Raw genomic sequence first — 114035 nt, forward strand, 5'->3', positions numbered from 1 at the left:
GTGAACGACCCGAAGGTGGCCGACGGGGACGTGCGGGGTCTGACCTTCGTGGGTTTCCTGGCCCTCGCGGACGGGGTGCGGGAGAGCGCCGCGCCCGCGGTACGGCGGATCCGCCGGGCCGGCGTGCACACCATCATGATCACGGGGGACCATCCGGCGACGGCCGAGGCGATCGCGGCCACCATCAGCGAACACGACGAGCAGCGGGTGGTGACCGCCGGCGAGTTGGACCAACTGGACGACGAGACGCTCGCCGAGCGGCTGGCGGACACCGACGTGGTGGCCCGCTGCACACCTGCCCACAAGGTACGGATCATCCAGGCGTTGCAGAAGTGCGGGCGGACCGTGGCGATGACGGGTGACGGCGCCAACGACGCCCCGGCGATCCGGCTGGCCGACGTCGGCATCGCCCTCGGTCAACGGGGCACCCCGGCGGCGCGCGCCGCCGCCGACCTGGTGGTCACCGACGACAGGTTGGAGACCATCATCGCCACGCTCGTCGAGGGCCGGGCGATGTGGTCGTCGGTGCGGCACGCGCTCAGCATCCTGGTCGGCGGCAACCTCGGCGAGATCGCGTTCAGTGTGCTCACCGCGGCGGCGACCGGCCGTTCCGCGCTCACCGGACGGCAACTCCTGCTGGTGAACCTGCTCACCGACCTGGCACCGGCGCTGGCCATCGCCGTCCGGCCACCGGCGTCGGACCGCACCGATCGCCTGCTGCTGGAGGGCCCGGACGTGTCCCTGGGCGAAACCCTCACCCGGGAGATCAGCCTGCGGGCGGCAGCGACCACACTGGGGGCGACCACGGGCTGGACGCTGGCCCGCTACACCGGCCGGCGGCGGCGGGCCGGCACCGTCGCGCTGGTCTCCCTGGTCGGCACCCAGCTCGGCCAGACCATCCTGGCCGGCGGTACCAGCCCGGCGGTACTGGCATCCACTGCCGCGTCACTCGGCGTGCTCGTCGTCGTGGTGCAGACCCCCGGGGTCAGCCAGTTCTTCGGCTGCACCCCGCTCGGGCCGGTCGGCTGGACCATCGGGGCGGGATCGGCGCTCGGCGCCACCTTCGCCAACGGCGCGCTCACCAGGCTGGTGGAGCACCTGCCGCAGGCGCGGCCCGCCACCGGGCGGTCCGGGGACTGACATCCGTTGCTCCGCTTGACTGGCGGCAGCCGGGGTACCGCTGCCAGAGGAGGTGGCCACGATGGTCGAGCAACCACAGGTGACGTTCATCGGCACCGCGACGACAGTGCTGCGGATCGGCGGCTTCACCCTGCTGACCGACCCGAACTTCCTGCACCGGGGCCAGCGGGCGTACCTGGGCAAGGGTCTGTGGTCGCGCCGGCGCACGGACCCGGCGCTACGGATCGCCCAACTTCCCGAGCTGGACGCGGTGGTCCTCTCCCACCTGCACGGCGACCACTTCGACCGGGTCGCCCGCCGGGAACTGGACCGCGAGCTACCCATCGTCACCACGCCCGCCGCGGAACGCAAGCTGCGCCGCTGGGGCTTCCAGGCCGCGCAGGGCCTGCCGACCTGGTCGTCCCGGGAGCTGCACCGCGACGGTACGACGGTGCGGCTGACCTCGATGCCGGGCAGACACGGCCCGGGCGCCGTGGACCGGCTGCTGCCCGACGTGATGGGCACGATGATCGACGTGGAACGCGCAGGCCAGCGCGAGTTCCGGCTCTACGTCACAGGTGACACGCTGAACCGGCCCCTGCTCACCGCCATCCCCGAGCGGTACCCGGACATCGACGCGATGCTGATCCACCTCGGCGGCACGAAGGTCGCCGGGATCCTGCTCACCATGGACGCCCAGCAGGGCGCCGACCTGGTGGAGCTGGTTCGACCGAAGCTGACCGTGCCGATCCACTACGACGACTACGGGGTGTTCCGCTCACCGCTTGCCCACTTCGTCGAGGAGGCCCGCCGGCGCGGCTGGGTGAAGCAGGTACGCACCATCGCTCGCGGTGAGACCCTGCCTCTCACCCCGCCTGACTGACCACGGGACGTGCCGCGAGAACGCGGTCGCCGCCGACCTGCGGACCGGCGGCGGCGATCAGGGACAGGTACGACAGTCAGCCACGCTCGGAGATGGCCTCGATGAGGTCGCCGACCGGGCGCTCCGGCAGGGAACGGGCCACGTCGGCCACCGCGACGTGACCATGCGGACCACCCGCCGGCGGGCGCCAGGGCTCAGAAATGGTCACGCGGTGGGCCGGACTCCGCCCAGCAGCGACCGCTGCGGAACTCCACACCAGGCACGCCGTCGGCCACCCGGCTGATGTCCAGCACGCTCGCCAACGACCCGACCAGGTCACTCCGCAACTCCGCAGTCGCCGTGTCGAGGTCGTCCTCCTCGCTGGACCAGTCGATGTCCGCCGACCTCAGCCCCGCGACGGCGTGCGCGGTGACGGCCCCCGGATCGGTGACCACCAGGTCGACCCGGCAGTAGACGTGCAGCGTGACCGGTGCTCGATTCTCATCCACCGGATGAGCATGACGAACCGCCACGGGCGGCGGTCGAGGGGCGACCGCAGCGGTGGGCGGGCCATTTGATCTCGGCATCTAGCCTTGCGGCATGTCGCCCCGATCGGCCGGCGCAGCCCGTCCGAAGACCTGGCCGGCCCTTCCACTGTCGTTGCTGCTGCCGTGCGCCCTGATGGTGCTGGCGGGGGCAACCGACGACCGCGAGCCACCCCCGCCGGCCGGTCTGCTGATCCCGGCGACGGTGATCGCCGCGGAACCGGCCCACGGCGCCCAGGACGCCTACGTACTGGTACGCGTCGACACCGCCGACGGCCCGACCATCTGCGCGATCGGCTCACGCTCGTTCCCCGACCGACGACTGCCGCCGCTGAACCACGAGCTGACCATCGACTACGCCCCGGCCAGGTGCGCGCCAGCACCTGTCAACGGCGAGATGCCCAGGTGGGCGATCATCGCGATGGGCGCTGGAGGGTTCGTCATGTCGATCATCTGGCTCTGGGCCGGTCCACGCCTCGGACGGCTGGACCGCTGGCGACGCCGCCGCCGCCGCCGCTGAGAGCTGTTACCGGCGAACAACCTCCTGCTCCAGTACGCCCAGGTAACCGTGCGCGGCGATTCGCTTCGCCCGGTCGGTGTAGAAGTCCGGGTCCTCCGGCAGCGCCGTGGCCAACCCGTCGACATACCTGTTGAACATGCAGAACGCGGCCGCGATCAGCACCGTGTCGTGGATCTCGACATCGGTGGCGCCCTCGGCCCGGGCGGAGGCCACCAGGTCCTCGGTGACCTCCTTGCCACCGCGTTGGACCGCGCCGGCGACGTCCAGCAGCGCACGCATCTTCGCCGACACGGGCGCGCCGTCGACATCGTCGTGCACCTGCTCGACCAGGGCCATGCCCTCGGGAAGCTGCGCTGCCGCGTACGCCGCGTGGGCGGAGTAGCAGTACCGGCATTCGTTGAGGCCCGACACATAGGCGGCGATGAGTTCGCGCTCACCCCGGGTCAACGTACCCGAGCCACAGAGAAGGGCCTCGACCAGCCCGTTGAGCGGCAACGCCGTCTCCGGCCGGAACCGGAACAGACCGCGAATCCCGGGTTCGTTGGTGTTCAGAGCGATGTGTGGCATACGCACTCCTTCGTCGACCCGTCGACAAATCGGGCCTCGTGAGATGGGCTGGCGTTCACCCTGAGCCACGTCCGTCGATCTCGTCAACACTCCGGATTGCCCCCACACCGCTGACCTGCACGTCCTTTCGTGTCCACTCACGACCGACGCGGCCCGCCATGGACCAGTTGGTCAGCGTCCGAAGATCCGGCGATGCCCTTCTCGGCTGGTCACCTTGAGCGTGGCAGGCGGCACGACCGGGGACGGCCAGATCTGCAGCAGGTACTCGTCAACGACCTCGTGATGATCCCGACCGGTTCCGGCTTCGTCCATACCGCGGCAGTGGTAGCGCATCCGGTATGAGCCGGGCCCGGCCGAAAGCCGCGGCAGGGCGTGGGTCTTCTCTCCGGCCCATTGAATGAGCTTCAGCTCCGGCCGGGACGCCTCGAACGGCACCTCCACCACGTCGTCAAACCCCTCAAGGTCAGGCCCTTGGTCGCACTCGTTGACCCGGACCGTGAATCCAACGGTGCCGGTATGGCGACCCGTGACGAGGAAAACCTCACCGGGGGAGGTGGCGATCAGGCCGGTCGGGCGCCGGCCGAAGAAGACGTTTGCCCAGTCGGTCCGCCCCCAGGACTGATCGTCGGCGACCTCAAGGAAGCCGTAGTGCACCCCGATGTGCGCTCGAAACTCGGCCACGCCGCGACGGTAATGCATGCGCCCCTCAACGCGCTGGCGCGAGCTCTGCCATGACAAGCGGATCTTTGAGGAGGCTCGGGGTCGGGGCGGGGCCCACGGTCTTCGGTCTCGTTGCCCGTCGGGCACCTCAGCCATTTATCGATTTGCTTGGCGAGGAGGGGACGGCGTAACCGCTTGGCTGTACGGATGGCTGTACTCGCCACCGGTATCAACCAAGGGAAGTGCTGGTGGAGCCCAGGGGACTCGAACCCCTAACCCCTGCCTTGCAAAGGCAGTGCTCTGCCAGTTGAGCTAGGGCCCCGTGGGGCGGCTGCGCGGCGCCGCCAACCGGTCGCGCTGAACCTCAGCGCAGGTCGGGCGCGGTGGTCGCCTCGTGCCACAGGGCGCGCTCGTCGTTCGAGGCCTTGACCTTGTTGTAGACGACGGCGGCCACGCCGACGACGCCGGCCAGAATCAGCAGCTTCTTGAACATGGGGCGACCCCTCGCGCTCGACTACCGTCGGACGACATGCGGTGGGGCTAGATGGAATCGAACCATCGACCTCAGAGTTATCAGCTCTGCGCTCTAACCGACTGAGCTATAGCCCCGCGTTGCGACGAGCAAGATTAACCCATCCGCTCGGCTGGCCCCAAATCGGGGTCCAGGCCTGCGAGCCGGGCTCGTCGCCGCCTGCAAAACCTACCCGAGTACGGGACGCCGGAGCGACCGCTTTCCGCGGTGCCCCGGCGTCCCGGTCACTCAGTCCCGCTCGGCGAGGGTCAGCTCGATCCCGCCGACCAGGTCGGCGCAGACGTTGTAGACGAACGCTCCCAGCGTGGCCAGAGCGGTGAACAGCACCACGTTGACCAGGCCGATGAGGGCCGAGCTGAGGATGACGCCCTTGGCGGTGATCTGGAAGCCACTGGTGCTCTGCCCACCGCCGGCGTTGACCAGGTCGCTCAGGCTGTCGTTGACGCTCTGGAACACGCCCATCGCGTCAAGCGCCAGATAGAGCACCGACGTGGCGACCACCACGACGATGAACAGGACCACCGATACGGCGAACGCGAACTTCATCACGGACCAGGGGTCGATCCGCTTGAGGTTCAGCCGGGCCCGGCGCGGTCCACGGGACGCGGCGGAGCTGACCGAGGTACGCGCGGCGCGTACCGCGTCGCCGACCCTTGCCGCCCCGACGGCCGACGGGTTACCGATGCCCGGAGGCAGCCCACCGCCGCTGGCCGGCCGGCCGGCGGCGCCTGCACGACCCGAGTCGGGCTGGGTCATGCCGGGCATGATCCGCGGCTGCGTGCCTGTGGTCCCTGCGGATGTCGCCTGGCCCGGCCGGGTGGTGATCGGCTGTGTCGTTGTCGGTCGGGCCGGCGGCGCAGCCGCTGCCGGGGGCGCGGAGGCGGACGTCGGGGCCTCGGCATCGGCCGTCTCACCCTTGTCGCCCGACCCGCCGTCCTCGCCGGGCTCCGGCGGAGGTGTCATGCCGGGAGCCCGGGTGAATTTCGGGGCAGGCGCGTCGGCGGGGACCGTTGCCCGGCCCACGGCCGCGCGGCCGGTCGCTGGTGTGCCGCCCTTGGCGGCCTCCTCGTCGACCGGGTTGGCCGAGGTCCCCGTGTTCCCCGACTTCGCCTGTGTCTCCGTCATTCAACTAGTCCTGTTCGTCAGGCTCGTCGGCATTGCGAGCAATCGCCACGATAGTCACGCCGTCCGGGAGGTCCATCAGCTTGACCCCCATTGTGTTCCGGTCACGCGTACGGCGTACAGGCTTCACCGGAGTCCGGATGACACCACCGTTGCTGGTGATCGCGAACAGCTCGTCGTCCGGGTCGATCACCACCGCGCCGACCAGACCACCGCGCCGTTCGGTGATCTTCGCAGTCAACACGCCCTTACCTCCCCGGCCCTGCACCGGGTATTCCTCGATCGGGGTACGTTTCGCGTATCCCCCGTTCGTCGCCACCAGAACGTCCAGGCCCTCCCGGACGACCTCCATGGCGAGCAGGACGTCGTCGTCCGTGAACCGCATACCGATCACACCCGAGGTGGCCCGACCCATCGGCCGCAACGCCTCGTCGGAGGCGTTGAACCGGATCGCCTGCGCCTTCTTGGAGACCAGCAACAGGTCGTTCTCCGGTGCCACCAGCGCAGCACCGACCAGCTCGTCCTCATCGCGCAGGTTGATCGCGATGATGCCGCCGGAACGGTTGGAGTCGAACTCCTCGAGCCGCGTCTTCTTCACCAGGCCGTTCTTCGTGGCCAGTACCAGATAGGGGGCTACCTGGTAGTTCGGGATTTCGATGATCTGCGCGATCTGCTCGTCGGGTAGGAAGGCGAGCAGATTGGCCACGTGTTGGCCCTTGGCTACCCTACTGGCCTCCGGCAGCTCGTACGCCTTGGCCCGGTACACACGACCCTTGTTCGTGAAGAACAGGATCCAGTCGTGGGTCGAGCACACGAAGAAGTGGCTCACGATGTCGTCCTGCCGCAGCGTGGCGCCACTGACGCCCTTGCCGCCGCGCCGCTGCGACCGGTACAGATCGACCTTGGTCCGCTTGGCGTACCCGGTCCGGGTGATCGTGACGACCACGTCCTCGCGGGCGATGAGGTCCTCCATCGAGACCTCGCCGTCGAACGGGATGATCTGCGTACGCCGCTCGTCGCCCCACTTGGCGACGATCTCGCCCAGCTCCTCGGAGACGATCCGGCGCTGCCGCTCCGGCTTGGCGAGGATGTCCTTGAGGTCGGCGATCTCGATTTCCAGCTTGGCCAGGTCGTCGACGATCCGCTGCCGCTCCAGGGCGGCCAGGCGGCGCAGCTGCATGTCCAGGATCGCGGTCGCCTGGATCTCGTCGATCTCCAGCAGCCGGATCAGGCCCTGCCGGGCGTCGTCCACTGTCGGCGACCGCCGGATCAGGGCAATCACCTCGTCCAGCGCGTCCAGCGCCTTGGCGAGACCGCGCAGGATGTGCGCCCGCTCCTCGGCCTTGCGCAGCCGGAACGCCGTCCGCCGGCGGATCACGTCGATCTGGTGCTCGACGTAGTAGCGGATGAACTGGGCCAGGTTGAGGGTGCGCGGCACACCGTCGACCAGCGCCAGCATGTTGGCGCCGAAGGTCTCCTGGAGCTGCGTGTGCTTGTAGAGGTTGTTCAGCACCACCTTGGCGACCGCGTCGCGCTTGAGCACAAGCACGATCCGCATGCCGGTCCGCCCGGAGGACTCGTCGCGGATGTCGGCGATCCCGGCGAGCTTGCCCTCCTTGATCAGCTCGGCGATCCGCTCGGCGAGGTTGTCCGGGTTGACCTGGTAGGGCAGCTCGCTGACGACCAGGCAGGGCCGGCCCCGCTTGTCCTCCTCGACCTCCACCACCGCGCGCATCCGGATCGAGCCGCGACCCGTGCGGTACGCGTCCTGGATCGCGGTCGTGCCGACGATCAGGCCGTGGGTCGGGAAGTCCGGGCCCTTGACGATGCCGAGCAGGGCTTCGAGGGTGGTTGCCTCGTCCTCCTCCGGGTGCTCCAGGCACCACTGCACGGCCGCGCCGATCTCCCGCAGGTTGTGCGGCGGGATCTTGGTGGCCATGCCGACCGCGATGCCCTCGGAGCCGTTGACCAGCAGGTTGGGAATCCGCGACGGCAGGATCGTGGGCTCCTTGGCCCGGCCGTCGTAGTTGTCCTGCATATCGACGGTGTCCTCGTCGATATCCCGCATCATCTCCATGGCCAGCGGGTCGAGCTTGCACTCGGTGTAGCGCATGGCGGCGGCCGGGTCGTTACCCGGCGAGCCGAAGTTGCCGTTGCCGTCGACCAGCGGGTAGCGCAGCGACCAGGGCTGCGCCATCCGGACCAGCGCGTCGTAGATCGGCGAGTCGCCGTGCGGGTGGAACTGACCCATCACGTCGCCGACGACCCGCGAGCACTTCACGTAGCCGCGGTCCGGCCGGTAGCCGGAGTCGAACATGGCGTAGAGGATCTTGCGGTGGACCGGCTTGAGCCCGTCCCGGACGTCCGGCAGCGCGCGACCGACGATGACGCTCATCGCGTAGTCGAGGTAGGAGCGCTGCATCTCCACCTCGAGCCCGACCGGTTCGATCCGGTCGTGCGCGACCACCGCGGCGATGGCCTCGGCGGGTACCTCGGGCTCGTTCGGTGTGGACTCGGGGGAATCGGTCACTGTATACCCTTATCAGACTCAGAGTCGTTTTCGTGCTGTGGATAACGGCTGTGGATAGCCGTCAAGCTGTGGATAACTCTGTGGACCGGCGGGCCAGCCGGGCGAACCCGGGCTGACCCGCTGACGTCCGTCAGATGTCCAGGAACCGCACGTCCTTGGCGTTGCGCTGGATGAACGACCGGCGGGCTTCGACGTCCTCACCCATCAGGACGCTGAACAACTCGTCTGCGGTTGCAGCGTCGTCGAGCGTGACCTGACGCAGGGTACGGGTGGCCGGGTTCATCGTGGTTTCCCACAGCTCGGGATAGTTCATCTCCCCGAGACCCTTGAACCGCTGGATGTCGTCCGGCTTGGCGTTCGGCTTCTTCTGCTGGCGCAGCGCCACCAGCCCGTCGCGTTCCCGGTCCGAGTACGCGTACTGGGCGTCATCGCCCTTCTTGTTCCACTTGATCTTGTAGAGCGGCGGGGCGGCCAGGTAGACGTGCCCCAGCTCGACCAGCGGACGCATGAAGCGGAACAGCAGGGTGAGCAGCAGCGTCTGGATGTGCTGGCCGTCGACGTCGGCGTCGGCCATCAACACGATCTTGTGGTAGCGCAGCTTCTCGATGTCGAAGTCGTCGTGGATGCCGGTGCCGAGCGCGGTGATCAGCGCCTGCACCTCGTTGTTCTTGAGAACCCGGTCGATCCGGGCCTTCTCCACGTTGAGGATCTTGCCGCGGATGGGCAGGATCGCCTGGACGCGCGGGTCGCGACCCTGCTTCGCCGAGCCGCCGGCCGAGTCACCCTCGACGATGAAGACCTCGGACTCGCGCGGGTCGGTCGACTGGCAGTCGGCCAGCTTGCCGGGCATCGAGCCGGACTCCAGCAGCGACTTGCGCCGGGCCAGCTTGCGCGCCTGCTGTGCGGCGATCCGGGCACGGGCCGCCTGGGACGCCTTCGTGATGATCATCTTGGCTTCGGCCGGGTTGCGGTCGAACCAGTCGACCAACCATTCGTTGCAGACCCGCTGCACGAAGCTCTTCACCGGGGTGTTGCCGAGCTTGGTCTTGGTCTGGCCCTCGAACTGCGGGTTGGCCAGCTTGACCGAGATGATCGCCGCGAGCCCTTCCCGGATGTCCTCGCCGGAGAGCTTCTCGTCGCCCTTGAGCAGCTTCTTGTCGGTGCCGTACCGGTTGACCACGCTTGTCAGCGCGGACCGGAAGCCCTCCTCGTGCGTGCCGCCCTCGTGGGTGTTGATCGTGTTGGCGAAGGTGTAGACCGACTCGCCGTACGACTCGTTCCACTGCATGGCGATCTCGACCGACATGCCCTCCTCCTCGGCCCCGAACTCGACCACCGTCTTGTGGATCGGGTTCTTCGAGGCGTTGAGGTGTCGGACGAAGTCGGCGATGCCACCCTCGTAGTAGAAGGTGACCTCGCGCTGCCGGCCGTCCTCCTCCTCGGCCACTCGCTCGTCGAGCAGGTGGATGCGCAGCGCGCGGTTGAGGAAGGCCATCTCCTGGAGACGGCGGTAGATGGTCTGGAAGTCGAAGTCGACGGTCTCGAAGACGTCGGGGTCGGGCCAGAAGGACACCGCCGAGCCGCTGCGGTCGGTGGTCTCACCCTTCTCCAGCGGGCTGGGCTTGGAGTTGGCGTACTGCTGCCGCCACACGAAGCCCGACTTGTGGATCTCCACGGCCATCCGGGTGGAGAGCGCGTTGACGACGGAGACGCCGACACCGTGCAGACCGCCGGAGACCGCGTACGCCTTGCCGTCGAACTTGCCGCCCGCGTGCAGCACCGTCAACGCGACCTCGACACCCGGCTTCTTGAGCTTCGGGTGCAGGTCGACGGGGAAACCACGGCCGTTGTCGGTGACCCGGACGCCGCCGTCGGCGAGCAGCACCACGTCGATGGTGTCGCAGTACCCGGCCAGCGCCTCGTCCACCGCGTTGTCGACGACCTCCCAGACGAGGTGGTGCAGACCACGCTCGCCGGTGGACCCGATGTACATACCGGGCCGCTTGCGGACCGCCTCCAGCCCTTCCAGAACGGTGATCGACTCTGCGCCGTACTCCTGCTTGTCCTGCGCTGCCACCCTCGGCCACTTTCTCGCGTCGTCCGCGCCGGATAGGGCGCGTCGGGCGCGGGTTCGGCGGACAGGACGCGACGTCGGCGCGCGGACCGGTGCCGGAGACCTCCGGACAGCGGGTCGAACGCGCCGGTCGCCGCGGTTGCCCGCGGATCGCGATCGGCTCGACCCGACGTGGAGAATTGATCCTGGGGCCACCGGCCCCGTCGCACGCTCCGCACCGGGTCTTCGTCTCACCGTCAATCCTACTGTGCGCGAAGGACAGAACCACCACTCGGCACCCTCAAAGAGGCGGCTGAGATGTCCATAGCCGGCAGAACCCCGCTGCCCACGACTCCCCCCACACGCCACGCTCCGATCGCACGCGCCGCCCCCGGACGGGATGACCCGCGCCCGGGCGGGTCGGGGGTCGCGGCCGACCCGCCCGTGCCGTACGTTTGCGGCGCCCCGGAACCGCCCTTGATCTTTACCGGCCGGAACCGGGACGATCGACCCGATCGACCCGACACGTGCTCTCTAAGAGGTGACAGATGGGGCTGGACAACGTCGCGGTGCACTGGCCGCGGACCGGCCGCTTCTACGATCCGGTCGCGCCGGCCGAGTTCGTCGACTTCGGCGAGATCGTCGACGTACCCCGAATCTCCGCGCCGACGGCGGCGCTGGCCGAGCTGATCGCGAAGACCGGCACCGTCCGGGCGACCGCCTACACCGAGCTGGTTGATCTCCTACTCGGTCTCGAAGGTGTGTTGTACGCCACAGACGCCGCCGCCGAGGACGAGGACCCGGTCATCGACCCGGACGGCTGCGCCTGGATCGCCGGCGGGATCGAGCGTTTCGTGGCCAGCCACCGCGAGTACGGCGACGCCGTCACCTTCGAGTCGGTGAGCGTCGTGCTGCGGGCGTTGCTCGGTGACGGCCGGTTGGCCGAACAGCAGTTGCGGTGGCTGGAGAGCCGACTGGGCGCCCTGCGCGACGAGAGCGGCGATCCGCCGCAGTGGAACTTCACCTGTGCCGAGTTGGGCGTTCTGGCCGCCTTCTACCGGCGCTGCGCCGAGCGTGGCTTCGCGGTCTACGCGGACGCCTGACCGGCCCGCGGGGTGGGGTGGTCGTCGCCGGGGCGGTTGGCCGCGGCGATCACCTGGGTGAGAACGGCGTGCAGCTGTTGCAGGTCGCCGATCGGCAGCCCGAGCCGTTGGACGATCGCGGCCGGGATGCGTTCCGCCTGGGCACGGAGTGCCGCCCCGCTGGGGGTGAGGGTGACCGCGAGGCTGCGTTCGTCCGCGGCGTCGCGCTCACGCCGCAGGTAGCCGGCCGCTTCGAGGCGCTTGAGCAGCGGTGACAGGGTGCCCGGGTCGAGTTGCAGGAGGCGGCTGAGGTCGCGGCCGGACAGCGGCGCGTGCTGCCACAGCGCCAACATGACCAGGTACTGCGGATGGGTCAGCCCCATCGGCTCCAACAGCGGCCGGTAGACGGCCACGACGCTGCGCGCGGCCACCGACAGGGCGAAGCAGACCTGCTGTTCCAGTGCCAGCGGGTCGGCGCCGACCGGTGGTTCGCTCATCTGTTGCCCTCCTGAAGCACTATGACTATCGTACCGATCATTGGTACACCAACTGTTGGTGTACCAATCGAGCGGCGGCAAGGGTGGAGGCCCAGATGAGCGAGGACGGCGCGGCCAAGAGTTCCCCGGGCGAGGGCGGCCGGTTCCTGCGGTGGGCGTACCGGTACCTCGCCGGGCCTGCCGAGGGCGTGCAGGGCGCGATCCAGGGCGGCTCGGCCGAGGCCCGCGAGGCCTGGAAACGCGACCTGGCCGAGCGCAAGCGCTACACCAGGGAACAGCGCGAACGCCGGCGCGCCGCCCGGCAGAACTGACCCGCCCGCTCAGCCGTAGGTGTCGCGCGGCCCACGGCCCCGCACCCGCCGCGGCCCCTTCTGCCACGACGGCGCGGCCGGGCCGTGGATGTGCAGCTTGCGCACCACGTTGTGCCCGACCTCGCTGGCGATCTGCTTGAGCAGCGAACCGGCCAGCAGCCGCAGCTGCGTCGCCCAGGCGGTCGAGCGGGCCTCCACGGTCAGCTCGCCGTTCTCCAGCTTCACCGGCCGGCTGTGCTGGGCAACCTCCGCGCCCACCACCCGCTCCCACGCCCCGAACACCGTGGCCTCGGCCGCGGGCTGCTGCCAGCCGCGCGCCTTCACCAGCCGGTTCAGCACCGCGCCGAGCGGCTGCGGGTCGCGCGGGTCGGGGCCCGGGCCGGAATAGCCGCGCAGCCGCCGTCCCGAGCCGCCGGCGCCGTCGCCACCGGAGCCACCGCCTGGGGTACGCCGTGCGCGGGCCGCCGCCTGCCGGCGGGACAACGCCGCGTCGAGCACCGCCCTGGCCAGCTCCGGACCGGCCACGGCATCCGGCTGCGCACCGCCGTCGGCACCCGCCGCTCCTGGCGTACCCGCCCCGGTGTCGCCGGGCCGCCCGGCGTCGCCCCGGTTGGCGCGTGGTTCACTCGACACGGCGGACCGTCCCCTCGCCGACCTGGTAGCGGGTGCCGCGCAGGGCCGCCGGCACGTCGTCGTCAACCGCACACGTCACAAGCAGTTGACTCGCCCCGCCGACCAGCTCCGCCAGCCGCCCCCGACGGCCGGTGTCCAGTTCGGCGAAGACGTCGTCGAGCACCAGCACCGGCTCGATCCCGTCGGCGCGCAGCAGGTCGTAACCGGCCAGCCGCAGCGCGAGCGCGAACGACCAGGACTCGCCGTGGCTGGCGTACCCCTTGGCGGGCAGCGGACCGAGGGTAAGCGCCAACTCGTCGCGGTGCGGACCGACCAGGGTGGTGCCCCGCTCGATCTCCGCCGAACGGGACGCGGCCAGGGCCGCCGTCAGCGCCTCGGCCAACGCGGCCCGGTCGGTGGTCGGCTCGGCCAGCTCGATCGAGGGACGGTAGGCGATGCTCGCCGCGCCCCGCCCGGCGGCCACCGCGTCGTACGCCTTGGCGACGTGCGGGGTGAGCGCGGCGACCAGCTCCAACCGGCCGGCGAGCAGCTCCGCGCCGTGCTGGGCCAGGTGGGTGTCCCAGACGGCGAGGGTGCCGAGGTCACCGCCGCGCGACCCGCCCGTCTTGCGGGCCAGGTACGCGGTGCGCAGCAGGGCGTTGCGCTGCTTGACCACCCGCTCGTAGTCGGCCCGCACGCCCGCGTACCGGGGCTGGCGGTTGACCAGCAGGTCGTCGAGGTAGCGGCGACGCTCGGCCGGGTCTCCCCGGACCAGCTCCAGGTCCTCCGGGGCGAAGAGCACCAGCCGCAGCGCGCCGAGCACGTCCCTGGCGCGTCGCGCCGGGGAACGGCCCAGCCGGGCGCGGTTGGCCCGGCCCGGCACGATCTCCAGCTCGACCAGCAGCTCCCGGCCGTCGTGTACCACCGCGCAACGGATCACCGCCGAGGCGGCGCCCATCCGGACCAGTGGCGCGTCCGTGGCGACCCGGTGCGAGTCCAGGGTCGCCACGTAACCAAGCGCCTCGACGAGGTTCGTCTTGCCGACGCCGTTGGCGCCGATCAGGACGTTCGCCCCCGGCTGGAGGTCGACGGCGACCCGCTCGTACGAGCGGAAGTCGACAAGTTCCAGCCGGTGGACGTACACAGGGTGTGGATACCGCTCAGCGCTTGTGGACGGCGTGGCCACCGAACTGCTGACGCAGCGCGGCGACGGCCTTCATGGCGGGTGAGTCGTCCTGCCGGGAGGCGAACCGGGCGAACAGCGAGGCGGTGATGACGTTCAGCGGTACGGCCAACCGGACCGCCTCGTCGACCGTCCACCGGCCCTCGCCGGTGTCCTCGGTGTAGCCGCTCAGCTCGGCCAGCTCCGGGTCCTCGTCGAGAGCCCGGTCCAGCAGGTCGAGCAGCCAGGAACGCACGACCGTGCCCTCGCGCCAGGACTTGAAGACGCCCGGCACGTTCGTCACCAGCTCGGAGGCGGTGAGCAGCTCGTAGCCCTCGGCGTAGGCGTGCATCAGGCCGTACTCGATGCCGTTGTGCACCATCTTCGAGTAGTGCCCGGCACCGACCGGCCCGGCGTGCACGAAACCGAACTCGCCCTCCGGCTTGAGCGCGTCGAAGATCGGCATGAGCCTCTTGACGTGCTCCTGGGCGCCGCCGACCATCAGCCCGTAGCCGTTCTGCCGGCCCCAGACACCACCGGAGACGCCCACGTCGAGGTAGCCGATGCCGCGCTCGTTGAGCCGCTCGGCGCGGGGTGCGTCGTCGCTGAACCGCGAGTTGCCGCCGTCGATGATGATGTCGCCCTCGCCGAGCACCGCGGCGAGTTCGTCGATGGTGGCGTCGGTGACGCCGGCCGGCACCATGACCCACACGGCGCGCGGGGACTCGAGCTTGTCAGCCAGTTCCGCGAGGCTCGCCGCATCGCTCAGCTGCGCGTTGTGGTCGAAGCCGACCACCTCGTGACCGGCCGCCCGCAACCGCTCGCGCATGTTGCCGCCCATCCGGCCGAGTCCTACCAGGCCGAGCTGCATGTGTTTCTACCTCCGTGGATCTGGGTGTTGCTGGGCGCGATCAGCGGGACACGCGGATCGGCATGATGAGGTACCGGTACCCCGGAATGACCTCGCCATCCTCGCCGGCGGGTGAGATCACCGCGGGCTTGAAAGCGTCGACGAACGAGAGCATGGCGGTCTGCGAGCCGAGGTTGGCCAGGCCGTCGATGAGGTACTGCGGGTTGAAGCCGATGGTCAGCGGATCCCCGGTGAAGGTCGCCTCCATCGCCTCGCTGGCCCGCGCCTCCTCGGAGCCACCTGCCTCCACGACCAGACCGTCGGCGCTGAAGCTCAGCAGCACCGGGGTGGCCCGCTCGGCGACGAGCGCCACCCGCTTGACCACCTCGATGAGGGTGCTGACCGGCACCCGGGCCTCGGCGTTGTGGGTGGCCGGGAAGAGTGAGCGCACCGGCGGGTAGTTGGCGCCGTCCAGCAGCCGGCTGGTGGTACGCCGGGTGCCGCCGGCCAGGCCGACCATGCCCTCGCCCGCGGCGCCCTGAGCGAGCGCGAGGGTGACCTCGCCGCCCAGCGGGCCGAGCGCCTTGGCGGTGTCGTTCAGGGTGCGGGCCGGCACCAGGGCGTTGATGCTCACCTCGGGGTCGTCCGGCCGCCACTGGATCTCGCGCAGCGCCAGCCGGTAGCGGTCGGTCGCGAGCATCGACAGCGTGTCGCCGGACAGCTCGACGCGGACGCCGGTCATCATCGGCAGCGTCTCGTCGCGACCGGCGGCGACGGCCACCTGGGCCACGGCCGTGGCGAACGCGGCGGCGTCGACAGTGCCGGCGCTCTGCGGCATCTCGGGCAGTGCCGGGTAGTCCTCCACAGGCATGGTGGGCAGGGTGAACCGGGCGCTGCCGCAGACCAGCTCCAGGTGCGCGCCGACCGCGGCGATGTCCACCGGCTTGGCGGGCAGCGCCTTGGTGATCTCGGCGAGCAGGCGACCGGAGACCAGCGCGGCGCCGTCGGCGTCACCCTGCACCTCGACGGTGACCTGGCTGGAGACCTCGTAGTCGAACCCGGAAACCCGCAGGTTGCCATCGGTGACGCGCAGCATCACCCCGGCGAGCACCGGTACGGATGGCCGGTTCGGCAGGCTCTTCGCGGTCCACGCCACGGCCTCGGCGAGCGCGTCTCGCTCCACTCGGAACTTCATCAATGCCTCCGCGTCGACGTCAGCGACAACTCTCTCATGCCGACCGCTGCCTACCGTCCCGCCCGACCGTGCGGGTACCCATCGCACCTTAGGGCGCGGGGGCATCGGCTGTGCGCCCGACCCCGTGGATCGTGTCGATGCTGACGTCTGCTTCCAGCAGCGTTCGGCACGATCCACAGAAAGCCCAACGGTGATGATTGGTTTTTGTTCTCTTAGAAGAGATAACCCATCGTCTTCATCGCACCTGTGCAAACTGTGGAGAACCCGCGTTCGCGCAGCTCAGACAGGTTATCTACAGGTGATTTAGCTGTGGAGAACCGGGGGTACAACCGGCTTGTGTGTCCACAGCCCGGGGTGGACGGCCGGTTGTCCACCGTTGTCCACCGGTTGTCCACCGGTAATCCACCGACTTTCTCCCCAAGCCTGTGGATCGCCGAGAAGATCACCATGACCGTCATCCCCAGAACCTTCAACAGCTCGTACACAGGGCCATGATCATCGGTGGACAACGCGACGGTTGTCCCCAGACGTCCACAGCGTCGTGCACAGGGTTTCTCCACAGCCTGTGGGTAACCGGCCACGAGCGGACCGTAGTTATCCACCGACGGTGGACAACGAGCTGTGGACAACGAGTGGCAATCGAAGCGGACACGGCCACGATGCTGTGGTCTGCACCATGTCGAGGGTCAAGCGGACGACCACCGGAACGGCGAAAAAGAACGCCCGGCCGGAGATCCGGCCGGGCGTGTCCCGGGACGATGGCGCCGCAGTCGCGGCGGGCGTACCCCTCAGGTGTTCTGTTTGATCCGGTTGGTCAGCTCGGCGATCTGGTTGTACAGCGAGCGCCGTTCCGCCATCTGCTGCCGGATCTTGCGGTCCGCGTGCATGACAGTGGTGTGGTCCCGGCCGCCGAACGCCTGCCCGATCCGCGGCAGGGACAGCTCGGTCAGCTCCCGACACAGATACATGGCCACCTGGCGGGCGTTGACAAGCACCCGGGAACGGGACTGGCCCCGCAGGTCCTCCAGGCTCACCCCGAAGTAGTCAGCCGTGGAGACCATGATCTGGTCCGCCGTGATCTCCGGGCCGGCGCCGTCCGGGATGAAGTCCCGCAGGACCTCCTCGGCCAGCGACAGCTCGACAGTCGACCGGGTCAGACTGGCGAACGCGGTCACCCGGATCAGCGCGCCCTCCAGCTCCCGGATCGAGTTCGACACCCGGGACGCGATGAACTCCAGCACGTCCGGCGGGGCGTAGAGCCGCTCCTGCGCCGCCTTCTTCTGCAGGATCGCGATCCGCGTCTCCAGGTCCGGCGGCTGGATGTCGGCGAGCAGACCCCACTCGAAGCGGGTCCGCAGCCGGTCCTCCAGCGTCGCCAGCTGCTTCGGCGACCGGTCGGAGGTGATCACGATCTGCTTGTTGGCGTTGTGCAGCGTGTTGAAGGTGTGGAAGAACTCCTCCTGGGTGCGCTCGCGGTTCTCCAGGAACTGGATGTCGTCGATCAGGAGGATGTCGACGTCCCGGTAGCGCCGCTGGAACGCGCTGGTCTTGTCGTCCCGGAGCGAGTTGATGAAGTCGTTGGTGAACTCCTCGGTCGAGACGTACCGCACCGACCGGGCGTTGCCGAGCGTCGTGGCGTAGTGCCCGATCGCGTGCAGCAGATGCGTCTTGCCCAGCCCCGAGCTGCCGTAGATGAACAGCGGGTTGTACGCCTTCGCCGGCGACTCGGCCACCGCCACGCTCGCCGCGTGCGCGAACCGGTTGGACGAGCCGATGACGAACGTCTCGAACATGTACTTCGGGTTGAGGCGGTTGCCGCCGGTGTCGGCCCCCGGCAGCCGGCGGTCGTCCCGCCCACCCGCCCGATGGTCGACGCCGCTGCGCCCCGGGCCGCTGTCCGTACCGCTGTCCCGGGGCAGCGCGCGGATCACGTGCTGATCCCGTGGCGATGCCGCCTCCTCGCGGTAGCGGGGCTCGTACGGCCGGGTGTCCGGGCCGGGCGGGTCCAGTCGGGCGGCCTGCTCGTCATAGCCGCGCCGCTCCGGCCCGGCCCGTGGCGACCGCATCGGCTCCACGAACGACGCGCTGAACAGCGCCTCCTGACCGTCCCGGCTGGCCGGGATCAGCCCCGACCGGTGTCCCTCGGTCGTCGGCGCGGGAGGCGGACCGGCGGGCGCCGGCGGCGGGCCCGAGTCCGGGGCGTACGCGGCGCGCTGCTGGTCGGGGATTACCGCGTCCGCCGGTCGACCCGAATGCTCGTCGAGCGGGCCGGCGGGCGGGCCGTCGACGTCACCCGGCTCGGGGGTGCTGCGGTAGACGGTGCCGGCCGGCCGGCCGGAGGCGTCCTCGGCCACCCGCACGGTGACCGCCACCTGGATCGGTCGGCCGAGCCGCCGGGTGAGCGCCTCGGTGATGGCCGGACGCAGTCTCGACTCGATCACGTCCCGCGTGAACGCGTCCGGAACGGAGAGCAGCGCGGTGTCCTCGACGATCGCCCGTAGCCGGGTCAGCCGGAGGTACGCACGCTGCTGGGCTGAGATGATCTCGTCGGCGAGCTCGTCGGTCGCCGCCAACCACACCGCGGCAAGGTCGGTCGTACCGGCCACCGTCGTGCCACCCCCTCGCCTCTGCTCCCGGCCGCCGCTGTCTGCAGCCGGCCATCCCGGGCCCGCCGCGTTCGCGGGTGGAACATCACCCACCCGGACGGTCGACCGGTGGTCGTCCACAGGTTATCCACAACCTGTGCGCAGACCGATGGCGGCCGTCCGTCGGACGCCTGTGGGACCTGCCCCCTGCCTGAACGGGCGCTGAAGCGGGTTCACCGTGCCGAACGATTCACTACCTTGTCCGGTCTTGCCTGCGACCGAAGCTTGAAGACGCTCACCGCAATCGGGCACGGTAACAGCGTTGTCCCTGCGCCATCAACCGGCGGCGCGGAGGCGGCCTTGTCGGCATCAGCGAAAACCGCCCCTTCGGCCCGGGCGAGTTCCCGTCGTCCCGCCCGCGCTGAGGTGTTTGACGGTCATTGCCGCCCTGCGTAGGCTGGAGCGGCTGCTCTCTCGCCCTCTGCTAGGGTGATGGGTGCTTGCTGTCCGCGGTCGCATCCCCGCATCGCCGAGGTCCCGCTCCGCCGGGCAGCACCGATCGGTGGCCACCGTCGAGGTGGCCTGGACCACCCCACGACCCCGGCGATCCCGTCGCGCGGGGCGCGTACGAAAACGGAGAGCCTGACGTGAGCAAGCGCACCTACCAGCCGAACAACCGCCGGCGCGCGAAGACCCACGGCTTCCGGCTGCGCATGCGCACCCGTGCCGGCCGTGCCATCCTCTCGAGCCGCCGCGCCAAGGGTCGCACCACCCTGTCGGCCTGAGCCGACCGGGCCGGTCCGGGAAACGTGGGCAGTCGTGCTGGCCGCCGCACAGCGACTGCGGCGCAGCACTGACTTCGCCGCAGCGGTTCGCGGTGGCCGACGCGCCGGACGAGGTGCCGTCGTGGTCCACCTGACCGTGCCGGCTACCACCGACCCCAGTGCAGTGACCTCGCCGGAGCCGGCGCGGGACGCCGGCGCGGAGCAGCCCTCCGCGTCGACCCGCGCCGGCTTCGTCGTGTCCAAGGCCGTCGGCAACGCGGTGGTCCGCAACCGGGTGCGACGCCGGCTACGGGCGTTGACCCGGGAGCGACTGGCCGCACTTCCGGCCGGCAGCACCCTCGTCGTTCGGGCCCTTCCCGCGGCGGCCGAGGCGTCGTACCCCCGGCTCGCCGCCGACCTGGACGCCGCCCTCGCGGTCGCGCGGTCGCCCCGAGAGCGACGGTCCCGATGAGCGGCGATCCGGGCGCGGCGCCAACCGGTGCGGCCAGGGTGCTGATCGCGCCCATCATCGCGTACCGTCGGTGGATAAGTCCGGCACTGCCGGCCCGCTGTCGGTTCTACCCGTCGTGCAGTGCGTACGCGCAGGAGGCCGTCGCCCGCCACGGCGCGCTCCGGGGAGCCGCTCTGGCGGTCCGGCGACTGCTGCGCTGCCACCCCTTTCACCCTGGCGGACATGACCCGGTGCCGGAGCCGGGCGGCCGTCGTCGTGCTGATGTGACTGGAGCCCCGAATTGAGTCTGAGTCTCGACTGGATCTACTACGCGATTTCGTGGATCCTGCTGACCTGGCACTCGGCGTGGGACGCCATCGGGGTGCCCGTCGGGGCGGTGATCGGCACCAACTTCGCCTGGATCCTGTCCATCGTGTTCCTGGTGGTCACCGTCCGGGTGATCCTGTTCCCCGTCTTCGTCAAGCAGATCAAGTCGCAGCGGGCGATGCAGGCGCTCCAGCCCAAGGTCAAGGAGCTCCAGGAGAAGCACAAGGGTGACCGGGAGACGCTCCAGAAGGAGATGATGGAGCTCTATCGGAAGGAAAAGGCCAACCCGTTGATGGGCTGCCTTCCGATGTTCCTCCAGATCCCGGTCTTCCTCGGTCTCTTCCACGTGCTGCGCCGGCTCGACCCGGACAAGCAGAACAAGACCCTGTACGGCTGGACTGTCGACCAGTTCCAGAGCGCCTCGCAGGCGAAGCTCTTCACCGCCCCGATCGCCGGCAAGTTCGGCTCCACGGCCGACGAGCTGGCCAGCCTCGGCGCCAACGGCACCACTGTCAAGATCATTGCTGGTGTCCTGGTCCTCATCATGATCGGCACCACCTACCTGACCAGCCGTCAGATGATCCTCAAGACCGGCTGGGCTGAGGACCCGCAGCAGCGGATGATCCAGCGACTGATGCTCTACGGCATCCCCGCGTCGCTGCTGATCTCCGGCGCGATCTTCCCGATCGGTGTGATCATCTACTGGGTCACGAACAACCTCTTCACCCTCGGCCAGCAGCAGTGGGTGCTGCGGAAGTTCCCGCCTCCGGTGACCGCCAAGAAGGCCGCCGCCCCGGCCTCCAGCCGCAACCCGGTGCAGCCCGCCAAGTCCGCCGGTCTGTTCGGTCGCGGCAAGGCCGCCCCGCCGGCTCCGGTCAAGGCGACCGCGCCCAAGGTGGCAGGCCCGAAGCCGGGTGCCAAGCCCACCAACCCGAAGAAGAGCCGCCCCGCCAAGCGGCAGGGCTGACTCGTCCGGGCCGTCGTCGGGCAACCGGCGGCGGCCCGTTCCGCACCGCGCAGCCGCCGTACGGCCGGCGCCGGACGGAACTGACCGCGCACCGCGCGGCCACGGGCGACACTGCCCGTACAGACGTGCCCGTGGGCACCGGCGACCTCCAGCCGGCCCCGGGAAACCAGTCGGACCCGACGGTCCGGCCGAACGAGTACGGAGATGAGACCGTGACCGAGACCAGCATCCCCCGCGCCGAGCAGTCCCTGGACGAGGAGGAGACCGCACCGCTCGCGGTGGACGACGACACGGACGTCGAGTCCGACGACGACACCGAGTCGGACGACACCGGTGCCAGTGCCGGCGGCCGGGCGAAGAAGGCCACCGGCGAGGGCGACCTGTTCCGGCAGAGCGAGATCGCGGCCGACTATGTCGAAGGGCTTCTCGACATCCTCGACTACGACGGCGACATCGACGAGTTGGTGGCCGGCGGTCGCCCGGTGGTCGAGGTCGTCGGCGCGCGCCTGCAGAACCTGGTGGGCCAGCGCGGCGCCACCCTGGAGGCGCTCCAGGAGTTGACCCGGCTCGCCGTCTTCCGACAGACCGGCACCCCGAGCCGCCTGCTGCTCGACGTCGGCGGCTACCGGGCGAACCGTCGCAAGGAACTCGCCGCGGTCGCCAAGAACGCCGTCGAGAAGGTCAAGGAGTACGGCGAGGCGGTGCGGCTGGAGCCGATGTCCGCGTTCGAGCGCAAGTGCGTGCACGACGTTGTCAACGCCATGTCCGGCGTGGAGAGCGAGTCCGAGGGTGTCGAGCCGAACCGGCGCATCGTCGTACGGCCGGCGGACTGACCGCGTTGACACACGACGACGCCACGGCCGACGCCGTGACCGGCCCGGGCGGCACGCCGCCCGGGCCGTCCGCTGTCCGGCCCGACACGACCGACACCGCTCCCTCGCCTGCCGACGCCGCACTGCCGACCGCACTCGCCCCCGCGGCGCTGACCCTCTTCGGTGATCGGCTCGACCTGGCCGCCGCGTACGCCGAACTGCTGGCCACCGACGGCGTGGTACGCGGTCTGATCGGCCCCCGCGAGGCGCCCCGGATCTGGGACCGGCACCTGCTCAACTGCGCGGCGGTCGCCGAGCGGATTCCGACCGCCGCGACCGTGCTCGACGTCGGCTCGGGCGCCGGCCTGCCGGGCCTGGCCCTCGCCATCGCGCGTCCCGACCTGACTGTCACCCTCATCGAGCCGCTCGCCCGGCGGACGTCGTTCCTCATCGAGGTCGTCGAGCGGCTGGGACTGGCCAGATCGGTACGGGTCTTCCGTGGCCGCGCCGACGAGGCGGCGAGCGGTTCCAGCGGGCGGGAGCCGATCAGCGGGGACGTGGTGACCTCCCGCGCGGTCGCACCCCTGGACCGCCTGGCGACCTGGAGCCTGCCGCTGACGGTCCGTGGCGGCCGCCTCCTGGCCCTCAAGGGGTCATCGGCTGCCGCGGAGATAGAGGGGCACGCCGACGTGGTCGCACGAGTCGGCGGCGGGGAGCCCACCGTTCACCTTTGCGGTGTCGGGGTCATCGACCCGCCCACCACCGTCGTGGAGATCGTGCGCGAGCGGATGGTCGGCCCGGCCCGCCCGGCGGCCAGCAAGCGGTCCCGGGCCGGTCGCGCCCGCCGTCGCTGACGCTTCGCGCCATCGGGCGTCCGGCCGGTCGGTTGCCTCGTTGTACCGGTACGGATGGAACGAGGGTATGAGAACCCGACGTGGACCGGCCACGCCCGTCCGCCGTAGGCTGACCGCGCGTCGATAGTGTGGAGCGGGCGGCGGACGTCGCGGGTCTCCCGACCGCTCCCGAGGAGCCGTACGCTCCGGGGTGCGGGCGTGGGTGCGGCCAAGTTGACCGGGGCGCGGACCGACCATCCGAAGCGGGCAGGGATGACAGGTGCATGACGACGGCAGGTACGACGATCCACGCGTGACCGGGTCAACCAACGACCCTGTTTCACGTGAAACCGACTACCAGGGCTGGACGCCCGGCGATTCTGGACCGTCGCCCCGACCAGCGGACAATGATCCGCTGGCGCCACGCGACGATTCACCGAGGCCGGTCCGTCCGGACGCCCCGGAACCGACGACCGCGCGGAGGCCCTCGGAGGGGCTCAGCCGGCCAGCCAACACCGTCGAGGTGCGACAGACGGTCGGTCGGCGGAACACCGCCGCAGCCGTCCGCTTCGAGCAGGTGGTGCCACACCAGCCCACTGCGGCGGGCGCTCAGGACGCCGCACCGGTGACCCCCGACATACCTGTGGCATCGGCCGAGTCGCTGGCGGCAGTGGCGGCAGATCCCACGTACGTTTCACGTGAAACCCCGACGCGCGAAGAGGATGACCCACCGTTGGCTATGGAGGCGATGCGCGCCGTGCAGATCCTGAATCCCAGTGGCGAGGTGACCATGCCTCGACCGGACCGGACCCGGGTCATGTGCGTCGCCAACCAGAAGGGCGGCGTGGGCAAGACCACGACCACCGTCAACCTTGCGGTGGCGCTCGCCCTGCACGGCAACCGGGTGCTCGTGGTCGACCTCGATCCTCAGGGCAACGCCTCCACCGGGCTCAACGTGCCGCACCACACCGGTATCCCGGACGTCTACGACTGCCTGATCAACAGCGTCCCGCTGTCCGAGGTCGCGCAGGCGGTCGAGGGCATCCCCAACCTCTGGTGCGTACCGGCGACCATCGACCTCGCCGGCGCGGAGATCGAGCTGGTGTCGGTGGTGGCACGGGAGTCCCGTCTCGACCGGGCCATCGCCGCCTACCCGGGCCAGTTCGACTACGTCTTCATCGACTGCCCGCCCTCGCTCGGTCTGCTGACCGTCAACGCCCTGGTCGCCGCCCAGGAGGTACTGATCCCCATCCAGTGCGAGTACTACGCCCTGGAGGGACTCAACCAGCTGATCAACAACATCAACCTGGTACGGCAGCACCTCAACCCGAAGCTCGACGTCTCCACGATCCTGCTGACCATGTACGACCGCCGTACCCGGCTGGCCGACGCGGTCGAGCAGGACGTCCGGAACCACTTCGGCGACAAGGTCCTCCAGGCGGTCATCCCCCGCAACGTGCGGGTCTCCGAGGCACCCAGCTACGGCCAGTCGGTGATGACCTACGATCCCGGTTCGCGGGGAGCCACGAGTTACTTCGAGGCCGCCCAGGAGATCGCCGAGCGGGGCGTCAAGGAGCCGGTGGGCCGGAATGCGTAGTGCGGAAGAGACGCTGGGAGGCGTGGCATGAAGAACCGTCCTCGGGGCGGTCTGGGTCGGGGCCTGGGGGCGCTCATCCCGACCGGGCCGGTCAACGGTGTGGGCACCGCGACGGCCGAGCCGGAGAACGAGTCTGTCGACGACGAGGGGACCCCGGCGTCAACGCCTGCGACGGTCTTGGCACCTGCACGGCCGGAGCCGGAGGTGGCGCTCAGTCCGGTGCCCGGTGCCCGGTTCGCCGAGATCCCGGTCGACGCGATCGTGCCGAACCCCAAGCAGCCCCGCCAGGTCTTCGACGAGGATGCGCTGGAGGAGCTGAAGATCTCGATCCAGGAGGTCGGCTTCCTCCAGCCGATCGTCGTCCGGCAGCTCGACGACGAGAAGTACGAACTCGTCATGGGCGAGCGCCGCTGGCGGGCCGCCCAGGCGGTGGGGCGGGAGAACATCCCCGCGATCGTCCGGGACACCCGTGACGACGCCATGCTCCGCGACGCGCTGTTGGAGAACATCCACCGGGCCAACCTGAACCCGTTGGAAGAGGCAGCCGCCTACCAGCAACTGCTGGAGGAGTTCGGCGCCACCCACGAGGAACTCGCCCGCCGGATCGGGCGGAGCCGCCCGCAGATCTCCAACACCATTCGACTGCTCAACCTGCCGGCGCAGGTGCAGCGCCGGGTCGCCGCCGGGGTCCTCTCGGCTGGGCACGCCCGGGCCCTGCTGAGCCTCGACGAGTCCGCCGCCCAGGAACACCTGGCGATGCGGATCGTGGCCGAGGGCCTCTCGGTCCGTGCGACCGAGGAGATCGTGGCCCTCACTCTCAACGACGGTCCGGCGAAGGGGGCCGCGAAGCGCCGGCCCAAGCCCCACGCGCCAGCCCTCTCCGACCTCGCAGACCGGCTGTCCGACCGGTTCGACACCCGGGTGAAGGTCGACATCGGACGGAGCAAAGGCAAGATCACGATTGAGTTCGCCACGGTCGACGACCTGGAGCGGATCGTCGGCATCATCGGAGTTCAACAGCAGGAGGAGAGCGAGGACTGACCCACCTCGCCAGCCGCGGCCGCGCTCCCCCCGGGGGGCGCGGCCGCTCTGTCTCTGACTCTCGGGGTTCCCGTTTCACGTGAAACGGCGAGGCCGGTCAGGCTCCCTGGTTCGTTCGTCCGCTCGTTTGTTCGCTCCGGCTGTGGATGCCGATGGAGCGGGGCGCGTTTTCCGCCGGTGCCCGTTTCACGTGAAACGGAGACTCGACGGAGAGGTTGACCTTCCAGCGACACCGGAGAAGGGCCGCGCGCCCGCTGAGCGGTCTCCTCTGGGACTGTCGGCGGCCGGAGAAGACAGCACCAGGGTGAGTCGAGTCGCGGTCTCTCGTCGCATCGTGGCCCCATGCGGGTGATCCGGCTAGGGCGGCCCGCCCTCACCGGCGCATCCTGCAGCTTCAGCCGCATCTGGCAAAGCCTGCGCTCGCCCGCGCGCGAGGCACCGCACAGCCGGACCACACGCCGCTTCCCGAGCACCGGGCTGGAGCCGTCGGCTGGGATCGCCCGGGCCGGGTACGCCGAGGCGCGAGCGCCGGGTCGGGACCGGGTCGCGAGCCCCGCACCCGGACCGACGGGCGGATCGTTGAGGTCGCGAGCCCCTGCGCCGGGACCGGGCACGCCGGATCGCGAACGCTGGATCGGGACCGCCGGGCCGCAAAGCTACGAACGCTGGAGCGGGACCGGCGGGCGGGCACTGGCGGGCGGGGACTGCCGGGCGGCGACTGCCGGGCCGGGACTGCCGGGCCGGGATTGCCGGGCGGGGACTGCCGGGCCGGGATTGCCGGGCGGGGACTGCCGGGCCGGGACCATCGCGCAGAGAACCGTCGCGCTGACGGTAGGGCCGCGAGCGCCGAGTGCGGGAGCGCCAGACTGACTGCAAGGGCTCTGCCGGACTCAGAACTCCCCCGCTCAGCGGATTCACCGATCGGGCGAGGCGTTCTGGAGTGAGACGGCCCGCGTTCGCTCCGGGACATCCCCGTACTGCTCGTGTGGACGGGAAGGAGACCACGCCCCGGCTGGCCCGGCCCCTGGGCTTGTGGCTGCCGGGGGCCCGGCAGCGGTACCGACAGATCACGCCAGAGCGGGTCGGTGGGCTGGCGAGCGCACGGCACGAGTTGCGCCGCGCGGCGCGACCCGCGTTGGGGAGGGCCCCGCGAGAAGCCTGTCCCGGGGAGGCCCGTCGGCTGGCTGTCAGGCACCGGGAGGCAGTTCTGGCGACCCGAGCGGTGCAGGGGCCGGAGCCCCAGCCGACACGGTCGGCTGCGGACTCTTCAGCCCCGGTTTCACCCACGACGCAGGGGGTCGAAGATCTCACTCCGACGACCGGCGCACAACGAACGAGGGCTCGAAAAGTTATCCACACCGGTTGTCCACAGGTACCCCCCGTTTCACGTGAAACCCCGCGTGAAAGCGGGTGCCAGCCTGTGGATGACGGCCCGTGTCTGGGGTCTTGGCAGCCTGTGGACATCACTGGACCGATCGACGACGAACGCTGATCTGACGGGTCGTCACCTGCCGATCGGGTAGGGACAGCCGCGCCGGACTCCGTTAGGGTCAGCGTCGTGCACGACACCCCTCCCTCAGTCCCGGACTTCACCCAGTGGCCCTCGTTTCCCTTCGAGGGTGACCTGCGCGTGAAGCAGCTCGACGACCCGGTCCCGGTCGAACCGCCACGCAAGGGCGAGGGCCTCCGGGAATGCACCGCCTGCAACGCTCCGGACGACGCCTACATCTGGGTGGGCGAGCGGTGGCGGGTCCGTGCCATGGACCGGCCCACGGGCCTGCCCATGGTGCTCATCCTCGAATCGCGGACTCATCTCGACCTGGGCGACCTGCCGAACCTGCTCGCCGCCGAGTTGGGTGTGATGACCGTACGTCTGGAACGGGCCATCCGGTCGCTGGACGGCGTCGCCCGGGTGCACGTCAACCGATGGGGTGACGGCTCGGCGCACCTGCACATGTGGTTCCTGGCTCGACCGTACGGCCGGCTTCAACTGCGGGGCACGTTCCTGTCTCTGTGGGACTCGATCCTGCCGCCGATCTCCGAAGCGCAGTGGCGGGAAAATCTGGCGCTCGTCGCCGCGTGGCTGGCGGAGTTCGGCGGCCGTCCGCTGGCCGAGCCTCCCCGCATCCAGTGGCAGGCGCCGTCCAGCCTGCTGGCCCAGTCCGCCGCCGCGCACGCCGCGGCGGAGGCGGAGGCTGTCTCGGTGATAGAGGCGGCGGAGGAGATCCCGGAGCCGGAGTCGGACCCGACGAGCGGCGCCGACGGCGACGGCGGCAGCAACGACGACGGTCAGGGCGGAACGCCCACCGAGCCCTCAACGGCGGACGCCATCGTCCCGCCCTCCAACAAAGTCCCGCCCACCGACAAGGATGCGCTCCGCTCGCCCACCGACGGAGACGCCGCCGGTTCACCTGTCGACGAAGACACCCCCGGCAGCGCGGCGCAGGCCGGCGTCGGCGAACAGAACACGGGCCGGAACGGGAACGCCGAGGGCGTCGGCGGCGGGCACGACAGCGCCGCACCGGGGGACGAGGGCACCACCCCGGCGGCCCCTACGGCGACGCCGGTATGACGGCGATCGCGGCCAGGCGGTCCGGTCGAGGCGTACCTCAGGACTGTCGCTGACGAACGAGGTTGGCGGTGGCACCTGACGGGCTGCCGCCAACCTCGACGCGCGGCGGGATGGTCAGGAAGCTGTGACGCGGGCGGCGGCGCGGGTGACCAGCGAGCCGATGAGCCGCCCGAAGTCCAGACCGGCTGCCTGCACGGCGAGGGGCAGCAGCGACGTCTCCGTCATACCTGGTGAAACGTTGACCTCCAGGACGTGCGGCTGGCCCGCGGCGTCCACGATCACGTCGACGCGGGACAGGTCGCGCAGGCCGAGCGCGGTGTGCGCGGCTAGCGCCACGTCCGCCACCGTGGCGGCGACCTCCGGGTCCAGTCGGGCCGGCGCGTGCCAGGTGGTCCGCCCGGCGGTGTAGCGGGCCGCGTAGTCGTACACGCCGTTGCGGGGCACGATCTCCACCGGCGGCAGTGCCTGCGGGCCGTCGCCGAGATCGACCACGGAGACCGCCACGTCCATCCCCTGCACGTACCGCTCGACCAGGGCTGTGGAGTCGTACGCGAAGCAGCCCACCATCGCGGCGGGCAGCGCTGCGGCGTCCCGGACCACCGCGCCACCCAGCCCCGAGCCGCCCTGCGCCGGCTTGACCATCAGGGGCAGGCCGAGGCGGTCGGCGATCCGGTCCAGGACGGCGACCGCGCCGAGCTCGGAGAACCGGTCGTGCGGCAGGGCCACCCAGTCGGGGGTGGGGATGCCTGCCTCGCGGAGCACCGCCTTGGCTGACGGCTTGTCCCAGGCGAGCCGCGAGGCGCGGGCGTCACAGCCCACGTACGGGATGTCGCACAGGTCCAGCACCCCGCGCAGCGAGCCGTCCTCGCCGGTCGCGCCGTGCAGGGCGATCACCACGGCGTCCGGCGGGTCGGCCGCGAGTGCCGGTAGCAACGCCACGTCGGCGTCGCGCAGTTCCGCCTCGACGCCTACGGCACGCAGCGCGTCGAGGACCCGCCGGCCGGAGCGCAGCGACACATCCCGCTCGTAGGAGAGCCCGCCGGCGAGCACAAGCACCCGCAGGTCGGCCGAGACGGCAGGATCGGTCACGAGGAGGCGCTCGGCTGTCGTACCCATGCCGGCATCATGCCAAGTCAGGACCTGGCACGTCGGAGCCGGCCTGCCCGCGCCGACCCGCGGCGCCGCCGCCGACGGCACCGAAGACCCGGCGCATCGCGATCTCCTGCTCCATCACGCCGGCCAGCCGGCGGACGCCCTCGCGGATCCGCTCCGGCGGCGGGAAGCTGAAGTTCAACCGCATGGTGCCGGTGCCGGTGCCGTCGGCGTAGAAGCCGGTGCCGGGCACGTACGCGACCCGGGCGGCGACCGCGCGCGGCATCATCGCCTTCGAGTCCAGCCCTTCGGGCAGGGTGGCCCAGACGAACAGGCCGCCGGCCGGCGTGGTCCAGCTGGTGCCCTCGGGCATGAGGTCGGCCATCGCGTCGAGCAGGGCGTCGCGTCGTTCCCGGTAGACCTCGCGGTAGACCTTGAGCTGCTGCCGCCACGGCATCGTGCCGAGGTAGGTGGCCACCGCCGCCTGGGCGTAGCCGCTGGGGCAGAGGATCTGCGCCTCGCTGGCGATGACCAGCTTGTCGCGGACCGCGTGCGGCGCCAGGATCCAGCCGACCCGCAGACCCGGCGCGAAGGTCTTGGAGAAGGTGCTGAGGTAGAACACCCCGTCTCGGCGGCGGGCCCGCAGCGGCGCCGGCGCGTCACCCTCGAACCCCAACTGGCCGTACGGGTCGTCCTCGACGACGAGCAGGCCGGCGCGCTCGCAGATGTCGAGCACCCGTTCCCGGCGCTCCTCGCTGAGCGTCACGCCCGTCGGGTTCTGGTAGGTGGGGATCGTGTAGAGGAACTTCACCCGCCGCCCCGCGCGGGCCAGGTCGGCGATGGCCGCCTCCAGTGCCTCCGGGATCAGCCCGTCGGCGTCCATGGGTACGTGTGCGACCTGAGCCTGGGCAGCCTGGAAAACCCCGAGCGCGCCGACGTAGGTCGGCCCCTCGGCGAGCACCACGTCGCCCGGGTCGAGGAAGAGTCGGGCCACCAGGTCCAGAGCCTGCTGCCCACCGACGGTGACGACCACGTCCTCGGGGGAGGCGCCGCACCCGGCGTCGATTCCGGAGAGCGCCATCACCTCGCAGATCCGCTCGCGCAGCTCCAGGGTGCCCTGGCCGATGCCGTACTGGAGGGTGGTGACGCCGTGCTCGGAGCCGAGCCGGCCGAGCATCTCTCCGACCGCGTCGAGCGGCAGGGCGGCGATGTACGGTGCTCCACCGGCGAGCGAGACGACCTCCGGCCTGCTGGCCACGGCGAAGAGTGCTCGGATCTCGGAGGCGGTCATCCCTCGTACCCGCCGGGCGTACCGGTCGGTGTAGTCGTCGAGTGTCGTGCCGGTCATGACCTCACCTCGATCGCTGCTCGGGTGGCTCCCGCCCCGGGTACCCCGCACGCACGTGACCATGGCGGTCGGGACACCGATTGTCGATCCTAGCCGCCTTTGGCCAGCGTGCCGGCCTGCCGAGACGGATCGTCCACATCCCGGACCCGTCCCCCGGTGCGGTGACGATCTGCGCGTCCCCTCCCGTACCGCCGATCGGCGGCGTACGATCGCTCGTCGGGGACAGGAAGGCGGCGCTGTCGTTGCGTGCCGGTCTCACCGCCGAGCCTATTGTGGGGATGCGCCATATGTCGCGACGTCTGGTCAGCCTGACCCTCGACACGCTGGAGGATCTTCCTCGCCCCTGCCGGCAGTGCGTCTACTGGGAGCTGGATCCGGTGTCCGCCGACCGGGCGTGCGCCGCCGGCGACCCGGGCCTGGAGAAGGAGGCGTGGGTCTCCCAGACCCTGCTGGAATGGGGTTCGTGCGGCAAGCTCGCGTACGTCGACGGCATGCCGGCCGGCTTCGTGATGTACGCCCCGCCGGCCTACGTTCCCCGCTCGATGGCCTTCCCGACGTCGCCGGTCTCCGCCGACGCGGCGCTGTTGATGACCGCGAACGTGGTGGCCGCGTTCGCCGGTGGCGGGCTGGGTCGGATGCTTGTGCAGGGCGTCGCCCGGGACCTGACCAAGCGGGGGATCAAGGCGATCGAGGCGTTCGGCGACGCGAAGTTCGGGGACGCCGACGACCCGGCGGGCGGGTGCGTCGCGCCTGCCGACTTCTTCCTCTCCGTCGGCTTCAAGACCGTCCGGCCGCATCCCCGGTTCCCCCGACTGCGCCTTGAGCTGCGGACCGCCCTGAGCTGGAAGTCCGACGTCGAGTACGCGCTGGAGAAGCTCCTCGGCTCGATGAGCCCGGAGACCCTGCTCCGCCCGGTGCGGCCCGCCCCGGCGACCCGCTCCACCGGCGGCTGAGCATCCGCCGCAGCACCGCCGCTCAGCTGACCACCGTGGCGGCGTGCACCACCGCCCGCAGTTCGCTGACGTCGAGCGAGCCGGTCGGGACGTCCCGCTCGATCGGGTAGTACATGCGCTGCACCGCTGCCACGATCGCCTCCACCACCCGGTCGCGGAACCGGGGGTCGACCAGCCGGGCGCGGTCCGTCGGCGAGGTGAGGTAGCCGACCTCGACCCGGACGGCAGGCATCCGCGTCAACCGCAGCAGGTCCCAGGCCTTGGCATGGGTACGGCAGTCCCGTAGCCCGGTCCGCGCGACGATCTCCCGCTGGACCAACCCGGCCAGCCGTTCGCCGGTCGCCGAGGTCACGCCGTTGTCGGTGCCGTAGTGGTAGGTCGCCACGCCTTCGGCGTCCGGGTTGGCGTGCCCGTCGAGGTGCAGCGAGATGAACACGTCGGCGCCGAGCGAGTTGGCCAGCAGCGCCCGATCGGTGTCCGGCAGGCAGCTGTCGGGCGCCGGACCCCTGGTCAGCTGCACCCGTACTCCGGACGCGGCGAGCCGCCCCTCCAGCCGGCTCGCAAGGTCGTGCACCAGGTCCGCCTCCGTCCAGCGCAGCGGCCCGTCGGGCACCACCATGCCCGGGTCGGTGCCGCCGTGCCCGGGGTCGATGACGACCGTCTTGCCGACCAGCGCCGGCCCGGACTGCCGGATGGCGTCGGACTCGCGCAGCCACTGGGGACGGCCACCGACGACCTTGCGGCCGATCCGGCGCAGCGCGTTCATGGTGTGCGGGCCGCAGGAGCCGTCGGGGGTGAGCCCGACCTCGCGCTGGAACTGGGCAACCGCGCGGGAGGTGCGGATGCCGTAGATGGCGTCCGCGCGACCCACGTCGTACCCCATCTCCAGCAGCCGCTCCTGGAGCGACCGGACGTCCTCGCCGGTGAGCGGGTCGGGGACCGCGTGGTAGAGGGTGCGGGCGCCGAGCCTCCAGCGTGCGGCGTCCAGCGCCCCCCAGGTCTCCGACCCGACCCGACCGTCGACGCTGAGCCCCCGGGACTGCTGGAACGCGCGGACCGCCCGTTCGGTGTCGAGGTCGAACTCGTCGGCGTTCGCGCCGGCAGTGGACGCGAGCAGGTCGAGGCCGGTGAGGATGGTTCGGATCTCCGTGACCGCTGGCCCCCGGTCACCGGGTCGGATCGGACGCACGCTCGACCCCCTCTGCACAACGCTGGCTGGCCGGGCGCGGCCTCGGCTTGAGGCTATGCGTTCCGGGGCGGTGTGGGGGCTCGGGCCGAGAAAAACGGCCCCGGAAACAGCGAACCCCGCACCCCCCTTGAGGGGTACGGGGTTCGGTGATGTTTCTGCTGGTCAGAGAGCCGATTCGATGAGCCGGACCAGCTCGCCCTTCGGCTTGGCACCCGCGATCGACTGCACCGGCTGGCCGTTCTTGAACACGGTGAGCGTCGGTACGGACATCACCCGGTAGGCGCGGGCGGTCTCCGGGTTCTCGTCGATGTTGAGCTTGACGATGCTGACCCGGTCGCCCATCTCGCCGGCGATCTCCTCGAGCAGCGGCGACACCTTGCGGCAGGGGCCGCACCACTCGGCCCAGAAGTCCACCAGAACCGGCTTGTCCGCCTGCAGCACGTCAGCGACGAAGCTCTTGTCCGTGACCGCCTTGGTATTTCCCACTGTGCCCCTCCTCCGGGATCTGTTCTTGTTTCAGCTGAGCGTCGCGATAAACCGCTCGGCGTCGAGCGCGGCGGCACAGCCGGTGCCGGCCGCGGTGATCGCCTGACGGTAGGTGTGGTCGACCACGTCGCCGGCGGCGAACACACCTGGCACGTTGGTGCGGGTGCTCGGGGCCTGAACCTTCACGTAGCCCTCGTCGTCCAGCTCGACCTGGCCCTGGAACAGCTCACTGCGCGGGTCGTGACCGATGGCCACGAAGACACCAGTCACGTCCATCACCTTGGTCTCGCCGCTGTGCACGTTGCGGACCCGTACGCCGGTGACCTTGCCGTCGTCGCCCAGGATCTCCTCGACGGTGCTGTTCCACTCGACCTTGATCTTCTCGTTGCTCAGCGCCCGGTCAGCCATGATCTTGCTGGCCCGGAACGAGTCGCGCCTGTGGATGATGGTGACCGTGTCGGCGAAACGGGTGAGGAAGGTGGCCTCCTCCATCGCCGAGTCACCGCCGCCGACGACCACGATGTGCTGGTTGCGGAAGAAGAAGCCGTCACAGGTGGCACACGCGGACACACCGTGGCCCAGGTACTCCTGCTCGCCGGGCACGCCCAGCGGACGCCAGGCCGACCCGGTGGAGAGGATGATCGAGCGGGCCCGGTACGCGGTCTCGCCGACCCAGACGGTGCTCAGCGCGCCCGAACCGGCGTCGCCGGTGTCCACCAGCTCGACCCGGGTCACGTCGTCGGTGAGGAACTCGGCGCCGAACCGCTCGGCCTGCTTGCGCATGTTGTCCATCAGCTCGGGGCCGAGGATGCCGTCGGCGAAGCCGGGGAAGTTTTCCACCTCGGTGGTGGTCATCAGCGCGCCACCGGACTGGACGCCCTCGATGATCAGCGGCTTCAGGTTGGCGCGTGCGGCGTAGACCGCCGCCGTGTAACCGGCCGGCCCGGAGCCGATGATGATCAGGTTGCGGACCTCGTCCACTGCCGTCTCCCGCGTTGTGTGTGTTCGGCGTCGGTGCGCACCGACGCCGATCCGAGTGCCGACGCCTGGGGGGTGCCGGCAGCTGACTTCCAGAACGTCATCGTACGAACCGGGGATTCCCGAGCCGGGCATCCGGTGGGTCAGGTCACGTAGAAGGTCATCGCACCGGTGACCGCTGATTCACCCTACCCGCGTCGAATACCGCGTGTCCGAGCCGGACCCTGGGACACCGCACTCCGGACCGCTCACCCAGGCCCAGCGGGCCCCGGTGGAGTCGGTGAACCTGATGACCAACGCCTGCTCACCCTGGAACTCGGCGAAGTCGATCACCTCGACCACCAGCGGGGCGGAACCGTGCTCCGTCGCCACGTCGGCCAGGCAGGCGGTCAGCGCCCTCTGGTCGGTGAGGCGCGCCAGCTGGTCCAGACCGTCCGGCGCGGGCCGTCGGCCTCCCTCGGCGTCCACCCCGGGCTGGTTGGCGGGGGCGTCGCCGGGAGCGCCGGACGGGGTGCGGGTGGGGATGTCGGTGGCCTGGTAGGGCGCCGGCCGCTCCGCGTCCCCGAGGGTCTGCGGGTCGTAGTCCGTACCGCTGCGCAGTGCCGGCCCGGTGGTGCGGACCGCTCCGGCCGTCGCGGCGCCCTCGGGCGCGCTGGCCGGCCGGTCCAGGGCGCTGGTGCCGGCGATGTCGGAGGCGTCCATCGACAGATGGTTGAGGCCCAACGCGACCCCGACGACGGCGACCGCCGCGACGGCCACCGGTGCCCCACGCCGCACCCAGCGGCGCCGACGGCGGCCAGGGCCGGTGGCGGCCGTGCGATCGGGTTCGGCGGGCCGCCGACCCGCTCCACCCTGGGCCGGTACGACACCCGGGGCGGCGGTGGTGTCGTCAGCGGCGGCCAGCGCCGCGAGGAGCCGGTCGGCGACCGCCGGCGGCATCTCCGGAGACGGGCCGGCCCACTCGGCCAGGTCGGCCTGCACCTGCGTCAGCGCGGAGTCCAGCCGGGCGTGCGCCTCGGCCCACGCCGGGTCCGAATCCACCAGACGGGCGACCTCCGCCTGCTGCGGCGTGCCGTCCAGCGCCCCGCCGAGGTAGTCAGCAAGCAGGTCGTCGTCGACCTCCCTGAACCCCTCGGTCGTCACGTGTCCTCCTGATTGGCGTCCCGCCGGTAACGGCCCGGCCCCGATCCGACGCCCTCCACCGGCCGTGGGTTCCCCGGGGTGACGCCCGGCACGTCCGCGACCTGGTCCGACGGCTGCGGACGGGCCGGACGGAGGTGCCCGAGCGTCACCGCGAGCCGGGCTCTGCCCCGTGCGCAGCGGCTCTTCACCGTTCCCTCGGCGACACCGAGGATGCGAGCCACCTCGGCGACGGGGTAGCCCTGCACGTCCACCAGCACCAGGGCGGCGCGCTGTTCGACGGGCAGGGTGGCGAGTGCCTGGCGGACCACGAGCGCGGTGTCGTGGTCCTGTATCGGCGCGGCCGGCTCCACACCCCGGTTGCCGGAGCCGTCCCCGGCCGGGTCGCCGTCGGGCAGCGGCACCGTGGGATGCGCCTGGCGGCGTCGGATCCGGTCCAGGCAGGCGTTGACCACGATCCGGTGCAGCCAGGTGGTGACCGCGGAGTCACCGCGGAAACGGCCGGCCGCCCGGTGCGCGGACAGCAGCGCGTCCTGGAGGGCGTCCGCCGCCTCCTCGCGGTCGCCGAGCGTCCGCAGGGCCACCGCCCACAACCGGTCCCGGTGTCTGCGGAACAACTCGGCGAACGCGTCCCGATCGCCGGCGACGTGGGCGCGCAGCAGCTCCAGGTCCGTCGCCGCGTCGCGCCCGTCCATCACCGCGTCCAGCGGATGCGGTGCCCGGACCGTGGTGCCCGGCTCACGACCCCTGGACCGTGATCTCCTGCACCCCCAGCTTGAACCCGCCCTCGGACGGCGGCAGCTGGGTGATCCAGAACAGCAGGTACCGGTATTTCGTGTCGGCGTCGAAGCCGTTGAACGTCATGGTCGTGCCGTCGTGGTCCTCGAACGGCTGGCCGATCGGCGTCTTGTAGCTCGCGACCAACTGCTTGTCACCGCTGGAGTCGGACGGCGGGTTGGTCGTACCGGCGAGGAGCTGGGCGGACGCCCCGGTGGCCGACAGCACCGCCTGGACCGACTTGACTGTGTGCGGCTCGCCGAGGTCGATCCAGACGCCCATGCCCTTCTTCAGGTTGCCGAAGTTGGGCCGGTCGCGGTACGTCTCGGTCTCCCAGCCCTTGTCCTCGTCACCGTCGATGACCTTGTCGGCGCCGTCGACCTCGCTGCGGTCCTTGCTCTCCGGGTCGATGATCCGGACGTTCTTCACGGTCAGCTTGCGGGCCGTGGCGGCGGCCGGGGTGGCATCGCCGGCCGGGGCGCTGGAGGTGGGTGGGGCGACCGGGTTGGCCTGCTGGTCCTTGTCGCCGTCGCCACCGAGCGCGCTGATCCCGATCAGCAGACCGACCAGGGCGACCGCCAACAGACCGGCGATGCCGATCGCGACCTTGCGGCCACCGGCAGCCGCCAGCGGGGACGGCTCCTCCTCGGTGTCGGCCGCGAACCGCAGCGGGCCACTGTTGTCGAGGTAGTGCTCATCCTCGGCCGGCACGTCCAGTCGCGCCAACTCGGCGGCGAGCACGTCCGACGAGGGCGGGGCGATCTCGGCGTCGAGCAGGTCCATCGTCAGGTCGTCCAGGTACGCGGGCACACCGGCCCGGACCTGCCGGGGTGCCGCGATGGCGCCTGTGGCGTCCCGGACACCGTCCGGAATGGCCGCCCGTCCATGGCCGGCGGTGGCGCCGTGCAGTGGCGCCTCGGCGTGCGGCCAGTGGCCGGTCAGGGCGAAGTAGAGGATGCCGCCGACAGCCCGGATGTCGTTCTCCTGGCTGTCGGCGCCGTCGGTGCGCGCGTCGGCCAGCACCACGCGGCCCTCGTCGCTGATCATGACGGTGCCGGGGTGGACGTTTCCGTGCACCATGCCTGTGGCGTGCACCGCGGCGAGCGCACTCGCGACGGCGTTGCCGATCGCGGTGGCCCGGGCCGGGTCCAGCGGGCCCTCGGTCGCCAGGTCGCGCAGGGACTGCCCGTCGACCCACTCACGGACCACGTACGCCCGCTCGGCCTCGTCGATCGCGTCGTAGACGCCGACCAGGTTGGGGTGGATGACCCGGCTGGCCGCGACAGCGGCCTGGAGCATCTCGGTGGCGGAGTCGCCACCCGGATAGCGCAGCACCACCGCGACGGGACGGCGCAGGATGACGTCGACTCCGCGCCAGACCAGCCGACCCGCGCTGTCGTTGTTGATGTGCTCGACCAGCTCGTAACGCTCGGCGAGGATTTCACCGGCCGTGGGAGCACCGAAGGTCATGACCGGCGGAGCGCTCTCGTCCGCCTCCTGACCCTCGCCGACCTGGGTCACCCGTCCTCCCTCGGTGATCGTGTCGATCGATGGACCCGAACTGCTGGGCATGTGGCTTCCCGCTCTGCCGTCGAAGGAACCGGCCGACCGGTGTCGACGCCCAGCGTCGGCGCCTGCCGTACCCGTCGAGAAGGACCTTACCCGGGTTGCCCGTCTCCCCGACATGTCATCTTCCCGCCGTACCCGGCGGGGTGCCGGGAGTCAGGGCAGTCGTCCGGTTACGACCGTTCTCAGCCACGTTGCTGGCACATGTACTAGCCAATCTACGGCTTCACCGCAAGTGACCGACGTTGGGGCTGACCCTGTCGTGGCACCCTCGCCAACCGGCATGTTCCCACCGATCGGGCGGTCACGCTCATCCGTACGGTTGGTTATCCACAGGCCGATCCGGTGGCTGACCGGCGAATCGCGCAGTTATCCACAGGTGCATCCCCAGCCTGGTGATCCGCGGTCACGTTCCGTACGGCCACAACATTCTGTGCCCGGAACCCTGCGGTCAGCGACCGAGTCGGCGGCGGACCATGCCGACCACCTCGGTGATCTCCCCGATCCGCAGCACAGTGGCCAGCCCGAGGTAGGTCCCGCCGATCACCGCCCCGCCGATCACGAGCTGGACGACCGCCTGCATCCAACTCGGCGTGTCGCCGCCGGGCAGCAGGCTCACCACGAGCAGGCCGACCAGCGCCGAACCCAACGCGGCGACCGCCACCCGGCCGAGGGTGCGCAGGATGGCGCCCATCCCGATCCGGCCGACCCGGGGTCGCAGCAGCCAGGCGGAGGCGAACGCCGCGGCCAGGTAGGACACGGCGTTGCCGATCATCATCCCGGCCGCCGCGAAGTGCGCGGCGAAGGCGACGTAGAGGACCACCTGGACGCCGATCCGCAGCGCCACCACCGGAATGTTGATCAGCGCCGGGGTGCGTGTGTCCGGCAGAGCGTAGAAGGCGAAGGTGAAGAGCTGGCTGATGGCGAACGGCACAAGCGCCAGCGCCGCCAGCAGCAGCACCAGTGACGTGTCGGCGGCGTTCTCGTCGGTGAACGCGCCGTAGCGGAACAGCGTCACCGCCAGCGGGGTCGCCAGCACCGCGTAGCAGACCGCGATCGGGGCGAGCACCGCCGAGACCGTCCGGGTGCCCCGGGACAGGTCGGCCGCGACATCGGCGTACCGCCCGTCGGCCGCCGCGGCGCTCATCCGGGGCATCAGCGCCGTAATGATCGAGACGGCGATGATGCCGTGCGCCATCATGAGCAGCAGGAACACGTTGTTGTAGATCAGTGGACCGGCGGCGTTCTCCTTACCGGCCCTGTTCAGCAGGTTGAACAGCACGATCAGCCCGACCTGGCTCACCGCGACGTAGCAGAACATCCAGCCGCCCAGGCGGCCCAGCTCGCGCAGACCCAGCGTGCGGAAGTCGAACCGCAGCTTCCAGCGGAAGCCGACCTTGCGCAGCGCCGGCAGCAGTCCGGCGGCCTGGATGGCGACGCCGAGCAGCGTGCCGCCACCGATCAGCAGGATCCGGCCGGTGGTCATGTCCTCCGGCTTGACGATCTTCGCGCCGAAGATGGCGATGTACAGACCCGCGGTCGCGATCACCACGATGTTGTTGAGGATTGGCGCCCACATCGGGGCGGCGAAGTGCCCCCGCGTGTTGAGCACGGCGCTGATCAGCGCGCTGAGGCCGGTGAAGAAGATCATCGGCAGCATCAGGTAGGACAGTGCCTTGACCAGGCTCCGGAAGTCGTCCCCGGTGTTGTCGCCGGCGTAGAGCTGGGTCAGCAGGCCCGCCGACAGGACGGCGAGCAGGGCCGCCCCCGCCAGCGTGAGCACCGCGAGGGTCAGGAGCCGCTGGGCGTACGCCTGACCGCCGTCGGAGTCGACCTTGCGGCGGCGTACCAGCACCGGGATCAGGACGCTGGTCAGGATGCCGCCGAGCAGGAACTCGTACACCATCCCCGGCAGGATCTGCGCGGTCGTGTACGCGTCACCGACGAGCGCGCCACCGAGCGCGGCGGTCAACGCCAACGTACGCAGGAAGCCAGTACCCCGGCTCACCAGGCTGCCGATGGCCATCACCGCGCTGTTCGTCGCCGCGCTCGCCTCACCGATCTGCTCCTGCGGCGGCGCGGTCGACTCCATGGCCGGCTGGTTCAGCGGCTCGGCGGAGATGAACGTTGCGCCGTCCCCGGGTCGCACGCCGGCTCCCGCACCGCCGTCCTGCGCGGCGTTCGCGCTGCGGTAGAGCCCGCCGCTCATCTCCAGCCTCCCAGGGGTACGTCGAGCCGGGCACCGACCCGCACGTCACAGACCATAGTCAACCCGTACCCGTTACCCGCGCCCGGCGGATCCGATCACACCCCGGCCCGATAGGCTGGCGATCCCATGTCCGAAGTCTCCGCTCCCCACGCCGCCGACCGCCGCGAACTCACCGCCGCGCAGCGCAACGCCGTCGCCGAACTGCTCCGGGTCTCCCCGGTCGCCGACGAGTTGGGCCGCCGGTTCGTGCGCGCCGGTCACGAGTTGCACCTGGTGGGTGGTTCGGTACGGGACGCCCTGCTCGGCCGGCTCGGCGACGACCTGGACTTCTGCACCGACGCGCACCCCGACGAGACGCTGCGGATCCTCAAGGGCTGGGCCGAGTCGATCTGGGAGACCGGCCGGGAGTTCGGCACCATCGGGGCTCAGCGCGCCGGCCTCCGGCTGGAGATCACCACCTTTCGCGCCGAGTCGTACGACCAGGTCAGCCGCAACCCGGTGGTCGTGTACGGCACCAGCCTCGACGAGGACCTGAAGCGGCGCGACTTCACGATCAACGCGATGGCGGTAAGCCTGCCGGAGCATCGGTTCACCGATCCGCACGGCGGGTTGGACGACCTCTCGGCAAAGGTGATCCGTACCCCCAGCACCCCCCGCGAGTCGTTCGGCGACGACCCGCTGCGGATGCTGCGGGCGGCCCGGTTCGCCGCCCAGCTGGGCTTCACCGTCCATCCCGACGCGCACCGGGCGATGAGCGACATGTCGGCGGACCTGGACCGGATCACCGCCGAACGGATCCGCGACGAGTTCACCAAGCTGCTCTGCGGCGCGGACCCGATCACCGGGCTGCGGCTGCTCGTCGACACGGGGCTGGCCGAGCGGTTCCTGCCCGAGCTGACCGGTCTGAAGCTGGAGATCGACGAGCACGCCCAGCACAAGGACGTCTACGAGCACACCCTGACGGTCGTCGAGAACGCGGTCTCCTTCGAGGAGGAGGGCTGCGACTTCATCCTGCGGATGGCCGCCCTCATGCACGACGTGGGCAAGCCGGCGACGAAGGCGGTCGGGTCCGACGGCCGGGTCAGCTTCCACCACCACGAGGTGGTGGGCGCCAGGCTGACCAAGGCCCGGATGAAGGCGATGCGCTACCCCAAGGAGATCACCGCGAAGGTGACCGCGCTCGTCGCGCTGCACCTTCGCTTCTACGGGTACGGGCGAGGCGAGTGGACCGACTCGGCGGTGCGCCGCTACGTCGCCGACGCCGGTGACCTGCTGCCCCGGCTGCACAAGCTGACCCGCTCGGACTGCACGACCCGCAACCGTCGCAAGGCGGCCCAGCTCGCCGCCGACTACGACGCGTTGGAGGACCGGATCGCCCGGATCGCGGCCGAGGAGGACCTGGCACGGGTCCGCCCCGACCTCGACGGCAACGCGATCATGGAGCTGCTCGGCGTACCGCCGGGGCCTGTCGTCGGGCGGGCCTGGAAGCACCTCAAGGAGCAGCGCCTGGAGCACGGGCCGCTGGACCGCGACGCCGCCGAGGCGGAACTGCTGCGCTGGGCCCGCGCCGAGGGCCTGATCACCTGAGCCCGAGCATGTCCAGAACGGACTCTGTCGGGACGGCTGGCCCTCCGCCGAGCCGGCATTTCGCGCCCGATGCGGCGCCCTGTCGGGCCGTGAACAGGGCACGCCTGCCATTCACGGGCACGAATCGTTCGCTTGCCGGCCGAAAAGATGAGGCGCGTCCATCGATCTCTCGCCGATGATGTCGGGGCATCCTGTCGGCTCTCGGTCAGTCACCGATCGTCGATGCCGGCATTCACCTGTCCGGCGTCCGTAAAGGATGCTGGACGACCACACGGGGAGATCTATCTGTGAGACGTCGTGGCGTGATCCGCCGCTCGGCGGTAGCGGGCCTGATGCTCGCCTCCGCAACAGTCATCGTCAACATAGGAACCGGTGGAGCCGCAATGGCTGAACCGGCTGCTCCGTTGGTGCCGAAGCCGGCAAGCAAGCTGACCGGCGGCAAGCCCAACCACAAGTCGCCCGCCACCAACTCCACCGAGGTGGTACCGGACCGGTACATCGTGGTCCTCAAGGGCAACAAGGCCACCCCCACCAAGCTCAAGGCCACCGCCGCAGCTCTGGCCAAGGAGAACGGCGGCACCGTCCGGCGGGTCTATGGCACCGCAGTCAACGGCTACTCCGCCGCCATGTCCGCCAAGCAGGCGGCCAGGCTGGCCGCCGATCCGGACGTCGCATCCGTGGAGCCGGTGGTCCGCTTCGAGAAGAGTGGTACGCAGAGCCCGACGCCGTCCTGGGGTCTGGACCGGATCGACCAGGTCTCACCCCGACCGGACAACTCCTACACCTACCCCGAGTCGGGTTCCGGAGTGACGGCGTACATCATCGACAGCGGAATCGACATCGACCACCAGGACTTCGGTGGTCGCGCCTCGTACGGCTACGACGCGGTCGACCAGGACAACGTGGCGCAGGACTGCTACGGCCACGGCACGCATGTCGCGGGCACCGTCGGCGGTACGAAGTACGGTGTCGCCAAGGGCGTGAACCTGGTCGCGGTCCGGGTCCTCGACTGCGACGGTTCCGGCAGCACCGAGCAGGTCCTTGCCGGGATCGACTGGGTGACTGCCAACGCGCACAAGCCCGCCGTGGTCAACATGAGCCTCGGTGGTGTGTACAACCCGGCCTACCCGGCCATCCCCGACGCGGTTCGCAACTCCATCGCCACCGGCCTGACCTACGCGGTGGCCGCCGGCAACGACGGGGACAACGCCTGCTCGTACTCCCCTGCCCAGGTACCGACGGCGATCACCGTCGGAGCCACCGACAGGATCGACAGGCGGGCCTCGACCGAATACTTCGACTCGAACTTCGGTCCGTGCATCGACGTCTACGCCCCCGGTGTGGACATCGTCTCGGCGGCGAGCGGCACCGGTGACGGTTCGGTGGCGTTCAGCGGCACCTCGATGGCCACACCGCACGTGGCCGGGGCGGCCGCACTGCTGCTCGAAGCGAATCCGATGTGGTCCCCGGCGCAGGTGCGCAACGCGATCGTCACCAAGGCCGTCGCTGGCGCGGTGCTGAACCCACAGGGCGGGACGGATCGTCTGCTGAACGTCGCCGCGGCCCTCACCTCGACACGTACGTCGCACGGCCTGTGGGCCTACTCCAACGGCTACTTCGTCTCGGCTGACGGAGCAGGCAGCAAGCCGCTGGTCTCGGTGGGTCCTCTGCTGAGCGGCTGGGAGAAGTTCGACATCATCGACCTCGGCAACGGCCTGGTCGCGCTGCGGGCGAACGTCAACGGCAAATACGTGAGCGCCACCGGGGCCGGCTCCAAGCCGCTGGTGGCCTCTGCCACAGCGGTCAGCACCTGGGAGAAGTTCCAGTTGATCGACAACGTCGACGGGTCGGTGAGCCTGAAGGCCGTGGTCAACAACAAGTACGTCAGTGCACCGAACAACGGAGGTCCGCTCGTCGCGAGTGCGACGACCGCCAGTCTCTGGGAGAAGTTCGGCGTCGATACGAACCTGATCGTCAGCCTCCAGTCAGCGGCCAGCGGCAAGTACGTCTCCGCTGACGGCGCCGGGAGCAAGCCTCTGATCCCGCTGGCCACGACGGTCGACAAGTGGGAGATGTTCGAGCTGGTCGATCTGGACTACTACGGCTACTTCGGGCTGCGTTCGCTGGCCAACGGCAAGTACGTCTCGGCGACGGACGCGGGCAGGCAGCCGTTGCTCGCCTCGGCACCCACGATCGATGCGTGGGAGGCCTTCACCTTCTGGCACCGCGGTGTCGGTGCCACGGACGGCACCGGCTTCATCTACGCGAATGTCGACGGGCAGGCAGTCAGTGCCGGCAGTGCCGGTACCAGCCAGCTGATCCCGAACAAGGACTTCGACTTCGCAGCTGAGGACTTCGGTCTCTCGGCGGGCGAGCGTTACGTCCTCAACGCCGCCTGATTCAGGTAACGGCACCATCCGGCGCCCGCCGGCACCACTTCCTCAGGAGGCGGTGCCGGCGGGCGCCGGCGGTTTCGCATCATCCGGGCCAGGCACGTCGGCCTCAGCGGGCCACGCTGTTGCCCTCCACGCTGCCGTTTGCCGGCACGCCGACGTCGGTCCGACCGGTGCCGAGCCGCGCCAGCAGGCCGGGCAGGTCGATCCCGGTCAGGTCGCTGCCGAGTTGGAGGCCCTGGGCCACGTTGCCGGCCACCGACTTCGTCAGCGACGAGGCGCCGTCGGTGGAGATGACAGTCATCTTGTCGATCGCGCCGATCGGGGCGCTTGCCGCCTCGACGACCTGCGGCAGCACCTTGACCAGCAGGTCGAGGACGGCTGCCTCCCCGTACGCGGCGAACGCCTCGGCCTTGCGCGCCATTGCGTCCGCCTCGGCCTCACCCTTGGCCAGGATGGCCGCCGCCTCGGCCTGACCTTCGCGCTCCACGGCCTCGGCGATGGCGGAGCGCCGCCGCTGCTCGGCCTCGCCCTCCTTGGCGCCCTCGATGGCGTTCGCCTCCGCGAGCGCGGCCCGTCGGGCGCGCTCACCCTCACCGGTGAGGCGGGCCTGCTCGGCGGAGGCCTGCGCGGCGGCGATGACCGACTGTCGCTGCGCGTCGGCGTGCAGCACCGCCGCGTTGCGGGACGCCTCGGCCTCCTGCTCCACCTTGTACCGGGCCGCGTCGGCCGGCTTGCGGACCTCGGTGTCGAGCTGGCGCTGCTTGAGTTCGGCGTTGCGCTCGGCGACCTTCTGCTGCTCGGAGAGGATCGCCTGGTCCCGTTCGGCCTGGGCGAGCGGTCCGGCCGCGGCGGACTTGGCCTTCGCCGCGTCGATCTCGGCCTGGATGCCGGCCTGCTTGAGGGCCAGGTTGCGGTTCGCCTCGGCGATGGCCTCCTCGGCGAGCAGCCGCTCCTGCTCGGCCTGCTGCCGGGCCCGCGCCTCGGCGATCGCCGCGTCCTTGAGCACCCGGGCGGCCTCGGGCCGGCCCAGGTCCTGCAGGTACGAGCCCTCGGCGAGGATGTCCTGGAGTTGGAACGTATCCAGCACCAGGCCCTGGTTGGTCATCGAGTGCTCGGCCTCCTCGGCGACCGCGCTGGCGAATGCGGCCCGGTCCCGGATGACCTCCTCGACGGTGAGCCGGCCGACGATCGACCGCAGCGCACCGGCCAGCACCTCCCGGGTGAAGTTGTCGATCTCGTCCTGCTGGTGCAGGAACCGCTGGGCGGCGGCCCGGATCGCGTCCTCGGTGCCGCCTACCTTGACGATCGCCACGCCGTGCAGGTCGGCGCGGATGCCCTGCTTGCTCACCGCTCCCCGGATGCCGACGTCGATCCGGCGGCTGGACAGGTCGAGCGACTGGAGCTTCTGCACCACCGGCAGGACGAACACCGAGGCGCCCAGCACGACCTTCTGCCCGGAGTTGTCGGTCGAGCGGGCACCGTCGGCGGTCTGGGTGGTGCGGCCCTTGCGGCCGGTGACGATGAACGCCTCGTTCGGCCCGGCCACCTTGATCCGGGAGAGCACGAACAACACCAGGATGAGTACGAGGAGGACTGCGCCGCCGATGGCGATCAGCAGGGCCATGGATGACGTCCCGTCTGTAGAGGAGGAGTTCAGTAGGTCTCGACGTGCACGCTTGTCTCGCTGAGCGCCTGCACGACGAAGACCTGGGCGCCGATCGGGATCGGCTGGTCCGCGCGGGCGTTGAGCTTGACCGGCTGGCCGGCCACGCGTACCCGGACCTCGCCGTACCCGTTGACCGGCACCGGCGTGACGACCAGGCCGAGCGCCCCCACCAGGCCGTCGCGGGTGGGCGTGGGGTCGGTGCGCATGTTCCGGGCCGCCCGGCCGAACCGTGAGGCAAGCCAGCCGGTGGGCACGGCCGCGAGCAGGCCGCCGGCCACCGCGCCCGCGATCATCGCTGGTGTACGCGCGCCGAGCAGTTCGTTGACGATGGCGCCGCCGAACCCGAACGCCCCGGCGAAGCCGGCGACCGTCTCGAGCGAGGTCGGTCCGTCCACCTCGACGTGTCCGAGGTGGAGCAGCTCGGTGCCGAGCAACGCGAGCGCCAGCACAACGACGCCCGCACCGCCGATGATCAGAAAGATGAGCGTCCCCGTGGCCACGACCTGCAAGGTATCGACACTCCGCAAGGTTCCGGGCCGGCCGTCGGGATGACAGAAGCACGACGACACGGGTGCGTATCGACCGAAAAGCCGAGGCGCTGGCGGACGATGATCGTCCATCCTGACGGGAGGCCCGGCGGCTGTCGCGCACATCGGCGTCCCGCCGTGAGCGACCGGAGCGGCTGGCCGTCCGCAGGGGACGATCAGCAGAGACACGGGAGACTTGTCTGTGAAACACCGTGGCGGCATTCGCCGCTCGGCGGTGGCGGGAATCGCCATCGCCTCCGCAACTCTCATCGTCAGCGCCGGCACCGGTGGCGTCGCGCTGGGGAAGCCCTCCGCTCCGTCATCGGGGGAGCCTTCGCCCAGGATCATGAGTTCGCATTCCAAGGCCCCCACGGCGAAGCCCAGTACCGTGGTGCCGGACAGCTACATCGTCGTCCTGAAGGACAAGAAGGCCACTCCAGGCCAGCGCAAGGCTGCCGCCTCGGCCTTGGCCAAGGACAACGGCGGCACGGTCCGCCGGGTCTTCGAGAAAGCGCTCAACGGCTACTCGGCCACCATGACCCGCCAGCAGGCGGACCGGCTGGCCGCCAACTCGGACGTCGCCTACGTCGAGCCGGTACGGACGATGTCGAAAAGCGGAACGCAGGCCTCGCCCCCCTCGTGGGGGCTTGACCGGGTCGACCAGGTCTCGCCGAAGCTGGACGGCTCGTACTCCTACCCGAACACCGGCGCCGGCGTCACCGCGTTCGTGATCGACACCGGCATCGACGTGGCCCACGAGGACTTCGGCGGCCGGGCCGTCTCCGGGTACGACTTCGTCGACCAGGACGACGTCGCCGAGGACTGCGACGGGCACGGCACCCACGTCGCGGGCACCATCGGCGGCACCAGGTTCGGCGTCGCCAAGGACGTCAAGCTCGTCGCCCTCCGGGTCTTCCCCTGCGTGGGCGAGGCCCGCACCGACCACGTCATCGCCGCGATCGACTGGGCGACCACGCACAAGACCGGGCCCTCCGTGGTCAACATGAGCCTCGGAGAACCCGACGAAGGCAACTCCCAGGCCACGACCAACGCGATCAACAACTCGATCGCCAACGGTCTGACCTACGCCGTCGCCGCCGGCAACAAGTATGACGACGCCTGCTACTACTCGCCGGCGAACGTGTCGGCTGCGATCACCGTGGGCGCGACCGACATGGTCGACTACCGCGCCTGGTGGACCAACTACGGCAGCTGCATCGACATCTACGCGCCGGGCATGAGCATCGTCTCCGCCGCGGCCGGCACCGGCAACGGCTCGGTGTCCTTCAACGGCACGTCGATGGCCAGCCCGCACGTCGCGGGTGCCGCCGCGCTGCTGCTCGAGGCAAACCCGACCTGGACCCCGGCGCAGGTCCGGGACACGATCGTCAGCAGGGGCATCGCCGGCGCCGTGCACAATCCGTGGGGCGGCATGGACCGGCTGCTGAACGTGGCGGCCGCGGTGTCTCCGGCACGCGACGCGCACGCGTTGCGGGCTCGCTCCAACGGCAAGTTCGTCTCGGCCGACGGGGCCGGCAGCAAGCCGCTCGTCAACAACGGCCCGGCCTTCGGCGGCTGGGAGAGGTTCGACATCGTCGACGCCGGCACCGGTCTTGTCGCGTTGCGGGCGAAGGTCAACGGGAAGTTCGTCTCGGCCGACGGGGCGGGCAGCAAGCCGTTGATCGCCAACGGGCCGGCGATCAGCACCTGGGAGAAGTTCCAGCTGATCAACAACCCGGACGGAACGGTGAGCCTCAAGGCGCTCGTCAACAACAAGTTCGTGAGCGCGCCGAACACCGGTGGCACGCTGATCGCCAACGCGCCCACCGCGAGCACCTGGGAGAAGTTCTTCGTCGAGGCACCGAACCCGATCGTCAGCATCAGGTCGGCCGCCAGCGGCATGTACGTCTCCGCCGACGGTGCGGGTTCGAAGCCGCTGATCCCGGTGGCCTCCACGGTCAGTACGTGGGAGAAGTTCGAGATGGTCGACATCGGCTACGGCTTCTTCGCGCTCCGTTCGCTGGCCAACGGGAAGTACGTCAGCGCCGAGGGTGCGGGCAGCAAGCCGCTGGTCGCCTCGGGCCCGACCGTGAGCGACTGGGAGTTGTTCGACCTGCCCTGGTACCGGGGCGACGGATCGACCTGGTTGCGGGCGGACATCGACCAGCAGGCCGTCAGCGCGGGCAGCGCCGGCACCAGCCAGCTCATCCCGAACAAGAACATCGACGGCGACCTTGACGACCTCGGTCTCTCGGCCGGCGAGCGGTACTTCATCAACCCGGTCTGACCGGGTCTCCGCACGACCAGTTCATCCATCGGTGCCCGTCGGCGTCGCCCCTCAACGGGCGGCTTCGGCGGGCACCGCCCGTGTGGGCGGCACATCGAGGGTGCCGAGCGGATCTGCCGGGCGACGGGCCGGCCGGTCCACCGACCGTGTCGGGGACAATGGGCCGATGCGCTGGACTGTGCTCGACTCGCCGATCGGTGAGTTCTCCGTGGCCAGCGACGGCGAGACCGTCTGCGGCGCGCACTTCGGTCGGGTGGAGTCGGCCGCCGACGATCCCGCCGACACGGTGTCCCGGCAGGCCGTCGACGAGCTGCGGGCGTACTTCGCCGGCGAGCTGACGGCGTTCACGGTTCCGGTGTCGGTTCCGCGCGGCTCGGATTTCGAGCGGGCCGTCTGGCGGGAGATGACTCTCATTCCGTACGGCGAGACGTTGACCTACGGCGAGGTCGCGCGGCGCGTCGGTGATTCCGGGGCGGCGCGGGCGGTGGGTGTGGCCTGCAACCGCAACCCGGTCCCGGTGATCGTCCCGTGCCACCGGATCGTCGGTGCGGGAGGCAAGCTGATCGGGTTCGGCGGCGGGTTGCCCCGCAAGGTGCACCTGCTGGAGCTGGAAGCACGGGTGGCCCTGCGGGACGCCTGGTACGGAGCCTGACACGGCGAGGGCCGGGTCCCAACGGACCCGACCCTCGACGGTGTTCGCGTGTTCAGCGGGTCAGCGCTCGACCTCACCGGCGATGAACTCCTCCACGGCCTGGTGGGCGTCGTGGTCGGCGTACTGCACCGGCGGGGACTTCATGAAGTACGACGAGGCCGACAGGATCGGGCCGCCGATCTTCCGGTCCAGCGCGATCTTCGCGGCCCGGACCGCGTCGATGATGACGCCTGCCGAGTTCGGCGAGTCCCACACCTCGAGCTTGAGCTCGGCGTTGAGCGGGGTGTCACCGAACGAGCGACCCTCCAGGCGGATGTACGCCCACTTGCGGTCGTCCAGCCACGGCACGTGGTCGGACGGGCCGATGTGAACGTCGCTCTTGCTCATCTCGTGCGGGATCTGCGAGGTGACCGACTGGGTCTTCGAGATCTTCTTCGAGACGAGCCGCTTGCGCTCGAGCATGTTCATGAAGTCCATGTTGCCGCCGAAGTTGAGCTGGTACGTGCGCAGCAGCTCGACGCCGCGGTCCTCGAAGAGCTTCGCGAGGGCGCGGTGCACGATGGTGGCGCCGACCTGGCTCTTGATGTCGTCACCGACGATCGGCAGGCCAGCGTCGGTGAACTTCTGGGCCCACTCCGGGTCGGAGGCGATGAAGACCGGCAGGGCGTTGACGAACGCGCAGCCGGCGTCGATAGCGGCCTGAGCGTAGAACTTGGCGGCCTGCTCGGAGCCGACCGGGAGGTAGCAGACGACGACGTCGACCTGCGCGTCGCGCAGCGCCTGCGCCACGTCGACGGGGGTGGCGTCGGACTCCTCGACGATCTCGCGGTAGTACTGGCCCAGACCGTCGAAGGTCGGACCGCGCTGCACGGACACGCCGGTCGGCGGCACGTCGCAGAGCTTGATGGTGTTGTTCTCGCTGGCGACGATCGCCTCCGCGAGGTCCATGCCCACCTTCTTGGCGTCCACGTCGAACGCCGCGACGAACTCCACGGCGGAGACGTGGTAGTCGCCGAAGGCGACGTGCATGAGACCCGGGACGCGGTCGTTCGGGTCGGCATTCCGGTAGTACTCGACGCCCTGAACCAGGGACGAGGCGCAGTTACCCACACCGACGATGGCGACGCGGACGGAGCCCATAGCGTCTGCCTCCTTCTTTTCTGTCACGGCCGCTCTTTCCTGGTCTCTCCAGGCGGAGGCGGGCTGTTGTCTTCTCGTCGGCCACCGGCCGTCCCCACCTGGGGGACCGTCGGGGCTCGGCCGGAGCGCTCGTTGGCGATGAGCTCCTCCAGCCAGCGGACCTCACGCTCACAGGCGTCAAGGCCGTGGCGCTGCAGTTCCAAGGTGTAAGCGTCGAGGCGCTCGGCTGCCCGGCCCAGCACGTCGCGAAGTCCTTCGCGACGCTCCTCGATCTTGCGGCGGCGACCCTCCAGGATGCGCAGGCGGGTCGCCTGGTCGGTCCGGGCGAAGAACGCGAAGTGCACCCCGAAGCCCGTGTCGTCGTACGTCTCGGGCCCCGCCTGTGCGATCAGTTGGGCGAAGCGTTCCTTGCCTTCCGCGGTGATTTTGTAGACCACCCGACCTCGTCGGCTGGTCAGCGCGGGAACCTCCTCGGCGGTGGCGGGCGTCTCGGCAGCTTCGGTGATCCATCCCGCCGCCTGCAACCTGCGTAGCGTCGGGTAGAGCGAGCCGTAGCTGATCGCCGCCCGGATCGCGCCGAGTTTGGCGGTCAGCTCCTTGCGCAGCTCGTAGCCGTGCATCGGAGACTCCTGAAGGAGGCCGAGGATGGCGAATTCGAGCACTGGCCACCCTCTCTTGTACCCTCCGGCGGGAGCGGTAACCGCCGCGATGTATCGGACCGATACATCGCACGTTAGCGGGTCGCGGGTGCCAGGGCAAACCCCCGTTCCGAGATGTTCCCGTCACGGATCGTGACCGTGGTCGCCTGCTCGGGCCGGACCGCGTACCCTTCTCCGCATGCGTACGCAGCGCCAGGTCGTCGACTACTCGCTTCAGAAGCGAGCAGTGCTGCGTGAGCTCCTGGCCGGCCGGGTCGGCACGTACGACGTGTGCGACGCGTCCCCGTACCTGAAGAACGCGGCTCGGTTCCACGGCGAGCCGACGGACCGGCGCTGCCCCATCTGTCGCAGCGAGAATCTGACGCTCGTCCACTACATTTACGGTGACGAACTCAAGCAGTCCGCCGGCCAGGCCCGGACACTTGCCGAGCTGCCCGTGCTGGCGATGACGCTGCGTGAGTTTCAGGTCTTCGTGGTGGAGGTGTGCCTCGGCTGTGACTGGAACCATCTCGTCGAGCAGTACCTGCTCGGCCGTGATGGTCTCACCGGCGACGGCGACGGTGTCGCCGAGCAGGACATGGCGGGCGCCGAGGGCACGGGTCGGCGGAGGCGAGAGGCTCAACGGTGATCACAGCTGGTTCGACCGGCCCCGGGGCCGCAGACATGACCCGGGACGGCCGACCGCTCGTTGGTCTGAATAGCCCGATTGATACAGCAATGACCCTGGTACGCCGGCACCCCCGTGCCGGCGTTCCGGGTGAAGCAACTCACGGCAACCCGGTGGCGGCGCAGTCGCGCCCCACCGCGACCGGCAGGGTGTGAGGAATGAACTCGTACGGCGATCCCAGTTCTGCGCGCGGACGGGCCCAGTATTCGGGCCCCGACGGTGACTCCGGGCCGGGCGCGAACGACGCGTACCGCCGACCGGGCGGTGACTCCGGCGGAGGTGGCTGGTCGGCTCCGGAGGGCGCGGCACCTCCGGGCCGTGCCTCGGTGACACCGCGGGCCGCTGGCGGCCGGGCGTCGGTCGGTGGCTCCGCCTCGGTGCCCCCGCGCGGCGGTGCGGCCGGGTCGGCCTCGGTGGGGTCGGCGTCCGTGGGGTCGGCCACGCCGGGCCGCGGCGGCCGTGCCTCGGTGCCGGTGTCGCCGGCACCGGGTGTGGCTGCCGGTCGTGCCGGAGCGGGTCGTGCCTCTGTCCCGGTGTCGCCGGCACCCGGCGCGCCTGCGGGTCGGGCCACGGTCGGCACCGCCGCCGTCGGCGCCGCGTCGGCCGGTCGGGCCAGTGTAGGCTCCGCGTCGGTGGGCGGGCGTGCCGCGGTCGCCAGGGCGAGTGTCTCCCCGGTCTCCGGCGGCGGCCCGGGTGGCCCCGGCGGCCCCAACGGTCCGGGGCGTGGCGGTCGTGGTGGTCGCGGCGCCGGTGACCCGGCCGGGGCGGCACGGGCCAAGAAGCGCAAACGGATGAACCTGCTGATCGCCGGTTTCGCCGTCTTCATCATGCTCGCCGGCATCGGCGTGGTCGGGTTCACCTACTACTCGACGAACGTCGTCATGCCCAACGAGATGCCGCTGCCGCTGTCCACAACCGTGTACGCCAAGGACGGCAAGACTCCTCTGGCGCGGCTGGGCAGCGAGAACCGCACCTTCGTCACCATCAACCAGATCCCGCAGCATGTGCAGGACGCCGTCGCGGCGGCCGAGGACCGGAACTTCTACCGGCACTCGGGCGTCGACTACAAGGGCATCGTCCGCGCCGCGTGGAACAACGTCTCCAACGGTGACAAGCAGGGCGCCTCCACGATCACCCAGCAGTACGCCCGCAACGCGTTCGAGAACCTCAAGGACGACACGTACGGCCGGAAGGTCAAGGAGGCCATCCTCGCCTCCAAGCTGAACGACAAGTACGACAAGCCGACGATCATGCAGCACTACCTGAACGTGATCTACTTCGGGCGCGGCGCGTACGGCATCGAGGCGGCGGCGCAGACCTACTTCGCCAAGCCGGCCATCAAGCTCACCCCCGCGGAGGGCGCGGTCCTGGCCGCGTTGATCAAGCAGCCGGTGGCCACCGACAGCCACAAGGGATACGACCCGGCTGTCAACCCGACCGACGCGAAGACCCGGTGGGACTACGTGATCGATGGCATGAAGAAGGAGGGTTGGTTGGATTCCCCCAACCACCCGCCGGCGCCCACCGAGTACCCCAAGGTCCTGCCGCCGAAGAAGGACGGCAACGGCTTCGGTGTCGACAGCCCTCGAGGCAACGTCATCAACTACGTCCGCCAGGAGATGGACCAGATGGGTCTCTGCTCCGACAGCGGCGCGGACGGCAAGGTCAGTTGCGTCGACGCCCTGCGGGACGGCGGCTACCGGATCACCACCACCATCGATCCGAAGCTCCAGTCGGCCGCCGAGAACACCGCGATGCAGTCGAGGAAGGGCTCCGAGCTCAACGACCAGCCGAAGAACCTGATGGCGGCGGTGGTCTCGATCGACCCGAAGAAGGGTCGCGTGCTCGCCTACTACGGCGGTGACAGCGGCGCCGACTTCGACTACGCGGGCAAGAACACCGACAAGAACGGCGACCTCACCGGCGGTCACCAGCCCGGCTCGTCGATGAAGGTGTACACCCTGGCCGCCGCCATCGAGGCGGGCATCTCGGTGAAGTCGCACTGGGACCCGACGCCGTACAAGCCCGAGGGCTCCAAGGTCCCGATCGGCAACGCCGGTCGCACCAACCTCAAGTGCGGGAAGTACTGCACCCTCGAAGAGTCGACGGTCCAGTCGTACAACGTGCCCTTCTACTGGGTCACCAAGGAGATCGGTGCCGAGAAGGTGGTCGACATGGCCCGCAAGGCCGGCGTGACCACCATGTGGGGCGTCGACCCGCCGCAAGCCTTCGACCTGTCGAAGAAGGGCCCGAACCCGTTCGACAACTACACCGGTTTCGGCAAGTACCCGCTCACGGTGTTCGACCACGCCAACGCCATGGCCACGTTCGCCAACGACGGCAAGTACATCAAGGCGCACTTCGTCATCAAGGTCGAGCAGCAGGACAAGGACACCGGCAAGTGGAAGGTCGTCGGCAGCGAGCGCATCAAGCCGGAGCAGCGGATCGACAAGAAGATCACCGATGAGGTCACAGGTGTCCTGAAGCAGATCCCGAAGCCCAACAACCTGACGCTCGAGGGCGGCCGCCAGGCCGCTGCCAAGACCGGCACCTGGGAGTACGACAGCAAGGACAACGCCCACGCGTGGACGGTCGGCTACACCCCGCAGATCGCCACAGCCGTCTGGGTGGGCAGCCGGGATCCGAAGAAGCCCCAGATCCGCCTCGCCAGCGGTAAGGCCATCGGTGGCTCGACGCTGCCCGGCCCGATCTGGGAGAAGTACATGAACACCGCCCTCAGGGGCCAGGACGAGATCTCCCTGCCCAGCGTCACGGGCGAGGGCGACACCACGAAGGGCAACGGCAAGGAGCCGGTCGTGCCGCCGACCGTCCCCGGCCTGCCCGGTGGGCCGGGTGGTCCGGGCGGCGGGCAGCCCTGTGACCCGCTGACCAACCCGTTCTGCCCGCGTACCGACGGCAACAACGGCGGCAACGGTCCCGGCGGGCCAGGCGGTCCCGGCAACGGTGGAAACGGCGGGGCCGGTGGCGGACTGTTACCCGGTCTGACACCCAACACCCGGGACTGACCACACGCACAGCAGCACGCCGCCGCAGCCGGCCGGACGACAGGTCCGACCGGCTGCGGCGTTTCCGTACCCCGGATCTGCGCGCCGGGACGGGACGCGCACCCCCGCCGTACGGCAGGATGCCTTTCCATGAGCACCCAGTCGACGCCCGGCATCGACGACGCCGGAACCACCGACCACCCGTCCCGCTCCGACGGGTTCGTCCGCGGTATCTCCGGGTTGATCGGCGGGCCGCTGGGCGACCACGCGACAGCCCTGGACCGGCCGGCCGGCGGGGAACGCCGCTTCTGGACGGCCGTACGGATCGTGCTGGCGCTTGCCTGCCTCACGCTCGCCCTGCACTGGGTGCAGAAGTCTCCCTGCCAGGACGGCGCCTGGCAGAACAACGTCCAGTACACGCGGTTCTGCTACACCGACGTGCTCGCCCTGTACTACGCCGAGGGGCTCAACGAGGGCAAGGTTCCCTACCGCGACCATCCGGTGGAGTACCCGGTGCTCACCGGCTACTTCATGGGGGCGCTTGGTCTGCCCGTGCACGCCCTGGGCGACGGCGACCCGACCATCAACCAGGGTCAGTGGTTCTACAACCTCAACGTGCTGGTGCTCGGCGCGCTCGCGGTGGCCACGGTGGCGGTGATCCTGGCCCTGCGCCGCCGACGACCCTGGGACGCGGCGCTGTTCGCGCTCGCCCCTGCGCTGCTGCTCACCGCCACAGTCAACTGGGACCTGCTCGCCATCGGGTTGGCCGCGTTCGGCCTGCTGGCCTGGGCGCGCCGACGACCGGCGGTGGCAGGTGTCCTGCTCGGCCTCGCGGGCGCGGCGAAGCTGTGGCCGCTGTTCCTGCTCGGCCCGATCCTCGTCCTCGCGCTACGCGCCGAGCGGGTCCGCGCCGCGCTCATCGCCATCGGTACGGCCATCGCGGCGGTGGTGCTCGTCAACCTGCCGGCGGCACGGGCGTACCCGGAGAACTGGGACCGGTTCTTCGAGTTGAACACCACGCGACCGATCGACTGGGGAACGCTCTGGTACATCGGGCGCTACCTGGACGGCAAGGTCGGTGATCCCTCCCGGCTCGGCCCGTTCGAGTGGCTGAACGTCAACATCAGCACCCTCAACACCATCTCGTACGCCCTGTTCGCGCTCGCCTGCCTCGGCGTGGCAGTGCTGGCGCTGCGGGCGCCGCGCCGGCCGCGGCTGGCGCAGCTCGCGTTCCTGGTTGTCGCCGCGTTCCTCATCTTCAGCAAGGTGTGGTCCCAGCAGTTCGTGCTGTGGCTGCTGCCGCTTGTGGTGCTGGCCCGGCCGAAGTGGGGTGCCTTCCTGGCGTGGCAGATCGCCGAGGTCTGCTACTTCGTCGCCTTCTACGGCGAGCTGCTCGGCGCGGCCACCAGCCGTCCGGTCTTCCCGGAGGGCGTGTTCGTGCTGGCCTCGACGTTGCGGCTGACCACTGTGGTGGTGCTCTGCGTGCTTGTCGTCCGGGAGATCCTGGACCCCGAGCGGGACGCGGTGCGGGCCAACTACCCGGACGATCCGGACGGCGGCGTCCTCGACGGAGCCCCCGACGCCCCCTGGCTCGACCGCTGGCGCCGACCCGCGACCAAACCCGAGCCCGAACCTGCGATCAGCACCACCTGACGCCAGGCCAGGGATGCGGCCAGACCAGGTCAGGGTTTCGGGGGAGCCCGCCCGGCGCAGGGATCAAGCCTGACCGCCCGGAGCCGGGTGGGCTCCCCCGAAAACCGCCCTGAGGCTCAGAGCCGGTACACCACCGCGTCGCCCACGTCCTGGCGCGTGATGCCGAGCGACTCGACAGGCGCGTCGATGGTGATCTCCCAGGGCGTGCCGGGCACCTGCCCACGCAGCAGCACCACCGTGCGGACACCTAGCGTCCTCAGGTAGTCCACGCTTGTCTGGTCGGGGAACGACTGGCTCACCCGGCGGACGTCGTCGAGCTGACGCGGCGTGAAACCGCTGCCGCCGTTCACCACGTCAGGGAAGCCGCTTGTCGACCAGAGCATCACGTGCTGGTCGAGGCTCTGGTTGCTGGGCAGCACCAGCAGCGGCCCCTGCGCCGAGCGCAGCGCCGCCGGTTGGGTCGGCACCACCGGGTGGGGCGTGGTGTTCAGGCCCTCGACTGTCACCAGCAGCAACGGCAGCAGGGTGGCCAGCCGCAGCCACGGCCCCGGCCAGGACGGGATCCGCTGCGCGGCCAACTCACGGACCCGGTCGGTGAGCGCGGTGACCGCACCGGCCGCGAGCAGCGCCAACAACAGCGTGGCCCACAACATCAACCGCCCCGGGGTACGCATCGCGTTCCAACCCGGCGCGTGCTCGAACAGCGGCAGGTAGGTGAAGGTGCCGTCGAAGAAGCGGGTGCCCATCGCGAGGACCATGGTGACCAGCACCCCGGCGAGCAGCAGCAGCCGGTGCCGTAGCCGCCACACCGAGAAGAACAGCCCGCCGGCGGCCAACGCGTAGAGCACGAAGCCCGGCAGCAGGGTCATCTCCGGGTGCCACGGCAGCGCCGCACGCGCGCCCTCGTGCAGGTCACCCCAGATCCGTGACTCGGCGGGTGCGGTCACGAACCCGGAGGCCGGCGGCGAGAAGATGCTGATGTCGCCGATCGTCCGCTCGGCGTTCGGGTGCAGCTCGGTCACCTTGAAATAGGGGTACGCCAGGAGCAGGCCCACCCCGGCGAAGAACACCCCGCCGAGCACGTCGGCGACGAGCAGCCGGCGACCGAACGGCAGCGCCTGACCTGTCCGGAGTCGGCGAACGAGGAACAGGACAGCGGCCACGAGCACCGCACCGGCGAGGAAGTACGCGAACGGCAGGCCGATGCCGAAACCGAGGCTGAGCTGCCAGGCGGCGACCAGCCAGCCGGCGTACACCCAGCCGTCGTGCCGTCGTTCGGGCCGGTAGCCGTACCGCAGCGACCAGCCGTGCCCGCGCGCCAGCATGGCCAGTGCCAGCGGGATCCCGCCGTTGGAGAGCACGTGCAGGTGACCGGCCTGGGCCAGCAGCCACGGCGCGTACGCGTACGCGACACCGGCCACCGCACCACCGATCCGGCCGGAACCGAGCTGCCGCGCCAGCGCGTACGCCCCGAGCGTCGCGAGCGCGTGCGCGAGCACGAACATGATGTTGTAGCGCAGCACCGCGTCCTCGGGGCCGCTGCCGAGCATCCCCGCCGGTGCGTAGCCGAGCAGCGTGTCGGAGAACGCGAAGCTCCACAGCTCGGGGAAGAACGTGTTGGACTGCCACAGGCGGGCGGGGTCGGCCAGCAGGATGTGCCCGGACCAGGCCATCTGCCAGCTCTGCAGGCTCGGGTCCCAGTAGTCCTGCGGAAGCGTGTAGCGCGGGTAGCGCAGTGTCGGCCAGGTCATCAGCACGGCCAGCGCCAGCGCGCCGAGGCTCGCCAGCGTCCACTCGTGGATCAGGGACCGGCCGACGGCGCGTGCCCCCCGGGTGAGCCGGGAGGGCACCGGCTCGGGGGTCGAGGCCCACTTGTCCCAGCGATCCGCTCCCTCCTCCGCCTTCGCCTGGTCGCCATCCTCGGCCGCATCGCTCCCAGGGGTGGCGTCCTTGGAGGCGGCGTCCTTGGAGGCGGCGTCCTGGACGGTGGCGTCCGTGGCGGCACCCTTGGGCGCGGCGTCCTTGGCGGCGGCGTCGTCGGCCGCGCTGTCCCCGGTGGCGGGATCCGCGGCGGCGTCGCGCTGGGCCGGGTCACCCTTGGCGGCGTCCGTGGTGTCGTCGGCCTCGTCGTCCTTGGCCGCACCACGCTTGGCGGTGCCACCACTGGTCGGCTCGTCCTTCAGGACGGCGGTCGTCGCGGACGTCGTCGCGGACGTCGGCTCGGGGCCGTCGCCCGAGGTGGCCTCCGTCGCGGGGTCGGTCGTCGTGCCCGTCGTGCCGGCTGGGCGCGCCCCCGGGTCGTCGGGGGTGGGTCGGGCGTTCCCGGTCCCGGGTTGGCCGGTCGTCATGCCGCCGGGCTCCCGGTGCCGAGCTGCTGGCGCAGGAAGTCGATGTCGGCGGCCTGGCCGGAGACGCCGCCGGGGGTCTCGACGACCACCGGTGCTCCGGCTGCCCGGATCACCGCGACCACCAGCTCCGGGTCGATCGTCCCGCCTCCCAGGTTGTCGTGCCGGTCCTGGCCCGAGTTGAACGCGCCCTTGGAGTTGTTGGCGTGCACCAGGTCGATCCGTCCGGTGATCGCCTTGACCCGGTCGACCAGGCCGAGCAGCTCCTCACCGCCCGCGTACGCGTGGCAGGTGTCCAGGCAGAAGCCCACCTCGTGGTCGCCGACCGCGTCCCACAGTCGGGCGAGCGCGTCCAGGCGGCGGGCGCACGCGTTGTCGCCGCCGGCCGTGTTCTCGATGAGCACGGGGACGCCGAAGCCGCCGGAGTCCGCCGCGTACGCGAAGGTCTTGCGCCAGTTGTCGAAGCCGACGGCCAGGTCGTCCCCGGCGTTGACGTGCCCACCGTGGACGATCAGGCCCTTGGCGCCGATCGCCGCGGCGGCGGTGGCGTGCCCGAGCAGCAGTTTGCGGCTGGGGATCCGGATCCGGTTGTTGAGTGTCGCCACATTGATCACGTAGGGCGCGTGCACATACAGATCCACCTCGGCCGCGCGCAGCCGCTCGGCGTCCTCCCGAGGTTTGGGTGCCTTCCATCCCTGCGGGTCAGAGAGGAAGAACTGCACGGTGTCGGCGGACCGGGCGGCCGCCTCCGCCAGCGGGTCGGTCGAATCGACGTGAGCTCCGATACGCATGCGAGCGAGCCTACGTCGCGAGCCCGACAGGTGGGGTGACGGCCGGCGTGGCGTCGGCAGGGGTCCGCGTCACCGGACGGACCGACGATCGTTGATGGATTTGGAGCCGGCGGCCGACGCCCGGTACCGCCGGGCGGCGCGAGCGCCGGCACGGCAGCCGGTGGCCGACGGACCGACAACGAGGTCACCCCCGCCGCGCGGCCCGGCGAGGCGGGGGCGACCGACCTGGCAGACCCGATCTCCACCGATGAACAATCTCGGAAATTTGTGCTTTTTCCCCCGAGAAGGCACAAGAGCCGTTGTATCGTCAGGTAACAACACGATAAAGCTCCGCGGGGCGTCTCCGGTCCAACCTCATCGGTGTGGTCGTTCCTCCCCAGGTCCCACCCAAGGAATGCGGACGGGACGCCCCGCGGCCTCGTTGACGGGGGTCCACCACTGACCAATGGCGGTCAGGCGGTGGACCCCCGTCGGCACGCCCCGGCGCCCGACCCGACCACCCCGGGCATGATCGTCCGGACCGGGTATCCTGGTCAGGTTGTCCGCGTCCGGCCGGGTTCCCCCGGCACGTGCGGGCAGCGACGCACGACCTCCTGCCACGGAAGGACCGTGGCCGCTTAGCCCACAGGAGGTGAGCACGTCTTGCGTCATTACGAAGTCATGGTGATCCTCGACCCCAGCCTCGAGGAGCGCACCGTCGCCCCGTCTCTCGACACGTACCTGAACGTGATCCGGACCGCGGGTGGCTCGGTTGAGAAGACGGACGTGTGGGGCCGCAGGCGCCTCGCGTACGAGATCAACAAAAAGGCAGAGGGCATCTACGCCGTCGTCGACCTGCAGGCCACGCCTGCCGCTGTCGCCGAGCTGGACCGTCAGCTGCGACTCAACGAGTCCGTGCTGCGCACCAAGGTCATCCGACCGGAAATGCGCTAAGCCTTCAAACCCCGGTTCGTCCGGATCAGCCTCCGCGACTCTGTCGGAGGGCTCTGCGAGCCTGTACGACGAGACGCTGAGTGCGCGAGGAGATGGTCATGGCAGGAGACACCACCATCACGGTCATCGGCAATCTGACCGATGACCCCGAGTTGCGGTTCACCCCCTCCGGGGCTGCGGTCGCCAAGTTCCGAGTCGCCTCGACGCCCCGCTTCATGGACAAGGCGTCGGGCGAGTGGAAGGACGGCGAGCCGCTGTTCCTCGCTTGCACCGTCTGGCGGCAGGCCGCCGAGCACGTCGCCGAGTCGCTGCAGCGCGGCGCCCGGGTGATCGTGTCGGGTCGGCTGCGTCAGCGGTCCTACGAGACCCGCGAGGGTGAGAAGCGCACAGTCATCGAGCTCGAGGTCGACGAGATCGGCCCGTCGCTGCGCTACGCCACGGCGAAGGTGCAGAAGATGTCCCGCTCCGGTGGCGGTGGCGGCGGCTTCGGTGGCGGCGGTGGTGGTGGCAACCAGGGTGGCGGCGGAGGCAACTTCGACGACCCCTGGGCTTCGGCCGCACCCTCTCCCGCGCGTGCCGGTTCGGGCGCCAATTTTGACGAGGAGCCACCGTTCTAATGGCGCCGAGCGCCCGCGATCGCAAACCAGGAGCACGTGCAATGGCCAAGGCTGCGGCACTTCGCAAGCCGAAGAAGAAGGTGAACCCGCTCGACAAGGACGGGATCACCTACATCGATTACAAGGACACCGCGCTGCTGCGCAAGTTCATCTCCGACCGCGGCAAGATCCGCGCTCGACGGGTGACCGGCGTGACCTCGCAGCAGCAGCGGCAGATCGCCCGCGCGGTCAAGAACGCCCGCGAGATGGCGCTCCTGCCGTACACGGCCACCACCCGCTGAGAGGAGGCACCGATATGAAGATCATCCTGACTCAGGAAGTGTCCGGCCTCGGTGCCCCGGGCGACATCGTCGAGGTCAAGGACGGCTACGGCCGTAACTACCTGCTGCCGCAGGGCTTCGCGATCGCCTGGACCAAGGGCGCGGAAAAGCAGGTCACGGTCATCAAGCGGGCCCGTTCGGCCCGTGAGATCCGCGACCTCGATCACGCGAACGAGGTCAAGGGTCAGCTCGAGGGGCTCAAGGTCAGCCTGAAGGCCCGCGCCGGTGACGGCGGTCGGCTCTTCGGCTCGGTCACCCCGGCCGAGATCGTCGACGCCGTCAAGGGCGCCGGCGGCCCGGTCCTGGACCGCCGCCGGCTGGAGGTGCCCGGTCACATCAAGTCGACCGGCAGCTACCCGGTGAAGATCAAGCTGCACCCCGAGGTGACCGCGTCGTTCAACCTGAACGTCGTTCAGGGCTGACGCCGGTAACAGCACCACGAGGGCCCGTACCGATCGCTCGGTACGGGCCCTCGCGCATGTCCGTGGGGAGGCGGGCTCCGACCGGTCAACCGATCGGCTGCCCCGTCACCGCGCTGATCAGCACCGTGGAGAGGCCACCGCCCACCACAGCGGCGGCGAGAGCGATGGTCGCCGAACGCCACGTCGTCCCGACCCGGCGCAGCAACGCCGCCACCACCAGACTGCTCACCAACGCCAGCCCGAATCGCGGCGAGCCGGCCAGCATCGACTCCAACGCCCGCGACCGGGGCGAGTCACACCCGCCCCCGCTGATGTCGGTGACACACCCCGCCGGCGGCAGACCGTCCAGAGTCAACAGCCAGACGAAGATCAGCACCGCCGGCACCAGATAACAGGCAGCGGTGTACAGCATCGGCCGGAAGGACCCACCCGGATCCGGGTCGAGCAGGTCGTCCTCCAGGCGCCGGGCCCAGCCGCCCGCCGCCACCGACTCCACCCGCTGGCGGACCGATGCCGTACCCACCGGAGGCTGGACCACCCGACGCCGGGTGCCACCCTCCCGCTGCACGGGCGCGCTGCGCGGACGCGGCGCGGTGTAGCCCACCACCGGCGACCTCGGCGCCGACGTCGACGGATCCATCCAGCGCGGGTCGTCACCGGCCAGCCGCGTACCCGACCAGAAGCCGTCGTCGCGACTCGGCCACCCTTCCGCCGACGCCGGCCGGTCCGAGCGGGGCGGCAGCGTCCGGTCCCACTGGTCGTCTTCGACCGCCGACCGCTCCCACTGGCCGGTACGGTCGGACCGCTCCCAACCCCCGACACCCTCTGCCTGCGCCCACTGCCCGCTCAGGTCCGTGCCGTCCGCGTCCCCGATCGGGGACCACGCGTGCACACCCGAGGCGTCCCACGGGTCCACAGCCGGCGCGTACGACGGCTCGGGCTCGGCGGCCCGCTCCGACCCGCGCTCCCAGGGATCCACCGCCGGACGCGTCCACGACTCCTCCGCCGCGCGACGGCTGCGCCGGGTGGGCCGGCCCGCATCCCGGCGGGGTGCCGGTTCGGCAGGCGCGGCATCCAGATCACCACCGGACCAGATCACCTGGGGGCGACCCGCGGGCGCCCGACGGGGACGACGGTCCGCGACCGCGCCCGACACGGGCTCCTCCTCCGCCGCGTTGGCGCGCCGGCGGCCGGCGTACCCCTGCTCCTGCGGGCGGTCGAGCGTCCACTCACCTGTGTGGTCCGACTCGGGTGCGGCACCGATCGCCGGACGCTCCCGCCAACTCGTCTCGCTGACCTGCCGCCTGGTGCTCGTCGTCTCGGTACGCCGCCAACCGGCACCGGAACCCGGGCGCTCGAACTGCGGATCGTCCTCGTCGTCGTCATCGGGCGCGGCGTGCCGGCCACCGCCGTCGGCGTGCCGAACACCCGACTCGAGCGCCCACCGGGGCAGGTACGCGTCGACCGGCTCGTCCTGCCCGCGATCCAACGCGCGCCGACGGCTGGAGGTGCGGTAGCGCCCGTCCTCGTCGTACGGGTCGACCGGAGGGGACGGCGTGCGCTCACCCCACGAGGCTGTCGGCTGGCCCTCTCGCGGGCTGCCCTCCCCGCGTCCCCAGTCCCGGTAACTCACGGCCGGATTGTGACCCTTCTGAACCGAAAGCGTAATCCGCTGTCCAGGTGTAGCCGTTCGCTGGAGATAGTACGGGACGATCGTGTCCCAGTCCCGACCGAAATATTCCCCTCCACAGGCTGGGGACCACGAAACCGCAGGTCAGACGCTTGCGGGCGAGAATTCCCCAACGGTTATCCACACCCTGTGCACACGCTGCGCACATGCTCGTCCACCGGCGTCCACAGGTTGTCCCGAGGCTCGTCCACCGGCCTTGTTGAGTCGCTGACCTCGGGGTCCGTATGGTTGGCCCTCGACCGCCGGCGCGATGGCCCCCGATCGACCGGCCCGGTCGGACGGAAGTGTCGTACCCCGGCGTGAAGCTGGGACTGATCCGGCGCAGTGGAGGGGGGACCCGTGTCGGTCACCGACGACATGCGGGCGGAGTCACGAGCCGGCGGAGGTCAACCACCCCCGCAGCGGGACGGCCAGTTCGACAAGACCCCACCTCAGGACGTCGCCGCCGAGCAGTGCGTCCTGGGCGGCATGCTGCTCTCCAAGGACGCCATCGCCGACGTCGTCGAGATCCTCAAGACCAACGACTTCTACCGGCCGGTGCACGCCACCATCTTCGACACCATCCTGGACATCTACGGCCGGGGCGAGCCGGCCGACCCGATCACCGTGGCCGCCGCCCTGACCGACTCGGGTGACCTGGCCCGCATCGGCGGCGCGCCCTACCTGCACACCCTCATCGCCAGCGTGCCCACGGCGGCGAACGCCGCCTACTACGCGCGGATCGTCAGCGAGCGGGCCGTGCTGCGCCGGCTCGTGGAGGCAGGCACCAAGATCGTGCAGCTGGGCTACGGCACCGCCAACGGCGGCAGTCGCGACGTCGACGACATCGTCGACCTGGCCCAGCAGGCCGTCTACGACGTCACCGAACGGCGGGTCAGCGAGGACTTCGCGGTCCTGGCCGACATGTTGCAGCCGACGCTCGACGAGATCGAGGCGGTGGGCGCGCAGGGCGGCGTCATGACAGGCGTACCCACCGGCTTCAGCGACCTGGACCGGCTGCTCAACGGCCTGCACGCCGGGCAGCTGATCATCGTGGCCGGCAGGCCTGGTCTTGGCAAGGCGTTGGCGCTCGACACCCCGCTGCCGACGCCGGATGGCTGGACCACCATGGGCGCGATCCAGGTGGGCGATCAACTGTTGGCCGCGGACGGCAAACCCACCACTGTCACGCACGCCTTCGACGTGATGCACGACCGTCCCTGTTACGAGGTGGAGTTCTCCGACGGCACAGTGGTCGTGGCGGACGCGGAGCACCTGTGGAAGACGACAAGCCGGGCGAGTCGACGGCAGGAGCCGGCGCGGCAAAGGCGTCACTGGTCCGAGTCGTCGCTGGCCAACGTGCGCGCGGCGCAGAGGCAGCTCGGTGCCGCACGGAACCAGCCGATCACTCTCTTCGACGCGATCGAGCAGGTCGGGCCGGAGTTCCGACATGTCCTGCACACCGTTGCCCGTGAGGTCGGGTCGACCGGCCGGATCAGCCGTCCCATCGTCCGCAACGGCAGGCCGCAGCACTGGACTGCGCCCGGGTATCCCGCAGGTCCCCTGCTGACCGCGCTCCTCGAACGGGCCGAGCGGGCGATCAACGCCGACAGCCGGGTCGACCACGACGGTGTCGTCACCACTGCTGAGATCGCGGCCACGCTGCGTACGGACACCGCCGAGCGGCGGCTCAACCACGCCGTACGCAACAGCGCCCCCTTGCAGCTTCCGGATCGGGAGCTGGTGATCCCGCCCTACACGCTGGGGGCGTGGCTCGGTGACGGCCACTCCGGTGCCAGTCGCTTCACCACCGCTGACCCGGAAATGATCACGCATGTCGAGGCGGACGGCTTCGTCGTTCGGCCGAGCGGACCGATGGTCTACACCATTCTGTTGCCGCCCACGCCCGTCGCCGGCGGGAACGGCGTCTGCGTGGACTGCGGCGTATCCACCCGCGCGTTGCGCGAGAACCCAGCAACGAGGAAGTGTTCCGCCTGCCGCCACCAGAACGGTTCCTTCCTCGGGCTGCTGCGCCAGGTCGGGGTGGCGGGGGACAAGCACATCCCGGGCGTCTACCTGCGGGCCTCCGAGGCCCAACGCCGGGCTCTGCTGGCCGGGCTGATGGACACCGATGGCACCGTCGCCCCGACGGGCAACCTGCAGTACACGTCGACCTCGAAGCGGTTGGCGGAGGACGTACGGGAACTCGTCGTCAGCCTGGGCTACCGCTGCACCATCAACGCGAAGCGGGTACGCGGTCGCATCCCTGAGTCGTCCATCGCGTACACGTTGAACTTCTCCACGCCCGATGTGGTCTTCCGGCTCAAGCGCAAGCGGGATGCGCACGCCGAACGCCGGCGGACCGCCTCCGACGTCCGGACGCTTTCGCGGTACATCGTCGACGTCCGCCCGGTGCCGAGCGTGCCGGTTCGATGCGTCACGGTGGACAATCCCGAGCATCTCTATCTGGCCAGCCGGGCGATGATTCCTACCCACAACAGCACGGCGAGCATGGACTTTGCCCGAAATGCCGCCATCCGTGCCAACCAAGCGGCGGCCATCTTCTCGCTCGAAATGAGCAAGGTCGAGATCGTCATGCGACTGCTCTCGGCCGAGGCGCGGGTGCCGTTGCACGTGCTGCGCAGCGGCCAGCTCTCCGACGACGACTGGACGAAGCTGGCCCGGTGCATGGGCGAGATCAGTGAGGCACCGCTGTTCGTCGACGACACGCCGAGCATGAACCTGATGGAGATCCGGGCCAAGGCCCGCCGGCTCAAGCAGCGGCACGACCTCAAGATGATCGTCGTCGACTACCTCCAGCTGATGACCTCGCCCAAGCGCACCGAGAGTCGGCAGCAGGAGGTCGCGGACCTCTCCCGTGGCCTGAAGCTGCTGGCCAAAGAGGTCGAGTGCCCGGTGATCGCGGTCAGTCAGCTGAACCGTGGCCCCGAGCAGCGTACCGACAAGCGCCCTCAACTGTCCGATTTGCGTGAATCTGGCTCAATTGAGCAGGATGCTGACGTTGTAATCCTTTTGCACCGTGACGACTACTACGACAAGGAGTCGCCGCGGGCGGGGGAGGCGGATTTCATAATTGCTAAGCATCGGAATGGCCCAACCGATACGGTAACGGTCGCGGCGCAATTGCATCTGTCGCGATTCGTGGACATGGCGATCGGGTGACGAGCACCGCTGCTCGGTTGTCTCCGTCGCAAATAGAGGACGTTGTTCGACGCGCGGGAACGGGCGAGAGTCTTACTCGCATCGCTAGCTCGTACGGTGTCAGCAGGCAGGCAGTGCGTGGCCTGTTGCGACGGCGAGGAGTCCCGGCTCGTTCTGTTGCCAAGTTGACTGACCTGGAACGTGCGGAGGCTGTAAAGCAATACTCCGAAGGACTGTCCGTGACCGAGGTGGCGAAGAAATTCGGGCTGACCGAGCCAGGCATGCGTGGCTTGCTGAGCCGCCGTGGCGTCATTCTTCGGAGGACTATCCACACCCTTCGGCACGATGCGTTCGACCAAATGTCGCCGGAAACCTGCTATTGGATAGGGTTTCTCTTCGCTGACGGGTGTGTGACGTATCGGCCAAACCACCTGCCGCAGATCTCCGTGGGCCTCGCCCAACGGGACCGCGACCATCTCGCGTCGCTACGCACGTTCCTCGGTTCGACTAGCAGCATCTCAGCACCTAGCCCCACGCACGGATCGTGCCAGTTCTCGGTACGCTCGGCACGTCTGGCAGAGCGGCTGGTCACTCTGGGGAGATACGACGGTCCGATCGGCGAAGGGCTGGACGAATCACGTGACTTTTGGCGCGGCGTCGTTGACGGAGACGGCTCGATCGGCACCTACCGCCGACCGAGTCCCAGTCAATCCACGTTCTCGCAATTCAGGTTGGTAGGCAGCAAGCGTCTACTTGAGTCGTTTGCGGCCTTCCTCCGAAGTCATAGTATCGATGGCCTCTCCGTGCGGCCGCATAAGACGATCTACACGATCGGAACGACATGCGGGCCTGCCGAGAATATAGTGACTCTTCTGTACTCGGACGCGACCGTCGCCTTGGCCCGCAAAGCCGAAGTTGCGAAGAAGATAATGGCGGTTGATCTCCCGAGGCAGGAAAAGGCGGCCAGCGAAGCTGACGCCAGGAATTACTCGATGTCAGCCGAGCAGGGGAAACCAGCCCGCTGACTCGCCCAGTTCCAGCCGGTCCCGGTCGGTGAGTGGCATCCGCCCGGTGGCCTTCAACAGGAATTCGTGGTCGTCCCAGGCGGCCGGGCGGACGGTGTCGTCGCTCAGCAGGCCGTCCATCGTGGCCACCGCGACGCGTACCGCCAGGGGGCCGGGCGCGGGCGCGTCGGGTAGTTCCGGCGTGAGGTCCAGGTGGTGGACGACGGCCTCGGTGGTCAGGGTGGCGAGAAAGTCCGGTACGCGCAGCACGTGGCCCTGCGTTGTCACGTGGCCGGCCGGGTCGGCTGCTGCGGCTGCGCGTACCGCCGCCGGGGCCGTCTCCGTCCAGAGCCGGACGATCCCGCTCGGGCTGTCGAACGCGGCGGCCGACCGGCGGACCCACCAGGCGTGCTGGGTGTCCTCGTCGCCGTTGCCGGGAAAACCGCGCCAGTAGCTCACGTCGTCGGTGTCGGCGGGGCCGTCGACGGGACTGGCAAGTGCCACAAGGGCGCGCTGGGCGTCACCGAGGACGTGCAGGAGCAGGTCCGCGACCAGCCATCCGCGACACCGGGTGGCGCGTTGCATGGCGGCGTCGTCCAGGCCGTCGACGGTTGCGGTGATTCCGTCGTACGCCTGAGCCAGCGCCTGTTCCGCCCGGATCGGGGTCATGCGGTGCAGCCTCGCACGGGCGGCGGCACCCGCCAACAGTTCCCTACAACGAAGCGCCCGGGCCGACGCGCGGTTCGGCCCGGGCGGGGTGGTGCTGGTCCGGCTCAGCCGAACATCTCGTCGAGGAAGCCCTTGCGCTTCTTCTGCCGGTAGTGCCCGTGGTAGCCGTGGTGCTGCTGCTGGTGGCCGTACGCGGGCGCCGGCGGGTAGCCGTGGGCGGGCGGCGGGGGCGGCGGCGGGGGGACAGCCCCGTAGCCGGGCTGGTGCTGGCCGGGCGGGTAACCACCGGGCTGCTGCATCGGCGCCGGGGGCGGGCCGCCGGCCTGCTGACGGCTCCAGTTGGCCTCCGCCTCGAACAGCTTCTCCAGCTCGCCGCGGTCCAGGAAGATGCCCCGGCACTCCCCGCACTGGTCGATGACGACACCGCTGCGCTCGTACTGACGCATTTCTCCGTGGCACTTGGGACAGGTGAGACTCATCACCCGACGGTACCTGGTCCACCTATGCAGTTGCTGTGAGCGCCTGGGTGACCTCTTCGTCGGACACCTCGTGGAAGTCGTCGTAGTAGACGCTCACCGCGCCGAAGTCGGCGGGGCGTTGGGCGCAGACGACCTGGTCGGCCTCGGCGGCGAGCAGCTCGTACGCCTCCTGGGCGCCGACCGGGACGGCGACCACCACGCGGCGGGCGCCGAGCTGGCGGACGACCTCGACGGCGGCACGTGCGGTCGCCCCGGTGGCCAGGCCGTCGTCGACGATTACCGCGATCCGCCCGGCGAGGGCCAGCGGGGGCCGTCCGGCGCGGTAGAGGCGTTCCCGGCGCTCCAACTCGGTCTGTTCGCGGTGTCTGACTTCGGCGATGTCGTCGCCGCTGAGTCGGCTGGCCACCGCGTCGTTGAGGACCTGCACGCCGCCCGGACCGAGTGCGCCGAAGGCGACCTCGCGGGCCCACGGCATGCCGAGCTTGCGGACCACGAGCACGTCGAGCGGTGCGCCGAGTCGTTCGGCGACGACACGCGCGACAGGTACGCCGCCGCGGACGAGGCCGAGGACGACGACGTCGGGTTCGCCGACGAGTGCGGTGAGTCGCTCGGCGAGCACCTGGCCCGCGTCGGCGCGGTCGCGGTACGTGGTCATGCCTTCAGGTCTACGCCCTGAGGTGGGATCGCGCCCGGCAGTTACGCCGAAGTGGCCCGACCGGACAGCTCACCGGGCGCGGGGAGACTCGACGTGTCGGTGGGGCGGTGCAGGGCGGGTGCCCAGGCGAGCAGGGCGAGCGGGTACAGCAGGTAGCCGAACCGGGTCGAGGGCATCAGTGCGATGGCGGCGAGTAGTCCGTACCCGCAGATCAGCGCGGTGGCGACGGCCGTGCGGGGCGGTCGGCGGGCGAGCCGGACGGCGATGGCCACGCCGGCCGCGACCAGCAGGGCGGCGGCGATGATCCGGCCGGCGGGCAGTGCCGAGGCGATCAGGTGGCCGGGGAACGGGGACTGCGCCGGGCTGGTCACCAGGCCGTGGCCGAGGGGGAAGCGCAGGACGTTCTCGACAAGTGCGTCGCGGTCGACAAGCAGGGCCGGGATCAGCGCGGCGACGGGCAGGCCGATCGCGCCGGCGGCGACCCGCGCACCGGCCCGCCGGGTGAGGCCCCAGACGATCAGGACGAGAGCGACCGGCCAGGCGAACAGCTTGAGTGCGCCGGCCAGGCCGACCGCGATGCCGGCCAGGCCGGGCCGGTCGGCGGCGGCGAACGCGAGGGCCAGCAGGCAGAGCGCGAGTACGGGTAGGTCGTCGCCGCCGGTGGCGAGGGTTAGGGCGCAGATCGGCAGGACGGTGGCGGCCTGTACGGCGCGGAGCAGCGCGGCGTCCCGGCGGTTTCCCGTGCCGGTCTTCCGGTTGGCTGCCGGTTTTCCGCGCAGGGCGAGCACCGCCAGGGCGAGCGCCAGCGCGGTGCCCACCGCGAACCAGACCCGGGCGTCGGTCCACCACGTGTCGATCAGTGCTCTGGGCAGGCCGAACAGGGCCATGCCCGGCTGGTACGGGGTGTAGCCGAGCAGTTGTTCGCCGGGCGGGAGGGCGGCGATGGCGTCGGGCCCGAGGTACGGGGTGCCGTGTTCCAGCAGGCGGGTGCCCGCGTCCTCCACGACCAGCACCTCCTCCTGGGCCCGGTCGGTGCGGCCGGCGGTGCGCTCGACGCTCTGCCAGATGATCGGCAGCAGTGCGGTGCTCACCCAGGTGAGTGCGGTGACCGTCCACCGGGCGGGGAGCCCGGCGAGCCGGGTGGTGGGGGTGCGCCGGCGCAGCAGGAGCTGGACGACCACCGCCAGCGCCGCGACCAGGTAACCGACGGCTGCGACGGCCCCCCACGCGCGGTGCGGCAGCAGCGTCGAGGTGACGGCGGTGATCGCGGCGAAGAGGGCGGAGACGGCGTAGAGGCCGAGGTCGAGGGCGAGCCCGCCGGCGGCGGTGTCGAGTGCCCGCCAGTGCCGGCGGCGGGCGGTCGGGTCGTCGGCGGTCACGGGCGACAGTTTGGCAGACCAGGCTGCGCCCACGTCACTCCCGCAGCCGGTGCCCGGTCAGGCGGGAAGGTGCGGGAGCCTGTTGCGCCCGGCCTGGCGGCGGGTCTGGTTCAGCCGGATCACCGCCCCGGCGTCGTGCAGCGGCGCGGCCAGGGCACCCGGTCGGCCACCCGAGCCGCGTTGCAGGGCCGCCAGGAGAGTGCCGGCCGGCATCGGCCGCGCGAACAGGTGCCCCTGGCCGGCGACGCAGCCCAACTCCCAGAGGGCGCGGCGCTGCGGCTCGCTCTCCACCCCCTCGGCGACCACGTCCAGGTCGAGGCTGCGACCCAGGTCGAGGGTGGAACGGATGACGGCGGCGGCCTCGGCCGAACTCTCCATGGTCGTGACGAAGCTGCGGTCGATCTTGAGTTCGTGCACGGGGATCCGGGAGAGCAGGGACAGGGACGAGTAACCGGTGCCGAAGTCGTCCAACGCCAGCCGTACGCCCTCCTCGCGGAGCCGGCTCAGCACCCGGTCGACCACGTCGAGCTGGCTGAGCGTCAGCGTCTCGGTCAACTCCAGCACCAGCCGGTCCGGTGGAAGGTCGTGGGCGCGCAGGCGGGCCAGCACCGAACCTGGGAAACGCGCGTCGAGAAGGCTGCGCGGCGACACGTTGACCGCGACCGGTACGTCGAAGCCCGCGTCGCGCCAACTGCCGGCAGCGGTCAACGCCTGGTCGAGGATCGCCTCGGCGAACGCCGGCAGCAGTCCGGAGCGTTCCACCGCCTCCAGGAACCGCAGCGGGTCGATCATGCCGTGGGTGGGGTGGTGCCAGCGGGCCAGGGCCTCGGCGCTTGTCACCTCGCCGGTGCCCAGGTCGACGATCGGCTGGAAGTTGACGACGAACTCGTGGTCCTCGACCGCCCGCGGCAGGTCACCGCCGAGAGTGAGGCGGCCCAGGTCGGCGGTGTCCCGCGCCGGGGCGTACGTGGAGATCCGCAGCCCGGCGCGCTTCGCCTGGTACATCGCGACGTCGGCGCGGCGCAGCAGCTCGGGCATGCCGCCGCTGGTCGGCGCGACGGAAATTCCGCCGCTGGCCTCGACGCTGATCCGCATGCCGTCCAGCTCGAACGGCTCGTGCAGCGCGGCGAGCAGCGTCTCCGCGCGGTGTGCGGCCACCGCCGGGGCAGGCAGCCCGCGCAGGAGTACGGCGAACTCGTCACCGCCGAGGCGCGCCACGAGATCGCTGGACTGGGCGGCTCCGCTCAACCGGTCGGCGACCTGCACCAGCACCTGGTCACCGGCGGCGTGCCCGAGGGTGTCGTTGACCTCCTTGAAGTGGTTGAGGTCGATCAACACCAGCGCGGTGACGCCGTCGGCGTGCCGGGCGCTCAACTGCTCGGTGCCCTGGTCGAGCAGATGCCTACGGTTCGCCAGGTCGGTGAGCGCGTCATGAGTGGCGGCGTACGCGTGCTCGTCGGCAACCCGGGCCAGTTCGGCGTACGCCTGGGCGTTGCGGACGGCGGTGCAGAGCGCGGACGCGAAGGTGCGCAGCGTGTACTGCTCCCGCTCGGAGAGCTGCACCGGTCCCCGGAAACGGAGCCGCAGCACGCCGACGTCGACGGAGCGGTCGTGGCCCTCCAGAGGGGTCGGGATGACTGTGGCGTTCACCTCGGTGGTTGCGCCGGTCGGGCCGTCGAAGGAGAGTCCGCCCGTGCCACCGCGTACGGTGCGGCCGCCGTCGCGCAGCTCGATCTCGACCTCGTCGGCGGAGAACAATTCGGCGGCCTGGGTGACGGCGGTGGTCAGGACCTCGTCCAGGTCGACCACGTTGAGCGCGTCGGTGGTGCGGGCGAGCCGTTGCCACGCCTGCTGTTCGGTGCGGCCCCGGATGCGCGCGGAGTAGGCGAGGTGCAGGCTCAGGACCAGGGGCGGAACGGCGAGGAGGAGGCGGGGTTCCGCCTGAAGGATGAGCAGGGTGATCGCGGCCACCACGAACCGGACCCCGTACCCGGCAAGCCGGAGGTCCAGGTTGCTCTTGAACTGCGATGAAATCTTGCTTCCGGACGCCAGGGCGATGACCGGGATTGCCAATGTCTCGTCCAGCAAGGCAGCCGAAAGGTACGCAAAAGCCAGGATTCCCACCAGCTGCGGGGCGTCCATTGTGGGCCAGGACCAGTCGAGCACCGTGAACGTCAGGCCTGCACCAGCCGCGACAAGGATGTTCTTGCTGACGCCGAAGGTCAGCTTGATCGTCGGCAGGCGGACGGAGGCGAGCGTGATGCCCACGCAGGTACAGACGATCAACCAGGACATCGGCGCGATGGCAGCCGCTATGACGATTGCCGCTTCGCTCCAACTGATCAGATGCACGGTGGAGCGCACGCGGACACGTGCCTTGACGAACGCCCCGACGGTGATCATGAAAGTGAGGGTCACGAGAGTCGCGACGTCAGGTACCGCTTCCGGCCCGGAGGTCAGGATCACTCGCAGGGCGGCGAGCGTAACGAACGTGGCGGCAACGACGAGGAGACCGACGAGCGGCCGTAGCCGTCGCTCGGTCTCGCTCTCGCGCCGTCGTGAAGAGGTCACTCAACTCCCGGATGACCACGCCTATCGTGCTCGAACCATACCTCTGTGTGACGCGGAAGTCCCGCGTCGATGTCAGCCCCACTCGTTACCGCGCATTTCACCTACTCCTTTCTTTCGTTCGGCTACCCAACTTGTTGGGGAACCGGATCCATGAAGGGAGCTTAAGTGGAGTAGGCCCCGGTTAGGGCTGATAAATGTCGGTATCACCATTATTAGTTAATTCGGTGCCGATTAGTGACATTCTGTTCGCACTTCGGTGCGGAGAGCGTCCGGCTGCTTTCGTAGGGCAGCTTCGCCGTCGCAGAATGTCGCTGGTGATCGGTTGCGTGAGCCGCAACCACCAGTGTCGGTACTGGATCGTCGCACCTCATCCGCCGATTCGGTTAACCAGGCGCCGGCTTCGGTCAGAGGCGCACTCAACTCGGAGTGGGTTGGCGGTCCGCTCGCGGAAGCTCGCGGTGGTTATGGTGGGCCCGATGAGATCGCCCTCAAGGCTGGGGGGCCGAGGGATGGTGGAGATTCGAGTACTTGGCGGCCTTTCGCTGCTCATCTCGGGCGAGCGGCAGGGGTTGGGGACCCCGAAGCAACGCACTGTGCTTGCCATGTTCGCGCTGCATCCGGGTCGGCTCGTCACTCCCGACGAGCTGGTCGATGAGTTGTGGGGTGCGAACCCCCCTCGATCAGCGCTACCCAATATTCGCACCTACGCCGCAAGCCTGCGCCGTACGTTCGACGCGACTGACGAGGGGCGCGGCGCTCTGGTGAGAGAGGGCAGCGGTTATCGATTGGAGCTGCCGACCGAGACGATCGACTCTTTCCGTTTCATGGCAGATCATCACCATTCCCGGAAGCTCCTCGCGGAAGGTGAACTCGACCGGGCCGAGGCCGTTCTGGAACGGGCCATGTCGGAGTGGAGGGGATCGGTACTCGCAGGAATGACGCTCGGCCCCGTACTGGCGACTCAGCGTGTCGCGATAGAGGAGGAGCGGGCTCTCGCGGTTGAACTCCTCGCCGATCTTCAGTCGCAGCGCGGTCGCGCAGGGCGGGCGGTGCCGTTACTGCGGCGGGTGATCGCCGAGCATCCTTTACGGGAATCCGCTCGGTTGCTCCTGATGCGAGTTCTTCAGCGGAACGGTGACACGGCCGGACTGGTCGAGGCGTACCACGAGGCGCGCCACGTGCTGCATGATCAGCTCGGAGTTGAGCCTGGGGCGGAGATACAGGCACTGTACGAGGCTGAACTGGGTCGGGTACGAAGGCCGAACCGGACTGGCCTGTCCAGCCACGACGAAGACCGTCTGCCGTCCGCGAGCGGCCCGGGGATCACTGGTGAGCGGGCCGCTGCCGACTGGCTTCCCAGAACGGTGATCGAGTTCGTCGGCCGGAAGGAGTGCGTCAGCCGTCTGCTCAGTCACGTCAGCCGGGTGGAGGGCCGTGCGTCCGCGGTACTTGTGGTTGACGGGATGGCGGGAAGCGGAAAAACGACAGTTGCTCTCCATGTGGCGCGCAAGCTCGCCCCGAAGTACCGCGACGCGCAACTCTTCATCGACCTACAGGGGCACGGGGACGAAGAGGCCATCGAGCCGTTCACGGCGCTCTTCATCCTGCTCCGACAGTTGGGTGTGCCAGGTGGCCGCATTCCTGCCGACTTGGATCATCGCGTCGAGTTGTGGCGTCGGGAACTGGCAGCCAGAAGAGTCGTCGTCGTCCTCGACAACGTTGCCGACAGCAGCCAGATACTCCCCCTGCTACCAACCGCACCGGGCGCCGCGGTCCTCGTGACGTCCCGTCGACGACTGGCTGACCTGGACGTTGGCCCGCCTGAGTCGCTGCCTCTGATGACCCTCGCGGAGGGGATGGCGCTGCTGTCGCAGAGTGGCGGCATCGAGAGGGTGGCGTCGGAGCCGGATGCGGCCGCCGAGGTCGTCCGCCGTTGTGGGTATCTCCCGCTGGCGATTCGACTCGCCGGGTCCCGACTTGCGCATCGCCCCGCACGGCGGGTCGCGGACCTCGCCGCGCTGCTGGCCGCGGAGCCGCCGTCGGTCCACCAGCTCCACGTGGGCGACCGGACTCTCGCGCGAGCCTTCGCGGCGTCGTACGAGCCGATTCCGGAGCCGGCGAAGCGTGCCTTTCGTCTGTTGAGCATCCACGCGGGCCAGTACAGCGCGGAGATGGTCGCGGCTCTGCTCGATCTGCCTCGCGCCGCTGCCGTCGAACTGCTCGACGATCTGGTCGATCGGCACCTGGTCGAGGAGATCGAAGGGGGTCGGTACCGGCTGCACAACCTCCTACGTCAGTATTCGCGCGCGCAGCTGCTGGAGGCGGACGGCCCAGATGCCACCAGGACGGCCGTGCGGCGTTTACTGGACTTCGCGCTTCATGCCTCCCTCGAAGCCGCAAAGGAGCTACATCGCGCCGTCGATGTCCGTGGAGAGGTCGATCCCGGGCTGTTCTCGCGTCCGGATCTCACCAGCCCCGACATCATCGCTGGTGTCGAATGGCTCGAACGGGAGCGCGTCAACCTGGCGATGCTTGTGGGCCTCGGGGCGGCGTACGAGCTCCACCACCACGTATGGAAGCTGTCCCGGGTGCTCTGGCGCTTCTTCTACGTGCGCGGCTACTTCGACGACATCCTGTACACCCAGGAGCTGGGGCTTGCCTCGGCGAAGATCATCGTCCACCAACGGGCGATCGGCACAATGCACAACTACCTCGCATCGGCCTTGGCGAAGACCGGCTCCCACCGGTCCGCGTCCGACCACCTCCACGCGGCGATCGCGCTGTTCCAGGCGACAGACGACGTGCGGGAGTTGGCCAAGCTTCGCGCGAATCTGAGTGTCGTCAACTGGCTGAGCGGCAATCTCGAGGAGGCTGTGGCCCTGGCGCGGCAGAGCCTCGCCGGCGGACTCTACGACAACCGCGTACCACTGGCCCTGCCGAACCTGGGCCTCGCGTTGGCCTCGCTCGGTCGCTGGGACGAGGCCATGAAGGTCCACCGGCACCACCTGTTCCAGGCTCGGCTGAAAAAGGACTACTACCACCTGGCGAACGCCCTGAGCCATCTCGCGGCGGTACGCGTACGGCTCGGACAGTTCCGGCGAGCTGTGATCTTGTTGAGTTCCTCGCTGGCGCTGTTTCGCCGTACCGGGCACCGGTACGGCGAAGCCGAGGCGCGCAACACGCTTGGTACCGCCTATCGAGGGCTGGGACAGCTGGATCTGGCCAGGCGGCAGCACGAGGCCGCCTTCGAGTTGGCAAACGACTCGGGCGAGCGGCATGCACAGTGCGCCGCACTCAATGAACTGGGCATGACGCTGCTGGCGACGGGGGAGCTGGCCGCAGGATCGGATGCTCTCCGTGAAGGGCTTCGGCTTGCGGGGCGGATCTCCAACCCGTACGAGCAGGGCCGTGCGCTTGCCGGCCTGGCCGAGCACTTCGCCCGTACCGACCGGGCGGAGGCTCGCCGGCACTGGGAGCGGGCGCTGGCGATCTTCCGGCGGATGGGCGTGCCGGAGCGCTTCGAGGTCGAGCGTCGCCTCGCGGAGCTGGGCACCACCGCGGTGAACGCCCACTGACCTGCCCGTACGGCGCTTATCGATTTCTTATCGCCGCCCCCGGTAGCTTCTTCGGCCGTAGCGGCGAACGGGGGAGGTTCTGCCCGTGGGCAGAACCGGGTCGTCGACACGCGCCCGCAGCCGGGTCCCCCCAGCGACTTCGGCTGCGGGTGGTGAGGGAGGAGCGGTGCCTGCGTCCCTGCGCCGCAGCACCCGGCGTGGTTGGTGGTCGGGCGCCGCTCCTTTCCGAACAGGTGGACGTCGTACCGTCCCGATAGGCTCACGGCCGTGACCGAACCCGCCCAGCTCAGCCACGTCGACCGCGCCGGCGCGGCCCGCATGGTCGACGTCTCCGCCAAGCCGGTGACCGGCCGGATGGCCGTCGCCTGTGGCCGCCTGCGCACCACGCCCGAGGTCATCGACCTGCTGCACCGCGACGGGTTGCCCAAGGGTGACGCGCTGGCGGTGGGGCGGTTGGCCGGGATCATGGGCGCCAAGCGCACCCCCGATCTGATTCCACTCTGCCACCCGATCGCCCTGCACGGCGTCACCGTCGACCTGCTGCTGACCGCCGACACCGTCGAGATCACGGCCACCGCGCGCACGGCCGACCGGACGGGCGTCGAGATGGAGGCGCTCACCGCCGTCGCCGTCGCCGGTCTCGCCCTGATCGACATGGTCAAGGCGGTCGATCCCGCGGCCTCCGTGGAGGCGGTACGGGTGCTGCGCAAGGAGGGCGGCAAGACCGGCGAGTGGGTTCGACCGGAGGACCGGTCGTGATCCGGGCCCGGGTCATCGTCGCGTCCAACCGTGCTTCGGCCGGTGTCTACGCCGACACCAGCGGGCCGCTGCTCGTGGCCGGCCTGCGTGAGCTGGGGTGCGAGGTCGACGAGCCGGTGGTGGTGCCCGACGGCGACCCGGTCGGCGTGGCCCTGCGGGCGGCGGAAGCCGACGGCGTCGACGTGGTGCTGACAAGCGGCGGCACCGGCGTCACCCCGTCGGACCGGACGCCCGACGTGACCCGGGGTCTGCTCGACTACGAGATCCCCGGCATCGCCGAGGCCATCCGCGCCCACAGCCGGGACCGGGTGCCCACCTCGGTGCTGTCCCGAGGGCTGGCCGGCGTGGCCGGCCGGATGCTCGTGGTCAACCTGCCGGGCTCCACGGGTGGCGCGCGCGACGGGCTGGCCGTGCTCGGTCCGATCCTGGGGCACACAGTCGACCAGCTTCGCGGCGGCGACCACTGACCGGTCCGTGCCAGGCGCCGACGGGTGTCGGCGCGTCCCGATAGGCTCGGCCGGTGAGTACGGAAACGGCACCAACCACGGACCGGGTCGCCGCTCCCCCGCCGGCCGGCTGGGAGGAGGCGCGATCCCGGGTGTACGCCGTCGGCCTGGCCGCCGCGCTCCCCGTGGTCGCCCGACCGCTGGCCGACACCGACGGGTCGACCCTGGCAGAGCCGTTGACCACCCGCACCGACCTGCCCGCCTTCCCCACGTCGAGCGTTGACGGTTGGGCGGTTCGTGGCACCGGCCCGTGGCGCGTCGTCGGGCGGGTGCTGGCCGGCAACACCCCGGCGCCGCTCACCGAGGACGACACGACAGTCGAGATCGCCACCGGCGCCATGGTGCCCGAGGGCGCCACTGCGGTGCTGCGCGTGGAGGAGTCGACCGTCGCCGACGGCCTGGTGCGCGGCACTCCCCGGTCGACGCCGGAGTGGCGGCAGCCGGGCGAGGAGGCGTACGCCGATGAGGAGCTGTTGCCGGTCGGCACGCCGATCGACCCGGCGGTGATCGGCCTGGCGGCTTCCTGCGGGCATGACGCGCTGCGGGTCCGGCGGGCGCCGCGCGCCGCGCTGCTGGTGTTCGGCGACGAGCTGCTCACGGCGGGGCCGCCCGCGGCCGGTCGGGTCCGGGACGCGCTTGGTCCGGCGGTGCCGGGGTGGCTGCGCCGGTACGGCTGCCAGGTGCGGGCGGCGGACGTGGTGGGCCCGGTGGCCGACACGCTGCCCGCGCACGTGGCGGCCCTGCGCGCCGCTCTGGCCAGCGCCGATCTGGTCTGCACCACGGGCGGCACGATGAACGGGCCGGTCGACCACCTGCACCCGACGTTGCAGGCGCTCGGCGCCGACTACGTGGTCAACACGGTGGCCGTGCGGCCGGGCTTCCCGATGCTGCTGGCCCGCCTCGTCGGTGACGACGGGCGGGTCCGGTTCGTGGCCGGGCTGCCGGGCAACCCGCAGTCCGCGATCGTCGCGTTGGTGTCGCTTGTCGCCCCGCTGCTCGCCGGCCTCCAGGGTCGCCCGATGCCGGTGCTGCCGCAGGTCACACTGGCCGAGGCGGTGCCCGGTCGCGGTGACCACACCCACCTGGCGTTGGTCCGTGTGGACCGGCTGACCGGCACCGCGTTCCCGGTGCGGCACGTCGGCTCGGCGATGCTGCGGGGGCTGGCCGGCGCGGACGGGTTCGCCGTCATCAGGCCGGGCACCAGCGCCGCCGCGGGCGACCGGGTGCCGATCGTGCCTTTGCCGCTGCTGCCCGGGGAGCGTGCGTCGTGACCGCGCCGGCCATCACCTTCGGCGAGGTCACCGACCAGCCGCTCGACCTCGCCGCGCACGAGGCGGCCGTCGCCGATCACCGGGCCGGCGCGGTTGTCTCCTTCCAGGGCGTGGTCCGCGACCACGACCACGGCCGGCCCGTGGTGAGCCTGGAGTACGAGGGCCACCCGAGCGCCGTGCAGGTGCTACGCGAGGTGGCCGCCGAGATCGCGGCCGACCCCGACGTCTACGCGGTGGCGGTGTCGCACCGCGTCGGGCCGCTGGCCATCGGTGACGTGGCGCTTGTCGCCGCGGTGAGCACCGCGCACCGCGCGGCGGCCTTCGCCGCGTGCGCCCGACTCGTCGACGAGGCCAAGGCCCGGCTGCCGATCTGGAAGCGGCAGGTCTTCGCCGACGGCACCGAGGAATGGGTCAACTGCCCCTGATCGTTCAGCGGCGGCCGTTGACAGTCACGGCCCGGGCCAGCCGGTCGCCGTAGAACGCCGGCTCGGCGCCCGGTCGCCAGGGCAGCGCGGCGACCAGCACGATCAGCGCCAGCGCCAGCGAGTTCTCCATCAGCGCGCCGAACAGGCCGTCCTGGTAGTGCGACATCTCGGGCAGCTGGTGCTCGTACGGCCAGATCGGCGAGATCAGGAAGAGCAGGTAGAGCCCGATCGCGGCGACGCCGTGCCGGAGCCCGGTCAGCGTGGGATACCAGATCGGCGGGCGGAGACCGTTGAGCCCGGGGAACCCGCCGAACGCCGGGGCCTGACCGGAGCGCTGCGTCACCCCCCGGCTCGCCTCGCGGCGGCGTACGGCGGCGTCGGCCAGGACGATGATCGCGGGGATGACCCAGACCAGGTGGTGCGTCCAGGAGATCGGGCTGATCACGTTGGCGGTCAGGCCGACAAGCGTGAACGCGGTCAGCTCGTCACCGTCGGCGCGGGAACTGGCCGCCCGGGACAGGCCGAGCGCCAGGATCAGCACCGAGAAGGAGAACCACAGCAGCCCCGGGGTCTCGATCGAGTCGTACAGCCGGGCCAGCAGCCCGGCGAGCGACTGGTTCGGCGTCATGTCCGCCGCGCCGACCCGCTCGGTCTGCCAGAGCACGCTGCCGAAGTACGTCCGCGACTCGTCGCCGACGATCGCGAACGTCCCCAGGGTCACGCCGATCGTGGTGCCGATGGCGGTGACCGCCACCCGCCACTGGCGGGTGATCAGCAGGTACGCGATGAACAGCGCCGGGGTGAGTTTGACGGCTGTGGCGAGACCGATGCCGGCGCCCGCCCAGGCGCCGCCGTAGACGAACCGCAGCAGGGGGCCGTCCGTCGCGGCGTAGTGGGTGCCCCGGCGGGAACGCCAGCGGAGCCCGATCAGATCGGCCATGATCAACGCGAAGAGCAGGATGTTGACCTGGCCGTAGCCGAGGGTCTCCCGGCCCGGTTCGATGGCGACCGCGAGCGGCACCGCCAGGGCCACGGTGAACCACAGTGGCCAGGCCAGCCGGTCCACGATGGGCCGGAGAAGCCCGGCCAGCACCAGGGCCAGCGCGGCGATGCTCGCGAGAGCGTTCACCATGCCGGCGGCCTCGATCGGCAGTTGCGCCATCGGCAGCATCACCAGCCCGGCGAACGGGGGGTAGGTGAAACCGAGCGTTGTGCCTGGCGCGATGAACTCGTAGAGCTCGTGACCGCTCGCCCACCACACCACCGCGCCGTGGTAGATCTTCATATCGAAGAAGTTGTACGGACGCCCGAAGGTGCCGATGGCGAGCCATGCGGCATAGGCGACGGCAGCCACGATGGCGCCACGTACGACTTTCCTGCGATCGATCCTGCGCGTCACGCGTTGGATTGGGGCGAGGCGGTCCGCCCGTCTACCGACAGCCGTCGGCATGGCGTGGCCACCCCCGTACCAAGGTCGTCCTACCCGTCCAGGTCCTGCACGGAGCCTAGAACGGCGCCTCACGTCAGTGCCTCCCGCGTTATGCGACCGTGTCCGATCCCACACATGTTTTTGACATTTCCACCGCGTTAACGCCTACCGGGTGGTTCAGGTAATTCGCGGCCTTAGCGGGGGGTGGCGGCGGCGAGGGGGAGGATCGACGCAGGTCAGCCCGGGATGCGCCGGGCGGTGGCGGCGGATCGGACGGCGATCCGCGCCTCCCGCCTGGCCGTCCGGACCGCACGCTCCACGGAACGTCGAGAGTGGCCGATGCGGTGGCCGGTACGCCAACGCAGACCCGGCCTGCCCTCGGTGTCGGCGGCGGCGAGCAGCAGTCCACCGAGAAGCCCCATGTTCTTCAGGAAGTGGATCTTGTTCGTCTCGCGGGTCGCCTGGTCGTCTTCCTTGTTCCAGAAGGGATGCCCGGCGACGGTCGTCGGCACGATCGTGCCGGCGAGGACCAGGGCGGCCGGCCGGGTGAGCTTTCCGGTGGCGAGCATCAGCCCGGCACCGAGCTGCACCGCCGAGTTGAGTCGGATCAGCTGCTCGGTCTCGGTGGGGAAGCTGGGGTGCACCCTTCGCAGCAGCGGCGCCGCCCGGTCGGTCACCGGTGCGGCCTTCTGGGCCAGCCGCTGCGGCGCGCGCAGGTTGCGGTATCCGCTGACCACGAAGATGCCGCTCAGCATGGCGCGAGCGAGGGAGCGTACAGGCGTCATGGATCAGTCATACCCCGTCGCGGCGTTTCCTACCCCGGCAACCGCCGGATCCGAATCGGCGAGCGTGCACGTCGCCACGCCGATTCGAGCGACCATCGCTGATGGACGAGCCGTGGCGGGTAACGTCGCGCGGGTGACCACGCTGCGGCTACGCCCCGAGGACCCGGCCGACTCCGGGCCGGTACGTCGGGTGCTGGCCGCCGCCTTCGCCCGCCCCGACGTGACGACGCCGCCCGAGGTGGTCCTCGTCGACGAGCTGCGCGGCACCGACGCCTGGCTACCGGAGCTGGCCATGGTCGCCGAGTACGGCGGCGAGGTGGTCGGGTACGCGCTGCTGAGCCGCGTCCGGGTCCGACCGGACCGGGGAGGCGCCGCGCCGGCGTTGGCGCTCGGCCCGGTGGCGGTGGCCCCGCACCGGCAGCGCGTCGGGCACGGGACGGCAGTCGTACAGGCCGCCCTGGACGCCGCCACCGAGCTGGGTGAGCGTCTCGTGGTGGTCCTCGGCGATCCGGCCTTCTACCGCCGGTTCGGCTTCGGACCGGCCGGCGACCTGGGATTGACCAGCCCGTGGGCCGGCCTCGGTGAGCCCTGGCAGGCGTTGGTGCTGCCGCCGTCCACCAGCGAGGAGGGGGCGCCGCCCCGCGGCGAGGTGCTCTTTCCGGCCCCCTGGTCCCGGGTCTGACCGGGCCGGTCAGGCCGGCTGGGTGCGCAGGTACCTGCCGAAGTGGGGCACGGTGAACGCCACGGTGCCGCGTTCGCCGGAGTAGATCAGCCCCTTCTTGATCAGGGCGTCCCGGGCCGGTGACAGGCTCGCCGGCTTGCGGCCGAGGGCCCGTGCGATCTCCGCGGTCGGCACCGCGGCGTCCATGTCGTCGCGGACCACGCCGCCGGACTCGCCCTCCACCAGGGACAACGTGGCCATCGCCCGCATGTATTCGCGTTCGGCGGGGGTGGCCCGTTCGAACCGGGAGCCGAAGAAGCCGACAGCCAGCTCGGCCTCCGCCTCCGGCGCGGCGACCCGCACGTCGGCGGCGGTGATCGGTGAGCGGGGCGCGTGATCCCAGGTCGCCTTCCCGTACGCCTGGACGAAGTACGGGTAGCCGCCGGACTTCTCGTAGAGGAGGTCGAGCGCCTTCTGCTCGTACTCCACGTCCTCCCGGTCGGCCGGCGCGCAGAGCGCCTGATCGGCGGCGATCCGGTCGAGCCGGTCGATGCGCTGGTAGCGGAACAGCCGTTCGGAGTACGACTTGGCGGCGCTGAGCACTGCCGGCAGGTGCGGCAGGCCGGCGCCGACGACGATGAGTGGCGCGCCGAGCTGGGACAGCTCGTGGCAGGCGGCGCAGAGTGCCGACACGTCCTCCGGACCGAGGTCCTGCATCTCGTCGATGAAGATGGCGATGCCGGTGCCCACGTCGCTGGCCACGGCGGCGGCGTCGCTGAGCAGCTCGACCAGGTCGATCTCGATGTCACCGGAGTCGGCCCGGCCGCTGGCGGCGGGCACGTCGATGCCGGGCTGCCACCGGTCGCGGAGTTTGGTGGACGCACCGGCCCGACCGGTCGGGGTGGACCGCTGGGCGAATGCCTTGAGGACGCCGAGGAAGGCGTCGATCCGGTCCGGTGCCCGGTGGCGGGGAGCCAGCTCCCGGACGGCCATGTGCAGCGCTGCGGCGACCGGGCGGCGCAGCGACTGGTCCGGTCGGGCCTCGATCTTGCCGCTGCCCCAGAGCCTGTTGATCGCCTGCGACCGGAGGGTGTTCAGCAGGACGGTCTTGCCGACGCCGCGCAGCCCGGTGAGCATCAGGCTGCGCTCGGGGCGGCCCCGGGCGATGCGCTCCAGCACGATGTCGAAGACGTCCAGCTCCCGCCCCCGCCCGGCGAGTTCGGGCGGGCGCTGACCGGCGCCAGGCGCGTACGGGTTGCGGACCGGATCCACGCATCGCAGAGTATCGGGCCATCTAGCTGGGGGGCTAGACATGGATAGATGCGGCTACCGGCGTGTCGGGGATCGTCGACAACAAACTAGGGCTGTCTAGCGTCCACGCTAGACAGCCCTAGTTTTGTCTACCGGTCACCGCTTCCACCCGGTCACCGCTTCTTCAGGCAGAGCACGTAGTCGAACAGGTCGATCGAGTTGTCGTGCACGTAGTTCGCTGTGGCCTGCGGCGCGAGCGTCTCGCAGCGGTCCCCGTCGGTGGTCGCCGGAATCCGCAGCAGAACCTGGTACGTGCCCGGAGCGCAGGACACCTTGCGCAGTTCCGCGTCGTCCTCGGTGCCGTCGTTCACCACGCAGTCACCCTTGGCGAACTCGTCCTCGTCCTCGTCCTCACTCGGGCTCGGCGCGGCGCTGGGCAGCGCGGGCGGGACGATCGGGGCGCTCGTCCTCGTCGGCGGGGCGGACGACGTGTCGTCGCCCGCGTCAGCGGCCCTCCAGATCGCCCAGCCCGCCAGACCCAGACACGGGCACAGCAGGAGCACCACCACGAGGCCGATGATCAGGGCGATCTTCCCTCCCGACCTCTTCGCCGGTGGGCCGGGCGGCATCGCGTACCCGCCGGGAACCGGCGGACCCCAGGCTCCGGGCACCGCTCCCGGCGTGGGGCCGGCCGGCGGAAACGGGCCGGGCGGCGGCGGGTAGCCCGCCCCCGACGTGGGCGGCGGGTAGCCAGGCCCCGACGTCGGCGGCGGGCCCCACAGGGGCGCGGTCGGCGGCTCCTCGCCGCCCGGCGGGGGACCCCACTGCTGCCGGGCCGGATCGTCGCCGGACGGTGGCGGACCCCACTGCGGCAGGGTCGGGTCCACCGGCGGCGGGCCGTCGGAGCCGGTCTGCGGGCGCTGGTACGGGTCGTCCGGCTGCCCGGAACCCGGTGGGCCGTAGGTCGTCATGTCATCCCCAGGGTGGGTGGGCTCAGCGCTGCTTGAGGCAGAGGACGAAGTCGAGGGTGTCCAGTTCGCTGTCGAAGAAGTACCAGTTGGTGTAGCCCTCGACCTTGGCGCACTTGGCTTCGGCGTCACGCTCGCCACTGGTCGCGCCGTCGATCCGGCTCAACACCTGGTACGACTTCGGTGCGCATTCGCTGATCAGCAGCTTGGGCTTCCCGCCGGCCGCGCCGTCGTTGCGGACACACTGTCCGACCTTGGCGAACCGCGGGTCGGCCGACGACTCCGGTGCCGCCGCGCTCGGTGCCGGCTCGGCGGCGTCCGCACTCGGTGCGGTGTCCACTGCCGGAGCCGAGGCGGTCGGCGCGGCAACAGGTGCGGGGTCGTCCCGACCGCTGAAGAACCAGTAGGCGCCGCCGGCGGCCACGAGCAGCAGCAGGACGACGAGCACCGCGAGCAACGGCCCGCGGCCCGAGCGACCCGGTGGCGGTTCGGGATCCCCGCCGTACTGACGGTCGTCGGGCCGGTACTGCTGCCCGCCGTACGGCGTCACCGGCTCGGCCGGCCGGTAGGACTCGCCGCCGTAGGAGGGCGCCCCACCGTAGGAGCCGTCACCGTAGGGACCGGGGCGGCCGGGTTGCGCCGGCGGGTAGGGCTGGGGCACCGGCGGGTACGGCTGCTGCACAGGCGGGTAGGGCTGCTGCGCCGGGCGACCGGGCGTCTCGTCGGGCCGCTGCCCACGCCATGCCCCTGGCATGCCGCCACCCGGTGGTCCGTAGTTCGTCATGCCGCCCTCCTGCACGAGTGGTGAGAGGCCGGCCACCAAAGCGGGACGCGGGCTCCGACGTCACCGTAGCGTGGTCCACCGATGAGCTCATCTCCGACGAGTGCCACAGGCCGCCCCGGCCCCGCACCGACCCTGATCTGGACCGCGTTGATCGTGGTCTACGTCCTCTGGGGCTCCACCTATCTGGCCATCCGGATCGCCGTGGAGACGCTTCCCGCGTTGACGTCGGCGGCGATGCGGTTCGCCGCCGCCGGTCTGGTGCTCGCCGTGGTGCTACGGCTGCGTCGTGGCCCGGGCGCGCTGCGGGTGGACCGCCGGCAGCTCGCCTCCGCCGCGTTCGTCGGGGTGCTCCTGCTCGCTGGCGGCAACGGCCTGGTGGTGCTCGCCGAGTCCGGACCGCCCGGGGTGGCGGTGCCCTCCGGCATCGCCGCGCTGCTGGTGGCGACCGTGCCGCTGCTCGTGGTGCTGCTGCGCTCCGGCACCGGGGACCGGCCACCGGCGTGGACGTTCGTCGGGGTCACCGTGGGCTTCGTCGGCCTGGTCCTGCTCGTGCTGCCGGCGGGAAGCACGAGCGTGGTGCCGCTGGTCGGGGCGTTGACAGTGGTCGCGGCGGCCGTCTCCTGGTCGGTCGGATCATTCCTGTCCGGACGTCTGCGGATGCCCGCCGACCCGTTCGTCGCAACGGTGTACGAGATGCTTGCCGGCGCGCTGGTGCTCGCCGTCGTCGCCGCCGGCCGGGGCGAACTGCGCGACTTCCACCCCGCGTCGGTCAGCACCAGGTCCTGGCTCGCGCTGGTGTACCTCATGGTGGCCGGCTCGCTCGTGGCCTTCACCGCGTACGTGTGGCTGCTGCACAACGCACCCATCTCGCTGGTCTCGACGTACGCCTACGTCAACCCGGCGGTCGCGGTGGCGCTCGGCGCGCTGCTGGTGGCCGAGCCGGTCACCGCGCAGACCCTGCTCGGCGGCGCGGTGATCGTGGCCGGGGTGGCGGTGGTGGTGAGCACCGAACGGCCGCGACGGGTCAGCGCGGAAACGCGTTCGGGGGCCGCGCCGGTGGGGGACCGCCGGTAACGTCCGGCCCATGTCGGCGGCCGCGCTGCTCGGGGTGGTGGTGCTCGGCGGGCTGGTCGGTCTTGTCGTACCCCCGTTGGCCTGGCATTTCACGGGCCCGCCGGCCCGGCGCGGCAGGTGGTTCCAGCTCGGGCCGGTGGTGGCGGCTGTGGTCTTCGGAGGGCTCGCCGTTTCGCGGGGTGACGATCCGGCGCTGCCGGTGTTCCTGGCGGTGGCGGTGGTCGGGCTGGTGCTGGCCGGGGTCGACCTGGTCTGCCTGCGGCTGCCCGACCCGCTTGTCCTCGCCGCGGGAGTGCTGGCCCTCGCCGGCCTGACCGGCGCTGCGGTGCTGGCCGACGACCCGGCGCGGCTGCTCGGCGCGCTGGCCGGCGCGACCGTCGCCGGGGCGGCCCACGTGCTGCTGGCTCTGCTCCCCGGGTCACGGCTGGGCTTCGGGGACGTCAAACTCGCAGCCGTTCTGGGCCTGCCGCTCGGTTGGCTGGGCCGCGACGCCCTGCTCACCGGCCTGCTCCTGCCGCATCTGCTGCACGGCGCCCTGGTGCTCACCCTGCTGGCCACCCGGAGAGCGAACCGGAAAACGCTGCTCCCCCTGGGCCCGGCCCTGCTAACCGGCACCTGGCTCGCGGTGCTCGTGACGTAACCCCCGCCCTCCCCGTCGATGTTGCACTTTCTGTTGGGGCGAAAGGTGCGGATCAGGGCATCACGGCTACCGAAAGTGCAAGATCGCCGGTGTGGTCACGGGTCAGATCAGGCGGAGCTGGCGGTCTTTGGGGCGGCGGGGCTCGGTTTCGCCGAACCGTTCGAACAGGCCAGGGTCGATCGTGTCCAGGAACGGCGACGGACTGCACTCGCGCTCCACACCGTGCCGGGTACGGCGGGCGGCGTGACTGACGTACAGGCGGTCCTGGGCCCGGGTCAGACCGACGAAGAAGAGACGGCGCTCCTCGGCGACCGCGTCCTCGTCCGGCGTCGAGCCCGGCCAGCGCAGCGGCAGCAGCCCGTCCTCGACCCCGACCAGGAAGACCACCGGGAACTCCAGGCCCTTCGCGGCGTGCAGGGTGAGCAGGGTGACCGCCTCCGCGCGCGGGTCGAGCGCGTCCACCTCCGCGCCGGTGGCCAACTGCGACAGGAAGGCCTCCAGGTCGTCGCCGCAGCGACGGGCCAACGGGGTCAGCAGGTCCACCGCCGAGCGGACGTCGTCGGGACGGACGGTGCTGCCGGCGCCGTCCAGGGTGGGCACCGCGAACCGCTCGGCGATCACCTGGCCGGCCAGGCGCACCCGGGCGGCCAGCGAGCCGGCCAACCCGTCGGCGTGCCGCAGCTCGCGCGCGATGGCCGCCACCCCCGGCCGGTCCCGCAGCCGGTCGTGTGAGCGCTTCTGCACCGGGATGTTGGCCCGGGCCAGGGCGTCCACGATCGGCGCGGCCTGCGCGTCGGTGCGGTACAGCACCGCGATGTCGGAGAACGACAGCGAGGTGGCCCGGCCGTCGATCCGGCCCGAGTCCAGTGAACGGTGGGACAGCCCGCCGACCAGCTCGTCGACCGTACGCACCACGAAGTCGGCTTCCTCGGCGACCGACGCCGCCGGATACCGGCCGACCAGCGGCGCCTCCGGGTCGAGGCGGGCCGGGTCCAGCCGCCGGCCCCGGACCAGTGAGGACGGGGCGATGGCCTGCACGGCGGCGGCCAGGATCGGGGCCGACGAGCGGTAGTTGCGGTTGAGCCGGACCAGTCGGGCGTCGGTGAAGTCCTCCGAGAAGCGCAGGAAGTAGCCGACGTCGGCACCCCGGAACGAGTAGATCGCCTGGTCCGGGTCACCGATCGCGCACAGGTTGCCGTCGGCGGGGCTGAGTAGCCGCAGCAGCTCGTACTGCACCGCGTCGACGTCCTGGTACTCGTCGACGAAGATCCACCGCCAGCGGTCCCGGTACCGCTGGACCAGCTTCCGGTCGGCCCGCAGCAGCTCCACGGGCAGGCTCACCAGCTCGTCGAGGTCGACGAGGTCCTGCTTGCGCAGCAGCGCCGTGTAGGCGGCGGGGTCGTCGCCGGCCTCCGACCGGGCCGCCGCCCGCTCGGCGTCGTCGGCGATCCGGAAGCCGACAGGCAGGCCCACCGCGTCGGCGTTCTCCCGCAGGATGGTCAACCCCAGCGCGTGGAACGTGCCCACGGTGACGTCCTCGGCGACCGGGCCGAGCAGACTGTCGAGGCGGTGCCGCAGCTCCTCCGCCGCGCGGCGGGTGAACGTGATGGCCAGGCAGTGCTCGGGGAAGACGTTCAGCTCGGCGCAGAGGTACGCGATCCGGTGGGTTAGCGTCCGCGTCTTGCCGGTGCCCGGACCGGCCACGATGAGCAGCGGCCCGCCGGGCGCGGACGCGGCCACCCGCTGCATCGCGTCCAGCCGGTCCAACAGACCCGTGCCGACCTCCTCCATGCCCGAGAGCATCGGCTCGAAGGGTTCGTGTGGCGACGGTGGTGGCGCGATCGGCGGGGCGGGCGGCGGCGCGGGGGCCTTGCGCTTCGGCTCCGCCCTGGGCGCCGCCTGGCGCTTGGCCGCGGCCCGGGGCGCCGGCTCCGCGGGGCGCCGCTGCGCGGGCACGGGTACGGGTACGTCGAACAGCGTCTCCTGCGTGCCCAGCTCGGACCTGTCGAACAGGGTGATCACTCCGTACTCGCCGTCGTAGCCGGGCACTCGGCGCACGTCGCCGCGCCGCAGCCGGCCGATGCCCTCCGCGAGAAGCTCACCACCGACCTGCGCGATGTCCGGCAACGGCGTACCGGTCAGGATCTCCAGCTCGGGGCCGAGCGCGGCGAGCAACTCGTTGAACCGTCCCTCGACCTTCTTCGAGCGGGCGCCCACCTTGTTGATCTCGCCAAGGATCTCGGCCAGCGGCACCAGGTGGGTGACCTCGCGGGCATGCGCCGGGCGGTGCCCCTCCGGACGGTCGGCCAGCTCCTCGATCCGGCTGAGCACGCCCACGGTGAGCGGCTTGCCGCACTCGGGGCAGCGTCCGCCGGCGGCCCGGGTGCGTTCCGGGGACCAGTTGACCCCGCACAGCCGGTGCCCGTCCGCGTGGTACTTGCCCTCCTCCGGGAAGAACTCGATGGTGCCGGCCAGCCCGTTGCCGGTGCGCAACGCCTCCCGGACGGCGAAGTAGTCCCGTTGGGCGGTCAGGACTGTCGCCTCCCGGCCCAGCGCGGGCGGAGAGTGCGCGTCCGAGTTGGACACCAGCTGGTAGCCGTCCAGGCTGCCGACCCGCCAGTTCATCGCCGGGTCGGAGGAGAGGCCCGTCTCCACGGCGAAGATGTGCCCGGCCAGGTCGGCGTAGCAGTCCGCGATCGCGTCGAAGCCCGACTTCGAGCCCAGCGCGGAGAACCACGGCGTCCAGATGTGCGCCGGCACCAGGTACCCGTCCGGGCTCGCCTCCAGGGTGATCTCCAGCAGATCCCGCGAGTCGAGGCCGAGGATCGGCCGGCCGTCGGAGCCGAGATTGCCGATCCGCCCCAGCGCGGTGTTGAACCGGGCCACCGCCTCCAGATCGGGCAGGTAGATCAGGTGGTGCACCTTGCGGGTCCGGTCGTCCCGCTTGTAGATGGTGGAGATCTCCACGCTCAGCATGAACCGGACGGCGTCCGCGTCGGTCGTACCGGCGAGCCGGGGAGGCAGCCGGCGGGCGACGTCCCGCTCCGCCTCCGGGTCGAGCCGGTACAGTCCCGGCTCCGCCGGGCGCAGCGTCTCCACCAGGTGGTCGTACCAGGCGGGGTGGGTGAAGTCCCCCGTGCCGAGCACTGCGATTCCCTTGCGCCGCGCCCACCAGGCGAGGTTCGGCAGGGTGAGATCCCGGCTGCACGCGCGCGAGTACTTCGAGTGGATGTGCAGGTCCGCGACGAATGGCGGAAGGCCACCGGAGGGTACGGCGCTGAACGGGGGCACGCCGCATCCTGTCACGCCCGCCGCGCGGGTCGCCCGCCGCCACGCGCGGACGTGACGTCCGCTATGCCGAGCGCAACTCGACCACACTGATCTGCGGCTCCGCGCCGACCCGCACCGGAGGGCCCCAGAAACCGGCGCCGTTGGTCACGTAGACCTTCGTGCCGTCGACCTCGCCGAGCCCGCTGACCACCGGCTGCTCCAGCCGCACGGCCAGGTTGAACGGCACCATCTGCCCGCCGTGGGTGTGCCCGGACAGTTGCAGGTCGACGCCGAACTTCGCGGCGTCGACCGCGGCGATCGGTTGGTGCGCCAGCAGGATCACCGGCCGGCTCGGGTCGCGGTCGCCGAGAGCGGCGGCGAAGTCGGGCGGGGCGGCCAGCCCGGTGCCGGCGGCCGACACGTCGTTGACCCCGGCCAGGTCGAGCACGCCGCCCGGTGTCCGGATCTCCTGCCGCCGGTTCTGCAGGACCCGCAGGCCGAGCCGGTCGACCTCCTGGACCCACTCCTCGACGCCTGAGTAGTACTCGTGGTTGCCTGTTACGAAGAAGCTGCCGTACCGGGAGCGCAGGTCACGAAGCGGCGCGGCGGCCGAACCCAACTCGGCCACCGAGCCGTCGACCAGGTCACCGACGACAGCCACCAGGTCGGCGTCGAGCCGGTTGATGGCGGCGACGATCCGCTCGGTGTGCGCGCGGCCGCGCAGCGGGCCGAGGTGGATGTCGGAGACGGTGGCGATGCGCAGGCCGTCCATGGATCGCGGGAGCTTGGCGAGCGGGATCTGCACCCGGTCCAGTCGCGGCGGGCCGAGGGCGGTGCGTACGCCGTACCCCGTGATGCCGGCGGCGGTGAGGCCGGCGAAGATGGCCGCCCCACGGGCGAGCAGCAGCCGACGGGCCGGGTCGTGGTCTGGCGTCGCGGTGGCCGCGGCGGCCGGCGGCTCGGTCGGCCCGGCGGCGCCGACGAGCACCGGCTCGGGCGCGGCGGCGGTGGGCTCGGCGGCCACCACCCGGCGACGCAGCACCAGCCGGGTGACGAGCATCGGCACTTCCAGCACGATGAGCACGACGAGCAGGTAGAACATCAGCGCGAGCCACAGGTAACCGGGCCAGGCGAGCCAGTAGAGGCCGGCCTGCGTGCCGGTCAGGGTGACCGGCACGAGGAACGCCAGCACCAGCGCCGCGACCCCGCCGGCCCGCCGCCAGCGACCCGGCGTGGTGGTGTCCCGGACGAGCCGCTTCCACAGGTAGAGGTGGATGAGGCCGGTGACCAGCGCCAGGACGGCCACGAACCCCACAACCGCCAACATCTGTGCGCCTCCCTCAGCCGCCCGCGAACGGCGGCAGGACGTCGATCGTGGCCCCGCCCGGCAGGGGTGTCGCACGATCATGACAGGTGACGCCGTCCACGAGGAAACTCGCGACGCGCAGCACGGCGGCGAGACGGTCGCCGTGCCGCTGGGCCAGGTCGACGGTGAGGTCGTCGAGGGACCGGCCGGCCGGTACGACCTCCTCGGAGCGCCCGACCGCGGCGCGGGCACCCGCGAAGTAGCGGACGGTCATCGGTGCCTGGTCCACGGGTCAGCCTCCGATCGCGGACATCGGGCGGGTCGGCTGGAGGAAGGTGGGGTCGTCGATGCCGTGCCCGGCGCGTTTGCCCCACATGGCGGTGCGCCAGCGTCGGGCCAGCTCCTCGTCGTCCGCGCCGCCGCGAAGCGCGGCACGCAGGTCGGACTCCTCGGTGGCGAAGAGGCACGCGCGGACCTGGCCGTCGGCCGTCAGCCGGGTGCGGTCGCAGTCACCGCAGAAGGGGCGGGTGACGCTGGCGATCACGCCCACCCGGGCCGGGCCGCCATCGACCAGCCAGGTCTCCGCCGGAGCCGCGCCGCGTTCGGTCGGGTCGGGGCTGAGATCGAATCGGGTACGCAACGACGCGAGGATCTCCTCGGCGGTGACCATGGTGTCGCGGTCCCAACCGTGCTGGGCGTCCAGCGGCATCTGCTCGATGATCCGCAGCTGGTAGCCGTGGTCGAGGGCGAAGCGGAGCAGCGCCGGCGCCTCGTCCTCGTTGACGCCGCGCATCAGCACCGAGTTGATCTTCACGGGGTCGAGGCCAGCGGCGGCGGCCCCGGCGAGCCCGGCGAGCACCGCGTCCAGCCGGGGACGACGGGTGAGCTGGGTGAACCGGGCCGGATCGAGCGTGTCGAGGGAGACGTTCACCCGGTCCAGACCGGCCGTACGCAGCGCCGGGGCCAGCCGGTCCAGGCCGATGCCGTTGGTGGTGAGGGAGATCCGGGGGCGGGGTTCGACGGCGGCCACCGAGGCCACGATGTCCACCAGGCCGGCGCGGATCAGCGGCTCGCCCCCGGTGAACCGCACCTCGGTCACGCCGAGCCGCTCGACGGCCAACCGGACCAGCCGGACGATCTCCGTGTCGGTGAGCAGCTCGGGGCCGGCCAGCCAGGGCAGCCCCTCGGCAGGCATGCAGTAGGTGCAGCGCAGATTGCACTTGTCGGTCAGGGACACGCGCAGGTCCCGGGCGACGCGGCCGTACCGGTCGACGAGGACGCCGTCGGACCGCGGGGCGACGCTCACCTGTCGACCGTAGCGCGCCCGGCCCGGCCAAGGGCGGCACGGGCGTTCTCGACGACCGCATCGCGCCAGCCGCCGCCGAACAGCGCGGTGTGCACGAGCAGCAGGTGGAGTTGGTGCAGCGGCACCCGTTCGTGCCAGCCGGCCGACAGCGGCCAGCTCTCCCGATAGGCGGCCAGCACCGTGTCCAGGTGGGGGAGGCCGCCGAAGAGCGCCAGCTGGGCGAGATCGGTCTCCCGGTGCCCGCCGTGCGCCGCCGGGTCGACGAGCCAGACCCTGTCGTCCGCGCCCCACAGCACGTTGCCCGGCCACAGGTCGCCGTGGATGCGCGCCGGCGGCTCGTCGCCGCCGAACTCGCCCAATCGGCCCATCACCTGCTCGACAAGCGCGGCGTCCTCGAGCGTCAGAGCGCCCCGGTCGACCGAGCGGCGCAGGTGGGGGGCGAGTCGCCGTTCGGCGAACCACGTCGACCAGGGGCCGTCGTCGGCGGTGTTGTCCTGCTCGAGCGCCCCGATGAAGCCGGGCCAGGGCGCGCCGAAGGTGGGGGCGCCGGCCCGGTGCAGGTCGGCCAGCTCGCGGCCGAACCGCTCCGCCGCCTCCCGCGTCGGCTCGCCGGGCTCCACCCAGTCGAGCGCCAGCAGGTCGGGCAGCGCCACGAGCACCTCGGGTACGGCGACCGCGCCCGCCTCCCGCAGCCAGCGCAAGCCGGCCGCCTCGGTCTCGAAGAAACCCTCAGGCACCTGACGGTCGGCCTGTTCGGGCCAGGACTTGGCGAAGACGGAGTGCCCGTCGTCGAGGGTGAGCCGGGCCGCCGCGCAGATGTCCCCACCGGCGACGGGTGTCTCCCGGATCCGTTGGTGGGTGCGGAACGTCGGCAGGTGTGCCGGATGCGCGCGCAGGTACGCCAGGTCCATCAGCGCACGGTAACCGCTCCCCGTGACACATCTGTGTCGTGTGAGCACATCGGAACGCGTCCACCTGGACAAATACGCTAGGTAACTGTGGATAAGCCGCGTGTCGTCCACAGGGGCGGCGGGGGCGGCTGGGCGGGTCGCAGGCTTCCCACATGACCTCGACCGACCGTGCCCAGCTCGCCGTCCGCTCGCCCGCCGACCTGATCGCCGCCGTGCCGTACCTGCTCGGCTTCCATCCCGCCGACAGCGTCGTCGCGGTGGCGCTGCGCGGCCGGCAGATCATCTTCGCCGCCCGCGCCGACCTGCCGGCCCCGTCCACCGATCCGGCCGAGCCGGCCCGGCACCTGGCCGGGGTGATCCTGCGCCAGGGCGCGGAGTCCGCCACAGTGGTCGGCTACGGGCCTCCCGAACGGGTGACACCGAGTGTGGACGCGGTGCGCCTCGCCCTCGCCGGTGTCGGGCTGGAGGTGCTCGACGCGCTGCGGGTCACCGGCGACCGCTGGTGGTCCTACCTCTGCGCCGAGGCCGACTGCTGCCCTCCCGAAGGCCGGCGCCACGACGCCTCGGCCAACCAGGTGACCGCCTCGGCGGTGTTCGCAGGCCAGGTCGCCCTGCCTGACCGGGCCGCCCTCGTGGCGCAGGTGGCACCGGTGTCCGGCGACGCCCGCGCCGCCACCGCCCGCGCCCGGCTGAGGCTGACCGAGCTGGTCGGGCAGGCGCCCGCGAGCGATTTGCTCGGCGGTCGGGCCCTGCGCTCCGCAGGGGTGGCGGCGGTCCGCGAGGCGCAGCGCGCGCAGGGGCGGGGCGTACGACTCGACGACGACGAGGTGGCCTGGTTGAGCGTGCTGCTGACCCACCTGCCGATCCGTGACCACGCCTGGGAGCGCACCGATGGTCGGGATCGGGACATCGCTCTCTGGACCGACGTGCTGCGTCGGGCCGACCCGGAGTTGACCGCGGCGCCGGGCTCGTTGCTGGCGTTCGCCGCGTGGCGAGCCGGGCAGGGTGCGCTGGCGGCGGTGGCGCTGGAACGCACGCTGAGTCTGACTCCTGACTACTCGCTCGCCCTGCTCCTGGACGACCTGCTGCGGCGCGGCGTGCCCCCGTCCGAGCTGGATGGCTGGCCGTCGGTCGGCATGCCCGGGGTGGTCCGGCCTCGCAAGAGGCGTCGACGTGGCCGGGGCTGACCCGCGTCGCGCAGCGCCGACACCCCGTACGCCCCGGTGTGGTCCGTCGAAGGATGTAGCGGACGTTCGTCCCACGGGGCGAGTCATCCGGTGTGACGTCGCCGCAGAATCAGCAGATGCACCCACCACGTGAACGCCGCACATGAGTGTCGGACTGCTGCTGTCGCTCGCCGGCCTGGCACTTGTCGACAGCACCAGCATCGGCACCCTCTTCATCCCGGTCTGGTTGCTGCTCGCGCCCGGGAGGATCAACGCCCGGCGGATCCTCGTCTACCTCGGCACGATCGTCGTCTTCTACTTCGGGGTCGGGCTGCTGCTCGTCGTGGGCGGCAGCCGGCTGGCCGACGTGCTCGGCGGGGCGCTGGACAATCGGCCGGTGCTCTGGGCGCAACTCGCTCTCGGGGTCGGGCTGTTCGCGTTGAGCTTCCGCTACGACGGCAAACGACGTCCGCGCGGCGGCGGCGCGCTGCGGTGGCGGGACCGGGCGACCTCCGGAGACTCCTCGACGCGCTGGCTGGTGGGGCTGGCGCTGCTCGCCGCGCTCGCGGAGGTGGCGACGATGCTGCCGTACCTCGGCGCGGTCGGCCTGCTGACCACCTCCGGGCTCGGCGCGGCGCAGATCGTCGGGTTGCTCGCCGGCTACTGCCTGGTCATGGTGGTGCCGGCGATGCTGCTGCTGGGGGCGCGGCTGGCGTGGCCGAGGCTTGTCGAGCCGGTGCTGGGCCGGCTCAACGCCTGGATCGTGCGGCACTCCGGCGGCATGCTCGGCTGGATCCTCGGCATCGCCGGGTTCCTGCTGGCCCGCGACGCCGTGCTCCGGCTGGGGCTGATGGACGAGCTGGTGATCAGACTGTGACCCGCTCGGGGCGGGCGTAGACGTTCATCGTGTTGCCACGCAGGAAGCCGACAAGCGTCATGCCCGCCTCCTCGGCCAGCTCGGCGGCGAGGGTGCTCGGCGCGGACACGGCGGCGAGCAGCGGCAGGCCTGCCATCCACGCCTTCTGGGTCAGCTCGAAGCTCGCCCGGCCGGAGACCAGCAGCAGGTGCCCGGCCAGTGGCAGCAGGCGTTCCCGCACCGCCCAGCCGATCACCTTGTCCACCGCGTTGTGCCGGCCCACGTCCTCGCGGAGCACCACGAGGTCGCCGGAGGGCGTGAACAGGCCCGCCGCGTGGAGCCCGCCGGTGCGGTCGAAGCCGCGTTGGGCGGCGCGCAGCCGGTCGGGCAGTTCGGCGAGGAGGGTCGCCGGCACGGTGAGCGGGTCCGCCGAGACCGGGAACAGCGACCGGGTACGGACCGCGTCGATGCTGGCCTTGCCGCAGACGCCGCAGGAACTGGTCGTGTAGAAGTTCCGGGACGGATCGGTGGTCGGTTCCGGTACGCCGGGGGCGAGCACCACGTCCACCACGTTGTACGTGTTGGGCGTCTCCGCGCCGGCACAGAGCTGGGCGGTCAGCACGTCGTCGGTCGACCGGATCAGCCCTTCGGTCAGCAGGAACCCGATGGCCAGGTCCAGGTCGTCGCCGGGCGTACGCATGGTGACGGCGAGCGGGCGGCGTCGGCCGGGGCCGGCGGCACCGACCCGGATCTCCAGCGGCTCCTCCACCGCGAGGGTGTCCGGCCGTCGGACGGCTCCGCGTCCGTCGGCCGCCGCGTCGAGGTCGATCCGGAGTACGCCCCGTCGGTCAGTCGCCCGTCCCATCCCGCCATCCTGCACCCCGCGGCGGTACGTCCGCACACGCACAGGCATCGGCCACCGACCGGGGGCGGCACGGTTACCGTGACCGGATGGGGTCGTACGCCGCAGTGGTGCTCGCGGGTGGGGCAGCCCGCCGGATGGGTGGGGTGGACAAGCCCGCGCTTCCGGTCGGCGGCCGGTCGATGCGTGACCGGGTGCTGGCTGCCGTCGCCGATGCCGCGCCGCGCGTGCTTGTCGGCCCGGCCGAGGCCGTCCCGCCCGGCGTGCGGGTCACCCGGGAGGCTCCTGCCGGTGGGGGGCCGGTCGCCGCGGCGGCGGCGGGTCTGGCGCTGCTCGATCCCGACACGACGGCTGTCGCGTTGCTCGCCGCCGACCTGCCGCTGCTCACCCGGGCGGCGATCGGTGACCTGCTGACCCACCTCGACGAAGAGCGCCAGCTCGACGGGGTGTGCTTCGTCGACGCCGACGGTAGGCGGCAGTCGCTGTGCGGGGTGTGGCGGGTCGCCGCGCTGCGCGCCGGGCTGGACCGGCTGGCGGCGGAACGTCGCGGCGACCTGGCCGGGGCGTCGGTACGGGCGCTGCTGGGCGGCCTCCTCGTCGGGGAGGTGCCCTGGGCCGGTGCCGGCCCGCCGCCCTGGTTCGACTGCGACACTGACGAGGACGTACGCCGGGCGGAGGAGTGGGTGCGATGACGGTCATGGACGACTGGGTCACGGCGGCCTGCGCCGAGTTGGATCTGGACGCGACCCAGGTGCCCGTGCCGGCGGTGCTGGACGTCGCCCGCGACGTCGCCCACCAGGTGTTGCGGCCGGGTGCGCCGGTCAGCGCGTACCTGCTCGGTCTGGCGGTGGGTCGGGGCGCCGACCCGGCGGACGCCGCGGCCCGCCTCAGCGCCCTCGCGGCCACCTGGCCGGTCGAGCTGGGTGCCGACCGCCCCTCGATGTCCGATCCCGGTCCGGCCTGATTCGACAGCCGCACGGCGTGGGTAGGGTGGCCGTGACGGACGGAGGCGATCATGACGGCTGACCACCCCTCGGCGCCGGACGGTGAGCTGCCTGGCGGAGCGGCGGAATCGATTCTGCTCGACGAACCCAGCAGCACCGACCTGCGGGCCAAGGTGACCGAGGCGTGGCAGGAGTTCGCCCGCGCCCTGGCCGTACGTCTGCCGGAGCTGCCCGCGGGCGCGCACCTCGAACTGACCCTGGATCCGACCGCCTCCGGTACGGGGGACGCCGTCTACTCGATAAGCGTGGACGTGGACGATGCCGGCGGCCTCTCCGCGCGGGCGGTCGGAAATGCCGCGCTGCCTGCGGGCTACCGGCTGGACCGCGCCGCGGTGGCCGACATGATCGCGCTCGGCTGGTCGCCGCCGGGTGTGGTGACCGGTTCGGGCAACGCCTTCGGGCTGGACGGTACGACGGCGGAGGCACCCCGGATCGCCGCGCTGCTCGCCCGGACGTTGCGGGACGTCTACGGCGCACCGCACCCGGCGTTCCTCGTCTATCTGGTGCACGACGCCGAGGGCGAGCCGCTCGCGGTGGAGGCGTTGGGCACCGCGCGCAGCGAGTTCGGCCCGGACGCCGACGTCGAGGCCGACCTGGAGGAGGCGCTGGCCGAGGCCGCCGCCGCCCAGGTGGAGCGGGACGACGTGCTCGACCTGGCCGAGCGGGTGCGCACGGTCGTGTCCACCATGCTCAAGTCGGACACCGACCGGTTGCAGATCGACTCGGACGGCGACATCACCATCCGCGCCGGCTCGGCGATGGTCTTCGTCCGGGTGCGCGACAACCCGCCGCTCGTGGACGTCTTCTCCCCGGTCCTGACCGAGGTGGAGCCGACCGAGCGGCTCTACGTCAAGCTCTCCGAGCTGACCAACCGGATGCCGATCGGGCGGCTGTACTGCGCCGACGACACGGTCTGGGCGTCGATCCCGGTGTTCGGCCGCAACTTCCAGGCGACGCATCTGATGCTGGCCGTGCAGGTGATGACGGGCCTCGCCGACGAGTTGGACGACCGGCTGCACGGCGAGTTCGGCGGCAAGCGGTTCTTCGGCGAGGGCGACAAGCCGGTCCGCCGCGACGAGTCGGACCACCGCACCGGCATGTACCTCTAGGAGACGTCCAACAGCGTCTTGCCGACCGTCGCGCGCGCCTCGATGGCGGCGTGCGCGTCGGCGGCGCGCTCCAGCGGGAAGCGTTGCCCGATCAGCGGTCGTAGCCGGCCGGCCGCCGCGTCGGCGAGGGCCTGCCAGGTGTACGCCCGCAGGCGCTCGGGCGGCACGTCCGGCCGGACCAGCGTGACCTGTCGTGCGGTGGCGGCCTCGGGCGAGATGGGGGACCAGGCGCCGCTGGCCAGCCCGAAGCTGACCATGCGGCCGCGGGGTGCCAGCAGGTCGAACGCCGTCGCGGCGATGTCTCCGCCGACGCCGTCGAACACCACGTCGACACCGCCCATCTCGTTCCGGACCCGCTCGGCCCAGCCTGGCCGGCGGTAGTCGACGGCCAGGTCGGCGCCGAACCCGGGCAGCAGGTCCACCTTGCGGGGCCCGCCGGCGACGCCGATCACCCGGGCACCGGCCCGGGCGGCCAACTGCACCAGGAGATTGCCCACGCCGCCTGCCGCGGCCTCGACCAGCACCCGGTCGCCGGGGCGTACGCCGACGGCGTCGACGAGCATGGTGGCGGTACGCCCGTCGGCCAGCAGCGCCACCGCCTCGTCGAGCGGCAGGCCGGTGGGCACCTCGATCGGCGCTGCCGCGTCCACGACCGTGCGTTCGGCGTACCCGCCGGAGCCGCCGGTGGAGCTGACCACCCGCTTTCCGACAAGCGCCGGGTCGACGTCCGGCCCCACGGAGGTGACCACGCCGCCGACGCCGTTGCCGGGGATCAGCGGGGGTGTGACCCGGAAGGGGCCGGGCCGACCGGAGCGCTGCTGGGTCTCGACGAATGTGATGTTCGCGTGGGCGACGTCGATCGACACCTGGCCGGGGCCGGGCGTCGGGTCGGGTGCCGTGCCGGGCACCAGCACCTCCGGCCCACCGAACTCACGTAACCAGATCGCCCGCATGAAGTCCCCCTCGCGTCGTGCCAGGCCGACCCGAGTCCAACACCTCAACGCGGCTTGAGGTCAAGCCCCGGTGGACGGGCCGACGCCCGGGGACTCGACAAGCCGGGACAGGACGATGGTGCTGCGGGTGGACGTCACGAAGGACTCCGCGCGCAGCCGCTCCAGGGCCGCCTCCAGGTGGGCGATGTCGGCGGCGCGCAGGTGCACCAGCGCGTCCGCCTCGCCGGAGACGGTGTACGCGCCCACCACCTCCGGGTGTCGACGGGCGGCCACGCCGATCTGCGCCGGGGTGGTCCGACCGGCGCAGAACAGCTCGACGAACGCCTCGGTCGTCCAGCCGACGGCGGCCGGATCGACCACCGCCGTGAATCCCCTGATCACGCCCGTGGCCCGCAGCCGGTCGACGCGGCGCTTGACCGCTGGGGCGGAGAGTGACACCCGCGTGCCGATGTCGGCGTACGACGCACGGGCGTCGGCGACGAGCAACGCAATGATCCGCTGGTCTACCGCGTCTATCTGCAACGTTCCGCCTCTGGGAAGCAACGGTTGTGGCTGTTACCAAAGTTCCACGGTACCTACCCTTGGTGACCGTGAACCAGCAGCGAGTCTCGCGAAAGCGGACATATCTCATGTGCTCGCCCGAGCACTTCGCGGTCGAGTACGCGATCAATCCGTGGATGGACGTGACCACCCCGGTGGACCGGGATCTGGCCGTCAAGCAGTGGGACCGGCTGCGCGAGACGCTTGTCGGCCTCGGCCACGATGTGCACCTGCTCACCCCCGAGCAGGGCCTGCCGGACATGGTCTACGCCGCCAACGGCGCGTTCATGGTGGACGGCAGCGTCTACGGCGCCCGCTTCAAGCACGAGCAGCGGGCCGCCGAGGCCGCCGCCCACCACGCCTTCTACGAGGCGCAGGGCCTGCGGTTCATCGCCCCGAGCGAGACCAACGAGGGCGAGGGTGACTTCGCGTACGTGCCGGAGGCGCACGGCGGCCTGATCCTGGCCGGTCACGGCTTCCGCACCGAGGTCCCGGCGCACGCCGAGGCGCAGGAGGCGCTGGGTCGGCCGGTGGTGTCGCTGCGCCTGATCGACCCGCGGTTCTACCACCTGGACGTGGCGCTCGCCGCCATCGACGACGCGAACGTCGTCTACTTCCCCGGAGCGTTCTCGGCGGCCAGCCAGCGGGTGCTGACCCAGCTCTTCCCGGACGCCGTGCTCGCGGACGACGAGGACGCCATGGCCTTCGGGCTCAACCTGGTGAGCGACGGCGCGAACGTCGTGCTCAACAGCGAGGCCACCCGGCTGGCCGGAAAGCTCAAGGCCGCCGGCTACCACCCCGTCCCTGTCGAGTTGGGCGAGCTGAAGAAGGGTGGCGGCAGCGTGAAGTGCTGCATCGCCGAACTGCGGCACTGACCCGAACTCTGCCGCGTACGCCAGGGGCCGACCTCCCGACGGGAGGCCGGCCCCTGGCGCTGCGGGCGGTCAGCCCAGCGTGGCCAGCTCGTTGATCAGGACGTTCGACATGACCTGGCCGTCGCGCTGCACCTCTCGCAGGTACCACTTCTGCTGCGGGGTACGCGGCTGGTTGAACTGCCAGATCCCGCGCGGGCTGTCGATCTGGCCGATCTTGCCGAGCGCCAGGTTGACCTGCTGCGGCGTCGGCTTCCCGCCGGTCAGCTGGATGGCCTGGTCGAGCACCTGAGCCGCGTCGTACGACGCCATGGCGTAGGTGGTCGGGGTGACCTGGTACTTCTTGCGGTACGCCGACGCGAAGACCCGGTTGGACGTGTTGTTCAGGTCGGCCGAGTAGTTGAGCGCGGTCTGGATGCCCAGCGCGTTGTCCTTGAGGTTCTCCAGCACGGTGCCCTCGGTGAGGAAGCCGGGTGCGTAGACGGGCCCGGAGTACTCCTCGCGCAGCTGCTTGATGAACTCCACAGCCGCGTTGCCGGCGAAGAAGCAGAAGACCGCCGTCGGCTTCTTGGCCAGCGCCTTGTTGATGTCCACGGCGAACGCGGTCTTCCCCGGGTTGGGGTTGGCGGTGGTGTAGGTCACCGGGTCGGAGATCCGCGGGTCGGTGGCGCCGAACTCCTGCCGGAAGCCGCGCACCACGTCCGGGCTGCCGACGTTCTCCGGCATGATGATCGCGACGCGGCCGTTGGCCGGCAGCTGGTCGCGCAGGTAGCGGCCCAGCGCCCGGCCGGCCTCGTCCAGCACGTAGGACGTACGCCAGATGTAGAAGACGCTCTGGAGGCTGCTCGGCGAGGCGTTGGAGCCGATCAGGGGGACCCGGGCCTGCTCCACGGTGTCCCGGATGCCGACCATCACGGTCGAGTTGACGACCCCGGTGAGCGCCAGCACGCCCTGCTTGAGCAGGTCGTCGACGGCGGCCTTGCCGGTCTTGGCGCTGTCGCCCTCGTCGGCGGTCAGCAGGGTGACCGGGTGGCCGCCCAACCGCTGGTCGTGCATGTCCAGAAAGAGCTGGAAGCCGTTGGTGATGTCGTCACCGATGCTCTTGAAACCGCCGGCCTGTGGCGTGATCAGACCGATCTTGATCGGGCTCCGGTCGGCGGCGGGCTGGGCGTCGGTGTCGGAGCCGCAACCGGCGGCGAATCCGGTGGTACCGAGCGCGGCCAGGAGTTGGAGCGCCCGCCTGCGATTCATCTGCGACACCGAGTTCCTTCCCAGGAGCGTTGCAGGGCAGAACACACGGCCCCTCCGGCGTTCTACCTGCTCCGCGACGCTGCGTCAATGGCTATTGATCATCGTGCAGGGACCGCAACACGTCGACGATTCGGGGCCAGGCCGAGGACTGCGGGTCGATCAGCCCGAAATGCTCGTGTCCGGGCAGTTCAAGAAGGGAAATATCGGATCCCGAGGCATGAGCTGCCGCGACGAAATCACGGCTCATCGCTATCGGAACCTGCTGATCCTCCGACCCATGAACGACTACTGTGCGTGTTCGGATGGGCACCAACATCCGTGGATCGGCGGTCGCGTACCGGTCCGGAACGTCCGCCGGGCCGCCCCCGAGCAGTGCCGCCACCGCGCCGGAGTCGAGATCCCGCCGGTACGCCTCGCCCAGATCGGCCACCGGGGCCAGGGCGAGCACTCCGGCCACCGTGCTCGGCGCGGTGGCCGCCACGTACAGCGCCAAATGGCCGCCGGCGGAGTGCCCGAGCAGGATCGGAGCCGCCCGCGTGACCCGGTCGGGCAGCACCTCGGCGGCCAGTGCGGGAAGCGCGCCGATGCCGGTAAGCGCGTCGGTCAGGGTGCCCGGCCAGCCGCCGCCGGGGTGCCCGGTGCGCCGGTACTCCAGCTGCGCCACCGGATACCCGAGTGCGGCGAGCGCGGCGGCCAGCGGACCGGTGTGCCGCCTGTCGTACTCGGCCCGCCAGAAGCCGCCGTGCACCACGACGACCAGCGGCCGCGGCGGTCCGGTGCCCGCCGGGGACCGCAGGTCGGCAACCTGGTCCGGGTGATCGCCGTACGCCACCGTGTGGTCGGGCTCCGGGGCGGGCCGGGTCAGCACGGCACGCGGGTCGGCAGGCATGGCGCGACGGTAGCGCGCCCCGCCCGGGTGGTTCGGCCCCGGGAGTCGGTCCCGGGAGGCATGGCTCGCGTCCGCTGGGTAAAGATGGACCCCATGACCGAAGCGCGCTCCGCTGGACACAACGACGAGCCCGGCCCCGACGACTCCGGCCAGTCCGGCACCGTGGTGGTGGTGGGCCCGGACGGCCGACCGATCGGCACCATGCAGACCGAGGAGGGCCAGGGCGAGGACCCGACCCGCCTGGTCGAGCAGCCGGCCAAGGTGATGCGGATCGGCAGCATGATCAAGCAGCTCCTGGAGGAGGTCAAGGCCGCCCCACTGGACGACGCCAGCCGCAACCGGATGCGGGAGATCCACGAGCGGTCGATAGTCGAACTCAAGGAGGGCCTCGCCCCCGAGCTGCGCGACGAGCTGGAACGGATCTCGCTGCCGTTCACCGAGGACAAGGCCCCGAGCGAGGGTGAGCTGCGGATCGCGCACGCGCAGCTCGTCGGCTGGTTGGAGGGTCTCTTCCACGGCATCCAGGCGGCCCTGGTGGCCCAGCAGATGGCCGCCCGGGTCCAGTTGGAGCAGATGCGCGGTGGCCGGCAGGCGCTGCCCAGCGGCCCCGGCGGCGTCGTGCCGGGGATGCCGGGCATCGGCCAGCCCGGTGGTGGCGAGGGTCACAACACGGGCCAGTACCTGTAGGCGACTCAGCCCAACCCGAAGACCTTCTCCAGGTACGCCGCCACGCCGTCCTCGGTGTTCGCCGTCGTCACCTCGTCGGCGACCGCCAGGACGGCGCGGTGCGCGTTGGCCACCGCCACACCCCGCCCGGCCCAGGTCAGCATCGGTACGTCGTTGGGCATGTCGCCGAAGGCCAGCACGTCCTCGGCGGCGATCCCGAGCCGCTCGCAGTACCACGCCAGGCCGGCGGCCTTGGTCACCCCGGCGGCGGAGATCTCCACCAGGCCTGACGAGGACGAGTGCGTCGCCTCGGCCAGCCCCGCCACCGCCGCGGCGATCAACTCGGCGAAGGCGTCCGGGTCCTGTTCGCCGGCGCGGGCCAGCAGCTTGACCGCAGGGACCGACAGCAGTTCCTCGGGCGTCTCGATCGGTCTGATGCCGTCGGCGTCGGCGTCCCAGCGCAGCGGGTAGTGCGCCTCGTGCCGCATCTCCCGGCTGTCCAGGATCTCCACTGCGAAGCTGATCCCGGGCACCTCGGCGCGCAGCCGCCGGGCCACCTCCGCCAGGTGCTGTGGTGCGAGCGGATCGGCCCGCACCACCTCGTCGGCGAACGGGTCGTAGACCACGGCGCCGTTGGCGCAGACCGCCGGCAGTGGTTCGGCGAGCTGGTCGTACACCATCTTGAGCCAGCGGACCGGGCGGCCGGTGACCAGCACGACAGGCGTGCCCCGCGCGGAGATCCGCGCGATCAGGTCGGCGGTGCGCGGGCTGACTGTGTGGTCGTCGCGGATCAGCGTGCCGTCGATGTCGGTGGCGATCAGGCGGGGTGTCTCTCCCATCACCGGGACAGTAGCCGGTCCAGGTACACGGCCACTCCGTCGTCGTCGTTGCGAAGGGTCACCTCGTCGGCGACGGCCCGCAGGGCGGGGTGCGCGTTGGCGACAGCCACCCGGGACCACCCGGCCCACTCGAACATCGGCAGGTCGTTGGGCATGTCACCGAAGACCAGGACGTCGGCCGGGTCCACCCCGAGGCTCTGCGCCACCACTGTCAGTCCGGTCGCCTTGTCCACGTCAGGCGGGCAGATCTCCACGAAGCCGAGCCCGGCCTGGGTGAGCGTGGCCACCTGCGGCGGGATGATCCGGCGGGCCACCGCCAGCAACTCGTCCACGTGGTGGTCGGCGGTCCGGGCGAAGGCCTTGATCACATCGCAGGAGAGGCACTCGTCGCGGGTGCGTGCCTCGAACCGGTCCTGGTAGGGCCAGCTCTCGTGGTAGTCGCCCCAGAGCGGCGCGTCGTGCTCGTCGGACGCCTCGACCATCACCGTCAGCGGGCCGACCTCGGCCTCCAGGTCGGTGAGCAGGCGGGCCAGCACCTCGGCGGGCAGCCGCTCGTCGCGCAGCACGACGGGTCCGGCCGGATCACTCTGGTCGACCACCCGGCCACCGCCGGCCATCACCAGGAAGTCGGCGGCCCGGATGTCGTTGCGGGTCAGTTCGGTCAACCGCGGGCCGCGTCCGGTCGCGCCGACCACCGGAATTCCGGCGGCCCGCACCCGGTCGAGCACCCCATGGGTGTACGCGGAGACTGTGTCATCGCTGCGGACAAGCGTCCCGTCGAGGTCTGTCGCGATCAGCTTGGGTAGTCCCGGGCGGGTCATCGTTCCTCCTTCGCCCGCCGCCGTCGCAGCCAGCCGTGCGGTCCTGGTGCAGAGACCCGGCGTGACGGCGGGCAGCAACCGTACCTCGCGAAACGGCCTCCAACCATGGCTTCCCGGCGAATCGGACCCCAACGCCAGGTGCCTGTGGCATGTCCTCCGAACGCCCCGCGATCTTGCGGTTCTGGTTGCCGTTCGGTGGCTTTCTGCCGGCGCGGCAAGTGCAGGATCGGCGCGTGCGGTCAGGGGTTCTGGGGGTGGGTGAACGGGGTCGTGGGGGTGACTGTCAGGTCGGCGGGGGCGCGCAGGCCCTCCTCGTCCTCGACCGGGTCCCGGTGGCGGCGGCGGGGCCAGAGGAGCCCTGGCCCGCCCATGGCCCGGTCGTCCTCCACGGATGCCGTCGGCGCCAGCCGCAGGGCCACCGCGAACAGGACGCACGCGACGAACGCCATCACCAGGCCCCTGCCGTACTCGGCCCGGAAACCGTCCTGCGGCGAGTAGAAGAAGTTCCGCTGGCCGGGGTCGTTGAGCGTCGCCGTGGCCGCGGCGAGCAGCGCCACAAGCGCGCCGGCCAGGGCGAGGCCCACCAACCGCGCGTTCGTCCGGACGGTCGCCGTGCCCCCCAGCGCCAGCGCCACGGTGCAGACCAGCAGGAGCAGCCCGACCAGATAACCCACGCCGAAGCCGCCGATCTCGTTCACGCCCGCCGGCACCTCGATCGAGCTGTTTCCCTCGGGGCCGCCGTTGGGCAGGGTCATGACCAGCCACTCACCCACCATCGACGCGACACCGGCGACCGCCCCGAGACCGGCGGCAAGCAGCGGCAGCCGGGGATCGCGGGTGAGGCCCGCCAGGGACCTGCCGAACCGCCGGGGCGGGGCCGGATCGTCGTCGCCGCCCCACTCGATCACGGCCGGGCCGTCGGGCGGGTCGCCCTGCCGGGGGATCGGCAGCTCCTCGGACATCGGCCATCCCTCCGCCGGTCACGGGCCTGCGTCGAATCATGGCACAGTCAGCGGTTGGTGACCGGAATCGCAGGGCGGGCGTCGGTCCCGGTCGGTCGCCCGACGGTCACCTTTCCGCTAGCGTTCTGCTCATGCCAATCCGTACCGCTTCAGCACAATGGCAGGGCAACCTCACCGAGGGCTCCGGCACCGTCCGCACCGGTAAGGGCGGCCTGTCGGGCAACTACTCCTTCAAGTCGCGCTTCGAGGAGGGCGAGGGCACCAACCCCGAGGAGCTGATCGCCGCCGCGCACTCCGGCTGCTTCTCGATGGCGTTCTCCAAGGCTCTCGCCGACGCCGGCTCGACCCCCACCTCGGTCGAGACCACCGCCAAGGTCCACCTGGACAAGACCGACGCCGGGATGACCGTGACCCGGATCGAGTTGGAGACCGTCGGCCAGGTGCCGGGGATCGACGACGCGGAGTTCCAGAAGCTCGCCGAGAGCGCCAAGGCCAACTGCCCGATCTCCCGCCTGCTCTCGCCGGGCGCCGAGATCACCCTCACCGCGCGCCTGGCTTCCTGAGCCGGACGACCCGCACACCGCGCGTTCACGGGAAGGGGAGCTTCCGCCCGGCCACGGGCGGCCGCTCTCCTCTTTCCGTGGACGCGCGGGCCCCGGTCGTCCACCAGGACCCGGGCCGGGTGCCTCCGCGTCGGGCACAATGGGCGAGGTGCCGGTGGAGATGAGCCGTGAGCGCTTCGAGGAGTTGGTCGGCGAAGCCCTCGACGAGGTGCCCGAAGAGCTGCTCGGCCTGATGAACAACGTCGTCATCCTGGTCGAGGACGACCCGCCGCCGGGCGAGTCCGAGCTGCTCGGCCTCTACGAGGGGCACGCGCTCACCGACCGCGGCTGGGACTACTCGGGCGTGCTGCCGGACCGGATCTTCATCTACCGCCACCCGATCCTGCGGATCTGTGACAACGACGAGGACGTCATCGACGAGGTGGCGGTGACAGTCGTGCACGAGATCGCCCACCACTTCGGCATCGACGACGCGCGTCTGCACGCGCTGGGCTGGGGCTGAACCCCGGGGCCGACCCGCCGCGCCGCTCGGCTGATGGCTCGCGGTTGCCGCGGTCGCCTACCGTCGGTGCAGCGAACGCGACCCTATTCAGGAGGCCCTTTCATGCGCAGCGAGCTGTTCTCCGCGGAGAATCTGGAGAAGGAGTCCGCGCAGCCCGGCATGCGGCTGCAGAACTCCAAGATGTTGAAGATCGAGCTCAACGGCGAGGCGATGGCCCGGGTCGGGTCGATGGTCGCCTACCAGGGCAACGTCCAGTTCCAGGCGCTGGGCTCGGGTGGGCTCGGCAAGTTCCTCAAGCAGAAGCTCACCGGCGAGGGCGTCCCGCTGATGAAGGTCTCCGGTCAGGGTGACGTCTTCCTCGCCGAACTGGCCAAGGACGTGCACATCATCGACCTGGAGCCGGGCGACGCGCTCTCCATCAACGGGTCCAGCGTGCTCGCCTTCGACTCCACCCTCCAGTACGACATCAGGATGGTCGGCGGGGCCGGGATGGCGTCCTCGTCCGGTCTGTTCAACTGCGTGTTCAGCGGGTACGGCCGGATCGCCATCACCACCAAGGGCACCCCTGTGGTGCTCAACGTGGACGCGCCCACGTACGTCGACCCGCAGGCCGCCGTCTGCTGGTCGGCAAACCTCCAGACCGGCTACCACCGCGCCGAGCAGCTCGGCCTCGGCACGCTGCTGGGCCGTCGTACCGGGGAGTCGTTCACGATGAGCTTCGCCGGTCAGGGCTTCGTGGTGGTTCAGCCGTCCGAGGAGCCGCCGGTCATGGGCAGCGGTCAGCAGCAGCAGGAGGGCGGTCTGCTCGGCGGTCTGCTGAGCTGAGCACCGCGCAAACGCGGGCGTTCCCTGGTGACCGGGGACGCCCGCGTTTGCGCGCCGTCAGGTCAACTCGCCGGTGCGCAGCCGGGCCAGCCAGGCCGCCGCGTCGGCGTAGTCGGCGTCGGACAGACCTGCCGGGGCCGGCACCGGCCGTTCGGCAGCCCCCTGGGTCCAGCGGTGCCGGGGGTACGAGCCCAGGAAACGCACGTCGGCGCAGACCCGGCGCAGACCCTGCAACGCCTCGCCCAGCCGTACGTCGGCCACGTGCCCGGTGCAGTCGAGGAAGAAGACGTACCGGCCGAGGGCCTCACCTGTCGGCCGGGACTCGATCCGGGTCATGTTGACCCCCCGGACGGCCAGCTCCATCAGCACCGACAGCAGGGCACCGACCCGGTCGTGGGCGATGTAGACGGCGAGCGAGGTGAGGTCGTCGCCTGTCGGCGGCGGGGGTGGCCCGGGGCGCGACACCAGCGCGAACCGGGTCACCGCGTCCGGATGGTCGGCGATCTTGTCGGCGAGCACGGTGAGCCGGTGCCGGGTCGCCCCGATGGGCGCGCAGATGGCCGCGTCGTATTCGCCGGAACCGGCGCCGGCGGCCGCCGCACCGTTGGAGAGCACGTCCACCACCACCGCGTCGGGCAGGTGGTCGCGCAGCCAGCCCCGGCACTGGTTGGACGCCTGCGGGTGGGCAGCGACGACGCGGACCGACGTCAGCGAGGTGCCCGGCCGGGCTCCGAGCACGAACTCCACGGGCAGGATCACCTCCCGGGTGATCACCAGTGGTTCGCCCTCGGCCATCTCGTCGAGGGTGACGCCCACCGCGCCGCCTATCGAGTTTTCCAGTGGCACCAGCGCGGCGTCGGCGTCCCCGGTCCGGACCTGGTCCAACGCCTCCCCGACACTGCGGGCGGGCGTACGGGTGCCGCGTTCGGCGGCGGGGACGGTGCGCAGGGCCTGCTCGGCGAAGGTGCCCTCCGGACCGAGGTAGACGAAGCGCGTCGGTGGTGTTCCCGGCATGTCGACAAGCCTACGCACCAGGCCCGGCGACCGGGCCGGCGTCGCAGGCGAGCATCCGGATCCCGGTCGGCCCGGTGGCGCGTACCTCGATGGTGCACACGTCGGTGCCGGCGGTGACCAGCTCCGGCGCGGTCGGCCGGCCCCTGGTGACGACCTGGAGTTCCTCGTGCCCGGTCACCTCCAGCACCGTGTACTGCCAGTCGGCGGCGCAGAGCGGCCCGGTGCGGACCTGGACCCGCACGCTGGGTGGGAGCACGCCGGCCCGGCCGTGCAGCAGTTGCACGATCCGCTGCCCGGTAGGCCCGTTCCGGCAGGGCGTGGCGACCAGCCCGGCGTCCGGGGTGGCCGACGGCGTGCGGAGGGGCGGGACGGACGGCACGGTGCTGGGCGTGGCGGCGGGGGTACGTGTCGGCGCTGCCGTCGGGGAGCCGGTCGTGCTGGGCTGCGCGTCCGGGGTCGCCAGTCCGGGTGGGGCGCCGCAGCCGGTCGACAGAGCGAGCAGCGCGAGCACCCACGGCAGGGTACGGGTCGTCGCCCGCGACGCGCGGGGGAGCGGGGTGAACGGCACGGGCCGATCCTCGGGACATCGGAGAATTCTTCGGCCGGGGTGGCCGAGCCCATCGTAGGGGGAGCGGCCGGTCGGGTGAAGCTCAGCCGAGGACGCGGTGCCCGGCGCGCTCCAGCGCGGCCCGGCCCTCGGCCAGCCGGACAGCCGGCACCAGCACGTAGTCGGTGTCGAACGTGGAGAAGGTGACCACGCTGACCCGGGCCTCGGCGAGCGGGTCGACGAGCGCGGCAAGGGTGCCGGTGCTGGGCAGATCCGCCGGGCCGGCGACCCGTAGGCACCGCCACGCCGTTTCCACGACGGCCTGCGCGGGCACCCGGTCGGCGGGGCAGATCACCGAGATCCCGTCGGCGGTCCAGCTCACGGTGATGACGTCGGCGCGGCCCAGCCCGCTCGACAGATGCTCCGGCAGGGCGGCGTCGGCTGCCAGGCGGCACACGGCGTACTCCCCCGGCAGCAGAGCGATATCGAGCATGAGGGCACACTACGGTCTCGGTGCCGACCGGCCCCAGCATTGTCGCGTGCGGCGAACGACACACTCCGCCGCAGGTCAGACCTCGGAGAAGAAGGTGAGGGAGCCTGCCACCGCGCCGTGCTCGTGCACCGGCGTGGAGATCGCGTCGACTGTCGCGTCGGAGCTGTCCGCCGAGGCGGCCTGCACCCGGAGCAGACCGCGGGCGAGACGGCCGGAGGAGAGCGCCAGCAGAGGCGGAATCTTGTCGATCTCGGCCTCGGTCAGCTCGCCCCGGTTGGCGGTGAAGTCGAGCAGGCGTAGCCCGCCGTCGAGCAGCGGCCGCCCGATCAGGCCGTCCGGCTCGCCCAGGCAGAGCAGCTCGCAGCCGGCCGTGGAGATCGCCACCACCCGTGTGTCGGCGTCGATCAGCAGGCAGGGCTCGTCGGCCCGGCACACCGTCGAGGACCACTGGCCGAAGTTGCCGAGCTCCGGCTCTGTCGAGGCCCGCGCCGCTGGCACGAACACTTCGGAGAGCGAAAGTTCGACGTGGGCCACCGAGCCTCCTATGTACACCGACGGACTGTCCACGCTAGCGGGTCACCGACAGAACCACCGAGCGCACCGGGTCGCCGACCACCCGGACTGGGCCGGGGAGGCCGGTGACGGCGCGGGAGCCGGTGGGGTGAACGGGGGACCGGAGCCGCGTGGCGTCGCCGGTGACGTTACCGGTGGTGCGCCGGCTTGTCAGCGGCCGTTCGGCCCTCCTCGTACCACCGGTAGTCGGCCGTTGGACGGTACGTGCCGTTCAGCCAGGTCCCGGGGTGCTGTGCGACCCGGGACAGCTTCTCGGCGGTGGCCGGGCTGATCCGGCTGCCGCCGGCCACGAGGAGCCGGTCCAGCTCCCGGTGGGTGGCCATCAGGCAGTCCTTCGGAAGGCCGTAGACGCTGATCACGCCCGAGCCGACGAAGGTCAGCACGGGCGTGACCGGAACCGGGAGCCCCACGGCGTCGGACAGGGCCTTGCTGGCGCGCTTGGCGTCCCGGCGGGCTTCGGCCACGTACGGCGGCCGCTTGCCGTTGATCTGCACCACGTCGCCGGCGACGAGCACGCGGGCCCGGCCGTGGTCGGCGATCGTCACCGCGAACAGGCCGCTCGGCCCGATGGCGAGGAACCCGGCGCGCTCGTCCTGGGTGCGGTCGAGCAGGACGTCCGTCGCGTCGGTGCGGGGCCACTCGATGACGTGCCAGGCTGGCCCGAGATGGTCGAGTTGGCCCAGCGCCCGTGCGCCGGCCGCCTCCAACCGCCGGGCACCCCGCTCGGCGCGACGACGACGTGCCCATTCGAGCGGTGTCGGTCGGACCGGTGCGAGAGCCCCGGGCGACTCGACGCGGGGGTGGGGCACCGCGACGGGCGGCAGTGCCCGAGCGGACGGTACGGCTCGTCGTGCGGGAAAGACAGTCATCGTCGTCGACCTCCGGCAAAAGGTCCCTCGAAGTTATGTCCTCACTACCCTACGTTGCCACTCCCGGTGTTCGGCAAGCCGGAGCGCCGGAGTGAGTACGGATGAATGCCATATTCATCCACAGTTCTTTTCTCGGATGCCGCCAAACCCTGCCCTACGCTGCGGGAGTGACCCAATACGTCGACAGCGAAGTCGGCCGGCTCGGCACCGTACTGCTGCACCGGCCCGGCCCGGAACTGGCCCGGCTCACCCCCCGCAACAACGACTCGCTCCTGTTCGACGCGATCCCCTGGGTGGGACGCGCCCAGGAGGAGCACGACGCGTTCGCCGCCGCGCTTCGCGAACGCGGCGTCGAGGTGCTCTACCTGGCGACCCTGCTGACCGAGACGCTGGCCGTGGCGGACGCCCGGGCCGAACTCACCGAGCAGGTGCTGCGCTCGCGGAGGCTCGGCGACACCCTGCGCGCCCGCGTCGCCGACCACCTCTCCTATCTGGACCCGGCGGCCCTGGCCGACGTGCTCATCGCCGGGCTGGCCCACGAGGAGCTGCGGATCAGTTCGGAACGGCCGGGCGGGTTGGTCTACACCCTGATGGACCGGCACGACTTCGTCATCGACCCGCTGCCCAACCTGTTGTTCACGAGGGACTCGTCGCTGTGGATCGGCGACCGGGTCGGCGTCACCAGCCTCGCCATGCCGGCCCGCCGCCGCGAGACCACACTCACCGAGGCCATCTACCGCCACCATCCGCGCTTCGCCGGCACCGAGTTCGTCTACCGGCCGAACCTGGAGCACCTGGAGGGCGGGGACGTCCTGCTGCTCGCGCCCGGGGTGCTGGCCGTGGGCGTGGGCGAACGGACCACCCCGGCCGGAGCGGAACGCCTCGGTCGGCAGGTCTTCGCCGCCGGGCTTGCCCACACCATCCTGGTGGTGCCGATCGCCCAGGAACGCGCCACCATGCACCTGGACACCGTGTGCACGATGGTCGACGCCGACGCCGTACTGATGTATCCCAACATCGCCAGCACGCTCTCCGCGTACACGGTGATCGCCGGCGCGGACGGCGAGGACCCCCGGGTGGACGGCCCGGCCCCGTTCCTGCGGGCCGCCGCCGACGCGATGGACCTGGACCAGCTCCGGGTCATCGACACCGGACTGGACCCGGTCACCGCCGAACGCGAGCAGTGGGACGACGGCAACAACACACTCGCCCTGGCGCCCCGGCTCTGCGTCGGCTACGAACGCAACACCGAGACGAACGCCCAACTGGAGCGGGCCGGCATCGAGGTGATCCCGATCGCCGGATCGGAGTTGGGTTCGGGGCGGGGTGGCCCCCGCTGCATGTCCTGCCCGATCTCCCGCGATCCGCTGCCGGTGGCCGGGTGAGCGCGCTCAGCGCAGGGTGAGCTGGCGGCCGAGCAGCCCCTGCCGGGCCCGCCGGCCGGCGGCGTCAAGCGGGTCGGTGGCGGCCAACGCCTCGGCGTACCGCTTGGCGAACTGTGCGACCGGGTCCTCCCAGTCGGTCGCCGGAGTCTCCTCCGGCAGATCCCAGACCGGCACCAGTCGACCGTGCGCGCGGAACATGCCGGCGAACTTGGTCTGCTCGCCTAGCGTCAGCGTGCCGGCCGCGCCGAGGCGGGCAAGCGCGTCCAGGGCGGCGTCCTCGTCCTCCGGCAGCACCCAGCGCACGTGCGCCTTCTCCGGCACCTGGCACCAGTACGCGGCCTTCGCCGCGCTGAGCCGCACCGTCGGGTAGATGGCGGCGTTCGCCCGCTCCA

General features: G+C 70.9%; 106 protein-coding genes and 2 tRNA genes (2 of these 108 running past the window's edge). 47 read left to right on the forward strand and 61 right to left on the reverse strand.

Annotated features, from left to right (window positions below; translation table 11 throughout):
* Both ACZ6N8_RS06620 and ACZ6N8_RS06625 read left to right on the forward strand, forming a co-directional pair.
* Window positions 1-1140, forward strand: the 3' portion of a protein-coding gene (locus ACZ6N8_RS06620) for an HAD-IC family P-type ATPase (protein ID WP_466008055.1). 3294 nt of this gene lie to the left of the window's left edge; only the last 1140 of its 4434 coding nucleotides appear in the window; its start codon lies beyond the left edge, outside the window; its stop codon occupies window positions 1138-1140.
* Between the two features lie 61 nt (window positions 1141-1201).
* Complete coding sequence (locus tag ACZ6N8_RS06625; protein WP_466008057.1) at window positions 1202-2002, forward strand: MBL fold metallo-hydrolase; 801 nt, start codon at window positions 1202-1204, stop codon at window positions 2000-2002.
* Window positions 2003-2078: 76 nt separating this feature from the next.
* Here ACZ6N8_RS06625 and ACZ6N8_RS06630 read toward each other — a convergent pair whose 3' ends face one another.
* Both ACZ6N8_RS06630 and ACZ6N8_RS06635 read right to left on the reverse strand, forming a co-directional pair.
* Complete coding sequence (locus ACZ6N8_RS06630; RefSeq protein WP_466008058.1) at window positions 2079-2210, reverse strand: hypothetical protein; 132 nt, start codon at window positions 2208-2210, stop codon at window positions 2079-2081.
* A complete protein-coding gene (locus tag ACZ6N8_RS06635; protein WP_466008060.1) occupies window positions 2197-2490 on the reverse strand; it encodes a hypothetical protein in 294 nt (97 codons plus the stop codon). The genes ACZ6N8_RS06630 and ACZ6N8_RS06635 overlap by 14 nt, the downstream gene beginning before the upstream one ends.
* Before the next feature lie 91 nt (window positions 2491-2581).
* Here ACZ6N8_RS06635 and ACZ6N8_RS06640 point away from each other — a divergent pair, with 91 nt between their 5' ends.
* Complete coding sequence (locus tag ACZ6N8_RS06640; protein WP_466008062.1) at window positions 2582-3046, forward strand: hypothetical protein; 465 nt, start codon at window positions 2582-2584, stop codon at window positions 3044-3046.
* A 6-nt stretch (window positions 3047-3052) separates the two neighbouring features.
* Here the strand turns inward: ACZ6N8_RS06640 and ACZ6N8_RS06645 are convergent, their stop codons facing one another.
* The 8 genes from ACZ6N8_RS06645 to gyrB all read right to left on the reverse strand — a co-directional run bounded on the left by ACZ6N8_RS06645 (window position 3053) and on the right by gyrB (window position 10534).
* Window positions 3053-3613, reverse strand: coding sequence for a carboxymuconolactone decarboxylase family protein (locus tag ACZ6N8_RS06645; protein ID WP_466008063.1), 561 nt, complete (start codon window positions 3611-3613; stop codon window positions 3053-3055).
* A gap of 171 nt (window positions 3614-3784) precedes the next feature.
* A complete protein-coding gene (locus tag ACZ6N8_RS06650) occupies window positions 3785-4294 on the reverse strand; it encodes a hypothetical protein (RefSeq protein WP_466008065.1) in 510 nt (169 codons plus the stop codon).
* A gap of 225 nt (window positions 4295-4519) precedes the next feature.
* Window positions 4520-4595, reverse strand: a tRNA-Ala gene (locus ACZ6N8_RS06655).
* A gap of 42 nt (window positions 4596-4637) precedes the next feature.
* Window positions 4638-4766: a DLW-39 family protein gene (locus ACZ6N8_RS06660; RefSeq protein WP_225854086.1), complete on the reverse strand. Its 129-nt coding sequence runs from the start codon at window positions 4764-4766 to the stop codon at window positions 4638-4640.
* Window positions 4767-4808: 42 nt separating this feature from the next.
* Window positions 4809-4882 (reverse strand) — tRNA-Ile (locus tag ACZ6N8_RS06665).
* A 151-nt stretch (window positions 4883-5033) separates the two neighbouring features.
* Window positions 5034-5930 (reverse strand): DUF3566 domain-containing protein, encoded by an 897-nt coding sequence (locus tag ACZ6N8_RS06670; protein ID WP_466008067.1) that lies wholly within the window; start codon window positions 5928-5930, stop codon window positions 5034-5036.
* Window positions 5931-5934: 4 nt separating this feature from the next.
* Entirely contained in the window at window positions 5935-8457 is a 2523-nt protein-coding gene (gyrA, locus tag ACZ6N8_RS06675; protein WP_364370136.1) for a DNA gyrase subunit A, read from the reverse strand.
* A gap of 130 nt (window positions 8458-8587) precedes the next feature.
* Entirely contained in the window at window positions 8588-10534 is a 1947-nt protein-coding gene (gyrB, locus tag ACZ6N8_RS06680; protein WP_364370139.1) for a DNA topoisomerase (ATP-hydrolyzing) subunit B, read from the reverse strand.
* A 524-nt stretch (window positions 10535-11058) separates the two neighbouring features.
* Here gyrB and ACZ6N8_RS06685 point away from each other — a divergent pair.
* A complete protein-coding gene (locus ACZ6N8_RS06685; RefSeq protein WP_466008069.1) occupies window positions 11059-11613 on the forward strand; it encodes a hypothetical protein in 555 nt (184 codons plus the stop codon).
* Here ACZ6N8_RS06685 and ACZ6N8_RS06690 read toward each other — a convergent pair.
* Window positions 11598-12089, reverse strand: coding sequence for a MarR family winged helix-turn-helix transcriptional regulator (locus ACZ6N8_RS06690; protein ID WP_466008071.1), 492 nt, complete (start codon window positions 12087-12089; stop codon window positions 11598-11600). The two genes, ACZ6N8_RS06685 and ACZ6N8_RS06690, sit on opposite strands and share 16 nt — an antisense overlap.
* A gap of 95 nt (window positions 12090-12184) precedes the next feature.
* Between ACZ6N8_RS06690 and ACZ6N8_RS06695 the strand changes: the two genes are divergently transcribed.
* Window positions 12185-12400, forward strand: a complete 216-nt coding sequence (locus ACZ6N8_RS06695) for a hypothetical protein (protein WP_139587413.1) — start codon at window positions 12185-12187, stop codon at window positions 12398-12400.
* 9 nt (window positions 12401-12409) lie between these two features.
* On the opposite strand, the gene ACZ6N8_RS06700 is transcribed toward ACZ6N8_RS06695, so the two are convergent.
* The 5 genes from ACZ6N8_RS06700 to dnaA form a co-directional block, all read right to left on the reverse strand.
* A complete protein-coding gene (locus ACZ6N8_RS06700) occupies window positions 12410-13033 on the reverse strand; it encodes a DciA family protein (RefSeq protein WP_466008073.1) in 624 nt (207 codons plus the stop codon).
* Window positions 13023-14156: a DNA replication/repair protein RecF gene (gene recF, locus ACZ6N8_RS06705; protein ID WP_466008075.1), complete on the reverse strand. Its 1134-nt coding sequence runs from the start codon at window positions 14154-14156 to the stop codon at window positions 13023-13025. The genes ACZ6N8_RS06700 and recF overlap by 11 nt, the downstream gene beginning before the upstream one ends.
* Window positions 14157-14172: 16 nt before the next feature.
* Window positions 14173-15045, reverse strand: a complete 873-nt coding sequence (gene gnd / locus ACZ6N8_RS06710) for a phosphogluconate dehydrogenase (NAD(+)-dependent, decarboxylating) (protein ID WP_466008077.1) — start codon at window positions 15043-15045, stop codon at window positions 14173-14175.
* Between the two features lie 40 nt (window positions 15046-15085).
* A complete protein-coding gene (gene dnaN, locus ACZ6N8_RS06715; RefSeq protein ID WP_139587409.1) occupies window positions 15086-16219 on the reverse strand; it encodes a DNA polymerase III subunit beta in 1134 nt (377 codons plus the stop codon).
* Between the two features lie 788 nt (window positions 16220-17007).
* Window positions 17008-18945: a chromosomal replication initiator protein DnaA gene (gene dnaA, locus ACZ6N8_RS06720; RefSeq protein ID WP_466008079.1), complete on the reverse strand. Its 1938-nt coding sequence runs from the start codon at window positions 18943-18945 to the stop codon at window positions 17008-17010.
* Between the two features lie 506 nt (window positions 18946-19451).
* Between dnaA and rpmH the strand changes: the two genes are divergently transcribed.
* The 9 genes from rpmH to ACZ6N8_RS06765 all read left to right on the forward strand — a co-directional run bounded on the left by rpmH (window position 19452) and on the right by ACZ6N8_RS06765 (window position 28168).
* Window positions 19452-19589: a 50S ribosomal protein L34 gene (gene rpmH / locus ACZ6N8_RS06725; RefSeq protein ID WP_007453904.1), complete on the forward strand. Its 138-nt coding sequence runs from the start codon at window positions 19452-19454 to the stop codon at window positions 19587-19589.
* A gap of 34 nt (window positions 19590-19623) precedes the next feature.
* Window positions 19624-20040, forward strand: coding sequence for a ribonuclease P protein component (rnpA, locus tag ACZ6N8_RS06730; protein ID WP_466008081.1), 417 nt, complete (start codon window positions 19624-19626; stop codon window positions 20038-20040).
* Window positions 20041-20078: 38 nt separating this feature from the next.
* Window positions 20079-20324 carry a membrane protein insertion efficiency factor YidD gene (gene yidD, locus ACZ6N8_RS06735; protein WP_139584732.1) on the forward strand — a complete coding sequence of 82 codons (246 nt, stop codon included), beginning with the start codon at window positions 20079-20081 and terminating at the stop codon, window positions 20322-20324.
* 2 nt (window positions 20325-20326) lie between these two features.
* Entirely contained in the window at window positions 20327-21313 is a 987-nt protein-coding gene (gene yidC, locus ACZ6N8_RS06740; RefSeq protein WP_357984843.1) for a membrane protein insertase YidC, read from the forward strand.
* 212 nt (window positions 21314-21525) lie between these two features.
* Entirely contained in the window at window positions 21526-22146 is a 621-nt protein-coding gene (locus ACZ6N8_RS06745) for a Jag family protein (protein WP_139584729.1), read from the forward strand.
* A 122-nt stretch (window positions 22147-22268) separates the two neighbouring features.
* On the forward strand, window positions 22269-22979 hold the full coding sequence (gene rsmG, locus ACZ6N8_RS06750) for a 16S rRNA (guanine(527)-N(7))-methyltransferase RsmG (RefSeq protein WP_466008335.1): 711 nt from the start codon (window positions 22269-22271) through the stop codon (window positions 22977-22979).
* Window positions 22980-23583: 604 nt separating this feature from the next.
* Window positions 23584-24555, forward strand: a complete 972-nt coding sequence (locus ACZ6N8_RS06755) for a ParA family protein (RefSeq protein ID WP_466008337.1) — start codon at window positions 23584-23586, stop codon at window positions 24553-24555.
* A 27-nt stretch (window positions 24556-24582) separates the two neighbouring features.
* The gene (locus ACZ6N8_RS06760) at window positions 24583-25596 is read left to right on the forward strand and encodes a ParB/RepB/Spo0J family partition protein (protein ID WP_466008083.1); all 1014 of its coding nucleotides are present in this window, start codon (window positions 24583-24585) and stop codon (window positions 25594-25596) included.
* A gap of 1558 nt (window positions 25597-27154) precedes the next feature.
* Window positions 27155-28168 carry a hypothetical protein gene (locus ACZ6N8_RS06765; RefSeq protein ID WP_466008085.1) on the forward strand — a complete coding sequence of 338 codons (1014 nt, stop codon included), beginning with the start codon at window positions 27155-27157 and terminating at the stop codon, window positions 28166-28168.
* Window positions 28169-28282: 114 nt separating this feature from the next.
* Here ACZ6N8_RS06765 and ACZ6N8_RS06770 read toward each other — a convergent pair whose 3' ends face one another.
* Both ACZ6N8_RS06770 and ACZ6N8_RS06775 read right to left on the reverse strand, forming a co-directional pair.
* Window positions 28283-29284 carry a D-alanine--D-alanine ligase family protein gene (locus tag ACZ6N8_RS06770; RefSeq protein ID WP_387117240.1) on the reverse strand — a complete coding sequence of 334 codons (1002 nt, stop codon included), beginning with the start codon at window positions 29282-29284 and terminating at the stop codon, window positions 28283-28285.
* A gap of 7 nt (window positions 29285-29291) precedes the next feature.
* Window positions 29292-30608: an aminotransferase-like domain-containing protein gene (locus tag ACZ6N8_RS06775; RefSeq protein WP_466008087.1), complete on the reverse strand. Its 1317-nt coding sequence runs from the start codon at window positions 30606-30608 to the stop codon at window positions 29292-29294.
* 287 nt (window positions 30609-30895) lie between these two features.
* Between ACZ6N8_RS06775 and ACZ6N8_RS06780 the strand changes: the two genes are divergently transcribed.
* Entirely contained in the window at window positions 30896-31561 is a 666-nt protein-coding gene (locus ACZ6N8_RS06780) for a GNAT family N-acetyltransferase (protein ID WP_074315552.1), read from the forward strand.
* Window positions 31562-31583: 22 nt separating this feature from the next.
* Here the strand turns inward: ACZ6N8_RS06780 and ACZ6N8_RS06785 are convergent, their stop codons facing one another.
* From ACZ6N8_RS06785 to murJ, 7 genes are all read right to left on the reverse strand, one after another.
* The gene (locus ACZ6N8_RS06785; RefSeq protein WP_364370188.1) at window positions 31584-32750 is read right to left on the reverse strand and encodes an N-acetylmuramoyl-L-alanine amidase; all 1167 of its coding nucleotides are present in this window, start codon (window positions 32748-32750) and stop codon (window positions 31584-31586) included.
* A 162-nt stretch (window positions 32751-32912) separates the two neighbouring features.
* Entirely contained in the window at window positions 32913-33236 is a 324-nt protein-coding gene (gene trxA / locus ACZ6N8_RS06790) for a thioredoxin (RefSeq protein WP_053651673.1), read from the reverse strand.
* Window positions 33237-33266: 30 nt separating this feature from the next.
* Window positions 33267-34217: a thioredoxin-disulfide reductase gene (trxB, locus tag ACZ6N8_RS06795; RefSeq protein ID WP_364370192.1), complete on the reverse strand. Its 951-nt coding sequence runs from the start codon at window positions 34215-34217 to the stop codon at window positions 33267-33269.
* A 180-nt stretch (window positions 34218-34397) separates the two neighbouring features.
* Complete coding sequence (locus ACZ6N8_RS06800; RefSeq protein WP_466008089.1) at window positions 34398-35357, reverse strand: hypothetical protein; 960 nt, start codon at window positions 35355-35357, stop codon at window positions 34398-34400.
* Window positions 35354-36049: an RNA polymerase sigma factor SigM gene (gene sigM, locus ACZ6N8_RS06805; protein ID WP_466008091.1), complete on the reverse strand. Its 696-nt coding sequence runs from the start codon at window positions 36047-36049 to the stop codon at window positions 35354-35356. Before sigM ends, ACZ6N8_RS06800 begins: the two co-directional genes overlap by 4 nt.
* A 43-nt stretch (window positions 36050-36092) precedes the next feature.
* A complete protein-coding gene (locus ACZ6N8_RS06810) occupies window positions 36093-37703 on the reverse strand; it encodes a protein kinase family protein (RefSeq protein ID WP_466008093.1) in 1611 nt (536 codons plus the stop codon).
* A 445-nt stretch (window positions 37704-38148) separates the two neighbouring features.
* Window positions 38149-39906 carry a murein biosynthesis integral membrane protein MurJ gene (murJ, locus tag ACZ6N8_RS06815; protein WP_364370204.1) on the reverse strand — a complete coding sequence of 586 codons (1758 nt, stop codon included), beginning with the start codon at window positions 39904-39906 and terminating at the stop codon, window positions 38149-38151.
* Between the two features lie 126 nt (window positions 39907-40032).
* On the opposite strand from murJ, the gene ACZ6N8_RS06820 reads away from it, so the two are divergent.
* Together ACZ6N8_RS06820 and ACZ6N8_RS06825 are read left to right on the forward strand one after the other, a co-directional pair.
* Complete coding sequence (locus ACZ6N8_RS06820) at window positions 40033-41493, forward strand: CCA tRNA nucleotidyltransferase (protein ID WP_466008095.1); 1461 nt, start codon at window positions 40033-40035, stop codon at window positions 41491-41493.
* A 383-nt stretch (window positions 41494-41876) separates the two neighbouring features.
* Window positions 41877-43892, forward strand: a complete 2016-nt coding sequence (locus ACZ6N8_RS06825) for a S8 family serine peptidase (protein WP_466008097.1) — start codon at window positions 41877-41879, stop codon at window positions 43890-43892.
* A gap of 103 nt (window positions 43893-43995) precedes the next feature.
* On the opposite strand, the gene ACZ6N8_RS06830 is transcribed toward ACZ6N8_RS06825, so the two are convergent.
* Together ACZ6N8_RS06830 and ACZ6N8_RS06835 are read right to left on the reverse strand one after the other, a co-directional pair.
* Complete coding sequence (locus ACZ6N8_RS06830; protein ID WP_466008099.1) at window positions 43996-45513, reverse strand: flotillin family protein; 1518 nt, start codon at window positions 45511-45513, stop codon at window positions 43996-43998.
* 29 nt (window positions 45514-45542) lie between these two features.
* On the reverse strand, window positions 45543-46064 hold the full coding sequence (locus tag ACZ6N8_RS06835) for a hypothetical protein (protein WP_466008101.1): 522 nt from the start codon (window positions 46062-46064) through the stop codon (window positions 45543-45545).
* A gap of 364 nt (window positions 46065-46428) precedes the next feature.
* Between ACZ6N8_RS06835 and ACZ6N8_RS06840 the strand changes: the two genes are divergently transcribed.
* A complete protein-coding gene (locus ACZ6N8_RS06840; protein WP_466008103.1) occupies window positions 46429-48369 on the forward strand; it encodes a S8 family serine peptidase in 1941 nt (646 codons plus the stop codon).
* A 166-nt stretch (window positions 48370-48535) separates the two neighbouring features.
* Window positions 48536-49021 carry a methylated-DNA--[protein]-cysteine S-methyltransferase gene (locus ACZ6N8_RS06845; RefSeq protein ID WP_466008105.1) on the forward strand — a complete coding sequence of 162 codons (486 nt, stop codon included), beginning with the start codon at window positions 48536-48538 and terminating at the stop codon, window positions 49019-49021.
* A 60-nt stretch (window positions 49022-49081) separates the two neighbouring features.
* On the opposite strand, the gene ACZ6N8_RS06850 is transcribed toward ACZ6N8_RS06845, so the two are convergent.
* Both ACZ6N8_RS06850 and ACZ6N8_RS06855 read right to left on the reverse strand, forming a co-directional pair.
* Window positions 49082-50161, reverse strand: coding sequence for an inositol-3-phosphate synthase (locus ACZ6N8_RS06850; RefSeq protein WP_466008107.1), 1080 nt, complete (start codon window positions 50159-50161; stop codon window positions 49082-49084).
* A gap of 23 nt (window positions 50162-50184) precedes the next feature.
* Window positions 50185-50823: a PadR family transcriptional regulator gene (locus tag ACZ6N8_RS06855; protein WP_139588080.1), complete on the reverse strand. Its 639-nt coding sequence runs from the start codon at window positions 50821-50823 to the stop codon at window positions 50185-50187.
* Between the two features lie 175 nt (window positions 50824-50998).
* On the opposite strand from ACZ6N8_RS06855, the gene ACZ6N8_RS06860 reads away from it, so the two are divergent.
* The 3 genes from ACZ6N8_RS06860 (at window position 50999) to ACZ6N8_RS06870 (ending at window position 56145) form a co-directional block, all read left to right on the forward strand.
* Window positions 50999-51448: a DUF5318 domain-containing protein gene (locus tag ACZ6N8_RS06860; RefSeq protein WP_466008109.1), complete on the forward strand. Its 450-nt coding sequence runs from the start codon at window positions 50999-51001 to the stop codon at window positions 51446-51448.
* A gap of 197 nt (window positions 51449-51645) precedes the next feature.
* On the forward strand, window positions 51646-54513 hold the full coding sequence (locus ACZ6N8_RS06865) for a transglycosylase domain-containing protein (protein WP_466008111.1): 2868 nt from the start codon (window positions 51646-51648) through the stop codon (window positions 54511-54513).
* A gap of 129 nt (window positions 54514-54642) precedes the next feature.
* Window positions 54643-56145 carry a glycosyltransferase family 87 protein gene (locus ACZ6N8_RS06870; RefSeq protein ID WP_466008113.1) on the forward strand — a complete coding sequence of 501 codons (1503 nt, stop codon included), beginning with the start codon at window positions 54643-54645 and terminating at the stop codon, window positions 56143-56145.
* 116 nt (window positions 56146-56261) lie between these two features.
* On the opposite strand, the gene ACZ6N8_RS06875 is transcribed toward ACZ6N8_RS06870, so the two are convergent.
* Both ACZ6N8_RS06875 and ACZ6N8_RS06880 read right to left on the reverse strand, forming a co-directional pair.
* Complete coding sequence (locus ACZ6N8_RS06875) at window positions 56262-58493, reverse strand: hypothetical protein (protein WP_466008115.1); 2232 nt, start codon at window positions 58491-58493, stop codon at window positions 56262-56264.
* Window positions 58490-59281, reverse strand: a complete 792-nt coding sequence (locus ACZ6N8_RS06880) for a deoxyribonuclease IV (RefSeq protein WP_364370239.1) — start codon at window positions 59279-59281, stop codon at window positions 58490-58492. Before ACZ6N8_RS06880 ends, ACZ6N8_RS06875 begins: the two co-directional genes overlap by 4 nt.
* Before the next feature lie 642 nt (window positions 59282-59923).
* On the opposite strand from ACZ6N8_RS06880, the gene rpsF reads away from it, so the two are divergent.
* The 4 genes from rpsF (at window position 59924) to rplI (ending at window position 61573) form a co-directional block, all read left to right on the forward strand.
* Window positions 59924-60214 carry a 30S ribosomal protein S6 gene (gene rpsF / locus ACZ6N8_RS06885; RefSeq protein ID WP_074315517.1) on the forward strand — a complete coding sequence of 97 codons (291 nt, stop codon included), beginning with the start codon at window positions 59924-59926 and terminating at the stop codon, window positions 60212-60214.
* Window positions 60215-60294: 80 nt separating this feature from the next.
* Entirely contained in the window at window positions 60295-60831 is a 537-nt protein-coding gene (locus tag ACZ6N8_RS06890; protein WP_354815052.1) for a single-stranded DNA-binding protein, read from the forward strand.
* 41 nt (window positions 60832-60872) lie between these two features.
* On the forward strand, window positions 60873-61112 hold the full coding sequence (gene rpsR, locus ACZ6N8_RS06895; RefSeq protein WP_013289355.1) for a 30S ribosomal protein S18: 240 nt from the start codon (window positions 60873-60875) through the stop codon (window positions 61110-61112).
* A 14-nt stretch (window positions 61113-61126) separates the two neighbouring features.
* Window positions 61127-61573, forward strand: a complete 447-nt coding sequence (gene rplI / locus ACZ6N8_RS06900) for a 50S ribosomal protein L9 (protein ID WP_151487665.1) — start codon at window positions 61127-61129, stop codon at window positions 61571-61573.
* A gap of 85 nt (window positions 61574-61658) precedes the next feature.
* On the opposite strand, the gene ACZ6N8_RS06905 is transcribed toward rplI, so the two are convergent.
* Window positions 61659-63206 (reverse strand): hypothetical protein, encoded by a 1548-nt coding sequence (locus ACZ6N8_RS06905; protein ID WP_466008117.1) that lies wholly within the window; start codon window positions 63204-63206, stop codon window positions 61659-61661.
* A 381-nt stretch (window positions 63207-63587) separates the two neighbouring features.
* Between ACZ6N8_RS06905 and dnaB the strand changes: the two genes are divergently transcribed.
* Both dnaB and ACZ6N8_RS06915 read left to right on the forward strand, forming a co-directional pair.
* On the forward strand, window positions 63588-66425 hold the full coding sequence (gene dnaB, locus ACZ6N8_RS06910; protein WP_466008119.1) for a replicative DNA helicase: 2838 nt from the start codon (window positions 63588-63590) through the stop codon (window positions 66423-66425).
* Between the two features lie 218 nt (window positions 66426-66643).
* Complete coding sequence (locus ACZ6N8_RS06915) at window positions 66644-67429, forward strand: hypothetical protein (RefSeq protein ID WP_466008120.1); 786 nt, start codon at window positions 66644-66646, stop codon at window positions 67427-67429.
* Here the strand turns inward: ACZ6N8_RS06915 and ACZ6N8_RS06920 are convergent.
* The 5 genes from ACZ6N8_RS06920 to ACZ6N8_RS06940 all read right to left on the reverse strand — a co-directional run bounded on the left by ACZ6N8_RS06920 (window position 67400) and on the right by ACZ6N8_RS06940 (window position 73161).
* On the reverse strand, window positions 67400-68077 hold the full coding sequence (locus tag ACZ6N8_RS06920; protein ID WP_466008122.1) for a maleylpyruvate isomerase N-terminal domain-containing protein: 678 nt from the start codon (window positions 68075-68077) through the stop codon (window positions 67400-67402). The genes ACZ6N8_RS06915 and ACZ6N8_RS06920 overlap by 30 nt on opposite strands.
* Window positions 68078-68181: 104 nt before the next feature.
* Window positions 68182-68559, reverse strand: coding sequence for a TFIIB-type zinc ribbon-containing protein (locus tag ACZ6N8_RS06925; protein ID WP_357984693.1), 378 nt, complete (start codon window positions 68557-68559; stop codon window positions 68182-68184).
* 19 nt (window positions 68560-68578) lie between these two features.
* Entirely contained in the window at window positions 68579-69211 is a 633-nt protein-coding gene (locus ACZ6N8_RS06930) for a phosphoribosyltransferase (RefSeq protein WP_466008124.1), read from the reverse strand.
* A 41-nt stretch (window positions 69212-69252) separates the two neighbouring features.
* On the reverse strand, window positions 69253-70590 hold the full coding sequence (locus tag ACZ6N8_RS06935) for a glycosyltransferase 87 family protein (RefSeq protein ID WP_466008125.1): 1338 nt from the start codon (window positions 70588-70590) through the stop codon (window positions 69253-69255).
* A gap of 57 nt (window positions 70591-70647) precedes the next feature.
* On the reverse strand, window positions 70648-73161 hold the full coding sequence (locus ACZ6N8_RS06940; RefSeq protein WP_466008126.1) for a putative bifunctional diguanylate cyclase/phosphodiesterase: 2514 nt from the start codon (window positions 73159-73161) through the stop codon (window positions 70648-70650).
* A gap of 509 nt (window positions 73162-73670) precedes the next feature.
* Between ACZ6N8_RS06940 and ACZ6N8_RS06945 the strand changes: the two genes are divergently transcribed.
* The 5 genes from ACZ6N8_RS06945 (at window position 73671) to ACZ6N8_RS06965 (ending at window position 79697) form a co-directional block, all read left to right on the forward strand.
* Window positions 73671-76736: an AfsR/SARP family transcriptional regulator gene (locus ACZ6N8_RS06945; protein ID WP_466008128.1), complete on the forward strand. Its 3066-nt coding sequence runs from the start codon at window positions 73671-73673 to the stop codon at window positions 76734-76736.
* Window positions 76737-77003: 267 nt separating this feature from the next.
* Window positions 77004-77495, forward strand: a complete 492-nt coding sequence (moaC, locus tag ACZ6N8_RS06950; RefSeq protein WP_466008130.1) for a cyclic pyranopterin monophosphate synthase MoaC — start codon at window positions 77004-77006, stop codon at window positions 77493-77495.
* Window positions 77492-77962, forward strand: a complete 471-nt coding sequence (locus ACZ6N8_RS06955; RefSeq protein WP_466008132.1) for a MogA/MoaB family molybdenum cofactor biosynthesis protein — start codon at window positions 77492-77494, stop codon at window positions 77960-77962. Before moaC ends, ACZ6N8_RS06955 begins: the two co-directional genes overlap by 4 nt.
* A 53-nt stretch (window positions 77963-78015) precedes the next feature.
* Entirely contained in the window at window positions 78016-79272 is a 1257-nt protein-coding gene (locus ACZ6N8_RS06960; protein ID WP_466008134.1) for a molybdopterin molybdotransferase MoeA, read from the forward strand.
* A complete protein-coding gene (locus ACZ6N8_RS06965; RefSeq protein WP_466008136.1) occupies window positions 79269-79697 on the forward strand; it encodes a molybdenum cofactor biosynthesis protein MoaE in 429 nt (142 codons plus the stop codon). The genes ACZ6N8_RS06960 and ACZ6N8_RS06965 overlap by 4 nt, the downstream gene beginning before the upstream one ends.
* Window positions 79698-79701: 4 nt before the next feature.
* On the opposite strand, the gene ACZ6N8_RS06970 is transcribed toward ACZ6N8_RS06965, so the two are convergent.
* Both ACZ6N8_RS06970 and ACZ6N8_RS06975 read right to left on the reverse strand, forming a co-directional pair.
* On the reverse strand, window positions 79702-81147 hold the full coding sequence (locus ACZ6N8_RS06970; protein ID WP_466008138.1) for a glycosyltransferase 87 family protein: 1446 nt from the start codon (window positions 81145-81147) through the stop codon (window positions 79702-79704).
* Between the two features lie 215 nt (window positions 81148-81362).
* Window positions 81363-81911: a DoxX family protein gene (locus tag ACZ6N8_RS06975; protein WP_466008139.1), complete on the reverse strand. Its 549-nt coding sequence runs from the start codon at window positions 81909-81911 to the stop codon at window positions 81363-81365.
* A 133-nt stretch (window positions 81912-82044) separates the two neighbouring features.
* On the opposite strand from ACZ6N8_RS06975, the gene ACZ6N8_RS06980 reads away from it, so the two are divergent.
* Complete coding sequence (locus tag ACZ6N8_RS06980; protein WP_466008140.1) at window positions 82045-82593, forward strand: GNAT family N-acetyltransferase; 549 nt, start codon at window positions 82045-82047, stop codon at window positions 82591-82593.
* A gap of 9 nt (window positions 82594-82602) precedes the next feature.
* On the opposite strand, the gene ACZ6N8_RS06985 is transcribed toward ACZ6N8_RS06980, so the two are convergent.
* The 3 genes from ACZ6N8_RS06985 to ACZ6N8_RS06995 all read right to left on the reverse strand — a co-directional run bounded on the left by ACZ6N8_RS06985 (window position 82603) and on the right by ACZ6N8_RS06995 (window position 85341).
* On the reverse strand, window positions 82603-83844 hold the full coding sequence (locus tag ACZ6N8_RS06985; RefSeq protein ID WP_387117337.1) for an AAA family ATPase: 1242 nt from the start codon (window positions 83842-83844) through the stop codon (window positions 82603-82605).
* Between the two features lie 152 nt (window positions 83845-83996).
* On the reverse strand, window positions 83997-84452 hold the full coding sequence (locus ACZ6N8_RS06990; protein WP_466008339.1) for an LppU/SCO3897 family protein: 456 nt from the start codon (window positions 84450-84452) through the stop codon (window positions 83997-83999).
* Between the two features lie 364 nt (window positions 84453-84816).
* A complete protein-coding gene (locus ACZ6N8_RS06995; protein ID WP_466008341.1) occupies window positions 84817-85341 on the reverse strand; it encodes an LppU/SCO3897 family protein in 525 nt (174 codons plus the stop codon).
* A 315-nt stretch (window positions 85342-85656) separates the two neighbouring features.
* Between ACZ6N8_RS06995 and ACZ6N8_RS07000 the strand changes: the two genes are divergently transcribed.
* Window positions 85657-86649, forward strand: coding sequence for an EamA family transporter (locus tag ACZ6N8_RS07000; protein WP_466008142.1), 993 nt, complete (start codon window positions 85657-85659; stop codon window positions 86647-86649).
* 10 nt (window positions 86650-86659) lie between these two features.
* On the forward strand, window positions 86660-87289 hold the full coding sequence (locus ACZ6N8_RS07005; RefSeq protein WP_466008144.1) for an A24 family peptidase: 630 nt from the start codon (window positions 86660-86662) through the stop codon (window positions 87287-87289).
* A gap of 102 nt (window positions 87290-87391) precedes the next feature.
* Here the strand turns inward: ACZ6N8_RS07005 and ACZ6N8_RS07010 are convergent, their stop codons facing one another.
* The 5 genes from ACZ6N8_RS07010 to ACZ6N8_RS07030 all read right to left on the reverse strand — a co-directional run bounded on the left by ACZ6N8_RS07010 (window position 87392) and on the right by ACZ6N8_RS07030 (window position 94082).
* Window positions 87392-90580 carry a UvrD-helicase domain-containing protein gene (locus tag ACZ6N8_RS07010; RefSeq protein ID WP_466008146.1) on the reverse strand — a complete coding sequence of 1063 codons (3189 nt, stop codon included), beginning with the start codon at window positions 90578-90580 and terminating at the stop codon, window positions 87392-87394.
* A 61-nt stretch (window positions 90581-90641) separates the two neighbouring features.
* On the reverse strand, window positions 90642-91886 hold the full coding sequence (locus ACZ6N8_RS07015; RefSeq protein ID WP_466008148.1) for a metallophosphoesterase: 1245 nt from the start codon (window positions 91884-91886) through the stop codon (window positions 90642-90644).
* A 13-nt stretch (window positions 91887-91899) separates the two neighbouring features.
* Window positions 91900-92139, reverse strand: coding sequence for a MoaD/ThiS family protein (locus ACZ6N8_RS07020; protein WP_387117696.1), 240 nt, complete (start codon window positions 92137-92139; stop codon window positions 91900-91902).
* Between the two features lie 18 nt (window positions 92140-92157).
* Window positions 92158-93171: a GTP 3',8-cyclase MoaA gene (gene moaA, locus ACZ6N8_RS07025; protein WP_466008150.1), complete on the reverse strand. Its 1014-nt coding sequence runs from the start codon at window positions 93169-93171 to the stop codon at window positions 92158-92160.
* Window positions 93168-94082: a fructosamine kinase family protein gene (locus ACZ6N8_RS07030; protein WP_466008152.1), complete on the reverse strand. Its 915-nt coding sequence runs from the start codon at window positions 94080-94082 to the stop codon at window positions 93168-93170. Before ACZ6N8_RS07030 ends, moaA begins: the two co-directional genes overlap by 4 nt.
* Before the next feature lie 152 nt (window positions 94083-94234).
* On the opposite strand from ACZ6N8_RS07030, the gene ACZ6N8_RS07035 reads away from it, so the two are divergent.
* Together ACZ6N8_RS07035 and ACZ6N8_RS07040 are read left to right on the forward strand one after the other, a co-directional pair.
* A complete protein-coding gene (locus ACZ6N8_RS07035; RefSeq protein WP_466008154.1) occupies window positions 94235-95269 on the forward strand; it encodes a DUF4192 domain-containing protein in 1035 nt (344 codons plus the stop codon).
* A gap of 142 nt (window positions 95270-95411) precedes the next feature.
* Window positions 95412-96125: a GAP family protein gene (locus ACZ6N8_RS07040; RefSeq protein WP_466008155.1), complete on the forward strand. Its 714-nt coding sequence runs from the start codon at window positions 95412-95414 to the stop codon at window positions 96123-96125.
* Here ACZ6N8_RS07040 and fdhD read toward each other — a convergent pair.
* Window positions 96115-96969 carry a formate dehydrogenase accessory sulfurtransferase FdhD gene (gene fdhD, locus ACZ6N8_RS07045; protein ID WP_364370314.1) on the reverse strand — a complete coding sequence of 285 codons (855 nt, stop codon included), beginning with the start codon at window positions 96967-96969 and terminating at the stop codon, window positions 96115-96117. The two genes, ACZ6N8_RS07040 and fdhD, sit on opposite strands and share 11 nt — an antisense overlap.
* 86 nt (window positions 96970-97055) lie before the next feature.
* Between fdhD and mobA the strand changes: the two genes are divergently transcribed.
* From mobA to ACZ6N8_RS07060, 3 genes are read left to right on the forward strand one after another with little or no spacing between them, the layout of a single operon-like run.
* Window positions 97056-97658: a molybdenum cofactor guanylyltransferase gene (gene mobA, locus ACZ6N8_RS07050; RefSeq protein WP_466008157.1), complete on the forward strand. Its 603-nt coding sequence runs from the start codon at window positions 97056-97058 to the stop codon at window positions 97656-97658.
* A complete protein-coding gene (locus ACZ6N8_RS07055; protein WP_387117376.1) occupies window positions 97655-97930 on the forward strand; it encodes a DUF6457 domain-containing protein in 276 nt (91 codons plus the stop codon). The genes mobA and ACZ6N8_RS07055 overlap by 4 nt, the downstream gene beginning before the upstream one ends.
* 51 nt (window positions 97931-97981) lie before the next feature.
* Complete coding sequence (locus ACZ6N8_RS07060; RefSeq protein ID WP_466008159.1) at window positions 97982-99079, forward strand: T3SS (YopN, CesT) and YbjN peptide-binding chaperone 1; 1098 nt, start codon at window positions 97982-97984, stop codon at window positions 99077-99079.
* Here ACZ6N8_RS07060 and ACZ6N8_RS07065 read toward each other — a convergent pair.
* A complete protein-coding gene (locus ACZ6N8_RS07065; RefSeq protein WP_466008161.1) occupies window positions 99076-100032 on the reverse strand; it encodes a zinc-binding dehydrogenase in 957 nt (318 codons plus the stop codon). The genes ACZ6N8_RS07060 and ACZ6N8_RS07065 overlap by 4 nt on opposite strands.
* Window positions 100033-100092: 60 nt before the next feature.
* On the reverse strand, window positions 100093-100554 hold the full coding sequence (locus ACZ6N8_RS07070; RefSeq protein WP_354814963.1) for an Lrp/AsnC family transcriptional regulator: 462 nt from the start codon (window positions 100552-100554) through the stop codon (window positions 100093-100095).
* A 59-nt stretch (window positions 100555-100613) separates the two neighbouring features.
* On the opposite strand from ACZ6N8_RS07070, the gene ddaH reads away from it, so the two are divergent.
* Window positions 100614-101447, forward strand: coding sequence for a dimethylargininase (ddaH, locus tag ACZ6N8_RS07075; protein WP_466008163.1), 834 nt, complete (start codon window positions 100614-100616; stop codon window positions 101445-101447).
* A 69-nt stretch (window positions 101448-101516) separates the two neighbouring features.
* On the opposite strand, the gene ACZ6N8_RS07080 is transcribed toward ddaH, so the two are convergent.
* Window positions 101517-102704, reverse strand: coding sequence for an ABC transporter substrate-binding protein (locus tag ACZ6N8_RS07080; RefSeq protein ID WP_466008165.1), 1188 nt, complete (start codon window positions 102702-102704; stop codon window positions 101517-101519).
* Window positions 102705-102786: 82 nt separating this feature from the next.
* Complete coding sequence (locus ACZ6N8_RS07085) at window positions 102787-103584, reverse strand: alpha/beta hydrolase family protein (RefSeq protein WP_466008167.1); 798 nt, start codon at window positions 103582-103584, stop codon at window positions 102787-102789.
* Between the two features lie 84 nt (window positions 103585-103668).
* On the opposite strand from ACZ6N8_RS07085, the gene ACZ6N8_RS07090 reads away from it, so the two are divergent.
* Window positions 103669-104271, forward strand: a complete 603-nt coding sequence (locus ACZ6N8_RS07090) for a bacterial proteasome activator family protein (protein WP_357984605.1) — start codon at window positions 103669-103671, stop codon at window positions 104269-104271.
* Between the two features lie 5 nt (window positions 104272-104276).
* Here the strand turns inward: ACZ6N8_RS07090 and ACZ6N8_RS07095 are convergent, their stop codons facing one another.
* From ACZ6N8_RS07095 to ACZ6N8_RS07105, 3 genes are all read right to left on the reverse strand, one after another.
* Complete coding sequence (locus tag ACZ6N8_RS07095) at window positions 104277-105089, reverse strand: HAD family hydrolase (RefSeq protein WP_466008169.1); 813 nt, start codon at window positions 105087-105089, stop codon at window positions 104277-104279.
* Window positions 105089-105910 carry an HAD family hydrolase gene (locus ACZ6N8_RS07100; protein WP_466008171.1) on the reverse strand — a complete coding sequence of 274 codons (822 nt, stop codon included), beginning with the start codon at window positions 105908-105910 and terminating at the stop codon, window positions 105089-105091. The genes ACZ6N8_RS07095 and ACZ6N8_RS07100 overlap by 1 nt, the downstream gene beginning before the upstream one ends.
* Window positions 105911-106149: 239 nt before the next feature.
* Window positions 106150-106872, reverse strand: a complete 723-nt coding sequence (locus tag ACZ6N8_RS07105) for a hypothetical protein (protein WP_466008173.1) — start codon at window positions 106870-106872, stop codon at window positions 106150-106152.
* 131 nt (window positions 106873-107003) lie between these two features.
* Here ACZ6N8_RS07105 and ACZ6N8_RS07110 point away from each other — a divergent pair, with 131 nt between their 5' ends.
* The 3 genes from ACZ6N8_RS07110 (at window position 107004) to ACZ6N8_RS07120 (ending at window position 108762) form a co-directional block, all read left to right on the forward strand.
* Window positions 107004-107435, forward strand: coding sequence for an OsmC family protein (locus ACZ6N8_RS07110; protein WP_364370347.1), 432 nt, complete (start codon window positions 107004-107006; stop codon window positions 107433-107435).
* Between the two features lie 154 nt (window positions 107436-107589).
* Window positions 107590-107937: a metallopeptidase family protein gene (locus tag ACZ6N8_RS07115; protein WP_387117699.1), complete on the forward strand. Its 348-nt coding sequence runs from the start codon at window positions 107590-107592 to the stop codon at window positions 107935-107937.
* A 102-nt stretch (window positions 107938-108039) separates the two neighbouring features.
* Entirely contained in the window at window positions 108040-108762 is a 723-nt protein-coding gene (locus ACZ6N8_RS07120) for an AIM24 family protein (RefSeq protein WP_030487734.1), read from the forward strand.
* A gap of 57 nt (window positions 108763-108819) precedes the next feature.
* Here the strand turns inward: ACZ6N8_RS07120 and pheA are convergent, their stop codons facing one another.
* The 5 genes from pheA to ACZ6N8_RS07145 form a co-directional block, all read right to left on the reverse strand.
* Entirely contained in the window at window positions 108820-109776 is a 957-nt protein-coding gene (gene pheA / locus ACZ6N8_RS07125; protein ID WP_466008175.1) for a prephenate dehydratase, read from the reverse strand.
* Between the two features lie 10 nt (window positions 109777-109786).
* Window positions 109787-110344 carry a hypothetical protein gene (locus ACZ6N8_RS07130; RefSeq protein ID WP_466008177.1) on the reverse strand — a complete coding sequence of 186 codons (558 nt, stop codon included), beginning with the start codon at window positions 110342-110344 and terminating at the stop codon, window positions 109787-109789.
* Between the two features lie 82 nt (window positions 110345-110426).
* The gene (locus tag ACZ6N8_RS07135) at window positions 110427-110816 is read right to left on the reverse strand and encodes an ACT domain-containing protein (protein ID WP_364370354.1); all 390 of its coding nucleotides are present in this window, start codon (window positions 110814-110816) and stop codon (window positions 110427-110429) included.
* A 75-nt stretch (window positions 110817-110891) separates the two neighbouring features.
* Window positions 110892-111350, reverse strand: coding sequence for a hypothetical protein (locus ACZ6N8_RS07140; RefSeq protein ID WP_466008179.1), 459 nt, complete (start codon window positions 111348-111350; stop codon window positions 110892-110894).
* Window positions 111351-111517: 167 nt separating this feature from the next.
* Entirely contained in the window at window positions 111518-112258 is a 741-nt protein-coding gene (locus ACZ6N8_RS07145) for a hypothetical protein (protein WP_466008181.1), read from the reverse strand.
* A gap of 167 nt (window positions 112259-112425) precedes the next feature.
* Between ACZ6N8_RS07145 and ACZ6N8_RS07150 the strand changes: the two genes are divergently transcribed.
* Window positions 112426-113643: an arginine deiminase gene (locus ACZ6N8_RS07150; protein WP_364370361.1), complete on the forward strand. Its 1218-nt coding sequence runs from the start codon at window positions 112426-112428 to the stop codon at window positions 113641-113643.
* Between the two features lie 6 nt (window positions 113644-113649).
* On the opposite strand, the gene ACZ6N8_RS07155 is transcribed toward ACZ6N8_RS07150, so the two are convergent.
* Window positions 113650-114035, reverse strand: the 3' end of a protein-coding gene (locus ACZ6N8_RS07155) for a DUF5926 family protein (RefSeq protein ID WP_466008182.1). The gene runs 496 nt beyond the window's last position; 386 of the gene's 882 nt are visible here — the last part of the coding sequence; its start codon lies beyond the right edge, outside the window — the gene reads right to left on this strand; its stop codon occupies window positions 113650-113652.

This window comes from Micromonospora sp. NPDC047521 (genome assembly GCF_055587305.1).

What these genes read in the sequence shown, in the direction of transcription:
- ACZ6N8_RS06830 (WP_466008099.1), bottom strand. Translation starts at nt 45,513, where the DNA reads ATGGCCCTGCTGATCGCCATCGGCGGCGCAGTCCTCCTCGTACTCATC.
- ACZ6N8_RS07030 (WP_466008152.1), bottom strand. Translation starts at nt 94,082, where the DNA reads ATGGACCTGGCGTACCTGCGCGCGCATCCGGCACACCTGCCGACGTTC.
- sigM (WP_466008091.1), bottom strand. Translation starts at nt 36,049, where the DNA reads ATGGACGGGCGCGACGCGGCGACGGACCTGGAGCTGCTGCGCGCCCAC.
- dnaN (WP_139587409.1), bottom strand. Translation starts at nt 16,219, where the DNA reads ATGAAGTTCCGAGTGGAGCGAGACGCGCTCGCCGAGGCCGTGGCGTGG.
- mobA (WP_466008157.1), top strand. Translation starts at nt 97,056, where the DNA reads ATGGGGTCGTACGCCGCAGTGGTGCTCGCGGGTGGGGCAGCCCGCCGG.
- ACZ6N8_RS07000 (WP_466008142.1), top strand. Translation starts at nt 85,657, where the DNA reads ATGAGCTCATCTCCGACGAGTGCCACAGGCCGCCCCGGCCCCGCACCG.
- ACZ6N8_RS06825 (WP_466008097.1), top strand. Translation starts at nt 41,877, where the DNA reads ATGGCTGAACCGGCTGCTCCGTTGGTGCCGAAGCCGGCAAGCAAGCTG.
- ACZ6N8_RS07100 (WP_466008171.1), bottom strand. Translation starts at nt 105,910, where the DNA reads ATGACCCGCCCGGGACTACCCAAGCTGATCGCGACAGACCTCGACGGG.
- ACZ6N8_RS06920 (WP_466008122.1), bottom strand. Translation starts at nt 68,077, where the DNA reads ATGACCCCGATCCGGGCGGAACAGGCGCTGGCTCAGGCGTACGACGGA.
- ACZ6N8_RS06875 (WP_466008115.1), bottom strand. Translation starts at nt 58,493, where the DNA reads ATGACGACCGGCCAACCCGGGACCGGGAACGCCCGACCCACCCCCGAC.
- ACZ6N8_RS07005 (WP_466008144.1), top strand. Translation starts at nt 86,660, where the DNA reads ATGTCGGCGGCCGCGCTGCTCGGGGTGGTGGTGCTCGGCGGGCTGGTC.
- ACZ6N8_RS06990 (WP_466008339.1), bottom strand. Translation starts at nt 84,452, where the DNA reads ATGCCGCCCGGCCCACCGGCGAAGAGGTCGGGAGGGAAGATCGCCCTG.
- gnd (WP_466008077.1), bottom strand. Translation starts at nt 15,045, where the DNA reads ATGCAGCTCGGCCTGGTAGGACTCGGCCGGATGGGCGGCAACATGCGC.
- ACZ6N8_RS06840 (WP_466008103.1), top strand. Translation starts at nt 46,429, where the DNA reads ATGAGTTCGCATTCCAAGGCCCCCACGGCGAAGCCCAGTACCGTGGTG.
- ACZ6N8_RS07055 (WP_387117376.1), top strand. Translation starts at nt 97,655, where the DNA reads ATGACGGTCATGGACGACTGGGTCACGGCGGCCTGCGCCGAGTTGGAT.
- ACZ6N8_RS07040 (WP_466008155.1), top strand. Translation starts at nt 95,412, where the DNA reads ATGAGTGTCGGACTGCTGCTGTCGCTCGCCGGCCTGGCACTTGTCGAC.
- ACZ6N8_RS06625 (WP_466008057.1), top strand. Translation starts at nt 1,202, where the DNA reads ATGGTCGAGCAACCACAGGTGACGTTCATCGGCACCGCGACGACAGTG.
- ACZ6N8_RS07145 (WP_466008181.1), bottom strand. Translation starts at nt 112,258, where the DNA reads ATGACTGTCTTTCCCGCACGACGAGCCGTACCGTCCGCTCGGGCACTG.
- ACZ6N8_RS07090 (WP_357984605.1), top strand. Translation starts at nt 103,669, where the DNA reads ATGGACCCCATGACCGAAGCGCGCTCCGCTGGACACAACGACGAGCCC.
- ACZ6N8_RS07035 (WP_466008154.1), top strand. Translation starts at nt 94,235, where the DNA reads ATGACCTCGACCGACCGTGCCCAGCTCGCCGTCCGCTCGCCCGCCGAC.
- ACZ6N8_RS07015 (WP_466008148.1), bottom strand. Translation starts at nt 91,886, where the DNA reads ATGTTGGCGGTTGTGGGGTTCGTGGCCGTCCTGGCGCTGGTCACCGGC.
- ACZ6N8_RS06780 (WP_074315552.1), top strand. Translation starts at nt 30,896, where the DNA reads ATGTCGCGACGTCTGGTCAGCCTGACCCTCGACACGCTGGAGGATCTT.
- ACZ6N8_RS06850 (WP_466008107.1), bottom strand. Translation starts at nt 50,161, where the DNA reads ATGGGCTCCGTCCGCGTCGCCATCGTCGGTGTGGGTAACTGCGCCTCG.
- ACZ6N8_RS07095 (WP_466008169.1), bottom strand. Translation starts at nt 105,089, where the DNA reads ATGGGAGAGACACCCCGCCTGATCGCCACCGACATCGACGGCACGCTG.
- ACZ6N8_RS06975 (WP_466008139.1), bottom strand. Translation starts at nt 81,911, where the DNA reads ATGACGCCTGTACGCTCCCTCGCTCGCGCCATGCTGAGCGGCATCTTC.
- ACZ6N8_RS06695 (WP_139587413.1), top strand. Translation starts at nt 12,185, where the DNA reads ATGAGCGAGGACGGCGCGGCCAAGAGTTCCCCGGGCGAGGGCGGCCGG.
- ACZ6N8_RS06945 (WP_466008128.1), top strand. Translation starts at nt 73,671, where the DNA reads ATGGTGGAGATTCGAGTACTTGGCGGCCTTTCGCTGCTCATCTCGGGC.
- ACZ6N8_RS06760 (WP_466008083.1), top strand. Translation starts at nt 24,583, where the DNA reads ATGAAGAACCGTCCTCGGGGCGGTCTGGGTCGGGGCCTGGGGGCGCTC.
- ACZ6N8_RS06670 (WP_466008067.1), bottom strand. Translation starts at nt 5,930, where the DNA reads ATGACGGAGACACAGGCGAAGTCGGGGAACACGGGGACCTCGGCCAAC.
- ACZ6N8_RS07105 (WP_466008173.1), bottom strand. Translation starts at nt 106,872, where the DNA reads ATGTCCGAGGAGCTGCCGATCCCCCGGCAGGGCGACCCGCCCGACGGC.
- ACZ6N8_RS07110 (WP_364370347.1), top strand. Translation starts at nt 107,004, where the DNA reads ATGCCAATCCGTACCGCTTCAGCACAATGGCAGGGCAACCTCACCGAG.
- ACZ6N8_RS07060 (WP_466008159.1), top strand. Translation starts at nt 97,982, where the DNA reads ATGACGGCTGACCACCCCTCGGCGCCGGACGGTGAGCTGCCTGGCGGA.
- ACZ6N8_RS06820 (WP_466008095.1), top strand. Translation starts at nt 40,033, where the DNA reads ATGTCCGAAGTCTCCGCTCCCCACGCCGCCGACCGCCGCGAACTCACC.
- ACZ6N8_RS07065 (WP_466008161.1), bottom strand. Translation starts at nt 100,032, where the DNA reads ATGCGGGCGATCTGGTTACGTGAGTTCGGTGGGCCGGAGGTGCTGGTG.
- fdhD (WP_364370314.1), bottom strand. Translation starts at nt 96,969, where the DNA reads ATGGGACGGGCGACTGACCGACGGGGCGTACTCCGGATCGACCTCGAC.
- ACZ6N8_RS06930 (WP_466008124.1), bottom strand. Translation starts at nt 69,211, where the DNA reads ATGACCACGTACCGCGACCGCGCCGACGCGGGCCAGGTGCTCGCCGAG.
- ACZ6N8_RS07120 (WP_030487734.1), top strand. Translation starts at nt 108,040, where the DNA reads ATGCGCAGCGAGCTGTTCTCCGCGGAGAATCTGGAGAAGGAGTCCGCG.
- ACZ6N8_RS07135 (WP_364370354.1), bottom strand. Translation starts at nt 110,816, where the DNA reads ATGCTCGATATCGCTCTGCTGCCGGGGGAGTACGCCGTGTGCCGCCTG.
- ACZ6N8_RS06970 (WP_466008138.1), bottom strand. Translation starts at nt 81,147, where the DNA reads ATGCCGACGGCTGTCGGTAGACGGGCGGACCGCCTCGCCCCAATCCAA.
- murJ (WP_364370204.1), bottom strand. Translation starts at nt 39,906, where the DNA reads ATGAGCGGCGGGCTCTACCGCAGCGCGAACGCCGCGCAGGACGGCGGT.
- pheA (WP_466008175.1), bottom strand. Translation starts at nt 109,776, where the DNA reads ATGCCGGGAACACCACCGACGCGCTTCGTCTACCTCGGTCCGGAGGGC.
- ACZ6N8_RS06870 (WP_466008113.1), top strand. Translation starts at nt 54,643, where the DNA reads ATGAGCACCCAGTCGACGCCCGGCATCGACGACGCCGGAACCACCGAC.
- ACZ6N8_RS07085 (WP_466008167.1), bottom strand. Translation starts at nt 103,584, where the DNA reads ATGCCTGCCGACCCGCGTGCCGTGCTGACCCGGCCCGCCCCGGAGCCC.
- ACZ6N8_RS06690 (WP_466008071.1), bottom strand. Translation starts at nt 12,089, where the DNA reads ATGAGCGAACCACCGGTCGGCGCCGACCCGCTGGCACTGGAACAGCAG.
- ACZ6N8_RS06775 (WP_466008087.1), bottom strand. Translation starts at nt 30,608, where the DNA reads ATGACCGGCACGACACTCGACGACTACACCGACCGGTACGCCCGGCGG.
- ACZ6N8_RS06685 (WP_466008069.1), top strand. Translation starts at nt 11,059, where the DNA reads ATGGGGCTGGACAACGTCGCGGTGCACTGGCCGCGGACCGGCCGCTTC.
- ACZ6N8_RS06880 (WP_364370239.1), bottom strand. Translation starts at nt 59,281, where the DNA reads ATGCGTATCGGAGCTCACGTCGATTCGACCGACCCGCTGGCGGAGGCG.
- ACZ6N8_RS06660 (WP_225854086.1), bottom strand. Translation starts at nt 4,766, where the DNA reads ATGTTCAAGAAGCTGCTGATTCTGGCCGGCGTCGTCGGCGTGGCCGCC.
- ACZ6N8_RS06645 (WP_466008063.1), bottom strand. Translation starts at nt 3,613, where the DNA reads ATGCCACACATCGCTCTGAACACCAACGAACCCGGGATTCGCGGTCTG.
- ACZ6N8_RS06860 (WP_466008109.1), top strand. Translation starts at nt 50,999, where the DNA reads ATGCGTACGCAGCGCCAGGTCGTCGACTACTCGCTTCAGAAGCGAGCA.
- ACZ6N8_RS06845 (WP_466008105.1), top strand. Translation starts at nt 48,536, where the DNA reads ATGCGCTGGACTGTGCTCGACTCGCCGATCGGTGAGTTCTCCGTGGCC.
- ACZ6N8_RS06770 (WP_387117240.1), bottom strand. Translation starts at nt 29,284, where the DNA reads ATGGGTACGACAGCCGAGCGCCTCCTCGTGACCGATCCTGCCGTCTCG.
- ACZ6N8_RS06865 (WP_466008111.1), top strand. Translation starts at nt 51,646, where the DNA reads ATGAACTCGTACGGCGATCCCAGTTCTGCGCGCGGACGGGCCCAGTAT.
- ACZ6N8_RS06640 (WP_466008062.1), top strand. Translation starts at nt 2,582, where the DNA reads ATGTCGCCCCGATCGGCCGGCGCAGCCCGTCCGAAGACCTGGCCGGCC.
- ACZ6N8_RS07020 (WP_387117696.1), bottom strand. Translation starts at nt 92,139, where the DNA reads ATGACCGTCCGCTACTTCGCGGGTGCCCGCGCCGCGGTCGGGCGCTCC.
- rplI (WP_151487665.1), top strand. Translation starts at nt 61,127, where the DNA reads ATGAAGATCATCCTGACTCAGGAAGTGTCCGGCCTCGGTGCCCCGGGC.
- rpsR (WP_013289355.1), top strand. Translation starts at nt 60,873, where the DNA reads ATGGCCAAGGCTGCGGCACTTCGCAAGCCGAAGAAGAAGGTGAACCCG.
- ACZ6N8_RS06810 (WP_466008093.1), bottom strand. Translation starts at nt 37,703, where the DNA reads ATGCCCAGCAGTTCGGGTCCATCGATCGACACGATCACCGAGGGAGGA.